Genomic DNA, 115343 nt, shown 5'->3' with positions numbered 1-115343 from the left:
GGAGACAGTTCATTCAAACGCATGTTACGCCTCCTCCACTTTTACGAGGTAGTTCACTTTGTTGATCATGCCGCGCACAGAGGGAGTGTCTTCCACTTCCACAGTGTGACCAATGCGGCGCAGACCCAGTCCAGCAACACATGCCTGATGGTTTTTCAGGCGACCGTTGATGCTTTTAACCTGGGTTACTTTGATGGTCTTTTTAGCCATGACTCATTCACTCAAAGCAAGTTCAGAGTGGGCCGCAGCGACAGAGCTGCTGCGACCCAAACCGAATCAGTTCAGGATTTCTTCCACAGACTTGCCACGCTTGGCGGCTACGTCTTCCGGGCTGCTCATTTTGCCCAGCGCACTGAAGGTAGCGCGAACGACGTTTACCGGATTGGTAGAGCCGTAGCACTTAGCCAGTACGTTGTGGACGCCAGCCATTTCCAGTACGGAGCGCATGGCACCGCCGGCAATTACACCGGTACCCTGGGAAGCGGGCTGCATGTATACCTTGGAACCGCCGTGGCGACCGTTGGTAGCGTACTGAATGGTGTCACCGTTCAGGTCTACCTGGATCATGTTGCGACGCGCAGCTTCCATTGCCTTCTGGATGGCAACCGGCACTTCACGCGCTTTACCACGACCGAAGCCAACGCGACCATTGCCGTCGCCAACTACGGTCAGAGCGGTGAACGCGAAAATACGACCACCTTTTACGGTTTTGGCAACGCGATTGACCTGTACCAGTTTTTCCTGGAGGCCTTCGTCGTTGCTCTTCTCGACTTTATCTCTAGCCATAACTCAACCCTTAGAATTTCAGACCGGCTTCACGGGCAGCGTCTGCCAGGGCCTTAACACGGCCGTGGTATTTGAAACCGCTGCGATCGAAGGCTACCGCTTCAACGCCGGCGGCCTTGGCACGCTCAGCGATCAGGGTGCCAACAGCTTTTGCAGCGTCGACGTTACCGGTTTTGCTTTCACGCAGGTCCTTGTCCAGAGTAGAGGCAGCGGCCAATACCTTGTCGCCATCGGCAGACAGGATCTGTGCGTAAATGTGGCGGGGAGTGCGGTTCACTGTCAGGCGAACGGCGCCCAGCTCACGGAACTTGGCGCGGGCACGACGTGCACGACGCAAGCGAGATTGCTTCTTAACGTTCATATCTATGCCTTACTTCTTCTTGGCCTCTTTGCGATACACGCGCTCTTCGGCGTAGCGGACACCCTTACCTTTGTAGGGCTCCGGCGGACGGAATGCGCGGATCTCAGCGGCCACTTGACCTAACAGCTGCTTATCGCTGCTCTTCAGTACGATTTCAGTCTGGCTCGGGGTTTCAGCAGTCACACCTTCCGGCAGTGCGTAATCTACCGGGTGAGAGAAACCGAGAGTCAGGTTAACGGTCTTACCAGATGCTTTCGCACGGTAACCTACACCGTTCAGCTGAAGTTTCTTTTCGAAACCCTGACTGACACCGACCACCATATTGTTAACCAGCGCACGGGTGGTGCCAGCGAGGGCACGCGCCTGCTTGGAACCATTGCGTGCAGCAAAGGTCAGCTGGTTTTCTTCCTGCTTAACTTCCACGTCGGAGTGGATGTTGAAGTTCAGGTTGCCATTACCACCTTTAACAGCGATGTCCTGACCTTTCAGGTCAACGGAAACGCCAGCGGGGATACTTACGGGACTATTTGCTACTCGAGACATATTAACCCCCGCTTAGAATACGGTGCAGAGCACTTCGCCGCCGACACCAGCCTGACGGGCCGCGCGATCAGTCATCACACCACGAGAGGTGGAGACGATAGCGATGCCCAGGCCGCCGCGAACGGATGGCAATGCTTTCTTACCTGCGTAGTTACGCAGGCCTGGACGGGAAACCCGATCCAGCTCAGCAATTACCGGCTTGCCCTGGAAGTATTTCAGTTCGATAGTCAGCTCAGGCTTGGCACCTTCGCTAACCGCTACACCAGTAACGTAACCTTCGTCTTTCAGTACGTTGGCTACGGCTACTTTCAGTTTGGAAGAAGGCATAGAAACACTGCCCTTACCGCGGCCCAGGGCGTTGCGGATGCGGGTCAGCATATCTGCCAACGGATCTTGCATACTCATTACTTAAGACTCCTCAAGTCTGCCGTATTACCAGCTGGACTTAACCAGGCCGGGGACATCACCACGCATGGCTGCTTCACGCAGTTTGTTACGGCACAGGCCGAATTTGCGGTAGACAGCGTGGGGGCGACCAGTGATACGACAGCGACGTTGCTGACGTACCGGGCTTGCATCGCGCGGCAGTTGTTGCAGCTTGAGTTGAGCCTCCCAACGCTCCTCTTCAGAAGCGTTGGCACTGGCGATGATCGCCTTCAGCTCTTGACGCTTTTCAGCGTACTTAGCTGCGGTTCGAGCGCGCTTGTTCTCACGCGCAATCATGGATTTCTTCGCCATGGAATCCTCTTAACCCTTGAAAGGGAAGTTGAATGCTTTCAGCAGTGCGCGACCTTGTTCGTCGTTAGCTGCTGTAGTAGTGATACAAATATCCAGACCGCGGATCTTGTCTACTTTGTCGTAGTCAATTTCCGGGAAGATAATTTGTTCTGTTACACCCATCGAGAAGTTACCACGACCGTCGAACTGCTTCGGGCTAATGCCACGGAAGTCGCGGATACGCGGGATCGCGATGCCTACCAGACGCTCCAGGAACTCATACATGCGCTCACCGCGCAGAGTTACCTTACAGCCGATCGGCCAGCCATCACGGATCTTGAAGCCCGCAATAGACTTGCGCGCTTTGGTCACGATGGGTTTTTGACCAGTGATCGCAGTCATGTCACTGACTGCGTGTTCCAGTACCTTCTTGTCACCAATGGCTTCACCAACACCCATGTTGATGGTGATCTTGGTGATGCGCGGCACGGACATTACGTTCTCAAGTCCCAGCTCTTCTTTCAGCTTGGACGCGAGTTCTTTGGTATAGAGCTCTTTAAGCCTTGCCATGTTTTCCACCTGACTTATGAGTCAACGGCTTCGCCGCTGGATTTGAAGACGCGGATCTTAGTGCCATCTTCCAATACTTTGAAGCCTACCCGGTCAGCTTTTTGAGTGCTCGGGTTGAAGATGGCCACGTTGGAAGACTGAATAGCAGCTTCTTTCTCAACAATGCCACCGGCAACACCCATCTGGGGGTTCGGCTTTTGGTGTTTCTTGATCATCTGAACACCGGATACGATCAGACGGCCATCGTTCAGCACCTTACGTACGGTGCCACGCTTGCCTTTGTCGCGACCGGCGATAACGATCACTTCGTCGTCACGCTTGATCTTGCGCATAACTCTTCTCCGCTCGTGGCTTAGATAACTTCGGGAGCCAGTGAGATGATCTTCATGAACTTCTCACCGCGCAGCTCGCGAGTTACCGGGCCAAAAATACGGGTGCCGACCGGAGCCAGGTTCTGGTTCAGCAACACCGCTGCGTTATCGTCAAACTTGATCAGGGAGCCGTCGGGGCGACGCACACCTTTCTTGGTGCGAACCACAACCGCGTTCATCACCTGACCCTTTTTCACTTTACCGCGAGGAATTGCTTCCTTAACGGTTACCTTGATGATGTCGCCAACGCCAGCGTAGCGACGGTGGGAGCCGCCCAGCACCTTGATGCACATGACACGGCGAGCCCCACTGTTATCGGCTACTTCTAAGTAGGATTCTGCTTGAATCATTGTTCCTCTCCGAAAACCTGTTTAGGTCTTCACAGTCAATGGGCCAGGATTAAACCTTCGCCGCACGCTCTACAATAGTCTGCAAGGACCAGGACTTACTCTTGGACAGCGGACGAGATTCCTCAATGGTTACGACATCACCGATGCCGCACTCATTGTTTTCGTCGTGTGCCTTGAGCTTGGTGGACTTGCTCACGATTTTGCCGTAGATCGGGTGCTTAACACGGCGCTCGATCAAAACGGTGATGGTTTTATCCATCTTGTCACTCACGACCTTACCGGTCAGAGTACGCTTCAGTTTTGCTTCAGCCATGATTAATTACCTGCCTTCTCGGTCAACACAGTCTTAATGCGAGCAATGTCGCGACGAGTCTGCTTCAGCAGATGAGTCTGAGTCAGCTGACCGGTGGATTTCTGCATGCGCAGCTTGAACTGTGCTTCAAGTTGGCTCAGCAGTTCCTGGTTCAGCTCCTCAACTGACTTTGAGCGTAGATCTGCAGTCTTCATTACATCACCGAACGCTTAACGAAAGTTGTCTTTACAGGCAGCTTGGCTGCGGCGAGCTCGAAAGCTTCGCGAGCCAGATCTTCGGATACGCCTTCCATTTCATAGAGGACTTTACCCGGCTGGATCTGAGCTACCCAGTATTCTACGTTACCCTTACCTTTACCCATTCGAACTTCGAGGGGCTTACTGGAAATGGGCTTGTCCGGAAACACACGAATCCAGATCTTACCGCCACGTTTAACGTGACGAGTCATTGCGCGACGAGCCGCTTCGATCTGACGCGCAGTAATGCGTCCACGACCGATGGCCTTGAGGCCGAACTCGCCAAAGCTCACTTTAGAGCCGCGCTGGGAAAGACCGCGGTTGCGACCCTTCTGTACCTTGCGGAATTTTGTACGCTTCGGTTGTAGCATCTGCGCACCCCTTATTTAGCAGCTTTCTTGCGAGTCTTCGCTGGCTTTTCTTCGGGGATTTCGTCACCGATGACTTCGCCTTTGAAGATCCAAACTTTCACACCGATGATGCCGTAGGTAGTACTGGCTTCATAAGTGCCGTAGTCGATGTTTGCACGCAGAGTGTGCAGCGGCACACGGCCTTCACGGTACCATTCGGTACGGGCAATCTCGGCACCGCCAAGACGACCACTAACCTGAATCTTGATACCTTCCGCGCCCTGGCGCATGGCGTTCTGTACGGCGCGCTTCATAGCACGACGGAACATAACGCGACGCTCCAGCTGCTGAGCAACGTTCTGGGCTACCAGAGTGGCATCCAGATCAGGCTTGCGTACTTCTTCGATGTCAATGTGCACGGGCACACCCATCTGGGAAGTCAGCTCGTTGCGCAGACGCTCTACGTCTTCACCTTTTTTACCGATCACGATGCCCGGACGCGCAGTGTGAATGGTCACACGAGCGGTGTTTGCCGGACGCTCAATCTCGATACGGCTCACAGAAGCGTGGGCCAGTTTCTTGCGAATGTATTCGCGAACTTTCAGATCCGTGTACAGCTTGTCTGCGTACTCGTCGCTGCCGGCATACCAAACAGAGGTATGCTTTTTAACGATACCCAGACGAATGCCGGTAGGATGTACTTTTTGTCCCATGGTTTTCTCGCCTGCTCTCTTATTTCTCGGCTACTTTCACAGTGATGTGACAAGTACGCTTAAGAATACGATCAGCACGACCCTTGGCGCGCGGCTTAATGCGCTTCATGGTCATACCCTCATCCACGAAGATGGTGGAAACCTTCAGCTCGTCCACGTCAGCACCTTCGTTGTGCTCGGCGTTGGCGATGGCAGATTCCAGAATCTTCTTAACGATCGCAGCACCCTTCTTGTGGCTGAAAGCCAGGATATCCAGGGCTTCCTCGACACCTTTGCCGCGAATCTGATCAGCTACCAGACGCGCCTTTTGTGCCGACAGACGAGCACCGCGTAATTTTGCTTGTACTTCCATCTTAATTACCTCGGCTTAGCGCTTCTTCGCTTTCTTATCCGCGGCGTGGCCACGGTAAGTGCGGGTAGCAGCGAATTCGCCCAGCTTGTGACCAACCATTTCTTCGTTGACCAATACGGGCACGTGTTGACGACCGTTGTGAACGGCAATCGTCAGGCCCACCATTTCCGGCATAACCATGGAACGGCGGGACCAGGTTTTAATCGGTCGACGATCATTTTTTTCAATCGCCGCCTCCACCTTCTTGATCAGATGAAGATCAATAAAGGGACCTTTCTTTAATGAGCGTGGCACTGTCGATTCCTCTCTAGCAGCTCAGACATCGCGCGGCTTATTTGCCGCGACGACGTACAATCATGTTGTCGGTGCGCTTGTTCTTACGCGTTTTCTTACCCTTGGTCGGAACACCCCAAGGCGTCACAGGGTGACGACCACCAGAGGTACGACCTTCACCACCACCGTGCGGGTGGTCTACCGGGTTCATCGCCACACCGCGAACGGTAGGACGAACACCGCGCCAGCGTTTGGCACCTGCTTTACCCAGCTTGCGCAGGCTGTGCTCGGAGTTGCTCACTTCACCCAGGGTGGCGCGGCACTCAGACAGAACTTTACGCATTTCGCCAGAACGCAGACGGATAGTCGCGTACTGACCTTCACGAGCAACCAGCTGTACAGAGGCACCGGCAGAGCGGGCCAGCTGAGCGCCTTTACCAGGCTTCAACTCGATACCATGAATCACGGAACCAACCGGGATGTTGCGCAGCGGCAAAGTGTTACCCACTTTGATCGGCGCAGCGTCGCCAGACTGGATCTTGTCGCCAGCTTTCAGGTGCTTCGGCGCAATAATGTAGCGACGCTCACCATCGGCGTAACAAACCAGCGCGATGTGTGCACTGCGGTTCGGATCGTACTCCAGACGCTCAACGGTGGCAGGAATGCCATCCTTGTTGCGCTTGAAGTCCACCACGCGGTAGTGATGCTTGTGACCACCACCGATATGACGGGTGGTAATGCGACCGTTGTTGTTACGACCACCGGACTTGGATTTCTTCTCAACCAGCGGAGCGTAAGGCGCACCTTTGTGCAGGTCGGAATTAACAACCTTTACCAGGTGACGACGGCCGGCAGAGGTCGGTTTAGTTTTTACAATAGCCATTGCAACTTTCCCCTTACTTAGGCCGTAACGTCGGCAGTTTCGAAGTTAATGTCGCTGCCTTCGGCCAGACGAACGTAGGCTTTCTTCCAATCATTGCGCACGCCCATGCCGTAGCGGGTGCGCTTGGTTTTGCCTTTAACGTTCACGGTGCGAACCTGCTCAACAGAAACATTGAACAGCTTTTCTACCGCGGCCTTGATTTCGGCTTTGGAAGCGTCGGTGGTTACCTTGAACACTACCTGGTTGGCGGCATCCGCCAGCACAGCAGCTTTCTCGGAAATTACCGGGCCCAGCAGTACTTTGTAGATTCGCTCTTGGTTCATCCCAGCACCTCATCAATTTTCTTCAGTGCAGAAACGGTAACCACGACCTTGTCAAAACGAATCAGACTTACCGGGTCGATAGCCTGCACGTCGCGAACATCGATCTTGTGCAGGTTGCGCGCGGCCAGGTAGAGGTTTTCATTTACCTCTTCGGTCACGATCAACGCTTCGGACAGATCGTACTGTGCCAGCTTGGTTACCAGCTGCTTGGTCTTCGGCGCATCAACGTCGAAGGACTCAACCACAACCAGACGCTCCTGGCGAGCAAGCTCGGAGAGAATGCAGCGCAGTGCAGCGCGGTACATTTTCTTGTTCAGCTTGACGCTGTGATCACGCGGCTCAGCGGCGAAGGTTACGCCACCGGAACGCCACAGCGGGCTACGGATGGTACCAGCGCGTGCGCGACCGGTGCCCTTCTGGCGCCACGGCTTTTTGCCGCCGCCGGAAACCGCGGAGCGGTTTTTCTGAGCCTTGGTACCCTGACGAGCGCCAGCCATATAGGCGACGACTGCCTGGTGCACCAGGTCCTGATTGAATTCACGACCGAAAGTCACTTCAGAAACTGCAACAGTGCCTTTAGCGCCTTCGGGAGTAGCGATATTCAGTTCCATATCTATTTCCCCTCAGACTTAGGCTTTAACTGCCGGACGAACGATAACGTTACCGCCGGGCGCGCCAGGTACGGCACCCTTAACCAGCAGCAGGTTACGTTCAGCGTCCACTCGAACAACTTCCAGGTTCTGCGTGGTAACACGCTCAGCACCCATGTGACCGGCCATTTTCTTGCCTTTCCACACGCGGCCAGGAGTCTGGCACTGACCGATAGAACCGGGGGCGCGGTGAGACAAGGAGTTACCGTGGGTAGCGTCTTGCATACGGAAGTTCCAGCGCTTAATACCGCCCTGAAATCCTTTACCTTTGGAAGTGCCGGTTACGTCGATCTTCTGGCCAGCTTCAAAGCTTGCAACAGTGATCTCAGAACCGATTTCGAAGGACTCTTCAGAACCGTCAGTACGCAGTTCGAAAAGAGCAGTGCCAGCCTCTGTATTGGCTTTGGCGAAGTGGCCCGCTTGGGGCTTGGAGACACGGGAAGCCTTACGAGCACCCACAGTAACCTGTACTGCGGAGTAGCCGTCAGTTTCCTGAGTTTTCACCTGAGTGACGCGATTCGGAGCTACCTCGATAACAGTTACCGGGATAGACGCGCCATCTTCAGTGAAGATGCGAGTCATGCCGCTTTTGCGGCCGACAATACCTATAGTCATCTTTTCAACCTCTCAGTGCACGGGGCTTTAACCCACTGCGGCCGCCCAATTTCAGAGCGTTACACTACCCGAACCTTTTTCGCTCGGGATTCGGTAGTTAATTAAAAGTGTTAGCCGAGACTAATCTGAACCTCAACACCGGCCGCCAGATCGAGCTTCATCAGCGCGTCAACGGTCTTCTCGGTAGGCTCAACAATGTCCAGCAAACGCTTGTGAGTACGAATTTCGTACTGGTCGCGCGCGTCTTTGTTGACGTGCGGAGAAATCAGCACGGTGTACTTCTCTTTACGAGTCGGCAGCGGGATAGGACCGCGTACTTGCGCGCCAGTGCGCTTGGCCGTCTCAACAATCTCCTGGGTAGACGTGTCGATCAGCTTGTGATCGAACGCCTTCAGGCGAATTCGAATGCGTTGACCCTGCATGGAATCAAACTCCAATTAAATCTAAAGAACGTCCTCTTACGCAGCCCCGAGGGCGGGCGAAAAGGAGCGCGAAGTCTACGGGTGATTTTTTGGCCTGTCAACTCCCGGACCAGAACAATCTTGGTGAGACTGTGCGAACGCTGGCGGCGGGAAACTAAACTTAAAGTAAGGCAGAAATGCGCCACACAGGAGGGACAGCTCATGACCATGGCACCCACTGTCAGTCGATACCTCAATGACCATTCGGTTCACTACCGAGTAATTCCCCATGAGCACAGCGCAACCAGCCGGGAAAGCGCTCACAAGGCCGATGTTCGCGAAGATCGCGTTGCCAAGGCAGTCCTGCTTAAGGATGAGCGGGGCATGGTAATGGTGATCATTCCTTCGAGCAGCAACTTGGACATGCGCGCAGTTCGCGACGAAACCGGACGCAATCACCTTGAAATGGTGAGCGAGTCAGAGTTCGGCAATATCTTCAGCGACTGCGAGCTCGGCGCCCTTCCTCCGCTCGGACAGGCTTACGGCATGACGACGCTGGTGGATACCGGACTGGATAGTCGCGACACTATCTATCTCGAATCGGGCGACCATGAATCCCTGATCGCGCTGGACGGAAAGGATTTCGACCGCCTCATGGCATCCAGTCGCCACTGCAATCTGAGCAAGGACTGGTGGTAAAGCTCATGTACGAACACCCACAAATAAAAAAGGCCGCAGTGTAAACACTGCAGCCTTTTCGTGCTTAAAACCAGGACTAAAGATTAGTCGAGGATTTTAGCTACAACACCAGCACCAACGGTACGGCCACCTTCGCGGATTGCGAAACGCAGACCTTCTTCCATGGCGATCGGCGCAATCAGCTCAACTTTCATCTGAATGTTGTCGCCCGGCATTACCATTTCGGTGCCTTCCGGCAGCTCAACCGCACCAGTTACGTCGGTGGTACGGAAGTAGAACTGCGGACGGTAGCCTTTGAAGAACGGAGTGTGACGGCCACCTTCGTCCTTGGACAGGATGTACACCTCACCTTCGAACTTGGTGTGCGGGGTGATGGAGCCCGGCTTGGCCAGTACCTGACCACGCTCAACTTCGTCACGCTTGGTGCCACGCAGCAGCGCGCCAATGTTCTCACCAGCACGGCCTTCGTCCAGCAGCTTGCGGAACATTTCAACACCGGTACAGGTGGTCTTGGTGGTCTCTTTGATACCAACGATTTCGATCTCGTCGCCAGTATTGATGATGCCACGCTCAACACGACCGGTAACAACGGTACCACGGCCAGAGATGGAGAATACGTCTTCGATCGGCATCAGGAACGGCTGGTCAATAGCGCGCTCCGGCTCCGGGATGTACGCGTCCAGGGTTTCTACCAGCTTCTTAACAGCGGTAGTACCCAGCTCGTCGCCATCTTCACCGTTCAGTGCCATCAGGGCAGAACCGGCAATGATCGGAGTGTCGTCACCCGGGAATTCGTACTGGTCCAGCAGCTCGCGCAGCTCCATTTCAACCAGTTCCATCATCTCGGCGTATTCTTCAGAACCAACACCACCACAGTCTTCTGCCAGCAGGTCAGCCTTGTTCAGGAATACAACGATGTACGGTACACCAACCTGACGGGACAGCAGGATGTGCTCGCGAGTCTGCGGCATCGGGCCGTCAGTTGCGCCACATACCAGGATAGCGCCGTCCATCTGAGCAGCACCGGTGATCATGTTTTTCACGTAGTCGGCGTGTCCCGGGCAGTCAACGTGCGCGTAGTGACGGGTCGGGGACTCGTATTCAACGTGAGAGGTGGCGATGGTGATACCACGCTCACGCTCTTCCGGTGCATTGTCGATACCGTCGAAGGCAACGGCAGCGCCGCCCCAAACTTCGGAACATACGCGGGTCAGCGCAGCAGTCAGGGTGGTTTTACCGTGGTCAACGTGACCGATGGTGCCCACGTTTACGTGGGGCTTGGAACGTTCAAACTTTTCTTTTCCCATTTTCAATGTCCTCTAGCAAAAAGAAGTTAGGAAATTAACCTTTGTTTTTCGCGATGATTTCGTCAGCGACGTTTTTCGGCGCTTCAGCGTACTTCAGGAATTCCATGGTGTAGGTTGCACGGCCCTGGGTAGCGGAGCGCAGGTCGGTGGCGTAACCGAACATTTCGGCCAGCGGCACTTCTGCGTTCACAACTTTACCGGAGGCGCTGTCTTCCATACCCTGGATCAGACCGCGACGACGGTTCAGGTCACCAACAACGTCACCCATGTTCTCTTCCGGGGTAACCACTTCAACCTTCATCATCGGCTCAAGCAGTACCGCACCACCAACCTGGGCCAGCTTCTTGGTCGCCATGGAGCCGGCGATCTTGAACGCCATCTCGTTGGAGTCCACATCGTGGAAAGAGCCGTCGTACAGGGTAGCTTTCAGGCCCAGCAGCGGGTAGCCAGCCAGAACACCGTTCTGCATCTGTTCTTCGATACCTTTCTGTACCGCCGGGATGTATTCCTTCGGAACCACACCACCCACGATCGCGTTTTCGAATTCCAGACCTTCCTGGGACTCGTCTTCCGCCGGCTCGAATTTCACCCAAACGTGACCGTACTGACCGCGACCACCGGACTGACGAACGAACTTGCCTTCGATCTCAGAGGTGTTGCGGATAGTTTCACGATAGGCCACCTGCGGCTTACCGATGTTGGCTTCCACGTTGAATTCGCGACGCATACGGTCAACGATGATGTCCAGGTGCAGCTCACCCATACCGGAGATGATGGTCTGGCCAGTCTCTTCGTCGGTCTTAACGCGGAAAGACGGGTCTTCCTGAGCCAGCTTGCCCAGAGCGATACCCATTTTTTCCTGGTCCGGCTTGGACTTAGGCTCTACCGCAACGGAGATTACCGGCTCCGGGAACTCCATACGCTCGAGGACGATCTTGGCGTCTTCAGCACACAGGGTGTCACCAGTGGTCACATCTTTCAGGCCGATGGCCGCTGCGATGTCACCTGCCAGTACTTCTTTGATCTCTTTACGGTCGTTGGAGTGCATCTGCACCATACGACCGACACGCTCTTTCTTCTCCTTAACGGAGTTGTATACCGCGGTGCCGCTTTCCAGCTTACCGGAGTAAACACGGAAGAAGGTCAGAGTACCAACGAAGGGGTCGGTCGCGATTTTGAAAGCCAGTGCGGCGAACGGCGCGTCGTCGTTCGCTTCACGGGTTTCAACGGTCTCGGCCTTGTCCAGCAGAGTACCTTCAATCGCTTTAACCTGGTTCGGCGCCGGCAGGTATTCGATTACCGCGTCCAGCATGGCCTGTACGCCCTTGTTCTTGAACGCAGAGCCGCCCAGAACCGGAACGATTTCGTTGGCCAGGGTGCGCTGACGGATAGCTGACTTGATTTCTTCTTCGGTCAGTTCACCTTCTTCCAGGTATTTTTCCATCAGCTCTTCGGTCGCTTCCGCAGCCGCTTCCACCAGGAATTCGCGCATTTCTTCGCACTCGTCCTGCATGTCGGCCGGGATGTCGGCGTAGTCGAAAGTCATACCCATGTCTTCTTCGTTCCACAGGATGGCTTTCATTTTCACCAGGTCGACAACGCCCTTGAACTCGTCTTCCGCGCCAATGGTCATCTGCAGCGGTACTGCAGTGGCGTTCAGACGGGTTTTCAGCTGGCCTACTACCTTGCGGAAGTCTGCACCGGCGCGGTCCATCTTGTTCACGAAGACCATACGCGGTACTTCGTACTTGTTGGCCTGACGCCAAACGGTTTCGGTCTGCGGCTGCACACCGGAAGAGCCACACAGCACAACAACGGCGCCGTCCAGTACACGCAGGGAACGCTCCACCTCAATGGTGAAGTCAACGTGTCCAGGGGTGTCGATGATGTTTACGCGGTGCTGCGGAAACTGCTGCTGCATACCAGCCCAGAAACAGGTAGTCGCTGCAGAGGTGATGGTGATACCACGCTCCTGCTCCTGCTCCATCCAGTCCATGGTGGCTGCGCCTTCGTGCACCTCACCAATTTTGTGGGACAGACCGGTGTAGAACAGTACGCGCTCGGTAGTCGTGGTTTTACCGGCGTCTACGTGGGCGCAGATACCGATATTGCGATAGCGTTCGATAGGCGTTTTACGTGCCACAGTTGTATCCTCGATATAACGGCAAAAGGCAGCGCGGAGTTTTACCTTCCTTGCTGCCTTTCGATTTTATTTTCCGATGGAAATAATCATCAGACTTAGAAGCGTCACTATCTTAGAAACGATAGTGGGAGAACGCTTTGTTGGCTTCCGCCATACGATGCACGTCTTCACGCTTCTTGACCGCGCCGCCCTTGTTCTGGGAAGCATCGATCATTTCATTGGCCAGGCGCTGGGCCATGGACTTCTCACCGCGCTTACGGGAGAAATCTACCAGCCAGCGCATTGCCAGCGCGGTACGACGTGCGGGACGCACTTCTACCGGCACCTGGTAGGTAGCACCACCAACACGACGGGACTTTACTTCCACCATCGGGGCGATGTTTTCCAGGGACTCTTCGAAAATTTCAATCGGATCTTTGTTCAGCTTTTCTGAAACCAGATCCAGCGCACCGTAAACGATGCTCTCTGCCACGGACTTCTTACCAGAGATCATGACATGGTTCATGAACTTGGCCAGAGTCACGTTCCCGAACTTGGGATCGGGCAGCACTTCGCGCTTGGCGACTACTCGTCTTCTTGGCATGGGATTGCCTCTCTTCAGGGTTACTCTGAGACGCCGCCGTACTAACTACAACTAGCAACTACAAATCGGCGAGCTCAGCCTTACTCCGGTTATTCGTTAAACCGAAACGCAATGTTGTCTTAAGGGGATTAGGCCTTAGGACGCTTGGCGCCGTACTTGGAACGGCCCTGCTTGCGATCGTTTACGCCGGCACAGTCAAGTGCACCGCGTACAGTGTGGTAGCGCACACCCGGCAGGTCTTTTACACGACCGCCGCGAATCAGCACCACGCTGTGCTCCTGCAGGTTGTGGCCTTCACCACCGATGTACGAAGTTACTTCGTAACCGTTGGTCAGGCGCACACGACAAACTTTACGCAGTGCGGAGTTCGGCTTCTTCGGTGTAGTGGTATACACACGAGTACAAACTCCACGGCGCTGCGGGCTAGCTTGCAGTGCAGGCACGTCGCTTTTTTCAACTTTGCGTTTTCTCGGCTTACGAACCAACTGGTTGATCGTTGCCATTAAAAATCACTCCAAAAATAAAACGCCCCCACCATGAACAGCAGTGAGGGCCTATCGTCAGTGCGCGATAGTCCGCTGAACCCAAGGGTCACCCCAAGGTTCGCCGAACAATCGCACCCCATTAGCGGGGGCCGCATTCTATAAGCGCGGCCACCGCGAGTCAATCATCAGGCGAAGTAAACACTCACATCCCCTGACAACTGCAATCCGGAACTGACCGACAAGCTTCCTCTACAAGGGAACCCGGCGGTCAGACTACTCCGTTCCGTCGACCTTATTCCCCGGAAGATTTCAGGGCTTCGGTCAGCGCTGCTTCCACCTCTTCCGCAGATGGGCCCTCGGCGTAGCCGTGGGATACCTGCTGGGTGCGCTTGCGCTTGCGCTCGGCGTGGTAGGCAAGACCGGTACCGGCCGGGATCAGACGACCTACTACCACGTTTTCTTTTAGGCCGCGCAGGCTGTCTTCCTTGCCGGTTACCGCCGCTTCGGTCAGTACGCGGGTAGTCTCCTGGAAGGAGGCCGCGGACAGGAAGGATTCGGTAGCCAGGGACGCTTTGGTAATACCCAGCAGCAGACGCTCGAACTGAGCCGGCTGCTTGCCTTCGGCGCGCAGACGTTCGTTCTCTTCCACCACGCGCTGGTATTCCACCTGGTCGCCCTTGATGAACTCGGAGTCGCCCATCTCAAGGATTTCAACTTTACGCAGCATCTGACGAACGATGGTCTCGATGTGCTTGTCGTTGATGCCTACACCCTGGAGGCGGTAAACCTCCTGGATCTCGTTGGTGATGTAGCGCGCCAGCTCTTCCACACCCTTAAGGCGCAGAATGTCGTGCGGGTTGGACGGGCCATCGGAGATAACCTCGCCCTTCTCTACCGTTTCACCTTCGAACACGGTCAGCTGGCGGTGCTTCGGAATCAGTACTTCGTAGTGATCCTTGCCATTGGCCAGCGGCTTGCCATCACGCGGAGTGATCTGCAGGCGAACCTTGCCCTTGGTTTCTTTACCGAAAGACACGGTACCGGAGATCTCCGCCAGGATGGACGGCTCTTTCGGCTTACGCGCTTCGAACAGGTCGGCAACCCGCGGCAGACCACCGGTAATATCCTTGGTCTTGCCGGATTCCTGCGGAATACGGGCGATTACGTCACCGACATTCACCTTGTCGCTGTCTTTCAGGCTGAGGATGGCCCGCGGCGGCAGCGCGTAATGCGCGGGCGCATTGCTGCTCGCCAGAGTCAGTTCTTCACCATTCTCGTCAACCAGGGTCACCGCCGGACGCAGGTCTTTACCCGCTGCCGGGCGCTCTGCCGGATCGATAACCTCGATCGAGGAAAGACCGGTAATTTCATCAGTCTGCTTGCGAATAGACAGACCATCTTCCATACCGGACAGTTTCACCCAGCCGGCCACCTCGGTGATGATCGGGTGGGTGTGCGGGTCCCACTTGGCCACGATCTGGCCGCCGTCGATGCTCGCACCTTCGTCGACGCTGATCACAGCACCGTAAGGCAGCTTGTAGCGCTCACGCTCACGACCGGCGCTATCGGCAACGGCCAGCTCACCGGAACGGGAAACCGCTACCAGGTTGCCGCCTTCGGTCTTCACGGTCTTCACATTGTGCAGACGCACGGTACCGGACTGCTTCACCTGGATGCTGTCCGCCGCGGATGCACGGCTCGCCGCACCACCGATGTGGAAGGTACGCATGGTCAGCTGGGTGCCCGGCTCACCGATGGACTGGGCCGCCACAACACCCACGGACTCACCCGGGTTGGCGCGGTGGCCACGGGCCAGGTCACGGCCGTAACACTGGGCACAGATACCGTGCGCAGTCTCACAGGTAATCGCGGAGCGAACGATCACTTCGTCGATACCCATGCCTTCGATACGCTCAACCCATGCTTCATCGATCATGGTGCCAGCCGGTACCGCGATTTCTTCGCTGCCAGGCTTGGTCACGTCGCGTGCGACTACACGACCGAGGATACGGTCACCCAGGGACTCGATCACGTCACCGCCTTCAATCACCGGCGCCATGGTCAGGCCGTCGTCGGTGCCACAGTCGATCTCGGTGATTACCACGTCCTGTGCAACGTCTACCAGACGGCGGGTCAGGTAACCGGAGTTCGCGGTTTTCAGTGCGGTATCCGCCAGACCTTTACGAGCACCGTGGGTCGAGATGAAGTACTGCAGTACGCTCAGACCTTCGCGGAAGTTCGCGGTAATGGCGTTCTCGATAATGGAACCATCCGGACGCGCCATCAGGCCACGCATACCAGCCAGCTGACGAATCTGCGCCTCGGAACCACGAGCGCCGGAGTCCGCGTACATGTATACGGAGTTGAAGGAGTCCTGCTCGGTCTCTTTACCTTCGCGATCGATTACCGGCTCTTTCTTGATACCGGCCATCATCGCCTGGGTTACCTTGTCGTTGGTACGGGACCAAACGTCGATAACCTTGTTGTATTTCTCACCCGCAGTCACAAGACCGGATGCGAACTGGGTTTCGATTTCCTTCACTTCCTCTTCCGCGGAAGCGATCAGCTCGGCCTTGGCCGCCGGGATCTCGAAGTCGTTCACACCGATGGAGGAACCGGACTTGGTGGAGAAGTCGAAACCGGTGTACATCAGCTGGTCAGCGAAGATAACGGTCGCCTTCAGACCCACCTTGCGGTAACACTCGTTCAGAACGCGGGAAATCGCCTTCTTCTTCATCGGCTGGTTCACGTACTCGAAGGGCAGGCCTTCCGGCACGATGTTCCACAGCAGCGCACGACCAACGGTAGTGTCGTAGATGGTGCGGGTAACCTGCTTCTCACCGTCTTCGCCGATGGAAGTTTCGTCGATACGTACCTTGATCTTCGCCTGCAGGCCGACCTGCTTGGCGTAGAAAGCACGGCTCACTTCCTTGATATCGGCGAAGAACATGCCTTCACCTTTATCGTTGACGCGCTCGCGGGTCATCCAGTACAGCCCCAGAACCACGTCCTGGGAAGGTACGATGATCGGCTCACCGTTAGCGGGCGACAGGATGTTGTTGGTAGACATCATCAGCGCGCGGGATTCCAGCTGCGCTTCGATGGTCAGCGGTACGTGTACCGCCATCTGGTCACCGTCGAAGTCGGCGTTGTACGCCGCACACACCAGCGGGTGCAGCTGGATCGCTTTACCTTCAATCAGTACCGGCTCGAACGCCTGGATACCCAGACGGTGCAGGGTCGGTGCACGGTTCAGCAGTACCGGGTGCTCGCGAATCACTTCGTCGAGGATGTCCCATACCACCGCTTCTTCGCGCTCGACCATTTTCTTGGCCGCCTTGATGGTGGTGGCCAGGCCGCGGGCTTCCAGCTTGCCGAAAATGAACGGCTTGAACAGCTCGAGTGCCATTTTCTTCGGCAGACCACACTGGTGCAGACGCAGGGTCGGACCAACCACGATCACGGAACGACCGGAGTAGTCCACACGCTTACCCAGCAGGTTCTGACGGAAACGACCCTGCTTACCCTTGATCATGTCAGCCAGGGATTTCAGCGGGCGCTTGTTGGAACCAGTGATGGCGCGACCGCGACGGCCGTTATCCAGCAGCGCGTCCACAGACTCCTGCAGCATGCGCTTTTCGTTGCGCACGATGATGTCCGGCGCGTTCAGCTCGAGCAGGCGCTTCAGACGGTTGTTACGGTTGATCACCCGACGGTACAGGTCGTTCAGGTCGGAAGTCGCAAAGCGGCCACCGTCCAGGGGTACCAGCGGGCGCAGATCCGGCGGCAGTACCGGCAGAGCCTGCATGATCATCCACTCCGGCTTGTTGCCGGACTTGTAGAAGGCTTCCAGCAGCTTCAGGCGCTTGGACAGCTTCTTGATCTTGGTCTCGGAGTTGGTCGCCGGGATCTCTTCGCGCAGACGCTGGATCTCGGACGGCAGCTCGATGTCGTTCATCAGCTCCTGGATGGCTTCTGCACCCATTTTCGCTTCGAACTCATCGGCGAACTCTTCCATTGCTTCGAAGTACTGCTCGTCGTTCAGCAGCTGGCCGCGCTCCAGGGTAGTCATACCCGGGTCGGTCACAACGTAAGATTCGAAGTAAAGCACGCGCTCGATATCACGCAGGGTCATATCCAGCAGCAGGCCGATACGGGACGGCAGGGACTTCAGGAACCAGATGTGGGCAACCGGGCTGGCCAGTTCGATGTGGCCCATACGCTCACGGCGTACCTTCGCCTTGGTTACTTCAACGCCGCACTTCTCACAGATGATGCCGCGATGCTTCATGCGCTTGTACTTGCCGCACAGGCACTCGTAGTCCTTTACCGGGCCAAAAATCTTGGCACAGAACAGGCCTTCGCGCTCCGGCTTGAAGGTACGGTAGTTGATGGTCTCCGGCTTTTTCACTTCGCCGTAGGACCAGGAACGGATCATGTCCGGCGAAGCCAGACCGATACGGATAGCGTCAAATTCTTCGAGCTGATCCTGGGCTTTCACCAGGTTTAACAAATCTTTCAAGGCCTTTCCTCCACTAGGGGGTAGTCATTCCGGCCAACTGCCTCTGGGGCCGGAAGTGCCGGTGGTAGTGATTCGCAATCGCCGCCACCGGCCTCTGTCTACTAAATCCGATTGATACCAGTGTTACTCGTTTTCCAGCTCGAAGTTCATACCCAGCGAGCGGATTTCCTTGACCAGTACGTTGAAGGATTCGGGCATGCCCGGCTCCATGCGGTGGTCGCCATCCACGATGTTCTTGTACATCTTGGTACGACCTTCCACGTCATCAGATTTGACCGTGAGCATTTCCTGCAGGGTGTAAGCGGCACCGTAAGCTTCCAGTGCCCACACCTCCATCTCACCGAAGCGCTGACCACCGAACTGCGCCTTACCACCCAGCGGCTGCTGGGTAACCAGGCTATAGGAGCCGGTAGAACGCGCGTGCATCTTGTCGTCTACCAGGTGGTTCAGCTTCAGCATGTACATGTAACCCACGGTTACCGGACGCTCGAAAGAGTCACCGGTACGGCCATCGTACAGAGTGATCTGACCGGAATCCGGGATGTCCGCCAGACGCAGCAGCTGCTTGATCTCGGGCTCTGCAGCACCGTCGAAGACCGGAGTCGCCATGGGTACACCGCGACGCAGGTTTTCGGACATGGCCAGAACTTCTTCGTCAGACAGCTCGTTCAGGTCTTCAACGCGACCGCCGGTGGAGTTGTAGACCTCTTCCAGGAATCCGCGAATCTTCGCTGCTTCCTGCTTCTCCTTGACCATGCGATCGATCTTCACACCGAGACCTTTCGCCGCCATACCCAGGTGCATTTCCAGTACCTGACCGACGTTCATACGAGACGGTACACCCAGCGGGTTCAGTACCACGTCGACCGGCTCACCGTTTTCGTCGTACGGCATGTCTTCCACAGGCTTGATCACGGAGATCACACCCTTGTTACCGTGACGGCCGGCCATCTTGTCACCGGGCTGGATGCGACGCTTGATCGCCAGGTAAACCTTGACGATTTTCAGCACGCCCGGCGCCAGGTCGTCGCCGGATTCCAGTTTTTTCTTCTTGTCTTCAAACTGCTCGTCAAGCAGCTTGCGACGTTCATTCAGCTGTGCTTCGGCTTTTTCCAGCTGCTCGTTCAGGCTGTCTTCCGCCATGCGCAGCTTGAACCAGTCTTCGCGCGGCAGGCCGGCGAGTACTTCAGCATTCAGCACGTCGCCTTTTTTGACGCCTTTACCACCGGCAACCTTCTGGCCGTCCAGTGCAGCCGCCAGACGCTCGAAAGTCGCGCCTTCAACGATACGGTATTCCTCGTTGAGGTCTTTACGCACTTCGTCCAGCTGGGCTTTTTCGATGGCCAGGGAACGCTGGTCTTTCTGCAGACCGTCGCGGGTGAAGACCTGTACGTCGATCACGGTACCGCGAGTGCCGGAAGGCGCACGCAGGGAAGTGTCTTTTACGTCGGACGCCTTCTCACCGAAGATGGCACGCAGCAGTTTTTCTTCCGGAGTCAGCTGGGCTTCGCCTTTCGGGGTTACCTTACCGACCAGGATGTCACCAGCGCCCACTTCCGCACCGATGTACACGATGCCGGACTCATCCAGTTTGTTCAGCGCAGACTCGCCCACGTTGGGGATATCCGCGGTGATTTCCTCACTGCCCAGCTTGGTATCACGGGCAATACAGGTCAGCTCCTGAATGTGAATGGTGGTGAAGCGATCTTCCTGCACCACGCGCTCGGATACGAGGATGGAGTCCTCGAAGTTGTAGCCGTTCCAAGGCATGAACGCGATGCGCATGTTCTGGCCCAGGGCCAGCTCACCCAGGTCGACGGACGGGCCGTCGGCCAGGATGTCGCCGCGCGCAACCACGTCACCGGTCTTCACGATCGGGCGCTGGTTAATGCAGGTGTTCTGGTTGGAGCGGGTGTACTTGGTGAGACCGTACAGATCCACACCCGCATCACCGGCTTCCACTTCATCGTCGTGTACACGCACAACCACACGGCTGGCATCAACACGCTCGATTACACCGCCGCGCTTGGCAACGATACATACGCCGGAGTCGCGCGCCACGGTGCGCTCCATGCCGGTACCTACCAGCGGCTTCTCAGCGCGCAGGGTCGGAACCGCCTGACGCTGCATGTTCGATCCCATCAATGCGCGGTTAGCGTCATCGTGTTCCAGGAACGGAATCATTGCCGCAGCAACGGACACTACCTGACGGGCGGACACGTCCATGTACTGGATTTCGTCCGGGGTCTTCAGGGTGAATTCGTACTGGTGACGCACACTGACCAGGTCATCGGTAAAGCGACCGTTTTCGTCCACCGCAGCGGAAGCCTGTGCAACCACGTAGTTGGCTTCGTTGATCGCAGACAGGTACTCAATCTCGTCGGTAACCTGGCCATCGACAACCTTGCGATACGGGCTTTCCAGGAAGCCGTAGTGGTTGGCGCGGGCGTAGGTCGCCAGGGAGTTGATCAGACCAATGTTCGGACCTTCCGGCGTTTCAATCGGACATACGCGACCGTAGTGGGTCGGGTGCACGTCTCGCACCTCGAAGCCCGCGCGCTCGCGGGTCAGACCACCCGGACCAAGCGCGGATACACGGCGCTTGTGGGTAACTTCCGACAGCGGGTTGTTCTGGTCCATAAACTGGGACAGCTGGGAGGAACCAAAGAATTCCTTCACCGCAGCCGCAACCGGCTTGGCATTGATCAGGTCCTGCGGCATCAGGCCTTCGGACTCCGCCATGGACAGACGTTCTTTCACCGCGCGCTCTACACGCACCAGGCCCACGCGGAACTGGTTTTCGGCCATTTCGCCAACAGAACGCACACGACGGTTACCCAGGTGGTCGATATCGTCCACCATGCCGCGACCGTTGCGGATCTCGATCAGGGTTTTCAGAACATCGACGATGTCTTCTTTGCTCAGGGTGCCCTGGCCAGTCTCGTCCTCGCGATTCAGGCGGCGGTTGAACTTCATACGACCTACCGCAGACAGGTCATAGCGCTCATCGGAGAAGAACAGGTTTTCGAACAGGGACTCGGCAGATTCCTTGGTGGGCGGTTCGCCCGGGCGCATCATGCGGTAGATCTCTACCAACGCTTCCAGCTGGGTGCGGGAAGGGTCAGCACGCAGGGTGTCGGAAATGAACGGGCCGCAATCCAGGTCGTTGGTGTAGAGCGTTTCAATGCTCTTCACATTCAGGACACGCAGCTTGGCAACCACTTCATCAGTGATTTCGGTATTACATTCAACCGCTACTTCGCCGGTGGACTCATCGATGATGTCGTGAGCCAGAACGCGACCATTCAGGTAGGTCAGCGGCGCTTCCAGGTTTTCCACACCGGCTTTTTCCAGCTGGCGGATGTGGCGCGGGGTAATACGGCGGCCTTCTTCAACGATGATCTTGCCTTTGCCATCCTTGATGTCGAAGGAGGCAACGTCACCGCGCAGGCGGGACGGGATCAGCTCGAGGCTAACGGTGTCGTCTTCCAGGGTGAATTTGCTGGTTTCGAAGAACATTTCCAGCATTTCCTGGGAGGCATAACCCAGGGCGCGCAGCAGGATAGTGGCCGGCAGCTTACGACGACGGTCGATACGTACGTATACGAGGTCTTTCGGGTCGAACTCGAAGTCGAGCCAGGAGCCACGGTAAGGAATCACCCGCGCGGCATACAGCAGCTTACCGGAAGAGTGTGTCTTGCCCTTGTCGTGATCGAAGAATACACCCGGGGAGCGGTGCAGCTGGGACACGATTACGCGCTCGGTACCGTTAATTACAAAGGTACCATTTTCGGTCATGAGCGGAATTTCGCCCATGTACACTTCCTGCTCTTTAATGTCCTTGATGGACTTGTTAGCAGATTCTTTATCGTAAATGATCAGGCGAACGCGAACCCGCAGCGGGCAGGCGTAAGTCACGCCGCGCAGGGTACATTCCTTGACATCGAAGGCAGGTTTGCCGAGGGTGTAGCTCACGTACTCCAGAGCGGCGTTGCCAGAATAACTGACAATCGGAAATACAGACTTGAACGCCGCCTGCAGGCCGATGTCCAGGCGCTCATCCGGGCGCGTGTCGGCCTGAGTAAATTTGCGATACGAGTCCAGCTGTATCGCAAGCAGGAAAGGTACGTCCATGACCTTAGGCAGTTTGCCAAAATCCTTGCGGATACGTTTTTTCTCAGTGTATGAGTAAGCCATTCATATTCCCCAGCTTGATCGGTGACAAGACTTCATCAGAACTGCGGTCAGTAAATCTGACGGTACGCAGTCCATCCGGGCGAGAAGTCTCTGCACATTGCGCTACGCTTAAAACAGGTGGTTAAAAACTGCACCGCCCTGTGCGCAAACTTCTCGAATTCTCTCGATAGTTTGTCGTTTGCTCGGCCCGGGCCCGCCGGAAATGGCGCAAAAAAGCCCTATGCCGCAAACGGCAAAAAGGCCGGCGGACACATGTCCACCAGCCTTTCCGCCAACCCCTGATAATTCAGCGGTTGGCGGTGATCTGTAAAACCGAATTACTTCAGTTCTACAGTAGCGCCAGCTTCTTCCAGCTCTTTCTTCGCTGCTTCGGCTTCGTCCTTGGACACGCCTTCTTTCAGCGGGCTCGGAGCGCCGTCTACCAGTGCCTTGGCTTCTTTCAGACCCAGGCCAGTGATGCCGCGAACAGCCTTGATCACGTTCACTTTCTTGTCGCCAGCAGAGGCCAGGATTACGTCGAACTCGTCCTTTTCTTCTGCAGCAGCTTCGCCGCCAGCCGGGCCAGCCATAACTGCAGCAGCTGCGGTTACGCCGAACTTCTCTTCCATAGCTTCGATCAGCTCAACAACGTCCTTAACGGACATTTCGGCGATCGCATTGATGATATCTTCTTTAGTCAGAGACATGAGTTAGTACCTGATTTCGTGTGAGCAGGAAACTGCTCGTAATTTCTTTAAAAGTTGAAAACTGCCATTTCGCTCGAGCGAAATAATTACGCAGCTTCCTGCTCTTTTTGGTCGCGAACGGCCGCAATAGTGCGAACCAGTTTGCCAGCAGAGGCTTCTTTCATGCAGCTCATCAGCTTAGCGATTGCTTCATCGTAAGTCGGCAGGCTTGCCAACAGAGCGATGTCAGTCGCTACGCCTTCGAAGGCGGCACCTTTCAGCTCCAGCTTGTCATTGCCTTTTGCGAACTCTTTCAGGATGCGCGCGCCGGCACCCGGGTGTTCGTTGGAAAAAGCAATAATGCTGGGGCCGACGAATTTCTCAACGAGACATTCGAATTCGGTACCTGCCAGAGCGCGACGCGCCAGAGTATTGCGGACGACTTTCAACCAAACGCCGTTCTCGCGAGCCTCTTTGCGCAGGGCAGTCATGTCATTCACGGTTACGCCACGGGAATCCGCAACAACCGCAGACAGAGCACCCTCAGCAGCCTGCTGGACTTCCGCGACAATCGCTTTCTTGTCTACGAGTCCAATAGCCATAGTGTCACTCCTGGATTTGAATGAAGGCCGGGTATTACATGTAAACCCGACCCGTTCCGGTGCTTAAAGCTCAAATCCAGTAAAAATACTGGTTTGGGCACACCGTCTGCGTAGGCTCGATCTCCTCGGTTTAGAACCTATTGGCCAACCTGGCCGGAGAGCGGATTAAGCAGGGGGCATTTAAACCTCAAATACCCTCCGCACCTACGGTCTTTGACGGCCCGCCGCCCTGCCCAGAAACAAAGCCCAGGAAGAGCGGCGAACCCCAAAGTTCTTTTTACTGAACGCAGTGAATCCCTGGGGGATTACTTAACGTCCAGAGAAGCCTGATCCAGAGTCAGACCCGGGCCCATGGTGGTGCTCAGGGTGATCTTTTTCAGGTATACGCCTTTGGCAGAAGCCGGCTTGGCCTTTTTCAGGTCAGCAACCAGTGCTTCCAGGTTCTCTTTGAGAGCCTTGACGTCAAAACTAACTTTACCGATACCGCCGTGGATGATGCCGCCCTTGTCAGCGCGGAAACGCACCTGACCAGCCTTGGCATTCTTAACCGCAGTCGCAACGTCCGGGGTTACGGTGCCGGTTTTCGGGTTCGGCATCAGGCCGCGCGGACCGAGGATCTGGCCCAGCTGACCCACAACGCGCATGGCGTCCGGGGAAGCCACAACCACGTCGAAGTCCATCTTGCCGGCTTTTACTTCAGCAGCCAGCTCGTCCATGCCTACTACGTCGGCGCCCGCTTCTTTAGCGGCGTCAGCGTTGGCACCCTGGGTGAATACGGCAACGCGTACTTCTTTACCGGTACCGTGCGGCAGAGTGGTAGCACCACGTACAGCCTGGTCGGATTTACGCGGGTCGATACCCAGGTTGATAGCGGCATCAACGGTTTCTGCGAATTTTACGTTGGAGAACTCTTTCAGCAGGGCTACAGCTTCTTCGATGCCGTATGCCTTGCCAGCTTCCACTTTCTCAGCCATTGCGCGCTGACGCTTGGTCAATTTAGCCACTTACAGACCCTCCACTTCGATACCGGCGCTGCGAGCAGAACCAGCGATGGTGCGCACCGCTGCATCCATGTCGGAGGCAGTCAGGTCTGCTTTTTTCATTTCCACGATCTCTTCGATCTGGGCACGAGTCACTTTACCGACTTTCTCGGTGTTCGGACGGCCAGAACCGCTCTTGATCTTGGCAGCCTTGCGCAGCAGAACCGCGGCGGGCGGAGACTTCATGATGAAGGTGAAGGAGCGATCGCTGTATACAGAGATCACTACCGGTACCGGCAGGCCCGGCTCCAGGTTCTGGGTCTGCGCGTTGAACGCTTTACAGAACTCCATGATGTTCACGCCGTGCTGACCCAGCGCAGGACCAACGGGCGGACTTGGGTTGGCCTGACCGGCCTTCACTTGCAGCTTGATGTAAGCTTCAATCTTCTTAGCCATTACAGCTTCCTCTTTAACTGGGTGTTAGCGCCTGCGCTGTACACTCATACAAACGTGCAACGCTCAGCTCCCCTGTTTGCCCCAAAAACCGGCAACCGCAAGGCATACCGGGTTTTCAGGGACGCGAAAGCCCTCTTCCGCGCAAAGCGAAAGAGGGCCGAATCCTTCCAGCTCGAAATCAGCTCTTTTCTACCTGACCGAATTCCAGCTCTACCGGAGTGGAGCGACCGAAAATCAACACCGCCACCCGCAGGCGACTTTTCTCGTAGTTGACCTCTTCGACCACACCGTTGAAATCATTAAACGGACCGTCGATAACACGCACCATCTCGCCCGGCTCGAACAGCGTCTTGGGCTTGGGCTTATCGACAGAGTCATCGATGCGATTCAGGATAGCCTGAGCTTCGCGATCGGTAATCGGCGCCGGCTTATCTGCCTTACCACCGATAAAGCCCAGCACTCGCGGCGTTTCTTTCACCAGGTGCCAGGTATCGTCATTCAGCTCCATTTCCACCAGCACATAACCGGGGAAGAACTTGCGCTCACTTTTACGCTTCTGGCCGGCACGCATCTCCACCACTTCCTCGGTGGGCACAAGGACCTCACCAAACAGGTGGTCCATTTCGTGCAGCTCAATGCGCTCCTTGAGAGAAGTCTTTACACGCTTCTCATAACCGGAGTAAGCCTGAACCACATACCAATGCTTTGCCATGGATTAACCTTTAACCAATAATCTTGGAAGCAGCCCAACCGAGCCCGCTATCCAGCGCCCACAGAATGACTGCCATCAGCAGTACAAACACCACCACAATCAGGGTGGTCTGGGTCGCTTCCTGACGGGTCGGCCACACTACCCGGCGCACTTCATTTTGCGCTTCCCGCAGCAGATTCCAGAAGGCGTTACCCTTCTCGGTCTGCACTGCCACAAACACCGCTACCAGGCAAAGCGCAACGATTGCCAACACACGATACAGCAGGGGGATTTCGGCGTAGTAGGAATTGCCCGCCACAGCAGCACCAACGAGCAGCGCCACCAACAGCCACTTGAGGCCGTCAAGACGAAAGGTTTTCGCCTCTACTTTAGCATTCATACAAAGAAGCCTTTAGCGCGCCTCAATACTGCAAGGCGCTTTTATTGCCAACGACCGCAAAGAGCGACAGCAGTACAGGATAGCCCAACTGCAGGCCCCTCGCGGGCATCTGAAAGTTGGCAGGCCAGGAGGGACTCGAACCCCCAACAGCCGGTTTTGGAGACCGGTGCTCTACCAATTGAACTACTGGCCTGGAACACCCGGATACATGGCTGCAGACGCCAGCACCGGAAAAAACGAGGGGCGGATCATACCACCCACCCCAGCGTTTGCAAGTGCGACCACCAATTCATATTGGCGACCGCACTCAACGCATCGATTACTCGATGATTTTGGCTACAACGCCAGCACCAACGGTACGGCCACCTTCGCGGATCGCGAAGCGCAGGCCATCTTCCATGGCGATCGGAGCGATCAGGGTAACAACCATCTGGACGTTATCGCCCGGCATTACCATCTCGGTACCTTCCGGCAGCTCACACGCACCAGTCACATCGGTGGTACGGAAGTAGAACTGCGGACGATAGCCTTTGAAGAACGGGGTGTGACGACCACCTTCATCCTTGGACAGCACGTACACTTCCGCTTCGAACTTGGTGTGCGGAGTGATGGAGCCCGGCTTAGCCAGTACCTGACCACGCTCTACTTCGTCACGCTTGGTGCCGCGCAGCAGGGCGCCAATGTTCTCACCAGCACGACCTTCGTCGAGCAGCTTGCGGAACATTTCAACACCGGTACAGGTGGTAGAAGTGGTCTCTTTGATACCAACGATCTGGATTTCGTCACCAGTGCGGATGATGCCACGCTCTACACGGCCGGTTACCACGGTACCGCGACCAGAGATGGAGAATACGTCTTCGATCGGCATCAGGAACGGCTGGTCTACTGCACGCTCCGGCTCCGGGATGTACTCGTCCAGGGTTTCAACCAGCTTCTTAACAGCGGTGGTACCCATTTCGTTGTCGTCTTCGCCGTTCAGCGCCATCAGAGCGGAACCGGTGATGATCGGAGTGTCGTCACCCGGGAACTCGTACTGGTCCAGAAGCTCACGAACTTCCATCTCTACCAGTTCCAGCAGCTCTTCGTCGTCAACCATGTCGGCTTTGTTCAGGAATACCACAATGTAAGGTACACCTACCTGACGGGACAGCAGGATGTGCTCGCGAGTCTGCGGCATGGGGCCGTCAGCAGCGGAACATACCAGGATAGCGCCGTCCATCTGGGCAGCACCGGTAATCATGTTCTTAACGTAGTCGGCGTGTCCCGGGCAATCTACGTGCGCGTAGTGGCGGGTCGGGGACTCGTATTCAACGTGAGAGGTAGCGATGGTGATACCGCGCTCACGCTCTTCCGGTGCGTTATCGATACCGTCAAAAGCAACGGCGGAGCCGCCCCATACTTCCGCACATACGCGAGTCAGCGCAGCGGTCAGGGTGGTTTTACCGTGGTCAACGTGACCGATGGTACCCACGTTTACGTGGGGCTTGGAACGTTCAAACTTTTCTTTTGCCATTGCGGGCCTCCCAATATAAGCGTGAGCCGAACTAGCGACCTTACCAAGAACGGCTCCCGCCCACTCACAGAAAAGAGTCCGCTCGGGAGCCTGCGCATCCGACCTGCCTCACGACAAAAAACCCGGATACAAATAACCGCGGAGACACAGGTCACCGCGGCTACGAATAATGGAGCTCATGGGCGGATTTGAACCGCCGACCTCACCCTTACCAAGGGTGTGCTCTACCCCTGAGCTACATGAGCTTACTCCAGATGCCGACGACTACGCCGGCGCAGGCGGGGCCGCCTGCTACACCCCATAGGGGCAACTTCCAAACCAGGCTCCGCACTAGAACATGGAGCGGGCAGCGGGAATCGAACCCGCATCATCAGCTTGGAAGGCTGAGGTTCTACCATTGAACTATGCCCGCGCTATCGCGTGCGAAAACCTCCAAGTAGAAGACCAAACAACCTCTTCTACTTTCGATGCCAGCACACAGGCATCTAAAATAATGGTGCAGGGGGGTGGATTCGAACCACCGAAGCTTGCGCGTCAGATTTACAGTCTGATCCCTTTGGCCACTCGGGAACCCCTGCTCGAAAGCGGTGCGTATTTTCTACAGCGACCCATTCGATGTCAACAAGTTTTTCCTTAAAATTCACACACTTAACTGAACTTCTTCAGCAGCCTGTGAAACAGGATAGAGATGGAGCTGACGAGAGGAGTCGAACCCCCGACCGGCTGATTACAAGTCAGCTGCTCTACCAACTGAGCTACGTCAGCATCTCCAAAACGAAGCCTTGCGACTTCACCGCGAAACCCGAAGGCCTCGCTCACCTCAAGGGTTGTTGATCCCCCCTGAAGTGGAGGCGGGATTCTAGGGGAAGTGTCCGTGACAAGCAACAGGGGAATGTCGCTTTTCTTCACCCCGAACCTCCTCACCCCCAGTTCGCCGCCAGATTACTCTTCCGCGCCGCTACGAATCTCGCTACACAGGTTCTGACGGCGACCGATATCCGGGTAATCCAGCTGTAATTGCTCCCAGAAATCATCCGCGACAGACTCCGGGGATACCCCGCCATCATCTTCGGCTCCACCCAGCGCACCGAGCACCACCCAGCGCTCAAGGTACGTCTGGGGCTCCTCGCGAAATTCGGCGGCGAAACCGCGATCCTGCAACTCTTTGGTCAGCACCTGCGCGCGTTCGATCTCAGAGAAAATCCCGAAAGAAATACCGTTTTCCAGCGACCCCTTGGGAATAACGTAGCTATCGACACCCGCGGCCTGCAGCTCACGGAGCTTGCGGAACGCTTCCTGTGAAGAGTTTAGCGGCGCCAGGTAGACCCAGTAGCGCATCTGCCCCTGCATTTCGATTTCCCGCAGGGACGCCTCCATTTGCAGCGCTCGCAGGCGTTGGGCGACATCCTCCCCTTGATATTCCTCTTCAAACGGCCCCACCAGGGTGCACAGCGCATCTGAGGCAGCAGGCTGAGCACCCGCAGGCGACCGCTCCGCGCCCGATTTTTGATTTGCAGGCACCTGAGGCTGAGCCTGTGCAGGCACCAACTCTTCAGGATCCACCTCACTCACTAGCGAGATACTGGCAGCAGCCTCCCCCTCGACAACAGGAGCAACCCGCGCCACGGAGGGTTTGCCGCTCGACAGGAACCAGGCAAGCAGGCCGACATTGGCCAGCACCAACAACATGAATATCCAGCGCATAATTTCAGGCAATCAAAACCCGTCAGTTAATACCGGGCAGTTAATATCAGGGAACCGCGGCAGGGGGCAGAAAGCGCCTAACCGCAGAGCAAGGCGCATTGTAGCCAACCCTGCCACACTTCTGGCAGCTACTGGCGCACAACCGCGAGTGAAAAACCCGTTCAACAGGTGCAATAGAGGGAGTATTTATGGATTGGAAAGAGCCAACCCCTCCATGACCAGATCCTCAGCAACCTCACACGGGCGATCACACCAGTCCGCGAGAAAACGACCATCGCCACCGCAAAACAGCAGTCGCGGACCGGGTAGCCCCTCCACTGCGCACTGATGCGCGAGCGTATCGTAAGTGCGCTCCACTGCGCCGAGGACCATCAACGGCAATCCGTGATTGACCGCATCGGCGGTATCCCGCCCCGGGGACAGCGAGTCCAGTGAGGCAACGGGCTGCGGCACTTTCACGGCGTCGGTCTCACTGAACAGGGCGCGGCGCATCAATCCGAGCCCCGGGACTATGTACCCCCCGAGGTGCTCACCGTTCGCGCCGAGCAGATCCAGGGTGACCGCACTGCCGCAGTCCACCACCAGCGCGGGCGTCGGTGTGCGCCGAAATGCGGCAAGCACCGCAAGCCAGCGATCAACCCCCAGGCGCGAAACATCCTGATAGGCACAGCGCACGCCGCCGCACTCAGCGGCTACCCGCGCAAACTCGACATCCACGCCGAACTCCCCCGCCAGCCGGGCCGCAATAGACTCGGCCACACCAGGGCCCGCCACATTCGCAGCCCGGACTCGGGCCGGCGCATGCTCTGCCCAAACAGCGGGCAACGACTTCGATCGCCACCAGTCCCCGGGATCGAACACACCTCGCGCGACAACGTTCACGTCATCTTCGCCAGCACACCTGATCACTCGCCACTTGGCCCGGGTATTGCCCTGGTCCAACTCCAGAATATTCAATTTTCCACTCATTCAGCTGCGATCCGCAGGGCGCAGGGAAACCTCGCCACCGTGAAACACTTTTCGCTCGCCATCGATGTCCAGTAACAGCGCACCACTGGCGTCGACGCCACACTCAATACCACACCAGCGCTGCTGCGCGGACTGCAGGCACACCTCGGCACCGGCAAACTGATCCAGCGCCAGCCACTCTTCCCGCAAGCGCGCAAAACCGGATTCCGGGTACTGCTCCAGCATCGGTAAAAGCTCATCGAGCATCGCCGCTACCAGCGCATTGCGCGAAATACCCGGTCGCACCTCGGCGAGATCGATCCAGGGCTGCCCTATGGATTCAGCCGCCGCCGCGGGCATGCGCATGTTGAGGCCAATACCCACCACGACCGCGCAACGATCCGTCAGGTCACCACTCAGCTCCAGTAACACGCCGGCCAGCTTGCGGCCGCGACACCACACATCATTGGGCCATTTCAGGCGCACATCCGGCACATCGAACTTAGACAGCGCCCGCGCCAGTGCCACTCCCACAGCAAGGCTCAGCCCCTCCAGCAGCTGCACCCCGCCACTGAACTGCCAGCCGATGGAAATACTGACACCGGAGGCAAAAGGGCTGGCCCAGGCGCGACCGCGCCGGCCGCGACCGGCGGTCTGCTGCTCCGCCAGTACCACCTGCCGGTGCCCGGATCCGGACTCAAGGCTGGCAAGCACCCGCGCATTGGTGGAATCCACCTGGTCATACACCTGCAAGTCACTTAACAGCGACGCCGCACTGGCGCCGAGCTGCCGCTCGATATCTAGCGCATCCAGCAGATCGAGCCCGCCGGCCAGGCAATAACCGCGACCTTTTACCGACTCCACCTGAAGCCCGAGCGGCTCCAGCTTCTGCAGCTGCTTCCACACCGCCGCACGGCTCACCCCCAGCACTTCCCCAAGGGACTCGCCTGAGTGCACTTCTCCATCGGCCAGCAACTGAAGCAGTGGGCGCAGGGTGGCCAGTGAACTGGGGGACGATTCGGGTGTAGTACGGGAGACCAAGATGCACTCTCCAGAGTTGACTGCCCTAGAGCAGAAATTCTGATGGTTACTTTTTGTTAAACAATTTCGTTGAATAATTTCGCCGGTTACTTTTGGCGGTTTAAGCCAGAAAGGCGGCTTAACGATATTGACGGCAGTAGCGGTGACCAAGGGAAGTCAGGATTTCGTATCCAATGGTTCCCGCTGCCTCCCCCATGTCATCGACGGTAATGGCCTGCCCCAGCACTTCGATCAGCACCAGCTTTGCGCGCTGCTCATCGCTCAAGCCAGATACATCGAATACCGTGGTATCCATGGAGACCCGCCCCAGCATAGGGACGCGAATTCGCTCATTCCCGGCAATGGCCATGCCCCAACCGCGACCGCTCTGGGCGCGCAGCAGACCGTCCGCATAGCCGCCCCTGACTACCGCCAACCAACTGCCCGCCACCGCGGTCTGCGTCGCGCCGTAACCCACGGCACTATCGCGACTGAGCTGGCGCAATTGCAGTACCGGCAGGTGCAGACTGGCCACTGGCCGCATGGGGTTGGGCTGCACAGGTGTGGGATTAACCCCGTAGAGCGCCGAGCCAGGGCGCACCAGGTCAAAGTGGAATTCATCCCCGAGACAGATGCCCGCCGAGTTCGCCAAACTGGCGCGCACATTGGGACATACCTGGCGCAATTGCCCAACCATACCGGTAAAGGCGCTTAGCTGTTCAAGGTTCTGTGCGTGCCCAGCTTCGTCTGCACAGGCAAGGTGACTGAGGATTAATTGCAGATTTGCGCTCCGCAGCAGACTCTCCTGCGCCAGCAATTCGGTAAATTCTTCAGCGCCCATCCCCAGGCGCGTCATACCTGAATCAACCTTGAGCGCCGCCGGTGCCGCGAGAGATGCATCCCCGCCCAGCCCCAGCGTCAACTCACACCAGCGCTGCAGCTGCTCGGTAGTAACCAGTACCGGGATCAGACAGGCTTGCGCGCAATCGCGCTCGCAACCCGGCCGAACACCTGTCAGCAAATAAATAGTGGCCTCCGCAGGAAGAACCGAGCGCAACGCCTCCCCTTCCCGCTGGGTAGCAACAAAAAAGCTACGGCAGCCTGCAGCAAACAGCGCCGGCGCCACTTGAGCCACACCCAGACCGTAGGCATCCGCCTTCACCACGGCACTGCACTCAGTGGCCCCTTTCAACTGCGCCCGCAGCCACTGGTAGTTCTCAACCACTGCCCCCAGGTCAATGGTGAGCAGCCCCTCGCGTTCAGATTCGCAAATTGTCACTGACACAGTCTTCCAAGTACTCCAAAAATCATCTGACAGAAAACCCGGGCAGCCTTCAACTGGCCGACAGCAGGTTTTCCCGGCGCAGGGCCCGGGCACCCATCATTATCGCTACCGCCACCAGCAGGAGAGTGACCAGAGAGCCGGACAGCATCCAAACGGGTGATACCCCGTCGCCGATCAGCAACCCCTTGAGCCACTGCTGATGCCCCACCAATGGCAGTAACTGCCAGCTTTCCGCCAGTTTTACCTGGGCGATATCCAGCATCATCAACATGACCAGCGGCGCAATCTGGAAAATGCTCAACTGGGTCTGGGCATCCTTGAACGAATGGGAGCGCAACGCCAGCAGTATCTGCAATACGGCGACCAGTAGCGCCAGCGGCAGCATGATCACCCCCATGGCGATCACGCTCCCCACCGTCGTCGCTCGCTGAATACCGAGCTCGGTAAGCGGCATAACCGGCATCAGCGCTACCAGTGCCGCAATTGCCAGCAGCGACCCCAGCCAGCCAAGGCTCGCCACCGCGATGGTCTTTGCGGTAATGATCTGCCACCCCGCCAGCGGCTGCAGCAATAATGGCTCCAGACTCAGTCGCTCGCGCTCGCCGGCAGAGCTGTCTACCGCGGTAGAGAGGCAGGCAATAAATAGCGTCATGATCAACAGCCCCGGCACCGTGGCCAGAATCAATGCGCCGCGACTGGAAGGCGTACTCACATCCCGGGTCTCCACCCGCCACGGCGACAGCGTACGCGGCGCCACACCCCGCGCTGTCAGACGCTGGGTTACCACCAGTTGTTGCAGCGCACCCAGGCGCTCCTGCACATCGCGCCGGGCTCGCCCACTGGTGGATTCGGAACTGTTCACGTACAGATAAACCTGGGGAGCGCGAAAGTCCTGGTAGCGCCGGGAAAAATCCTCGCTAAAGGCCAGCACTATATCGTATTCCCCGGCAAGCAGTTCACGCGGCTCTCCCCGCTCCAGTCTGGTCACCGCCAGGTTTGGCGACGCCAATCGCTCACTGATCAGCGGTGCGCGCTCGGCACCGAGCAATGCAACCCGGGTGACCTCCTCGCTCTGCTTTTTCACCATAAAGGTGGTGCCGCCGGCCAGCATGACCGGAAACATCAGTGAAAAACACACCGCCATGACCAGGGCGCGACGGTCGCGCCAGGCTTCGAGCAACTCTTTGCGCAGCAGCGGGGCCATTTGCTTCCACCCGTGAATAAATGCTCCCGGATTCACGCCGGCTCTCCTTCTACTCGCGCCATGGTCGGACGCGGTCCATAGGCCAGCGCCACAAAACTGTCTTCGAGGCAGCTGCAACCGGTCTCCGCAGCCAGCTGCTCGGGCGTCCCCGCCCCCACGATTTGCCCCGAAGCCATCACCAGTACCCGGTCAGACAGCTCCGCCACCTCCGGCATTACGTGACTGGAAAACAGGATGGTGGTGCCCGCGGCGCGCAACCGCAGCAGGGTTTTACGCAGCAGGCGCACCGCCAGAACATCCAGGCCGCGGGTGGGCTCATCGAGAATCAGGTGCCGGGGACGGTGTACCAAAGCGCGCGCCAGGGACACTTTCATGCGCTCCCCCTGGGAAAAGCCCTTGGTGCGACGGTTCCACAACCCATCCAGCTCCAGCTCGTTGCGTACCGCATCGAGGGCCTCCTGCAGCACCGCCCCGGAAAGCCCCTGCATTTGCGCAAACACTGACAGGTACTCGCGCACAGTGAGGCGTTCGTACAAGCCCTCGCGGTCTCCGACCACCCCCAGCTGGCGGCGCACCGCCATGGGATTGCTTGCGGGGTCCGCATCGCCCACCAGTACTTGGCCGGAGTCCGCCTGCAGCAAGCCGCATACAATGCGCAGGCAGCTCGTCTTGCCGGCGCCATTGGCACCGAGTAGCGCGGTGATACGGCCGTCCGGCACCTCGAAGCTGAGGTTGCGCAGCACCGTCTGGCCGCCAAAGGATTTACAAATCTTGTCAACGCGAATCATGGCTGGTCACCTCCCGCAACTTCTTCACTGGAGGGTGTCTCTCCGGCGCTCTTGTCCCCAGCGAGCATGGAGTCCGCTTCGGGAAGCGCGAGCTCCGGTATCAGTGCCGGGCCGAAGGCGCCCGCCGCAAACGGGGGACGACGGATATCTGCCAGACAGCGGTCATTCAACGGGACCCCGGGTTGGTCAAGAAACTGCAGGATCAGGTCCGGCACACAGCCGCGCGCGGAGTTGATATGCCCACCCCCCTGGACAACAAGATGTTGCTGGTTGGGCAGGTAGCCGAGCTGTTCGTCGGCATATTTCGGAGGAGTAATCGGATCTGCGGTACCGGAAATCAACAGCACCGGATGTTCGCGGGGCTCCGGCGCGTCGTAGGGCTGAGGCGGCACCGGCCAGACTTTGCAGCCCTCGACAAAGACGCGGATAAACATATCGCCAATAAACGTTCCCTCGGCGTCCCGTGCGATATCCGCGGCATCGATGCGGTTCATCTCTTCGGCACAGGCCACCGACAGCGTCAGCCCCATCGACATGCCGCCTTCCATATCTGCAAACAGGCCGAGAATGCCGGACAGCGGCGCATAGTTTCCGCGACTCGCCTCGCTCACCGCAAACGGTAGTTGCGCCGCAGCGGCCGGGTCATACAGCGCGGTGCGCACTGCGCCGGCAAGCATCCAGGTTTCCACAGGCTCGTCCACGGCGCGGCCGGTAAACGGATCGGGGAAGCTACTCGCCTGTGCGTCACTCCAGTTGCGCAGCAAGGTATCCAGCTGACTGCGCCATTCGCCAAACCCGGCACAGACCGGATCCTCACTACAGGCCTCCTCCAGCTCCTGCAGGGAAGACTCTGCCGCGGAAGCAGCGAGAAAAACCTTGGTATCGATTGGCGCAACACCGTCGAGCACCAGGCTCTGCAAAGAGTCCGGATACCACTGCTGGTACAGCAGCGCGGTTCGCGTACCCCAGGAACCGCCCCAAAGGGAGATACGCTCATGTCCCAAAGACCGACGCACGGTTTCCAGGTCGTCCACGGTCTGGCGACTGTTGATGGTCAGCGGGCGCTGACCGGCTCCGATATAACAGGCCGCCATCTTCGCAGTGAAAAGCTCAATACTGCTCGGGGTATCGACACCCAGGCCACAGTCGAAGGCATCGGAACGACCACCACCGCGGCGATCCACCATCACGATATCCCGCCCCCGATTCAACTTGCGCAGAGGATTCAGCAGGCGCGCCAGATCACTGGCGGCCTGACCGGGACCACCGGCGAGCAGATACAGCGGCTCGCTCTGGCCACTATCTACGGCCGGCGCAACCAGCACCGACAGCGCGACATCCCCTTCCTCACTGACAGGCACGCGATAACAACGCAAAGCTTCCGGCCAACCGTCCGCGTAGCAGGGCTCACTTTCAAGCTTCGCCGTTACAGGGGCGATCGGTTGCGGTGTCTCCGCTTCAGCAATGACACTCATAGAGAGCGCACTGCCAATCACAGACAAGCCCAGCCAGACACGCAATCGGCTGGGGATGAGAGGCGTCCTTGAGTCCAATACTCACTCCTGCTTTTGTACAGCCAGTTGAAAATGGGGCGGCAATGGCCCGTCAGGCCAGCCAGTAAACCCGACCAGTCTACCGGACTTTTTCCGCCCCCGCCCACGGCCTACCAACGCTCACAGCGATAGTCGTAGCACCCCGGCACGGGCGGTGGTATGGTTTGCGGTCATTTTCCTATCGAATAATTACTACGCGCCGACACCCCGCCGAGAAAAATGAGCTTTTCAGACAGAGAAAAACAACTGGTACGGGCAGCTTTTGCCTGGGGGCAGATCACACAGAAGGAAGGCTATACGCTCTCCGACCTGGAAATCGAGAAGTCGGTTTTGTTCCGCCGCCTGCTGGCAGGCCGCCCTCCCCTCGCATTCCCCCCGCCCCTGCGCCACGGTTTCCCATGGTACGAGGTGATTGAAGGCCGCAGTGAGCATGTGGTCAACGCTTCCGAGGCCTCCCCGGAGCACAGCATCATCGCGCCGGGTAGCAAGCCGGGCGATACCTGCATCCTCGTCGATGGCGCTTTCTGGCGTGTGGCGGAGACCATCCGCGAGCGCGAGGAATATCTGGTGGAGTGGGGCGAGTACCCGATGCAGTGGCGCTTGTGCAAGCACTGGGAAGTGAACTACGAGATGACCCAGCAGCTGCACAATTTCCGCAAGGACAATCCAGGCGCGAATGTGAATCTCGCCAGCCGCAGCGGCCAGAAGGAATACAGTGAGTTCCGTGTGGACGACGACCAGACGGTGTGGCTGTCCGAGTGGCACCTGACCCGTATCGGCCTGCCTGGATGGGTATGGGTTGGCACCGAGGTAGACGCGGAACCATCGGTGCACGAACTGACACCTCTGTGCCAGGACCAGCAGGGTGCACTGGTACTGGGTGTTGCCGGCGCCGACCGCGGCCCGGGCTGGCTGCGCATCGAGACCGCCAACGGCGACGCTCGCTACATCAAACTGGGCGACGAGCTGGAATACAAATCGGTTATTGCCTCTGCGGTTACCGAGTTCGACCGATTGCTCCACGGCATTGCCGGAGACGACCTGGAAGTCATGGACCGTCGCAACAACGACCTGTTGCGCTGCTATCGCGTGCCCATGCAGCTGGCTCCGCTGGAGCACTTCGATCTGGGTGATGTGAATTACGACTTGGTGCCTGAGAACGCGTACGTCGGGTAGCTCTCAACTTCGAGGTAATGGGAGCTTCGAAATTATTCCTGTGGCGCTGAAGCACTGGGCAGGTGTTTTTGAAACCGAGCTAGGCGCCCCCCTGTGAATACATCCCTGTCGCCGACGCTTTCAAAAACACCTGCCCAGCACTTCAGCTTTAACCCCAACTCCGCAACTTCGTAGGCAGCCTACAACCCACTAAATTCAAATCGTGGTATTTGGCTCATGCGAAGGTGCCGACGCCGGGGATCTGTTCGCGAGACCTTCCGCGAGAGGGACCTCGCGGAAGAGCCCCCATGGATGGGTTCACGGCGTGTCTCGCGAACAGATACCCGGCGGCGGCACCGCCACCGCGCTAGCTATCGAGCGAAAACCACCGAAGCGAAATCAATCCACATCCCGCCCACGCCCGGCACGTAGTAGTTCAAACCACTCTTCCCGATCCAGCTCCATTTCCAAGGCTGCCAACGCAGACTCCAGCCGTTGAGGGTTGCCACTGCCCAAAACCGGGATCATCTGCGCAGGATGTTTGAGCAGCCACGCCAACGCCAGCTGCATCGGGCCGCTTTCCGCATCCAGGCCGCGTGCCTGGGTCAGTCGCTGAAGCTCCCTCTGCACCCGCACGGCATCTTCATCACTACCACTGAACAAGCGCCCACCGGCAAACGGTGACCAGGCCATAGGGATGACCTTGTGTTGCTGGCAGTGATTCAGCTGGCCGTCAAACATTGGCAGGGAGTGCAGCAGGGAGGCTTCGATCTGATTGGCCGCCAGAGGCAGAGACAGGCGCGATTGCAGCAGGTCAAACTGATGAGGCAGGAAGTTGGAAACCCCGAGGTGTTTCACCTTGCCTTCCGCCACCAGCGCCTCAAGCACTTCCGCCAGCGCATCGGCATCCATCAGCGGATCGGGGCGGTGCAGCAATAACAGGTCCATCTGCTCGATACCCATATCGCGCAGGCTGGTTTCCACCGCATTACGCACATGCGCTGCTCCGGTGTCGTAGTGATTGATACGCGCACCGGAGGCTTCGCCGGCGAGGCGGATGCTGCATTTACTGACGATTTCCATGCGCTCGCGCAATTGCGGTTTCAGCTTCAGCGCTTTGCCAAAAGTCTGCTCACAGCGGTAGTCACCGTAAATGTCCGCCAGGTCGAAAGTGGTTACCCCAAGGTCCAGCATCTGCTCGAACAGCGACAGACGCTCAGCGGGGGAGTAGTTCCAGTCGGTGAGTCGCCAGAGACCGAAGGCGATGCGGGACAGCGAAAACTCGGGAACGAGAGGAGAAGAGACTCTCTGCATAAAAAATCCACCGGGTTGGGAAATCAATCCGGTGGATTTTCGCATAGTCACGGAGGGGCGTAATCCTCCCCCGGCGAGGGTTACGGTAGCCCCAGGGTCTCGGCTATATCTGCCCAGGAAACCAGCTTGAAGTTCTGCGTCTGGCTCGGCATGCGATTACGGCCATCCTGCACCACCAAAAGCCCCTGCGGATACTGGCTGCCGAGAGCGGCACTGGACACTTCGAGGCCGTCGGTTTCCGAACTGCCGTCGAGGTTTTTATCCAGGTTGATATCCACCTTGAAGTGGCCAACAAACTGACTGCCGTCGCGGCTGAACAGCGCATAGCTGTTGTTGCCCTGACTGGAGACCACCAGGTAACTGTTGTCGCCGGAATGGTACAGCCCCATACCCTCTACATCCGCAGCCAGGCGCTCGCCATCCACGGCGGCGATCAGTTGGGGCCTGGCTTCGCCACTGAGAAAGGCGGCGATATCAAGGCGCCATACACCGCCATCTTCCTCACCGAAGAACAGCATCTGCATTTCGTCATCGACCACACAGCCCTCCACCTGGCTATCCACAGCCAGAGAGGCCACCTGTTTCAGGCTCCAGTCGACATTGCCGCTGCCGGGCACAATTTGCAGCAGTTGCATCCCGCCCTCTTTGTCCGATACCCAGGCCATCAGGTCTGCGCCCTTGCGGTAAACACACAGGCCGTAGGGGTCTTCCATCTCCAGGTTGCGCACCCCCAGATAATCGACCTCACCCGCCGCGCTGATACCGAACAGGCTCACGCCGGGGTCGGTGCGATTGGTGGCCGCAGCGATAGCGGCAAATTTACCGTGCTGGATGGGGCGCAGGTCCACATTGTTCACCCGGCCGACCGCAAAGTGTTCCACCAGCTTGCCGTTCAGGTCATAGACACTGAGACCACTTTTTTTGTCGGTCCCGAGGATCAGGCTCGCTGACGGCTTGGCGAGGTTCACCCAGATTGCCGGGTCATCTGCGGCGTCGCCACCGGAGGTCACCGGGGCCGTCTGGGCGCTGGCCCGCACCCGCGGAATTTCTACCGGGCCGCGGAACGCCTGCATTTCCGCTGCCGGTTCCGGCAGCGTCACCGCAAAGCGGTGCACCTGGTCACTTTCCTCTTCCAGCGCCAGCAGCGCGCCCTGCAAAACGGCGGTGGAAACCGGCTCAACATCCGCGAGCATTTCAGAGAACAGGGGTTTCTGGCGCGGCGTGTTGATGTTGAATGCGAGCACCCGGGCACCGGCAGTCAGCCAAAGGTTGCCACTGACTCCGTCCAGCCACAGGCCACCAAACGCCTCTTCCGCCAGCTCTGCCGGGGTGGCGAATACTTCGCGCCCTTCATCCATCTCGGCATCCGCATTCAGGCTCCAGATACCCAGGGGCGGTTGCGCCACCAGCAACTTGCCACTGCGGTCGTCCACCACACAGGAGGAAACCTGTTCGCCAAAATACAGCGGGCGCACGCCGGTAAATTGCCAGGCCTGTTCCCGGGGGTGCACGACATATTCGTGGCCGAGGCCGTTTTCATCGATGGCGAACAGATGTGTGCGGCCGGCCTGACGCGAGAAGCACATGGCCACCTGAGGCGCACTGGTTGCCATGGCACCGAGGTAACGGATTCGCGGGCTACCCTTTTCCAAATCCAGCAGTCGCAGCTGCAGCTCGCTGCTGTCTTCGTCGTAGACCGCGATCAACCAGTTGTCCGCTTCCAGCTGCTGCAGGGCAAACCGCTCCACGGTGCCACCGTCAAGCCCGAGCTGCTCGGCACCGGCACCGTCAACCAGTACCAGCCCCCGCTTTTCGCTCGCCAGCAACAGGTAGTCGCTGCCGCCCAGTTGCAGTGGCGCCAGTTGGCTGGAAACCACATCCTGAAGCGCCAGGGCATTCTCGGCGGTGATGGGTTTGGGCGCCGTGGAATGTTCAATCTGCGGCCCGCAGGCACTGAGCAGGCCGACCACTGCCAGCGCACCAGTAATTCTCAAGAAAAGGTTATACGCCATATCACTACCGTTCATTGACACTTCTGTTGTTGCTTCGACCACTCAACAGGCAACAATACGCCCGCTTTGGGTCAGAAACATGGCAAACAGATGACCGGTGACTCCAATATAAAAAAATAGCAGAAAGCCCCGGCAGCGATATCGTTTGTATCGGTGCCGGGGCCCCTGCCCTTTTATCCGGAACTGCTGCGCGACTTAAAAGGTCGAGTAAGTCACACCCAGCACGTAGGACGGACCGTACTCTTCGTACTGGCCGTTATAACCGCGACGGTTGGCGTAGAAGGGCTCATCGGTGAGGTTCACCGCATTGAAGAACACCTGCATGCCATTTTCGAAACGGTATTTGGCGGAGAGGTCCAGCTGCATGTGGGTATCTTCGTAGAGATCAAACGCTTCGTCTTCCAGATCCACTTCCAGCAGGCGCTCACCTTTGTACGCGGTGGACAGGCGAAGACTCAGGGCATCACGCTCGTAGCCAACGATAAAGTTGGCAACCAGGTCTGCCTGGGAAGGCAGGGAGATCTTGTCGCTGCGCTCTGCATTGGCTCCCAGGCCCAGGTTCGCATCGGAATCAGTCATGGTGGCGTTGGCGCGCAGCAGGAAGCCGTTGTCGAAGCCGCGGGTCCAGGACAGTTCCGCACCGGTCAGGGTCGCCTTGTCACCATTGATCGGCTGGAAAATCTCGGCCTCTTCCACTTCTAGACCACCAACGTACATGCTGTAGTCAGCGGTACTGGCCACATCGGCAGTAACGATAAAGTTATCGATCTGCTTGTAGAAGGCACCGACAGAGAACATGCCCAGTGCGTCGGCGTAGTACTCGAAAGACGCGTCAAAGTTGCGTGCTTCGTAGGGATCCAGCAGCGGGTTACCGGTTTCCACCTCCAGCTCGCCCTCGTCGTACTCGATGGCCGCGGGAGACGGATTCAGGGCACCGAAAGACGGACGGGACAGTGACTCGGTGTAGGCCGCGCGCAGCACGATGTTTTCGCTGTAATCGAACTTGAAGTTCACGCTCGGGAACAGATTGCTGTAGTCGTTCTCGTACTCCACTGAAGAGACGTAAACATCCTCCGCGACTTCTTCTGCACCCGGGATGGCTTCGCCGGACTCTGCTACACGGTAACCCTGGGCAGAGAAGTCGGTGGCTTCATAGCGCACCCCGTAAACCAGGTTGGCGCGGCCGAAGTCGATATCGTTCATCACGTAGATCGCGGAGATATCTTCGTTCATCACGTAGTCGCGCGCGCTGTCCAGGGCGGTGTCGGTTTCGTCAATTTCGAAGCTGGCCAGATTGGCATCGATAAATGCGTTCAATGCACCCTTGTTCACTCCCGGGCCGAAAGTACCCAGACCATACTCGATGCCACTGTTGGCGAAATCGGCGAGAGTGAAGTCGCCACCGAAGCCGTCGTACACGGTCGCATTCAGATCACCGGTCTTTTCGCGGCGGCGCTCATGCAAACCGAATTTCAGCTCGGACGGGCTGCCCGCCACTTCAATGTCGCGACGGATGTCGATACGGAAGCTGACTTCTTCGTCGTCGGTGAAATTGTCCTCGATGACAAGCTCATCCAGCTCGTAGTTAGCGGCATCCATGGCGCTGCCATCGGCGTACATTTTTGGGGTTTTACCGGCGCTGGTATACCCCAACTCCAGCCCTTCCTGAACGAAGGTGGTATCGCGACGGTGCGGTTCGGACTCTTCTGCGTGGGAGTAGCCCAATGCGTACTCCACACCCCAGGCATTCAGATCGTGGGCACCACCGGCCACCACAGACAAAATCTCCTGCTCCTCGAAACGGTCTTTCAGTTCTTTCTCCAGCGCGGCGTCTGACCAGGTCACAGCACTGCTGGAAACGGTATCCGGGTCGTCATTTTCTTCGTCCAGCTTGTAGGAATTGCGCTGACGCTGCTCGTCGTCGGAAAAATCAGAGTAGAGGCTATGCAGGTAAAGCTGGTGGCCTTCGGTAACCTCCAGGTCGAAGTTAGCGGCGAGGCCGGTGCGTTCACGGGTCACGGTGTAGTCGCGCTCTTCGATTTCCGCAGCGGTGATGCCAACGCTTCCGTCCAGCGCGGTAAATTCTTCCCATACGCCGTCGGTTTCAATGTTCTCCGAGCCGAAATTGCGCTGCTGATGAGAAGCGGCGATGGCAACACCAAGAGTGCGGCCGTTCAGGTCAATTTTGTTGGTATAGGTACCGGCAATTTTCGGGCTGTTTTCACCCTGCAGTTCGCCGTAGCCGTTTTCTACCGACACTTTGTAGGTCTGACCATCGTAATCCAGAGCGTTGATACTTTTGATCTCGATGGCGCCACCAATGGAATCGGCACTCATATCCGGTGTCAGGGTTTTGAACACTTCCAGGCTGGCCAGCAGGTCGGATGGGATAACGTCCAGGGCTACCGCGCGGCTGTCGGTTTCCGGCGCCGGCAGGCTCATGCCATTGATGGTGGAAGCGTTCAGGTTGGGGTCGATCCCCCGTACGCCCACGAAACGGCCTTCACCCTGGTCGCGGGCAATGAAGACACCAGCCATACGCTGCAGGGCTTCGGTTACGTTGGCGTCAGGCAGTTCGCCGATGGCTTCGGAGGTCTGTACTGCGACCACCTTGTTGGATTCACGCTGGCGCTCGATGTCACTGCGGGCGTTAGCGGCCTGTGCGGTGACCACGATGGTCTCCATCAGCTCGCCTTGTTTCTCCGACGCCTTTTGTACAACAGATTGTTCAACAGATTGCTGTGCACCGGCGTTCACACTGATGACCGCCGCCGCAATCGGCGCCAGCATTTTCAGATTAAATACAGCCTTAGTCGCATTTTTAATCATATTCCCCGTCCCTATCTGGAAGTGGTTTATTAAGAGCAGAAGCAGTTGGGCGACCGGTACACTGGCGGAAAAATCCATGTCCGGCCTGTTGATTTGTGCGCGCAGGCTAGACTTGGCGTGTGAAGTTTGCGTTACGCTTTTTTTAAATTTGTCATAGAGCAGCGGTAACCTTGCTCTCGAAGCCGCGAGCGAAATATCGAAATTGCTTGCGCAGCGCCGGCCTCAGGTCGATTGCGGCGACCTGTCGGGATAAAGAACACTGATGGTGAATAATTTATGACAAGCCACAAAGATGAAAACGCAGCCAGCGAACAGCCGACCAGCCTGACACGCAGGAGTCTGTTCAAAGTCATTGGTGCCGCCACCGCCGCAGCAACCGGCACGTCTCTGCTAACGAGTTGTAGCGAGCAAAAAAATTCGACAGCAACGAATCTCGGATTCAAGGAAATCCCCCACAAACTGGATTTCCAGCACCACCTGCCGAATGGCTACAGCGCCGACCTACTGCTGCGCTGGGGTGATCCGCTGGATGCCTTTACCGGCGCTTTTGTACCGGAAAGACTCGACGCGAAAGAACAATCCCGCCGCTTTGGCTACAACAATGATTTCATCGCGTATATGCCGCTGGATCCGGATGCCGCTCCCGGCGAAGGCGACAAGCACAGCCTGAGCCGCAACAGCGAGCGCGGCCTACTCTGTGTCAATCATGAATACACCCAACCCCACCTGATGTTTACCGGCTATACCGAAGCCAGCGCCAATCGCGGCACCAGTGACGAACATATTGCGGTGGAGCAGCAGGCCTGTGGCCACAGCGTGGTAGAGATAGAGCAGACTGCCGATGGCTGGCAGCCAGTACTGGGCAGCCCCTACAACCGGCGTATAACGCTCACCACCGCCATGGCTATCGTCGGCGCCGCTGCCGGCGACAAACGCCTGCAAACCGGTGAGGATCCCAGCGGTACCCAGGTACTGGGCACCGTTGGAAACTGTGCCGGCGGCAAAACCCCATGGGGTACGGTGCTAATCGCAGAAGAAGGATTTGGCGGAGCATTCCAGGGCGACCCGGACAATGTGGCGGACGAGGTAGAGGCCCGCAATCACCACGCCTTCGGCGTCGACAAAGGCAACCGTAACTGGGGCGATTACGATCGCCGTTTCGACATTACCGCGGAGCCCAACGAACCAAACCGTTTTGGCTGGATGGTCGAATACGATCCTTACGATCCGAATTCCAAGCCGCGCAAGCTCACCGGTCTCGGCCGTTTCGAGCACGAAGGTTTTACGGTGGTGAGCAAGCCCGGGGAACCCATCGTGGCCTACGGCGGCGATGACGACGAACACCAGTTTGTGTATCGCTTTGTCTCGAGCGGAACCTTTCAACCTGGCAACAATACCTACAACCGGGAGTTGCTGACCGAGGGCACCCTGTACGCAGGCCAGTTTAACGAGGGCGGCTCCGGCATCTGGCTGCCGCTGGTTTTCGGGCAGGGACTACTGACGCCGGAGAACGGGTTCCGCAATCAGGCCGATGTACTGATCGACTGCCGTCGCGCGGCCAGGCTGATCGGCGCCACCCCAATGGATCGCCCGGAAGATGTGGAAACCAACCCGGTGAACGACTGCACCTACGTGATGCTCACCAAAAATAAAAAACGCGCGACGGGGGAGGAGAATGCCGCCAACCCGCGCGCACGCAACGCCGCCGGCCATGTTCTGGAAATTGTGCCGCCGGGGCGCAGCGGGCTGCGCGACCATGCCAGCAATACTTTCCGCTGGAACACCTTCCTGCTAGGCGGCAATCCCAATGCGGAAGACCCTGCAGAACGGGGCGCCTACGGCCAGCAAAATCCGGCTAATATCTCCGCCCACGGCTGGTTTGCCAACCCGGACAATGTGGCTTTCGATAGTCGAGGAAATATGTGGATTGCCACCGATGGCTGTGAGAGCTTCGGCTTTCATGATGGCCTGTGGGCGATGGCTACCGAAGGTGAGCTGCGCGCTGCGCCAAAGCACTTCTTCGGCTGCCCGGAGGGCGCTGAAATTTGCGGCCCGGAATTTACGCCCGACGGCAAGACATTGTTTATCTCGGTGCAGCACCCGGCGGATGCTGGCGATTCAACATACGACAACCCACTACATCGCTGGCCGGACAATGATCCCAAGATGCCGCCGCGTCCCTCGGTGCTGGCCATTCGCCGGCAAGATGGTGGCAGTATCGGCAGCTGAAATTCAGGCCTTCAAAAGCCCTCAGCGAAAACTCTTCAACCATCGCAGCACAGCCTGGCGTCGCCACCACAGCAGCAGCAACGCCAGCGCCGTGTATATCGCGGGCTCAATCCAGCCACTCTTTACGGACCACCAAAAGTGCCAACAGGCGAGCAGCACGACCAGGTACAACAGGCCGTGCAGCTTTTTCCACTGTTTTCCCATTTTACGCATCAATGCGGGGAGAGAGGTGACCGCCAGAGCGAAAAGAATCAGCCAGGCGCTAAATCCGAGCAGGATATAGGTACGCTGGACCAGCTCGCTACCGATCAGTGACCAGTCCAGAGCCAGATCGAGCCCCAGCCAGGCACTGAAATGCAACGAGGCCCAAACGAAGCACCACAAACCGAGCGGGCGACGCAAACGGTTCAACTGGCCAAAATGCAGCACACGTGCCAGAGGCGATATCAGCAGCGTAAGAAGCAGAAGGCGAATGGTGCCCATGCCGAGATAGTGGATCAGCTCCTTGACCGGGTCCCCGCCAAGATCGCCGCGATTGATGGCGACAAACAACCACAACACCGGCAGCAACGCGCCGACATGCACGCCGACCTGCAAAACGATTGCCAGAAGCTTGCGCCAGGAGGCGCCATGGGTTGCGCCGCTCATCAGTAAAACTTTTTCAAATCCATACCCGAGTAGAGGCTGGCCACTTCCTCCCCGTATCCATTAAACGGCAGGGTGTCCTGGCGCTTTACCGCAAAGAGGCCACCAGGGCCGATAAAGCGCTCACTGGCCTGGGACCAGCGCGGGTGGTCCACGGCAGGGTTCACGTTGGCGTAGAAGCCGTATTCCTGCGGCAACATCTTGTTCCAGCTCGTGGGCGGCATCTTCTCCACCAACCTGATCTTAACGATGGACTTGATCCCCTTGAAGCCGTATTTCCAGGGCACGACCAGGCGTATCGGCGCACCGTTCTGCGGCGGTAGGGTTTTGCCGTAGAGGCCGACAGAAAGGATGGTGAGCGGGTGCATCGCCTCATCCATGCGCAGCCCCTCCACATAGGGGTAATCCACCCCACCACCCACATAGCGATTGCGCTGACCGGGCATCTGTTCCGGATCGTAGAGGGTCTGGAAGGCGACGTATTTGGCACGGCTTGTCGGCGCAAAGCGTGTGAGGAATTTGCCCAGTTCAAATCCGACCCAGGGAATCACCATGGACCAGGCCTCAACGCAGCGCATGCGATAGATACGCTCCTCCAGCCCGATCTCGCTCATCAGCTTCCACACATCCACCGTCGCCGGTTTTTCCACTTCGCCCTCTACCGTCAGCGTCCAGGGCTCGGTTTTCAGTCCCTGACTGTTTTCCGCGGGGTCCGTTTTGCCGGTGCCAAATTCGTAGAAGTTATTGTGGTTCATGACCTTGGCTTCCGGCGTCAGTGTCAACGCGGGAGCAGGCTTTTGGGGGGCGAAGTCCAGCGGCTTGCGCGGGGCCGCTTTCGGCGTGTCACTGCCAAAAAGGTCCAGGCCGTAGGAATTGCGTGCGAGCAGCAGACCGCCGATACCAGCTCCCAGCCCGGCGATCACCTGGCGACGGGAGACATACGCGGACTCAGGAGTCGTTTGCGCTTCCGTCAATGTATGGCGCGATGGTGATTTGATCAGCAAGGTCACTCTCCTTTGTTCTCACAGGCCATGGCGGATGTGGCAGTTTACTGTTTGGTCGCGGAAGCGGCCTGTGTCTTACACGGACTTGTTACGTAAGAACCGGTCTCAATAGATTGGTTCAGGGTTATCAACAATTGATCTTAATGCCGAGTGCTGCGGGAAACATTTTTCTTTGTGGGCTCAGATACCACAAGCTATTGTTTTATTACTACCGCACCTTCTCCGTGAAGCTGTGGCCGTTGGCCCGACTTAGCCAACCCCCAACAACGCCCGCAAAGGGCCTAATGAGGTTGCGAACATGCTTGAGACAATTATTGTCATACTTGTCGTGCTCTGGCTGCTGGGGCTCGTGAGCTCTTACACCATGGGTGGCTTCCTGCACGTATTGCTGGTGATAGCGGTAATACTGCTGATTCTGCGTTTGGTGCGGGGCCGCGGACCATAGCGTGAATCCGCTTCCCAAAATCGGGAACAGCTAAAAAACGCCGGCTTGCCGGCGTTTTTTTATGGAGGTGCACTTCGGATGGTCAGGTCATAAAGAACTGCTGTAACCCCAGCAACACATTGGTGGTGGCCACCGAAGCGAGTATCAGTCCCATCACCCGGCTGACGATACTGGCGCCGGCATTGCCAATCCAGCGGTAAATCCAGTTAGCGGTTAATAATAGCAGCAGCACAATCCCAAGGACCGCCAACATGGCGCTGGCAGTATTCACTTGATGAATAGGGTCAAATCGGTGGTTATCGGTGAGTACCACCGCCGCCAGCATGGCACCGGGAGAGGCAATGGACGGCACCGCCAGAGGGAATATCGCGGTTTCATGGCCTTCGCGAATGATTTCAACTTCGTTTTCCGGCTTGCCTGCACCAAAAATCATGGTCAGCGCAAATAGAAACAGAACGATGCCACCGGCCACCTGGAATGCGGACAGGGGTACGCCGATGGCCTCGAGTAAATACTGCCCCAGCAACAGGAAAAACATAAGAATGCCCGTGGCGACGGCAACCGCCAGAATAGCAATCTTGCGCCGCTGCCACTCGCTGTGCTGGGTGGTCACCGCAATAAACACCGGCAGTGTACCTACCGGGTCGATAACGGCAAAGAAAAAGACAAAGCTGCTGATCCAATCGTTCAAGTGAGAGCCTGTTTGTCCGTGCTAGTATCGGCAAATGGAAGAAGATGGTTCCACAAGAGTCTAGTGCATGACAAACCATTCCCCGACTGCCCGCCGTATCGCCAAAACAATCCTCAATGGCTTTGATGCCTATTTTGCCGATTTCCAGAATATTACCCTGGGCGCCAAGGCGCGGTTTGAGACCGCGGCCTGGGCAGCAGTGCGGGAGACCAATAAGGAACGGATCGACCTCTACAAGATCAAGGTCAACCAGGTGTTGAAACTGGTGCATTCGGTCACCAGCAAGGACACCACCCAACTGGAGCTGTGGGGGCAGGCCAAGGCGACCTACAGCCAGTTGATCGCCAATCACAACAACTATGAAATCGCCGAGACCTTTTTTAACTCGGTTTTCTGCAGCCAGTTCCAGCACGCCCATATTCACGACAGCCACATTTTCGTAAAACCCTCCCGTGCGCTGGATGACAAACCCCTGCGGGATTACTCCATCTATATCAGCTACAGCGGTCGCGATGGAATGGAGGCGATGATTGAAGACATCCTCGCCGACTACAGCTTCTCCATCCCCTGGGAAGATATGCCGCGGGATGTGGAGAATATCTGCAGTACCCTGCGCGAAGGCCCGCTGGCAGGCATGCTGGAAGGGGAAGATGACGAACACCGGTTGCGGGTAGACATGTTGGAATCCGTGTTCTATCGCAACAAGGCCGCCTACCTGGTCGGGCGGCTGATGTTCGCCGGCGAAGTGATCCCGCTGATACTGCCCTGTCTCAACAATGGTCGCGGCAATGTATTCGTGGACACCCTGATCCACGACAACGACTCCGTCAGTATCATTTTCAGTTTTACCCGCTCCTACTTCATGGTGGACGCGCCCATTCCATCGCGGTTCGTGCGCTTCCTTTCCACCATCATGCCGCTCAAGGAAAAGTCGGAACTGTACAACTCCATCGGCTTCCACAAGCACGGTAAAACCGAGTTCTACCGCCATATCCTGGCGCATATGAAGGTGAGCAACGATAAGTTCATCATCGCCCCCGGCATCAAGGGCATGGTGATGAGTGTATTTACCCTTCCCTCCTACCCGGTGGTATTCAAGGTCATCAAGGACAAGTTCGATAATCCGAAAACCGTGACCGAGGAAATCGTCAAGGATAAGTACAAGTTTGTATCCCGCGCTGACCGCGTCGGCCGCATGGCGGATACCCAGGAATACACCAACTTTATTTTTTACCGCAACCGCTTCAGTGATGAGCTACTGCACGAGCTGCAAACCCTCGCCCCATCCAAACTGCTTGTAGATGAGAAATGGGTCATCATCAAACATCTGTATGTAGAGCGGCGTATGGAGCCGCTCAACCTTTACCTGGACCAGGCGGATGAACAACAGACGATTGAAGCCATGGAAGAGTACGGCAATGCCATCAAGCAACTGGCGGCGGCAAATATCTTCCCGGGCGACATGTTGCTGAAGAACTTCGGGGTAACACGTCACGGCCGTGTGGTTTTTTACGATTACGATGAACTCTGCCCACTAACCGAGTGCAACTTCCGAAAAATTCCCGAGCCGCAAACGGCGGAGCAGGAGCTGGCCGACCGCCCGTGGTACACCGTCGCCGAGGCGGATGTTTTCCCGGAAGAATTTCGCCTGTTTTTCTCCGGTAATCCGGTGGCCCGCAAGGCGTTCGAGGACCAACACAGCGACCTTTACGATTACCGATACTGGCAGCGCCTGCAGGAACGCATTCGCGCCGGCCGCGTGGAGAGCACCTTCCCCTATCGTCGCAAAGTGCGTTTTCATCGGCTGCCGATCAAGCGCACTGCGCCCTGATACTGCACGGATTACGCGCCTGGCTGTGGCATCAAAACTATCAGCCAAAAAGCACAGGGCAAAGGACAATGGGCCCCACGCAACGACTGACGGCAGAGTCTCACCGGGTATAGGGAGTCCCATCGGTGGCTGGAAGTTTCAGCGGCTATAGTTAAAAAAGCGGAACGGTACCGATGGAGGTAAGAAGTGCGGTATATCGGCTGTAATGCCCTGAGCGTTGGAACGATGCTGTGGAGCCTGTCACTCAGTGGCTGCGGTTACCTGCCCAGCGAAATGGATGGCGACATCAAGACCGACAAGTCAAAGCCTCCTGGAACCGCCGCCATTGTCGCCATGCACACTGCCAGCTGTGAGACCCCTGCCAAGGGCTACAAGCTGGTCTCATTCGACACCCTCTACGAATTCACCGACGATCCGCGCCAACCTTTTCAGCCCTCCGCCAACCTGCCTGCTAAATACGATGTGCGTGCCTATTTATGGGGCTACGACAACTGTATGGCCAAGGGTACCTGCAAACACGGCGATCACTACTGGTTGATCAAGCGTGGTCCAGAGGACGACTTCTCTACCTGGGTAGTGACGCCGCAGTATCCCCGCATCACCATCGCCTCCCGCTGTAAGGATCACCTGAAAGTCGGCAAGCGCTATCGGCTGTCGTTCGAGAATGGCAAGCTGGTGGGGCTCAGCAGAAACTGAGCCGGCCGTCATACCTCCAGCTTTTTCAGGTACCGGTAAATCGCATCCTGAGAACGCACATTGCGCTTGCTGTCGCGATTGGCGATGCGCCCATTGCTCTGATCCGCATCGAGAATCCGCGCTTTCTGGTTGTCCTGCCACTGCAATTCGAGAATATCCAGCACCGTCTTGCGATGGACCGCCGACAGTAGCGGGAAGGTGACTTCCACCCGGTGATCCAGGTTGCGAGTCATCAGGTCGGCAGAAGAAAGGTAAACCTGCTCCTCGCCACCCTTGTCTCCACCCGGCTCGCCACCATTGAGGAAGGCGTACACCCGCGCATGCTCAAGATATTTGTCCACCAGACTGATCACCTGAATGTTATCCGACAGGCCCTTGGTCTCACACAGCAGTGCACACATACTACGCACGATAATCCGCACCCGTACCCCGGCGGCACCCGCACGATACAGGCGCTCGATCACTTCGGAGTCCACCAGGTTATTACACTTGATGAAAATCTCTGCAGGATCGCCGGCAGTCGCTGCGGCAATCTCACGATCGATACAAGCGAGGATGTTCGGGCGATTGCTATGGGGTGACATCCAGATGTGGTTGTAGTCCACCTGTAGGTGGGGCTGCTTGATAAAGTCGAATACCCGGTAGGCATCCTCTCCCAGTTTGTCATCACTGGTCAGCAGGCTGAAATCGCAGTAAAAGCGTGCCGTGCTCTCGTTGAAGTTGCCAGTACCGAAGTGGGTGTAATAGCGATTGCGACCACCCTCTTCACGCAGGATGGAAATCAGCTTGCAGTGCACCTTCAAACCAGGCACGCCGTAAATGACCTCAACACCTGCATCACTCAACTCATTGGACCAGTGGATATTGGCCTGCTCGTCGAAACGGGCTTGCAGCTCAACTACCGCGGTCACCTGTTTCTGGTTTCGCACCGCGTTGACCAGCGCCGCCACTACCCGCGAGTTCTGCGCTACGCGGTACAGGTTGATGCGTATCTCACGCACCTTGGGGTCAATCGCTGCGGAGGCCAGCAACTTGGTGATTACACGAAAATCGTGATACGGGTAATAGCACAGCCGGTCCCTCTCCCGCAGCCAATCGAAAATGTTGGCGCTGTCCGGCAAGGTGGGGAGTGGTGCGATTTTACGGTAAGTGTGCTGCTTGCTATCCGCCGGGAAACTCATGAAATCTTTTGAGTTGTGGTAGCGGCCGCCGGGCGTATAGCTGTCGTAGCGCCCCATCTTCAGCTTTTTCTTGATCATCTGCAGCAGTACTTCTGGCATGGTGGAGTCATACACCAGGCGCACCGGTTCTGCCTGCTTGCGCTTTTTCAGTGACTTCGCGACCCGGTCGACAATGTTCTGGGTAACGTGCTCCCCCAGTTCGAGCTCGGCGTCGCGGCTAATCTTGAAGGTATAGGCGGCCGCTTTTTCAATGGGCAAAACAAAGCGGAACACGTCCACGAGACAGGCGCGAATCACATTGTCGAGAACAATGTAGACCTTCTCATGGCGTTTCTCGCGGTGGGGTATGGCGACAAACCTCGGCAGGATATCCGTAGGAAGCTCCAGCCCGGCAAAGCGCAGACTGCCGTCTTCGAGCTCGAGATAGATACCGAAATAAATGCTCGCTTCGTTCAGCAGCGGCATGGTATCCCGGTCGTCAATAAAAAATGGCTCCAGTTCCGGCAACACTTCGCGGTGGAAGTACTCCTCCACATAGGCGCGCTGGTTATCCGTCAGCTGGCGCTCGTTGATGACGTGGATATTGTTCCGCCCGAGATCTTTTAACGCCTTGGTATAGGCATTGCCGAAACGGGCCTGCAGACGCAACACCTTCTCATTGATATTGCCCAATAGCTCCGAAAAGCTCTCTTTTTTCTTGCTGCCCTTGGTAAATGTGGCCAGGCGGCGCACATCCGCTACGCGAACCCGGTAGAATTCGTCGAGATTGTTGGAAAAAATGCCAAGGAAGCGCACCCGCTCGATAACCGGAACGCTCTCGTCCTCCACCTCCTGCAATACACGGGCGTTGAAGGAAAGCCAACTGATCTCTTTGGGGAAGAGGGGGATGTCTTTTGCCATACTCTCTACTGCATTCTCCGTGGGACAGGTCCCCTCATCGCCATCGGGGCGCGATAGACCTGTGGGCAGAGCAAAGTTGTTCGGTCTCAATCGGGTAAACGCTCTTAAAGCCATAGGTTATAGCAACGCAGTTTGCTACATTTTTGTTACACGCATTTGACAACGATAACCATGACAGCCGCTGACGCTACCACTATCCACTCCGCCAGTACCAGTGCAGACAACAGTCACGAGCGCTACGCTGCGCTCGACCTGGGCTCCAACAGTTTTCATCTGCTACTGGCCGAGTTTCGCGATCTGCGCATGGTGCGACTGCATACCGACCGCGCCATGGTGCGACTGGCGGAAGGTCTGGACAATGAGCGCAACTTGGCGCCAGAAGTTGCTGAGCGCGCCCTCGAAGCCCTGCGCCGCTTCGCACCGGTGATACAGGACCTGCCCCTGGACAATGTGCGTGTAGTCGGCACCAACACACTGCGCGCCGCCAGTACCCGAGCGGATGGTTTTCTGGAGGCAGCGGAAGGCATTCTTGGCGCACCCATCGAAATCATTTCCGGCATTGAAGAAGCGCGCCTGATCTATTCCGGCGTCATGGCTGCAGCAGAGGGGCCACCGCAGCTGCGCTGTGTGGTGGATATCGGTGGCGGTTCCACCGAGCTGGTCCGCGGTGTGGAAACGCCAAAACAATTGCAAAGCGTCAGCATGGGCTGCGTCGCCTTTAACCGGCGCTTTTTTGACAGCGGCAAGATTGACGCCGGCAAACGCAATAATTTCATCCGCGCCCGCCGTGCCGCACAGGCAGAACTTCAGGAACTGCAGCACATTGCCGATGATGCGCTGGTGATGGGTGCATCCGGTACAGTCAAATCCGTGGCGCGCGTGCTTAACGATGGCGAGCTGCTGCCTATCCTGCGCGAGGACCTGGATAAACTCGCTGACAAGGTGGCGAAGTGTAAAACCGTCGACAGTATCGATTTACCGCATCTTGACCCTCAAAGGCGCCCGGTGTTTGCCGCAGGCCTTGCGATTCTGCATGGGATTTTTCGCGAATTGAATATCGAACAGATGCACATTTCCCCTTACGCCATTCGCGAGGGCATCGTCCATGACCTGGCCGGCCGCGCGGCCGGCGGCGACCGCCGCGCGGATACCGTGGCCAACCTGATGGAGCGGGGGGAAATTGATCCCGCGCAGGCCAACCGTGTCGCCAATACCGCGCTGCAGTTTTTTGGCCAGTTAAAGCCCCACTCGCAGGTCGCCCAGCGGCGCCTGTTGCGCTGGGCAGCGGACCTGCACCAGATCGGGCTATCCCTGTCCCACAGCAGTTTCCGCAAGCTGGGTGCCTATATGATCGAGCACGCGGACATGGCCGGGTTCAGCAAAAACGAACAGGAAAATCTCGCCTATCTGGTGCGCAACCAGCGCGGCGATATCAAGGCGGTACAGGAGCACTACGGTTTTCACCCCGACAGCGACCTGCTACTGTGCCTGCGTCTCGCCTGTATCGTACACCGGGATCATGTGGACCGGGATATCGATGGCCTCAACCTGTCCGCGCACGGCCCCGGTTACCTGCTACAGGTCCCAGAAGCCTGGCTCTACCAGTTCCCGGCGATCGAAGACCTGCTGGAGCTCGAGGTACAGTGCTGGGAAGACAAAGGCATCAAACTGAAATTGAAACAAATATAGCGATCTATTCAGGAACCCTGTGACCAAATCCGGCGCTCAAACGAGCTCTCTCGACCAGCTGCACCTGCAACATCACTACGCCGACCTGGGGCCGGCCTTCGGCACTCCCACGCCCCCAGCCCCACTGCAGAATCCGCATCAAATTCACGTTAACCAGCAGGTGATGGCCCTCATTGGTCTCGACACAAAAGACGTTGAGCATCCTGACTGGCCCCTGTACACCACCGGGGCAAAGTTATTTGCTGGCAGCGAACCCACTGCCATGAAATATACCGGTCACCAGTTTGGCGGATACAACCCGGAATTGGGAGACGGCCGCGCCCTACTGCTTGGCGAAGCGGAGCACGCGGGCAAGCGCTGGGACCTGCACCTCAAGGGCGCAGGTAAAACCCCCTACTCTCGTTTTGGTGACGGACGCGCAGTATTGCGCTCCACCATTCGCGAATACCTGGCAGGCGAAGCATTGACAGCCCTGAGGATTCGCAGCACCCGCGCACTCAGTATTGCCGGCAGTAATGAGCCGGTGGCGCGGGAAAAAATGGAAACCGGTGCGGCGCTGATTCGTGTGGCGCGCACGCACATCCGCTTCGGGCATTTCGAATACCTGTTCTACACCCGCCAGCTGGATGCGCAAAAACGGCTAGTGGAATTTGTCTGTGAACAGTTTATTCCTGACGTTAAGGACCAACCCATTCAACAGCAAGCTGAGGCGCTGTTGCGGTTTACGGTACAGCGCAGTGCGGAACTGGCGGCCGGCTGGCAATCGGTGGGTTTCGCCCACGGTGTATTAAACACGGACAATATGTCGATCATTGGCGACACCTTCGACTTTGGTCCCTACGGATTTCTCGACGATTACGAACCGGGTTTTATCTGCAATCACTCCGACCACACCGGCCGCTATGCATTTGATGCACAACCGGGTGTGGTGCTGTGGAACCTTAACGCGCTGGCTCACGCTTTTTCCTCACTGCTTGATACGGAAGTTCTGAAGGATTGTCTCGGGGAGTTTCAGCCGCTGCTGATCGACTACTACGCGGGGCTGATGCGAGCCAAACTGGGACTGGAAATGGAAGATGACGGCGACCAGCAATTGTGTGCAGACTTGCTGGAATTGCTCGAGCACGGCCGCGTGGATTACTCGCTATTTTTCCGCGCCCTGAGCCACTACGCTGGCGAACGACCGGCGGGCACGCTGGAAGCCCTGGTCTCACCTTCGCAACATGAAGCCCTGGGAAATTGGTTACAGCGCTACGATCAGCGCCTGCAAAAGGAGACGCGCTCTGTGCAGGAACGCAGCCGCGCAATGCTGGCAACAAACCCCAAATTTGTGCTGCGCAATTACCTGGCACAGAAAGTGATCGAAGCCGCAGAGGCCGGTGACTACCAGCCCCTGAGTGTTTTCTTTGATCTGTTGCAGGCGCCGTTTGACGAGCACCCGGGATTCGAAGAGTGGGCGGCGGCGCCAACGGACGCGGGCAAACATCTGCCCATCAGCTGCTCTTCCTGACGGTGAACACACACCCGGTAGTTCACAGATTCCAGTTAATGACAGCGCCAGCCGTATTTTGTCGCGGCACCCTTTCTGCGAACATCTACACTAAATTGGAAGCCAAATGGCAGAAACCGACCAAATAAGGTGATATGGTCACACCTTATTTTAGCGATGGATCCCTTTATGAAAAACCGACTCTCTCCGCTGAAGGCTCTAATCCTTGCACTCACCACACTGCTGTTCACCACTCAGCTCGCCTTTGCCGACGTGGTTGGCCGCTGGACGACCATCGATGACGAAACCGGGCAGAAAAAATCGGTTGTCGAGATTTACGAACAGGGCGGCAAATATTACGGCAAGGTGGTCGACCTGCTGATGAAGCCGGACGATACCGTATGCGACGCCTGCCCGGGCGCCAACAAGGGCAAAAAAATCGTCGGCATGAATGTCATCACCGATATGGTGAAAAAAGGTGACGTCTACGAGGGCGGTCAGATTCTCGACCCCGCCAAAGGCAAGGTCTACGACTGCAAGATGTGGGTGGAGGGCGGCAACCTCAAAGTCCGCGGCTACCTCGGGTTCTTCTACCGGACCCAGACCTGGTATCCCGCCAAGTAATTCTTTTCGATGCTCTTCCAGGGCAAATAAAAAAAGAGGGCATTGCGCCCTCTTTTTTATTTGCCCTGGTCAGTCTCTTATTTTCTCTCGACTTCCACCTTGTCCACCTTCTGGAAACCACGCGGCAGTTTGTTACCCCTTCGGCCGCGCTCGCCCTCGTAGTGCTCCAGCTCGGCAATCTTGATCTTGGTGTGGCGCTTGCCCGCATGGATGATCAGTTGATCCTTGCCTTCCAGCACGGCAATACCCACCACAATTTCCTCGCGGCTGGCGGCACGTGCGGCAGGGATGTTAATGATTTTGTTGCCCTTGCCTTTGGAGAGCTCCGGGAGTTCCGATACCGGGAATACCAGCATGCGGCCCTCGCTGGTTACCGCCGCAAGCAATGCAGACTCCGGGTTTTCGATTTCCTGGGGAGGCAGCACCTGCGCGCCTTTGGGCAAACTCAGCATGGCCTTGCCCGCCTTGTTGCGGGACTGCAAGTCGGCGTACTTCGCGATAAAGCCATAACCAGCGTCGGATGCCAGCAATACCTTCTGATCGTCCCCGCCCATCAGCAGGCCCTCGAAGGTGGCCCCGGACGGCGGATTGATCCGCCCCGACAACGGCTCACCCTGCCCCCGTGCGGAAGGCAGCGAGTGGGCGGCAATGGCGTAGCTACGTCCGGTGCTGTCCAGTAACAGCGCCGGCTGGTTGCTCTTGCCACGGGCGGCGTATTTGAAGCCGTCACCGGCCTTGTAACTGAGGGACTCCGGGTCGATCTCGTGGCCCTTGGCCTGGCGAATCCAGCCCTTGGCGGAGAGCACAACGGTAATCGGGTCGGAGGACAACAGTTCGGTTTCACTGAATGCCTTGGCTTCTTCCCGCTGCACGATGGGCGAGCGGCGCTCATCCCCGAATTCATCGGCGGCGGCCAGTAGTTCTTTCTTGATCAGGGTCTTCAGGCGGCGCTCGCTGCCGAGGGTTTTGGTAAGGCTCTCGCGCTCTTTTTCCAGCTCCGCCTGTTCACCGCGGATCTTCATCTCCTCGAGGCGCGCCAACTGGCGCAACTTGGTATCGAGGACATATTCCGCCTGAACTTCCGACAGCTCAAAGCGCCGCATCAGTTCCTGTTTCGGCTCATCGTGGGTGCGGATGATCTCGATCACTTCATCGATATTGAGGAATGCGATCAACAAGCCATCCAACAGGTGCAGGCGCCGCTCGACCTTGTCGAGGCGGAACTGCAGGCGGCGTCTCGTGGTAACGGTACGGAAGCTCAGCCACTCGGTGAGGATCTTGTCCAGTGACTTCACCTGCGGGCGACCGTCGACACCGATCATGTTCAGGTTGACGCGGTAGCTCTTCTCCAGGTCGGTGGTCGCGAACAGGTGGTTCATTACCTGCTCCAGGTCCACGCGATTGGACTTGGGCACAATCACCAGGCGGGTTGGGTTCTCGTGGTCCGATTCATCGCGCAGGTCGGACACCATCGGTAGCTTCTTGGCCTGCATCTGTGCGGCGATCTGCTCCAGCACTTTCGAGCCACTGGCCTGGTAAGGCAGCGCGGTGATGATGATGTCACCGTCTTCCTTGGTCCAAACCGCACGCATTTTCACCGAGCCCTTACCGGTCTCGTACATTTTCTGCAGGTCAGCCCGCGGCGAGATAATCTCGGCCTCGGTGGGCATATCCGGGCCCTGGATGTACGCACACAACTCACTGACCGTGGCTTTGGGGTTCTCCAGCATATGCACCGTGGCATCCACCACCTCGCGCAGGTTGTGCGGCGGGATATCCGTGGCCATGCCCACGGCGATGCCGGTGGTGCCGTTCAGCAGGATATTGGGTACTCGCGCCGGCAGAACCGCAGGCTCGTGCATGGTGCCGTCGAAGTTGGGCTGCCAGTCCACGGTGCCCTGTCCCAGCTCGGACAGCAGTACCTCGGAGTACTTGCCCATACGGGATTCGGTGTAACGCATGGCGGCGAAGGATTTGGGGTCATCCGGCGAGCCCCAGTTGCCCTGGCCGTCCACCAGCGGGTAGCGGTAGCTGAACGGCTGCGCCATCAGCACCATCGCCTCGTACACCGCACTGTCACCGTGCGGGTGGTACTTACCGATCACGTCGCCCACGGTACGCGCGGACTTTTTGTACTTGGCGCTGGCCTTCAGCCCCAATTCGCTCATGGCGTAGACAATACGGCGCTGCACCGGCTTGAGACCGTCGCCGATATTGGGCAGGGCGCGATCGAGAATCACGTACATGGAGTAGTCCAGGTACGCCTTCTCGGTGTAATCCGCCAGGTGCTGGCGTTCGGATGCTTCAAAGACTGAGGGCTCGGTCATACTGCGAGAGTCTCGTTATTTTGTTGGGTGTCGTGCATACAGAGGGGGGATTATGGCGGACAGTGGCGAGGGGTTCAAAGCCTGCGCGTCTGAGGTAACAGGATTGCGGTGCAGTATCCGTTCCTGATAAAAACAGTGTTTTCGCTGTTCCTGTTCTCCCGCCAGCAAGGTAGCCAGCTAATGTCCGCCCCAAATTTCCCGTCCAGCCCCCTCTCCAGCCATCTGCCTTGCTAGCCAGAAAATGAGCAACCTGAAACTGTGCGACGTCGCTGTGGGGGATCTGGAATCCATTCAACTGGATATCACAGCGGGAGAAATCCTTTGTCTTTCCGGTCCCTCTGGCTCAGGCAAAAGCCGCTTGCTGCGTGCCATTGCCGACCTGGAATTACACGATGGGCAGGTACAGCTGGGAAACACCGAACAAAGCGCACTTCCCGGCCACCGCTGGCGAAGTGCGGTAATGCTGGTACCCGCGGAAAGCGCCTGGTGGCACGAGACCGTCGGCGAGCATTTTAAAGGCCGCCCTGAACAGCTACTGGAACAGGTTGGGCTGCCCCCAGAGGCGTTTGAATGGCAGGTGTCCCGCCTATCCTCCGGAGAGAAGCAGCGCCTTGCGCTCGCCCGCGCCCTGTCCCGCAAACCCTCGGCGTTGCTGCTGGACGAGCCCACCGCAAACCTGGATAAAGACAATACCCAGCTCGTGGAACACTGGCTGTGTGACACCATCCGCGAACAAAAGATCCCCACCCTGTGGGTAGCCCATCATGAAGACCAGATTCAACGGGTCGCCGACCGGCACTTTCACATTGAAAATTCCGGCGTAAAAGAACAGGCGGTGACATCATGAAGGACGCATCGTGAATACCATCGACCTGAGCTGGTGGCAGCTGGGAATTGCCGCGGGGCTGGTGCTGGCGCTAGCGGCCTGCACCTGGCTGGCGCAACTGAGGGTTGGCCGCCCGCTGCTGATAGCCGCCGCGCGCACCGCCATTCAGCTCGCTTTAATCGGCTTTGTGCTGGAGGCGCTGTTCGCGGTCGGCAGCCTGCTGTGGGTGGCACTGATGGGATTTGCCATGCTGTTGCTGGCGGGGCGCGAGGTGGTGGCCCGCCAGCAATACCGGCTGCGGGGCGGCTGGAGTTTCGGCATCGGCACCCTGTCGATGTTTGTCTCCGGGTTCACTATTACCGTGCTGACACTGGTGGTGATTATCAGCCCCCAGCCCTGGTACCTGCCGCAATATGCCATTCCCCTGCTGGGTATGCTGCTGGGCAATACCATGACCGGTGTGGCCCTCGGGCTGGAAAGGCTGACAGAAGGGGCGCGCAAAGGACGCGGTGAAATCGAAAACCGCCTGATGCTGGGAGAAACCTGGCAGCAGGCCAGTGCCCAGCTGCGCCGGGATGCCATGCGCGCGGGCCTGATGCCCACCATCAATGCCATGGCCGCCGCGGGTATCGTATCCCTGCCAGGCATGATGACCGGGCAGATTCTCGCCGGCAGTTCGCCAGCATTGGCAGTGAAGTATCAGATACTGATCATGTTCACCATCGCCGCCGGCACCGGCTTCGGCACCTTTGTCGCGGTGGCGCTGTGTGCGCGGCGGCTGTTTGATGCACGCGAACGACTGCGCCTGGATCGACTTTCACCGTAGGCGAACAGCTGTTAGTAAGGGAACAGCCGTTAACCGATAATGTGAAATCAACCCCCGGCTTCCTTGCGCACTTCATTGATCAGCCCGCCGGCAATCACGGTCGCCACCTCTTCATCGCTCATATTGTGGATAACTTCCAGGGTTTTCCCGTTCGCCAGTTTCACCTGGACGGTGTTGCCGTTCTGTAATTGCGACGGAAGATCTTCGAATTCCAGTTGGTCGTCCTGATTCAGGCGTGCCAGATCCGCCGCCTGCTTGAATAGCAGCGGCACTATGCCGAAATTGATCAGGTTGCGGCGATGGATACGAGCCATGGACACCGCGATAACGGCGCGCACGCCGAGATAGCGCGGCGCTATAGCCGCATGCTCACGGCTGGAACCCTGTCCGTAGTTATCCCCCCCGATGACGAAGCAATCTCCCCCATGCTTTTTGGCCCGTTGGTAAAAATCTTCATCGATACGGGAAAAGGTGAAGTGGCTGATGGCCGGGATATTCGAGCGCAATGGAAGAATGTCGGTACCCGCAGGCAGTATCTCGTCGGTGGAGACATTGTCACCGGCCTTGAGCAGGATGGGGCCACTCAACTGTTCGGATAGGGGCTCAAAATCTGGCAACGGCTGGATATTGGGGCCTTTCTCCAGCTCCACGGGAATCTCGTTGCTGGTGTCCTGGGGGCCCAGCATCAGCGGGCGCATGTCATCGAGCTTTTCCGGCTCGGTGAACGCCGGGTAATCCATGTCCATATCCCGTGGGTCTGTGATCTTACCAGCGAGGGCACTGGCGGTAGCGGTTTCCGGGCTGCACAGATAGACCTGATCCTCTTTGGTGCCGGAGCGGCCGGGGAAGTTGCGCGGTACCGTGCGCAGGCTGATGCGACCACTGGCCGGCGCCTGCCCCATACCGATACAGCCGTTGCACCCGGTCTGGTGCAGACGCGCACCGGCCTGTAACAGGCTGTTAAGGTCGCCGGTGCGGCTGATTTCTTCCAGTAATTGACGGCTGGTGGGATTGATATCCAGTGATATATCTTCCGGGATTTTCTTTCCTTCCACCATTTTTGCGGGGATCACAAAATCCCGAAGGCCGGGGTTGGCCGAAGAACCAATATAGCTTTGATAGATGGGCTTTCCCGCCACTTCGCGCACAGTAACGACCTTGCCCGGGCTGGAGGGGCAGGCAATCATCGGTTCGAGCTTCGAAAGGTCGATCTGTTCACGCTGATCGTATTGCGCCCCCTCTTCCGCTTTCAGCTCGACAAAGTCCTCCTCGCGCCCCTGCTGCCGCAGAAAAGCCCGCACTTTTTCATCCGCGGGGAACACGCTGGCGGTCGCGCCCATTTCCTGCCCCATATTGGCAATAACATGGCGATCCATGGCAGTCAGGTTATCGAGACCCGGACCGTAATATTCAAACACTTTGTTTACGCCGCCTTTTACATCGTAACGCCGCAACATTTCCAGGATCACATCCTTGGCGCTGACCCAGGGTGGCAACTTGCCGGTGACCTCGACACCGACGACTTCCGGCATCACCAGCGAGAAGGGCAACCCGGCCATCGCCAGCGCTACCTGCAATCCCCCGGCCCCCATGGCGAGCATCCCCATGGCGCCACCGGCACAGGTATGGCTGTCGGAGCCCAGCAGGGTTTTTCCGGGCACGCCAAAGCAGGCCATGTGCACCGCGTGACTAATGCCATTGCCGGGGCGGGAAAACCAGATGCCCCATTTGCGGCTGGCGCTGCGTAAAAACAGGTGGTCGTCGGCGTTTTTGAAGTCCGCCTGGATCAGGTTGTGGTCCACGTACTGGGCGGAGAGTTCCGTTTTGACCCGGGGAAAACCCAGGGCCTCGAACTCCAGCATCACCATGGTGCCGGTGGCATCCTGGCACAGCGTCTGGTCGATTTTTAGTTTCACGGCTTCGCCCGGATGCATCTTGCCGCTGACCAGGTGCTGTTCGATCAACTGTTGGGTGAGATTTTTTGCCATGATGTCTCTCCTGTTGTCCGACCTTGATGATGGATTCTTGACGGCTGACGACTTGTCGCACGTCAGTTGGAAAATTCCACTCTGGGCGCATCAGAGTCGGTACCAATATAGTCCGGTGCGCACTGGATAAAGTCCTCCTGATCGAGCCCGGCCTCAATCAGGAATTTCTGTACTTCGCGACTGCGGCGGTGAGACAAGCGCAACAGCTCCTCGCGAATGCCGCGCGGGGGCTCCTTATAGAAGCTGTCGCGGGCTTCTCCCGCTGCGAACACCGCACCGGTCTCATGAGGGAACATGATTTCCAGGTCTCGCGCCGTAGCCACACCGCAGATACCCGGGCGGGCCTTGGGATTGTCACGCATTTTCGCCACCATACCATTGAGCTGCGCCTTCGCGGCTTCACTCAGGGTATCGCTGCCGGGGGAAAATTCGAGGTCCGAGAAACTGACCGCGCGGAATCGCGCCCACGCCAGCTTCGCCAGACTGTAAAAGCCTACCGGGGTAAAGTAGGCAAACAGTGCTTCAAGGATTGCACGCTGCAAGAGGTCGCTGAAAATAAAGCTCAGGGAAAATTCCGGGTCGTACAAGTCGCCAGTCACCGGCATTTCAAAACGCACATCGCCATTACCGTCTTTCAGCAAGGCCAGTGCAAGGCTGAGCGGTATAAAGCTGGATTTGACTTCGAGGTTATCGCTATCGCGCACACGGCGAACCTTGATTTTCTGCAACTCCATTTTGGCCAGCGCGTCGACCATATTGTCGTCCACTTTGACATTCATTACTGCATCCAGCTGCCCCTGCAGAATCTTGTAGCCTAACAGGTTGGCGATATAGGGCGTGGCCGGAATCAGGTTGGCGCCCTCGACATAACCGAGCAGTTGCGCATTCCAGTGATTGTTTTCCAGAAGATCTATCTGCCCCGCCAATTGCATGTCGCTGTATCCGCCGGGACTGCCGTTGAAAACCATTACCCCGGGCGCGTCCTCGGGGTAATTACTGAGTCCTCGCAAAAGCAGGTTGATATGCCGGACAGGCAGCCTCGCCTGATAGTCGTGGCGATTGTCCAGCCACAGGAAGTGGCCTCGATCCACGTAGACTTCGCTGATCCGATAGCGAAAACGGTTAGCCCCGGCGGCCACATCCTGGCGCCGGAAGCGATAGCGTTCCAGCGGCGGAGACTGGCTGCGAAACCGCTCCCAGGCGCCGAGGTCACCCTGCGGCCCTCGCGCCAGAATGCTGCGCGGTTTCACTAACTCGATGGTATTGATATCCAGTATTTTCTTTCCGGGAACGTATTCGAACTGATTGAGCGACAAACGTTCAAATTCCGTATTCCAGGGGTGGTTCACAAACTCCTGCGCGCCTTCATCCCGTCGAAACAACTTGCTATTAGCTAACCCCAGATACATCAGACGGACTAAATCTTTCGCCACGGTGAGCGCGGTAACCTCGGCATACTCCGTTTCCAGCAACAGGTCTCCGCCAGCACTCTGTACTTTCAATGTATCCGCAGTAACCGTATCCAGCTGCAATCGACGCTGGGCAAGATCGAAGTGACCATTGGCCTGGATGGTTTGCAGGTAGATGCAGTGGTGTATGCCTTTGATATAAGCCTGGGGAATACAACCGCGGACATTGTTCAACTGCAGGTTTTTACCGAGGATTCGCTGGCGGCCAATTCCCAGCTCGTCCACTTGCAGGGAATCAATATACAACAGCTGAGCAGGCAAATCCGCCGGGTAGTCATGCTGGGTTATTCTGAAACCTTCAACACGAATATTGTGAAAGCTTCGCTCGGATAAGCCGCTGCGCAAATTGCTTAGCCTGAAATTGTGTTCACGTTCAATCTGTATGCTGGCAACTTCATAGCAGGGAGTATGCGGCTTTTCTGCAAGCTTGATGGAACCAAGACAGCCACTGAGGCCACTTATTTGTCCCCGCTGTACTTGCAGAGCGTCCGTTGAAAACACCAGGCCGCTGACCAGCATATGCTCAAGCTCTATCCGCTTTCGCCCGCCCTGGCGGAGGACAAAGTCCTCCAATGCAATCTGGCCATTGGCACGTAGCGCCTCTCCGGCGCCCAGTCGTTGGCTGCCGGCTATTTGCAACTGCCCAAAGACAATACAAAGCGGGTCTTTAAGCGGTTCACTTCCAGGCGTACCTGGCAGGCAGCCGAAAAAATCCACCGCATTCAAGTCTTCGACCTGAACACGGGCGCCACCGGGCCAGCCCAGTGACTGCCACCTTAATTGCGCCAGCTGCAGTATCGGTGCCTCGCCCTGCACGGGCGTCAACTTCAGTTCCGCAGCCCGCAGGGGACCGAGTAAAACCCGGTTCTTCGGGTTATTTTCCGTCGCCGAAACGGGGCTTCCCAGGGAAATCAGGTTGTCGCCACTTAGGTGCAATTCGCCAGTCGACAGACACCCGCGCCAGCGTGCGCTGCTATCGCCACGCAACTGCGCCGCGGCAAGCCAGTCGTTGAGACCACAACCGCTGGCACTTTGAACACGCAGGTTATGCAAATTTAACTGCACTGGATCGCGCGGCTGCTCGGCCTGTACCAGTCCAAGCTTTTCAACCTGAAGATTTCCCAACTTTAATTGCGCGGGGCTGTCCAGATTGTGATGGAGTGCCAGATTCACCACCGTCAGACCACCGCCGTCTGAATTCAGGTCTTTCCCGCGCACACAGCGGGGCAGCATACGGTCGGGCTTGTTCCCCGCAGGCAAGCAGAGATCTACGGCTCTGGCCTGTAATTGCCCAATCGTCCAATCCGCACGGGCGCCCGCTGTGCGCGGCAGATTTGCCTGTAAATCGAGTCCATGCAGGCCGTCGATTTCCAGGGTTGTGTCCCGCTCGCTGCCGCTGAGAGAGAACTGCTCGAGTTCCAGATTTTTCAGATCGACACTAAACCTGTCGCGACCGTAGTCGATCGAGAAGCGATCGCCGGTGCGGAGGGTTGTCACATCTACACAGCGGGCTTTGCCAAAACAAAAATCTGCAGAGTCCAGTGCGGCCCCGGGTAACGCCAATCGCAGTCGCGCCGGCCTGGATTGCAGCCGGAAATCTGCGTTGGGCAATCGCAGCTGCGACAGTGAAAACAGTGATTGGTTAGCGGCACTTTTCACATTGGCGGATTCAACCGTGAGTTCCGCGGCAGAAAAAACAACGCGCCGCCTAGAGCCCTGGTTGTCGCTGTTGTTGTCGCTAGCGTTGCGCTGCGTGGCGACAGCCAGATTGAGCGGCTGCTGCTGTCGCAGGTTGTGTATCGAAAAACACTCCGGGCGCCGCTCGGCATTACCGCCTCCGGCAAGTGCCTGCCACGACAGCGGCAAGCAGCCGTCAAGTTTACTCAGTGACAGCGAAGCGAGTTCCAGCTCTATTTGACGAGCCGCTATTTTGCTGCCGATTTCTTGCCCAAGTTTTTCTGCTTCGGACTCGTCGGTGTTGTCGTTTTCACTGGCGAGGCGCTCGACCGACAGGCGGCCTTTTTCCACCCCGTCCTTTCCATCAGGCAATTCCTCTTGCTCGCCAAACCAGCCATCTGCATCCTCGCTGGCGAAGTACTCCCCCGGTACCAGTTTCTGGCTGCGCACACGAAAGAATCCAGTGCCAGTATGTAGCTGTTGCAATTCCAGTCCGGTCTGCCGGGTCGGGTCCTTGCTCAAGTGATCGGACAACAACAGCGACGCCAGCGTCAGCTCACCGAGCACCAGGTAGGGCGAGGGCTCGAGTGCCAGTACGAAATCACCCTTGCCCTGTAGCTGTTGCAGGCGACCGCAGAGTGGCGACAATCTCTGGGGCAATAAACCCTCGGGCATACAGCCTGCAAACTTGTCGAGCGTGACATCTTCCAGCAGGTAACGTTTTTTTCCGGGGGCGAGTTCTACCCGGCTCCAATCGAGCCCGGTGAGGGACAACTGATCTTCCGGCTCGCCCTGAGCTGCGCCCAAACGAAATTTTTCCAGTACAAGTGGCCCGCTCTCCAGAGCCCAGGTTTGCGCTGGATTTTTTCCCTTGGCGACCTCGCGCGGAAACTGCAACGCAAAATCTTCTGGCACCCCCAGTTGATGCAACAACACGCAGTGGTCCCTCTGCCCCCAGAGCTGCCCCGGAATGCACCCGGTGGCGCCGTCCAGCGATAGCTTCTGCAACTGCAGACGGCGCCGGTCGTTGCGATACTGCAACGCCCCGAGACGAAGATGGTTTACGTTTAGGGGATTCTGCAGTGCTTTGTCGGCATCCCGGTCAATCACTGTGCCCTGAACAAGGCTCGCCTCGGCGAGATCGACACGAAAGCCGTCCAGCCAATCAAGGGTAGTGGGTTGCGGCAGCCTCACGCTGCCGGCGCGAATACAGTAATGATGGTTGCCAGGGCGGGTGGGGCCGGAGCGCAGGCGACTGGGGCACCACGAGAATCCGCTGGCGCCGGCACTTTGCCATTGCAGGGATTTATCCTGGCGCAGGAAGTCAAAATCATTGATGGCGATGGTTTCCGCGTGCCAATTGGGGTGGCGCCGGTTGCTATAGCGCAAGCGCAGTTCCTGCCCGTTTATCCGGTGCCAGGCTATTTCCGACTGCCGGCCAAAAGAGAAACTCGCCGGTCCGCGTACCTGCAGGCGCCGCGCCGTACCGCAATGGCCGGTGACTCGTCGCAAGCCGGGTATCGCCTCGGCCCAACGGGCCGGCGGGCAACTGCCGATTTTGCGTGTTGTGGTCTCAGCGACCGTGAGCAGATTGCCGGGACGCTCAAAACGAATCTTGCGGGTCTTCAGCCGCACGATGGCAAGGTTGGGGTTTTCCCCGGGGGATCTGCGCATGTCGCCCTCGGCGGGCTCCTGGGTCCTGCTGCCAAGCCCCCCAGCCGCATCTTTTCGAGGGTGGTCGTCCCAGCCGAGCAGATTATCCAGCGCCAGATCATCGGCGCCGATGGAAAACTGTAGTGGTTCGCCGGCATTTTCCCTGAGCCCGGCAACAAAAAAATCATCCAACGCCAGAAAGCCCATGCGAACACAACTGGGAGAGTTCCACTGGGGCTTGTGCTGGTAGCAAACGGTGGTGTCGCGCAGGGTGGCGGCGGTCAAGTCCACGCGCCAGTTTCGCGGCGGCTTCACCCCACCCTCTTTCAGGCGCCAGCCACCAATCTCCCACACCCTGCCTTGCTTGCCGGGCTCCGATTCGAGGTCCATATAGGCCCCAACCAAATCCACTCGCTTTACGTGGATCTTTCCCTGCAGCAACTGCCACCAGCTGAGCCCAAGGGTCGCTTCCTCAGCGCTAAAACCGCGCTCGAATTCGTTGCGAGCCTCCACCCCGCGCAGGTGTGCGCTCAGGCTCGGCAGGGATATATCCATATGCTCGATACGGGCTTCCAGACCTCGCTCGTGTAACCAGCGCTGGACCGCACCGGGAAGCACAATGGAGAGGAAGATATTCAGGGCGCCAATAAGCAGCAGAAAGAAAACCAGCAGCCAGAGCAGGCGGTGGATTCCTCGATATTCTGCGGTCTTATTCGCGGGAGAAGTGGACATCTAAACTCAGCGCACAAGAAATTTCGCGCAGCCGGTATTTTCAGATTAGGTCAGATCGGTTGCTGCACGCTCCCTACATTAAAGACCAGCACCGCTCAGCGAGTTGTCGCGAGATCCTGCAACCCAGAATTTTTATTGCCGAAACCATCGCCGACGACACTCGACTCAGATATTCCGGCGCCACATGCCTCAAAACAGCACGACCAGAGCGTGCTAAAGCCCGCACCCCCGTTACACTGTTTATATTTCAACCAAACTGGTACGCATGAGCTGGCCAGGGCAGGTACCGGTGAACGATCCAGATAAACCACAGATGCGAGAAGATACTCACTTTCAGGCGCCCCACGCCCAAGCACCTCAGTATCAAGACATAGTGCTGATCGGCGGTGGCCACAGTCACGCCGCTTTTTTGCAGCGCTGGGCAAAGAAGCCGCTTGCCGGCGTCCGTCTCACCCTGGTATCTCCGCAGGTACAAAGTGCCTACTCCGGCATGCTGCCCGGAATGATCGCCGGCCATTACAGTTTCAGTGACATCCATATCGACTTGCCCCGCCTCTGCGGTGCAGCTGGCGCACGCTTTGTTCAGGCCTGTGCCCACCATATCGACCCGGTGGAAAAGAAAGTTTCCCTGCTCGGACGCCCGGACCTGGAATACGACCTGGTTTCCCTCGACGTTGGCGCCACGCCCTGTCGCAAGATTCCCGGATCGGACCTCGCCATCCCCGTCAAACCGGTAGGCCACTTCCATCGCTACTGGCAACAACTGAAACAGCAGGTGCAGGGTGAACATAAACCGCTGCGCCTGGGTATTGTGGGTGGCGGCCTGGGCGGCTGCGAGCTGGCCATGGCCATGTCCTGGGCGCTGGAAGAGCCGGTATACAGCGGGCGCGTGGAAATTCACCTGATGCACGCGGGCAACCGACTTCCTGAGGAGTACGCCCTACTGGCGCGCAGAATGGTGGCGCGGGAGCTCGGTCGCCTTAATGTACACACCCATCGCAACTGGCGCGTTGCAGAGATCACTTCGCGGGGGGTTCACAGTGATGAGGGTGACTTCCTCGCCCTGGACAAGGTGCTGCTGTGCACCGAGGCGGGTGCCCCTCCGTGGCTGGCCCAGTCGGGCCTTGCACTCGATGAGCAGGGCTTTGTGCAAGTCGACGAATATCTGCGGGCAGTGGAGTTTCCCTCTGTGTTTGCCACCGGCGATGTAGCCAGCCCGCCAGATACCCGCACTCCGCGGTCTGCGAGAAATGCGCTGGATCAAGGGCCTGCGCTCTATCACAATCTCCGCGCCACTTTGCTGGAACAACCACTCAAGCCCTATCGGGCAAGCAAACATTTTTTCAGCCTGCTTTCATGCGGCAGCCAGCGCGCCATCGTCGCTCGCGGCGGTTTTTCCGCAGCGGGAAGTCTGTTCTGGCACTGGAAGGATCACCGCGATCGCCAGCAGATGGGGCGCTTGATGCGCCCGCTAAAGCAAGGTTATACGGGCCGGTCGTCAGCCGGCACAAAATCAAAGCCCACCATCTTTTCATCGCTCGCTGCCAGCTGGAAGAACCTGTCGCGCCCAGCGCCACGTGGCCTTGAACGACGCGACGAGATGTCTGTGGCCGGGCTGCGCAATCGCGCGAATATCACCTCAGCGGCGGGCCTACTGAACCGCACCTTGTCGTCACTGCCGCAATCACAGCCGATTGCAACGGCGCTCGCCCGTGGCGAAGACACCAGCTCAATCAGGCTCCACAGCGGAAATTTGCTGGTACAGCGCTCTTCTCAACTGCCGGCTCTGGTACCCGACCCCTGGCTGTTCGGCCGCTTGAGTGCCCTGCATGCACTCTCGTATCTGGTCGCATCCCAGGTTCAGCCGCTCTCTGCGCTGGCGCAAGTGACTCTGCCCCAGGGTGCATCAGAACTCGCCACTCGCGATCTGCAACAATTACTGGACGGCGCGGCGCGGGAACTCAATCAGCACAATTGCGCATTAACCGGAGGCAGCACTGGCGAGGGCCCGGAGCTGCAATTGGCGTTAACCATTACCGGCGAGACAACCACGGAGCCGCTGCAGAGCAAACCCCAACTGCGTGCCGGTGACTGCCTGATATTGACCAAACCCCTCGGCAACGGCACCCTGCTTGCCGCCGAACAGCAAGGCAAAGCCCGCGGGCGCTGGATGCAGCAGGCGCTGGAGCTGATGCTACAAAGCAACGCGACCGCAGCGGATATTTTTCTATCCAGCCACGCTCACGAACTCGACGTGGTACACGACACGGGCCTGCTGGGTCGGGTGCTGGAAATGCTCAACTGGCAGATAGGCCACAGCGCTCAGTCTGCATACACAGAAGGCGCCAACCGGCAGGATGCCCTCCAGCTAGGAGCCAGACTGTTTGCCGATGCCCTACCCCTGCTGCCCGGCGCCACAAGTTGCGCCGGACACGGGCTGCTGTCGCGCCGGCACCAATACAACGCCCGCGCTTTCACCGCACTGCAAAACCCGACCGCCTGGCGCGCGGCCCCGCTGCTGCCATTGCTGGTTGACCCGCAGATCTGCGGCGGGCTTCTGGGTGCCGTTCCCGCAGACTGTGCCGAGGATTGCCTGACAACGCTACAGGCCTCCGGCTGTCGCCACGCCGCTATCATCGGTGTTGTCGAAGAGCTTCCAGCATCCGGTGATCAACAGCACTATGCAGCGCAACCGGTACAGCTGGCACAAAGCGGCGACTGGAAAAAACTGACCCGACACCAGAGTGAACTGATTTCCTGAACAGCCTGCATTCCCCGGCTGCGCCCCGACCCGATATCGACCAAAACACTTTCCGTTGAAACCAACTTGCCGTTGTTTATCCGGCTGAGTGCGCTAGTATTGCGCCCCAGAGAATCAATCGTATTTAAAAAAATATTCACGGAAAGCCAACACAGCCTTCCTCACGGGTCTTCACAGAGGCCGCCGCCCGATTGCGAACTTGTGCACCTGAAAACAGGTTCACCCCCGATCGACCGACCTTCGAAGTCTGGGCTCGCTGGGGCACACCAAGGCGCGCGAAGAGCACGAATTTTTAGCTCTACAGGAAATCTCTGTCATGAAGAAAATCGTTATTGTCGGCGGCGGCGCCGGCGGGCTTCAGCTGGCCACCAGTCTCGGCCGTCACTTTTCCTTCAATCGTTTTCATCGCCGCAATAAGTCCCCTGCCGCGGAAATTACGCTGGTCGACAAAAACCGCACACACATCTGGAAACCGCTCTTACACCAGGTGGCCACCGGTGCGCTGGACTCCAGTCTCGATGCACTCAATTACCAGGTCCACGCCCGCGCCAATGGGTTTCAATTCGCCCTCGGCAGCCTGCGCGGTCTCAACCGGGAAGAAAAAACCATCGAACTGGATGAGGTGTACGGCAACGACGGGCAACCGCTGGTACCAGCACGCAAACTTGAGTACGACTTCCTGGTGTTCGCCCTCGGCAGCCAGAGTAATGACTTCAACACCCCCGGTGTGCGCGAGCACTGCCAGTTTCTCGACAGCGCCGAACAGGCGCAGAAATTCCATACCCGACTGCTCGACCAGTTTCTGCAACTGGAAAACCGTGTAACGGAAGAGGTGCAAATCGCAATCGTCGGTGGCGGTGCAACCGGTGTGGAACTGGCCGCGGAGCTGGTGGACGCGGTGCACGAGATGGGACATTACGGGCACATCAAGAATGGCGATCTCAAGGTCACCCTGATTGAGGCCGGCCCACACCTGTTGCCGGCGCTACCGCCACGGCTCGGCAACAGTTCGGAAAAAGAACTGACCAACCTCGGTGTGCGCGTACTCACAGGTACTCAGGTCGCCGAGGCGACACCCACCGGATTTGTCACCAAGGACGGCGAGGAGATTCCCGCGGCCATTCGCGTCTGGGCCGCCGGCGTCAAGGCGCCCGACTTCCTGCAAACGCTCGATGGTCTCACCCTGAATCGCCAGAACCAGATTGAAGTGGCATCCTCGTTGCGCAGTAAAGATGACCCGGCGATTTTCGCGCTCGGCGACTGTGCAGGCTGTATCGATGCCGCCGAGCACAAGGTACCGCCCCGTGCGCAGTCCGCGCAGCAGATGGCCAAGACCGCCCGCGACAACCTGATCGCATTGGTGGAAAACCCGCAGGCAGAATTACAGGCATTTACCTACAAGGACCGTGGCTCACTGGTTTCCCTGTCCAAATTCGACGCGGTGGGTAGCCTGATGGGAGGACTGGTCAAGGGCAGTTTCACCATCGAAGGGCGCCTCGCTGGCCTCGCCTACCGCTCACTCTATCGCATGCACCTGGCCGCCCTGCACGGCTGGCCAAAGGCAATGCTGCTGTATCTGATCGGACAGGCGAACCGCTTTGTGAAACCCCGCCTGAAAATGCACTGACCGAAATCGCCCTCCGGCGATTTCATCCACGCTTTTTTTGCAGCATTCGTGCCGGTACCATGTCCGGGTACCGGCTTCCTTTTCCGCGGCCCCATCACTCACCGATATCCGATTTTCACTGAATGACACGACTACTCGCCCTAGCCCTCAGCGCACTCGCCATAACGGAACAAGGCCAGGCCGTGGAGCAGGCCGTGGAGCAGGCCGTAGAGAGTAATCACGACCTCGAACAGGTTACGGTAACCGCGACACGCAGCGCGCGCACCCTGCAGGCACAGGCAGAGTCGATCTCGGTTGTGAATAATGCGGCACTGCGGCAAATCAGCGCGGTCCACCCAAGTCAGGCACTCGCATCGGTACCGGGTACCTGGGTCAATCGTGGCAATGGCCAGGAAAGTCTGGTCGCGATTCGTTCGCCGGTGCTGACCGGTGCCGGTGGTTGCGGCGCTTTCGCGATCACCCAGGACGGCGTACCCGTGCGCGGCACCGGTTTCTGTAACATCAACCAGCTGTTTGACAGCAACTTTGAGCAGGCCGGGCGTATCGAGGTGTTGCGCGGGCCGGGGACGGTGCTGTACGGCTCGGACGCCCAGCACGGGGTGATCAATGTATTGAGTGCGGCACCTGCAAACGGGCGGGAAACCAACGCGGTGATTGAGGGCGGAGCCAATCAGTATCAAAGGGTGAAACTGGGCTACAGCCGCGGCGATGATGACGGCGGGTTCCGCATCGGCTTCAGTGGCGCACGCGACGGTGGCTTCAAGGACGATTCCGGTTTTGACCAGCAAAAACTTCAGCTGCGCGGCGACGGCCATCTGGCGGACTGGTCCTATCAGTCTCTGGTGAACATCAGCAACCTCAATCAGGAAACCGCCGGCTATGTAACCGGCAAGAACGCGTACAAGAACGACACGCGCAAACGGGAGAACCCCAACCCCGAGGCCTTCCGCGACAGCCAGTCCGCCCGCGCGCAAATGCGCCTCGAACGGACGCTGGACAACGGCAACGCTCTGCAAATCACGCCTTATTTACGCCACACGGACATGGCATTCCTGATGCATTTTTTGCCGGGTACGCCGCTGGAGCAGAATGGCCAGCGCAGTGTTGGTGTGCAGACAGCGCTGCGCCATGGCAAAAATACGCCGGTGCAGTTCATCAGTGGTGTGGATCTGGAATATACCGCGGCTTGGCTCAAGCAAAGCCAGGAAGACGGCTTCTCCGTATTCCCCGCAGGTAAACAATACGATTACTCGGTCAACGCAACGCTTGCTGCTGCCTTCAGTCAGGTGGAACTGGCGTTGTGGCAATCAACCAGTGCGACCATTGGCGCCCGCGGAGAGTATCTGCGCTACGACTACGACAACCAAATGATCAGCGGCGACACCACGGATAGCGGTGAAACCTGTATCAATGGATTTACCGGCGCCATCGGTTGCCGCTATAGCCGCCCACAGGACCGCAACGACGCCTTTGCCAATCTGTCAATCAACGCCAGCCTGGTACATACCTTTGCCAACGAAGCTAGCGGCATACTGCGCCTGGCCCATGGCTTCCGCGCCCCCCAGGCGACGGAGCTTTATCGGTTGCAGAACGGACAGTCTCAGGCAGACCTGGATTCAGAATCCATCGACAGCCTGGAACTTGGGTTACGCCAGTCAACAGAAACCATCCGTTACGGCGTGACCGCGTTTTACATGCAAAAGGCCGACGTGGTATTTCAGTCTTCCGAACGGCTGAACCTGAGCAATGGCGAGACCCGCCATTACGGAGTGGAATACGAACTGGAATGGCTGTTAACGGACCGCTGGCGCATTGGTGCCACCGGCACTTTCGCACGGCACCAGTACACCAACAATGTCAGTGCGCCGGGATCCGGGCCGATCATGAGTGACGGCAAGGATATTGATACCGCACCGCGGCAGCTGCACACCCTCAACGCCTCCTGGCAGCCGCTCGCATCCACGCGGGTCGCGCTGCAATGGCACGACACCGGCAGTTATTACACGGATATCGAAAACGCCCACCGGTACGATGGACACAAGCTATTGCATCTTCGTGTACTACACGAGCTGAGTGACAGCACCGCGCTCGGTGTGCGAATAGAAAACCTGGCGAATGTGGATTACGCGGAGCGCGCGGATTATTCCAGCCTGGGTGGCGGGGACCGTTATTTTATCGGCGAACCGCGCAGTGTCTTTGCAGACCTGCGTTTCACCTTTTAACTACGCCGTAGAAATATAATCAGGTCAGGGCCTGACCACCACCGGCCCGCCCAGGTTTACGCCAGGCGCCTTCCAAACTTCGCCCCACAACAGTCTCCAGCGCATGGGCCAACTCAGCGCACAGACGGTACCCGCTTCTGCAAATCGATAATTTTCGCAGGGCTGGGTCAAGTCGGTGATTCCGATTTCCGTGTAAGCGGGGTGGCGATAGCGGTAGTGATCAATCAGGTAACGCAGACCGTCATCAAATGGCAGGTATTGCCAGCGGATCCGAACCGGCGTGTTGGTGGTGCCGGTGCGTCCCTCGCCCTCGCGGAACCAGCTCGTCAGCTGCCCGTCGACACCATAGGTGCGCTCGAAGAAGAGCCGGCTTTGCAGGTCGTCACTGCCGTTGTAGGTGGCAATCTCCACTTCGCGCAACTGCCCGCGGCTGTTATAGCGATACTCGATCTGTTCACGGGCTTCCGGGGTGCCGTCGGCGTCGTTATCCAGTGTCATTTCTTCACTGAAAAGATTGTTGTCATTGGTATAGCGGTAAGTGAACGTCCGGCGGGATTCCACGGTGCCATCTGCATCGACATCGAATTCCCAGGTCTGCTCACGAAGCTTGCCATTCGTCAGGTAAACATACTCATAAGTATTTTCGCGATCGACCACCCCGTCGCCATTGTCATCGATACGCTGGATTTCCCGAAATAAACGCTCTCCGCTACCGTAGCGAAATTCGACCTCGGATCGCACATCCACCACACCATCAGCAGATGCAAGGTCGCCATCATCCAGTGTATCCACCAGTTCCAGTAACAGGCCGTTGCGATTGTAGAGAAATTCAAAACGCTGCCGGCGCTCGACGATGCCATCAGCATTCAGATCCAGTTCTTCCAGCCGCCACTCCAGCAAGCCATCCTCATCGTAGAGGCTCTCTACCCGGAATAGCGAGTCCAGAATTTCATCGACGTTGTCATCCAGTTCATAGACGGAAAGCACATTGTTACCGCCATCGTCGTATTCAAAACGGTACACTCTGCGCTCCCCGACCAGCAGCTCGCCATCCTCCTCGACCACCCTGACCAGGAAACCGTTGTCACTGTAAAAGCGCTCGTTGCGATAAAAGAAATCCACAGTGCCGTTTTCGTCGGTGTCGGTTTCCCGCAGCATAAAGATCCGGCGCCCCAAACTGTCATAATCGTATGACAGTCGTTCGCGCCAAGTTTCGGCGGTATCCGGTAGCACGGTGAAGTCCACGATCCGCGGCAATCCAAGGCTGTTGTATTCCCAGCGAACTTCCTGTTCTATCTGCTCATCGTCCTGGATATTACGGGTTTCCCGCACAGGCAGATGCACCGGCACCACAATACCCAGCACATCGTAGAGGTACACCAGCGGGGCATCTAACGGCAGCTGATATTTGATGGAAAAGGCCGTTTTGATTGCCGGCAGTGAATCCAGTCCGCGTCGGTAGGGGAAAGCGTAGAGATCATAGAAAAAATCGACCCGGTAATCTGCCAGGTCAGCATTCCAACCGGAGAGGTCGATACCATTGTCCGGATTCTGATCCCGATCCAGGGTCAGCAGTAGCAGCATTATATTGGACACTATGTCCAGCGCGTCCGGCCACTGGTGATTTTCCAGAGCCGCTCGCAGATCGGCCTCTTCCGTGTAAGGCGCACTGCCTGCCAGATCAAAGGGCGTCAGCTCGTCCGCGCCTGCTGCCTCACCCAGGATGATACCGCCGAGGAAGAACTCCACCTGTTCACCATCGCGGTAGCGAAAGGTACCGTCGCTGTCGGTAACGCCGGAAAAGCTCGGAGTTCGATAACCAATCCCCTCGAGTTCCAGGAAAGTCCCGCTCATCTCCGCACCACTACCTGCACCGGCGCCACTACTGGAGCTGGCACTTCTGGCGCCCCCAGAACTACTGGAACTGGCACTGCTGCCCAGCGCACGCGAGCTGGAGTTACTGTCACTACTGAAGTTGCAGGCGCCCAGACACAGGCAAAAGAGGAGACACAGAAGCAGGGCAAAAAACCGCGACATACCCGTGTCCCGGAACGGTAACAGGTACTTGGAAACGGTAACGACACCCGGTAAAGCGAGCCTTCCTGGCACTGGGTACTCCTTGTCGAACTGCAACTGCTGGTACAGCAACAGTGACTACATCGAACTTCGGCTTCAAAAAAGTATTGCTGAATTCTGCAGAGAACGTCTGTGGGATTGCGCAGGATTGTACCGATTGACGTGAAATGGATGGGGTTTTATAGACTTGCGCGCACTACTGCGCCAACCGCCAGTTTGCTAAGGCGAAGGATTAACAGGATTACCAAAAGCAAAGCCCCGGTAGCTGGGACTACACGGGGCTTTGCCAGGATCAGGGCCGTATCGACCCAAAAGATAAGTCAGGCGAGAAAATCAGATTTTCCAGCTCTGGACCTTCTCCAGACCGTGTTCGGCCACCCACTGGTTCAGCTGCTTTGGATTGCGCTTTTTCTTTTCAATGGTGGCGTTGGTGTACGGGTTGCGATAGTGGCCGGTCTCCAACTTGGGCTCCGCCGGCTTGTTGGTAGCGGTACGACGCGTGGTTTTGCGCGGCGTTTCGCCTTCGCGCTTCAGTGCGCGCGCTACGCGGGCCTTCAGACTACGCACGTAATCAGGCGCGTCTTCATCGCTCAGCTGACCTACCAGCCAATCGACAATCTGCTCGCCGCGAGCGCTGTACAGCTCTTCTTCTTCCATTTCATATTCAGCTGCCAGATTGATCAGCGCCTTGTCGAATGCGATAACACCCTGCTTTTTACGTTCAGCCTTGGCCATCTGCTCTTGCAGCTCTTCAATTTTGGCCTGGTGTTCAGCGATCTGCTGTTCAATCTGGTCGTATTCCTGAAACATATAATTTGAGCCTCAAAATATAAGGTTTTTGTTTTGGATAGTGTGACGCTGGTAAACAATCACCAGTGTTGTAGATACTTATTGGAAGCGTGTCTCTATAACGTAGAGTTCAATACGCTACTGGGTAACCATTGCTGCTATTCCCGGCAATCCAGATAGACGGCCCGGTTATCTGGTGTATATAAGATAGTCCGGAATCACCGAGGGATATCCGCTAATTAACGGATTTATATAACCACCTGTCGAAACATTGAAATACCGCACATAATTCGGGAACTCCCCTTTCAGGGAGAGAAACCTGAATTCCATTAGAAATGGCAATCAACTAACCGCTGTAATTGATAAAAAATTGAGCGCGCTCAACGTCTTACGCCCAAATGGCAAAGACAGATTAAATCGTTTTGATATCGCCAAAAGCAATCGATGAGATTGATTTCTTTTATAAGCAGCGGAAGTTTCTAAAATGATGGCATTTTCCGATATTTCAACCGCGATGCTCTGTAACCGCGTATCGATCGAGTACTTCTGGATTATTGACGAATACCCGCAGGTCGCTACCCGCAATGGGCTCCCGCGAACGCGCGCATAATACTGCGTTGATTTAGTTTAGCCAACTGTCTAAATATCTTTTCATCTTTTCCCGCTGCTTTTCACCATTGTTCTATTCTTGCTGGTGAATCCGGGTCCAACATTCCGGTTCGAACGCACAATCAGGGGAGATCGAGACCATGGCCAAGATACGCGATATCCATCATATGCCCACTCTGGCGGCGCTGATGACACCCTTTCCCTACCATATCGATATCGATGCCCCCATCGAAGCGGCCACGGCTCTAATGGAGGAACACAAGGTCCATCACCTCCCCGTTACCCGCGATGGTGACCTTGAGACCATCATCTCCCAGGGGGATATTGAGCGCGCACAGTCACCGGGGCACCGCCTGGAGGAACAGCAGCTGTACGTGCGCGACTTTTGCGCCCGGCGCCCTTATATCGCCGACATCCACGACCCCCTGGACAAAATTCTGCTGGCGATGGCGGATACCGGTATCGGCTCGGTGCTGGTCATGAAGGAAGGAGAGCTGGCGGGGATAGTGACGGTGACCGATGCCCTGCGGTTTTGCGGCGAGTATCTCGCGGACCTTGTGCAATCACCGGAGGACGGCGTCGCCTGAACTTATAGCGGCCACACCCAAAGCAACATAGGTACAGCCACCGACAGTACGATAATCTCCATCGGCAACCCCATGGGCCAGTAATCCCCGAAGCGGAATCCACCGGGGCCGAGGATCAAGGTATTGTTCTGGTGCCCTACCGGGGTGAGGAATGCACAGGAGGCGCCGATAGCCACCGCCATCAGGAAACTGTCCGGATTGACGTTGAGCTGGTCGGCGGCACTCAACGCGATCGCGCACATCACGGCGGCCGTCGCCGCATTGTTCATAAAGTCTGACAGGGTCATGGTGACCACCAGAATCAGCACCAGTGCAAACACCGGGTTTCCCTGCGCCAGATTATCCAGCATCGATTTGGCCACCACATCCGCCGCGCCTGTACTCCCCATCACTTCGGCCACCGCAATCAAGGCCCCCAGCAGAACAATCACCGAACCATCGATGGCCTCGTACATGCTGCGCAGGGGTACCACCTTTAGCGCCATAAACGCCAACACACAGGTGGCAAAGGAAATGGCCGCGGGCAACAGACCAAAGGCCGCTCCCGCCACCGCAAGCCCCATGGACACCAGCGCCACATAGGCTTTTTCCTTGTTGGGGATAGTGATGTCACGCTGGGCCAGAGGTACACAGCGCTGCTCATTGGCGAAGTTACGCAGGTTTTCCTCGGTACCCATCATCAACAATGCATCGCCACTTTTTAGCGCTGTGGAGCGCAGACGTTTCACCGATCGGCGCCCCTGGCGCGATAGCGCCAGCAGATTGATCTCGTAGCGGCCCGCCAGGCGCAGATTTTCTGCGGAGCGCCCAATGAGATAGGAATCGGGGAGTACTACCAGTTCCCGCAACACTACATCTGCGCGGTCCCGCGCGCGTTTTTCTTCTTTGTCCCTGCTTTCTTCTTCGCCGCCACTCTCTTTCTGTTCTTCAACCTCACTTTCCGACGGAGAGGAATCATTGTCGCTGCGAGTGAGTTCTGGCGGTATTTCCACTGCATCGACATCGACAATTTCGCGGCTCGGGTCCGCGAGCTTTGATACCGCGACCGGCGCTTTATCTACGGCTTTGGCTCCGCTGTCGGGCTCCCCCTCATCTTCTTTATTCGCTTCATTTACCTCCGGACCCTTGTCCTTCTGGTCTTTGTCCTTCTGGTCTTTGTCGCCCGACTTTTTGTCCGCCGTGTCCTCATCTCCATTGGTCGGGTCTGCGGCCAATGTCAGCCCGAGGCTCGACAACACGGCGGCGAGGGACTCCGGCTCGGATTCGATTACCAGCAGGTCGCCGGCGCGCACTCTCAGTCCGGGCATCGCAGTTGAGACACGGGCGTTGTTGTGTACCAGCCCAATTACCTGCGCGTCTTCATCGCCGATCATCCTGACCAGCTCTGCCAGAGATTTATCAATGGCAGCACTCTTTTCTTTCACCAGTGCTTCGGTGATGTAGCGGCCAGTGTCAAAGCTGCCGGCGCCTGCCTGAGTGCGTGCGGGCACCAGCCGCCAGCCAATCAGTGCAACAAACAGCACCCCCACTAGCGCCACCACCAGGCCGACCGGAGTAAAGTCGAACATGCCATAACTGCCAGCACCGGCGCTCGCGCGAAAACCGGATACGATTAGGTTGGGCGGCGTGCCGATCAAGGTGGTCATTCCGCCGAGAATAGTGCCGAACGACAGCGGCATCAGTACCTTACCCGGGGGAAGCTGGTAGCGATCCGCAAGGTCCGTCGCCACGGGCATAAGCAAAGCCATGGCGCCGACGTTGTTCATAAACCCGGACATACCGGCACCGAGTGCGGTAAGTGCGGCGATGGCGAGGGTAATGCCGCCTTTCTTGGGCACGACTTTCTGCGCCAGTGCGTCCATGGCGCCAGTGTTCTGCAGTCCTCGGCTCAAGATCAATACACAGGCGACAGTGACGACTGCCGGGTGACCAAACCCGGTAAACGCATCTTCTGGTTCAATCAGGCCGACAAAGACACAGGCAAGCAGCGACGCCAGCGCCACCATATCGTGACGCCAGGGGCCCCAGATAAACAGGACGATGGTGACGGCGAGAATCAGCAGGATAATGATCTGATCAACGGTCATGGGCAGGTGGAAATCCAATATGCACTCGCCCGCGAAAATTCATCGGGCTAGAAACAAACATAGTGGATTTATCGCTGGGCAGCGTCGGATTGAATCGTGACGGCGCTACTACCTGCAGCCCCTTCGCATTCACCGATGTGCGCTCGAGTAAGCAACTACTGGTTAGACAACTGCAGCCGCTTCAGCCCAAACCTTTTTGCCAACAGCCGATCGCGCATCCAGCGCGGCAGCCAGCGCGCCATCCATGGCAACAGGCGACTTTTGTTGCCAATCCTGAGCAGGGTGGCCGGGCGCTTGCGCAGCAGCTCCGCTGCCAGGCGCTTGGCCAGATCGCGGGCCAGGGTGGCGTTCTGCTGGGACTCGAGGGCGCGCGCACGTACGTGATCTTCGCTGCGCTTGTACCAAGAGTCTGGAGCCAGCAGACCGCGCAGGGAGGTCTCTGCGTGGCGACCGAACTCGGAGGCGATGGCCCCGGGCTGCACGGTAACCACGCGAATGCCAAAGGGCTTCAGCTCCAGACGCAGTACGTCGGACAATGTGTGAAGGGCGGACTTGGAGGCACAGTAGGCGCCGGAAAAAGGGGTAGGCATAACACCGGAGACGGAGCCGATATTACAGATCACACCGTGGCGGCGGGATTTCAGCAGTGGCGCGCAAGCCCGGGCCAGGGCCATGGGGGCAAATACATTGGTGCGGAACTGGGCCTCCAAAGCGCGGGTATCCAGTTCCAGCAGTGGGCCCATCTGACCATAGCCTGCGTTGTTAACCAGAATATCCAGACGCCCGTAGGCCGTCTTGATGGCGTGCACCACGCGGTTGATATCCGCTTGGGAATTGACGTCCAATGCTTCGGTGGCGATCCCCAGGTCTGCCAGTTCCAGCAGGCTTTCGGCGCGGCGCGCGGTGGCAATAACAATGGTGCCACGGCTGTGCAGGGCGAGAGCCAGTTCGCGGCCAATACCGCTGGAGCATCCTGTAATCAGGGCCACCCGGTCCGGCACCACATAACCGCGGCCAATCTGCGCCAGGCTCTCGGCGGCAAAGTTCTGATCGGAGGGGCGAAACCGATTGGCGGGGGGCTTGCTCACGTTACTGCTCCAATAACTGCATCCAAACAGCGTCCAATACTGCGCTGGTGTTAATCAGACGGATCCGGGGTCGGGCCGGGTGTCAGTTTGAAGTGGGGGTTCTGGATCAACCCGAATACGTTGCCGAAGGGGTCGAGGAAGCTGGCCATCAGGATACCCTCCCCCACATCGACAATTTCCCCGTGCTGGCGCGCGCCAAGGCTGTTCATACGCTCCACCTGAGCGGCTATGTCTTGCACGCCCCAGTAGGCGACGACGCCATCGGCGCGGCTGGTAACATTGCGCGCATCCGGGTCCAGCCCAAGCTCGAAGCCACCCACGCTGTAACCGACATAACACTCGGCCTCGAAGTAGGGTTCAATTTCAAGCAGCGTGGTATACCACGCTTTGGCTTCTTCCAGATTACTGACGCCATAAATGACGCTCTGTACTCCTGAAAACTGACTCACCTCAGACCTCCTGTTGGAGATTTGTTTCCGGCTTTACTACCTGATTCAGTACAGATGTCGCCGGGTTATTTTTGTTTGATTTTTGCTCGACTGCATTGACGTTACTGCAGTTCTTGCTCGAGTTGTTCGAGCAGGTCCAGGGGTTCAATCTCTTCCCCTTCCATGTCGGCATTCCAGTTGATGCCGACCAGCAATACATCTTCGTGCATGCCTTCGAGCCAGTCGTCCATAAACTCTTCGAGGTCGACGGGAACAACCTGGTAGTCACTCCAGTCATCGGCAATATGCGCTTCGGCAAATTCCCGCTGCGACCAGAAGGGCATGACGTCGGTATCAGCATGCCGTTCAGATTCGCAAAGGGCAAACCCTTCTTCCCCTTCCAGCGCCCACACACACCCCTGCTCTACTGCTTCTGGCAGAAAGCGGGCGCAGTTTTCCTCAAAGTCGTCTCCGAGAGGTTCCAATTCCATACCGGCTTGCCTTAAAAATGATTTGGGGAGTTTACGCCAGAATGGGCAGGATAAGTAGAAACTTGCGCTGGGTTGTGGGAGGTATGGGTTTTGTGGATTTTCTAATCCCACGGTGGCGCCCACTAGAGCTGTAAAGTATGCCCATTCTCCTTGAGCCAACGGCGCAACCGCTTGTAGTCGGGGCACAGACTTGCGACCAGAGCCCAAAACTCGCGACTGTGGTTGTGGTGTCGCAGGTGGCAGACCTCGTGGATCACTAGATAATCCACCACCGGCTCCGGTGCCAGGCAAACCAGCCAGTTGTACTGTAGTTCACCGCGAATGGTGCAGTGCCCCCACTTGCTACGGGTGCGGCGGACTTTTACCGAGGAAAATTCGAGCCCCAGAAAATTGGCGAAGTAGCGAGACTTTTCCGTAAGAAGCTGCAAAGCTTCCTGTTGATAGAGCTTCTGCAATGCAGCCTGGATCTGATTCTCGTCCGGTTCGCGCAACCGGCTGTAAAGCTGGATATAGCCGTCGCGAATACCGGCATCCGCCGCGCGCGCCGCGCGATCAAGTTCCAGGGTTTTGCCCAGCCATGGAAAGTGTGCGCCAAACGCGAAATGGTGATCGGGCATCTGCGCCTTGCGCCGGGCGACACCGCGCAATTGCTCGCGCACCCACTGGATATTTTCACGCAGAAACTGGTGACCGTGCCGTTCGGCACAGCGCTGTGGAATCCGCACTTCTGCCCCCTTCTCCGTTACCACCAACCCCAGGCGCTTGCGGCGCGGTGAGCGGGACAGGCGGTAGGAGACTTCTTCGAAGGTAAACAGATTCCCGGTCACAGCATCAACATAAAACGATAAAAATTATTGAGAAGGTACCGGCACCACCGCCATGGTGATGCGGGAAATACAATTGAGTTTGCCCCTGGGATCCTTGATTCGAATCTCCCAGACCTGGCTGGTGCGACCGATATGCACTGCGGTGGCTTTGGCGGTAACCTCACCATCCGCTACCGGGCGCAAGTGGTTGGCGTTGATCTCCTGACCCACGCAGTAAAACTTGCTGGTATCCACCACCATATTCGCAGCCATGGAACCGAGCGTCTCTGCCAGCGCCACGCTGGCACCGCCGTGTAAGATGCCAAATGGCTGGCGGGTGCGATCTTCTACCGGCATGGTGCCGACGAGATAGTCGTCACCAATTTCGGTAATTTTCATTCCCAGGTAGCCGGGCATGCAGTTGCCCATGCTCTGGTTCACTTCATCCAGGGTCGAAGTGGTGTGCCAGACAGCCATAAATCACCTTGTTGTATTCGCAGCGTTAACGAAACTCTGATTGAGCCCGACGCCGAATATCAATAGAAAAGCAACGGATTGAAAGCACCAAAGCCACCAAAGCGCATCATCTCAGCTTCCAGATGGCGCATTTCCCGCAGCAGGCTGCGGCGTTGGCTGCGCAGGGCTCTGCGCTCCTCTTTTGATTCGGCTTCTTCTATGGCCTCCTCTACGCGGTAGACTTCCCGCTCTGCCGTCTCGTATTGGCTGACCAAGGCGTTGTACTCCTGTTCGGCCTGATAGACCGCCAGCCCTCGCTCGTAATTGGCCAAAAACAGGTCGGCAGTGGGGCCGGTGCACACACCTTCATAATCGCGTCCGCGGCGGCCCACCACGAAACCGTTTTCTGGCGTGCAGTACTGTTCCACCCCCTCTTCGTGACCGCGCATCCAGGCAGCGGTGTCTGTCCGCACGCCGTACTCGTGGCACTTCTGCGCAATCTTGTAGACGGTGGCCTGACTGCGACCGCGGGCACCGTCCTCGATACCCCGTTCGTACCAGAGGCCAGCCTGGCATTCATCTTCTGAAATAACCGCGCAGCCGCCGGTGAACGTGATGGCTGTCGGAATTGAGAGGAAAGCGAGTAACTTCCAGGTTTTCATTTTGTCGTCCACGAGTTGTTCGGCTTAATTACATGGCACTGCCGGTGAACCTGCGCTGAATCAGCCAAAGCGTTTGTCGGCGACAAACGGGTTGGTTTGGCGCTCCTGGCCGAAGGTGGACATGGGGCCGTGGCCGGGGATGAACTTTACCTGGTCACCCAGCGGCCAGAGTTTTTTGGTGATGGAGTCGAGCAGGTCCTGGTGGTTGCTCATAGGGAAGTCGGTGCGGCCGATGGAGCCTGCGAACAGGACGTCGCCCACCAGTGCGAGATTGCTCGGACGATGGAAGAAGATGACGTGGCCGGGGGTATGGCCAGGGCAGTGCACGACTTCGAGGGTTTCGTCGCCGACGGTGACGGTATCGCCGTCGTTCAACCAGCGGTCCGGGGTAAAGGTCTCAACCGGGGGGAAGCCGTACATCTGGGCCTGGACTTCGATTTTTTCGATCCAGAACTGGTCGGCTTGCTGCGGGCCTTCTACGGGTATATTGAGGTCGCGGGACAGGGGTTTGGTACCGCCGACGTGGTCGAGGTGGCCGTGGGTGAGGAGAATTTTCTCGAGTTTGAGGCCGCGCTCTTCGACAGCAGCGAGGATACGATCGACATCGCCACCCGGGTCTACTACCGCGGCGCGCTTGCTGTCATCGCACCACAGGAGGGTGCAGTTTTGCTGGAAGGGCGTGACGGGAACCGAGTGAAATTGCAGAGCCATGGGAGTACCTGTTTTATCTTCGGTGCCGAGTATAACGCCCAGAGGTACTTCGGCTAAATGGTGGTACCCGCGATTCCCGTTCAGTGGCGGTCCCGCTATCGGCGCCTTCGATTTGTATTTTTGCGCGTTAGATCGCCGCCGCAGTCGCCCGCTGCATGGGGCTGGGCCTGCGTGCAGTGGACTTTTTCAGCACCTCTTTCACATCCTCGACCAGCATCTTCTGCACCATCTCGCTCTGCCAGTAGCCATCGTGGGAAACCAGCTGTGGTCCCCAGCTGGCGGCACTCCAGTCCGCCAGGGGCCTGGTCTCGAAGTCGCGGTAGACGGCCTGATTGTAGGAGGGGCTGAGGGGTTTGAGGGGCCAGCCGAACAGGTCGTCGGGATGGTAGAAGTTTTTCCAGCGGAAGTTATAACCACGTGTGTCGGAGGTGACGGCCTGGATCTGGTCGCGGGCCATGGCGGCGGTCCACAGGGGGTTGCTGGCACCGAGGGTATACCAGTGCGCAAGGGTCTTGCCGCGCAGGAAGAGGTCTTTGGCAGAGCCTTTGTGTACGCCTTTGGGGCCGCCGTCGCGCCAGATGCCGTGGCTGATGGTTGGGCGCTGGGCGTCCCACAGATAATTCGACAGGATACTGCAGCCGATGGAGTGGCTGAGTAGTATGACCGGGGCGTTGTCGCTGGTGGCTTTAGCGGCCTGCTCGAAGGTCTGGTAGATGGCCTGCTGGGTCTTGTCGTAGTTTCCGCCGCGCTGGTCAATATCGGAGAGCTGGGAGGAAGCTTCGGCCAGGCCGTAAAGCATGAATTTGCGTGCGCGCAGGTAGTCCATGTCGCGCTTCTGCATGGCTTCGAACACTCGCTCGAGGTTGGGCTGCAGGTGCCCCTGGCAGAGAATGGTGTCGGTGTGGATGCGGGACCAGTCGTCGCCCAATCCGCTCTTGAGTGCCTGAAACAGCGGCTCGGCAAAGTCTTCGTCTACGGCACCCATGCCCGGCGCCGCCAGGATGACCAGATCAGCCATTGTCGCTCCCCGTGATGTTCTTGTAAGCGTTGTTGTGTGTCTATTGTTATTGGATGCGTATACCTCGCCGGGGTTTTCCCGCGCATCGATTTTTTCTTAGCTAATTGTAATTTTGTGCTGTCGCTCCCAAGGTGGACTGTGAACGCGGTCACCACACCAGAGAGACAGCAAACCGAAAAAGCTACCACCCTCCGGGGCCAATGGGAAGAACAGGGCGACAAATGAGGCTTTTTGCGCCGATTTTGTCCACCTGGCAGTGGATTGCGCAAAAAAATACGTTTTTTTTGCTCCAGCCAGGAACTTCAACGCCAGCGCTCACTCAAAGATACCAGTTCCCCCAGATCGCATCGTTTGAACGCGTGGTGATCGAACTCTCTCATCGTATCTCTGCTTCAAGCCGGCCTTGCGCCGGCTTTTTTCTGTCTGCGGATGACCGGGCAACTCCTCCCCCGAGGGGGAGGACGCGCACTGATAGGGGGGCTGGCACACTAAAGTTGTACAATTGCGCCTACCGGGGTTTGCTGTTGTTCTGGTGAATGGAAGCCCCGGCCCAAGCCCTGTTGATCGGTCAATGCCATGCTTCTAGCTTCCAAGTACAGCCTCCCCGACTGCCCGGAACACACGCTACAGCGCCCGCGCCTGCAGTCTCTGTTGGAGCAGAGCCAGAGTGACCAGCTATTACTGGTTACCGCCCCCGCCGGTTACGGCAAGACCACACTGGTCACCTCCTGGGCCACGGAGCAGGACAACCCGGTCGCCTGGTACTCACTGGACAGTGGCGACAATGAGCCCAGCCAGTTCTGCCGCTACCTGGTAGAGAGCGTGCACCGCGCCACCGGCAACGGCGTGCCGGAAACCAGCAAGATCATCTCCGCACAGCACAACCTCGACCCTTCTCTGGTCATCAGTCAGATGCTTGCGGAGCTGCGCCAGCTCCCCAGCGAGCTCCGCATCGTCCTCGATGACTACCACCAGATCGACAATCCCGCGGTACACGACGCGACTCGCTTTCTACTGCGTCACGCTCCCGCGGGTATCGGCGTGGTTATTACCAGCCGCAGCCAGCCCCCACTGGGCCTCGGCGCCCTGCGCTTGCAGGGGCGACTACTGGAACTTTCCGCCGACGACCTGGCGCTCACCATCGAAGAGACCACGCAATTACTGGCTCGACGCCTCCCCTTTGCGCTTGGCAGTGACCGTGTCGCACAACTGCATCAACTGTCCGAAGGCTGGCCGCCAGCCATCCAGATGTTCGCGCTGTCTGTGCGCAGCCAAGAGGAAGTGGATCGCTACCTCGGGGAACTGGAACAGGGTCATGCGCATATTCTCGACTACTTGGCCGAGGAAGTGCTGGAGCGACTGGAACCTGAGCTGCGCCAGCTACTGGCCCGCACCTCCATACTTACCCGGGTGAACGGCCTGCTGGCAGAGCGCCTGAGCGGACAGACTGGCGGCCAGCAGCAACTGGAGACTGCCGCTAGCCGCGGCCTGTTCCTGCAGGCACAGGATTCCAGCCGGCAGTGGTTCCGCTTTCACCCGGTATTCGCCCGCTTTCTGCAGCGGCAACTGTCCGACAGCAATGAACTCACCCAGCTCCACCAGACCGCCAGTGACACCTGGCAGGAACTCAACCAACCTCTGGAAGCCCTGCGCCATGCGCTGAAAGCGCAAGACCGAGAGCGCGTGCACCGCCTGATCGCCGAACAAGGCGAGCAGTTCCTGCGCGAAGGCCAGTTCCGCGTACTGAACGACAGTCTCAACTGGCTGGGCGAAGAACAGATCAAGTGCCATGCGCCCTTCACCCTGCTAGCAGCGCGCCTGGCCCGTGACAGCTTCGATTACGAGCGCTGCAACAAACTGCTGGCGGCATCCGAAAGCTGGCTGCAGCGGGAAGACCCGCAACAGTGGCAGGCCTTCGAAGGGGCCTTCGCCGCAATGCGCGCACAAGTTTCCGTCTCACGCGGGCAGATCCTCAAAGCCAAGGAGTACGCACAGGAAGCGTTGGAGCTGTTACCCAAGGAACAAATCAATGAGCGCATCGCCGCCCAACTGGTGATCGGCGAAACCAGCTTCTGCCTCGGCGAACTGGATCAGGCCATGCACCACATGGAAGCGGTGGAAAAAGCCACCATCGCCCGCCAGGACATCCCCAATGCAGCCTGGGCCCTATGCCAGCAAACCGAAATTGCCTTCGCCAACGGCCTGCTGAAAAAAGCCGCCGCACTGCAGGCGCGCGCACAACTGCTGGTGGAAGAACACCACCTGGTTGGCCTGCCTATTTCCGAATTTATCTACCGCCTCAAAGGCCAGTTGCAGTGGGAAGGCGGCGACCTGGACGGCGCGGCAGAATCCGCTCGCCGCGGAATGCAGATCAACCGCAAGGTGGGCGAGCGCTGGCTGCTGCCGGAATACACGCTGCTGCTGAAAGTCGCCCTGGCACGTGGCGACAAGGATGAGTGCCTGGAATGGATGGAGCGGGTGGAACACCTGCTGACGGGAGAGCAGTACCACCGGGACTGGGTAGCGAACGCCGACGCCGCCAGAATGCGCGTTTGGCAGGCCCTGGAAAACACCGATGCCATTGCCAGCTGGCAGGAGCAGGCAGAGCCTGTTGCCGACCGGCCCAGCAACCACTTTGAACAGTGTCACGGCCGCAACCATGTGCGCGCACTGATTTCCTTGCACCGCTGGTCCGACGCCAACCGCCTGCTGGGGCGCCTGCAACAGGTGGCCGAAGAATGCGGCCTGATCACCGACCAGCTACGCAACCGCGTCCTCGCCGCACACCTCGCGTGGTTGCGGGACCGCAAGGAACCTGCACTCAGCCACATCCGCGCAGCTCTTACCATCATGCAGGACAGCGATCTCACCGCCAGCTTCCTGCAGATCGGTAAGCCGATGATCGTGCTATTAAAAGCCGCACTGGAAGAGACCGGTGAAAACGCCCTCGACGAGCGCCAGGCAGAAAAAGCACAACAACTGATGAAGCTCGCCCAGCAACAGCCCGAACTGGGCGGCGGTATCCGTATCGAACTGGACGAAACCATCGTGCGCGAAATTCTCGCCAGCGACGCCGTCCCAGACTTCCTGCGCCACTCCCCGCTCACCCCGCGGGAGTGGCAAGTCCTAAACGCCATTCACTCCGGCCTATCCAACGAGCGCATCGCCCGACACTTCAAGGTCGCACCGAGTACGATCAAGACGCATATCCGCAGCCTGTATCAGAAACTGGATGTGAAAGATCGCCAGCAGGCGATTGCACTGGCGGAGCAGCTGTTGCGCTCGGTGCAGGATAAGCCCTGATAAAAAAAGCCGGTTTTAACAACCGGCTTTCAGGGACTTTTGCATTTCTGGAGCTTCGGATGGCCCAGGGGGATAGATGTTAATGGGCCATTTCAGCGGTGCAAACTCTTTGCTCAGCTGCATATTGCCGACTTCTTTTTTTATCGCGTCAACGCGCGCCTTAGTTTCCGGCCCCACTTCCAGAGTGATACTGTTAAAAATATTGTCTTGCAGTTCTTGTAACGGATTGGTATCAAAGGCGACATTACCCTTGTCATCACGGCTGTAGAGGTCCTGAATAAAGCAGACTTCAACAAAGTACTTGTCGGTAATCGGGAACACAAACAATTGATCTGGAAGCACCAGATCACTGACATCCTCACCTCGGTTATAAATTTTGAAACTTGCACTTGGCACAGGCAAGTGTTTGTGAGGCTTCCAGTCAACAGGGCCGTGATAGCGGGGTACATGAGCCATATCCCCCTCCCAATTTTCATGCCCATAACGATCGTGCAGATACTGCACAACCACCGTTTCGAATGCGTTTGGGTTTAAGAAGGAAACACCCGGCAGTTGATGCTCATCCGATCTTCCAATGATCGCAATTGAAGCATGCAGTTCGCCCTTACAACCAGTCATCCAGGGGCCGTAAAATGCCCACCGACGTGCCCACAAGCATGCGACCCCCCAGCGCCTTCCAGGCATTGAGAAATCCGTGTGCAATCCCGCAGGAGAGTCGTTCAATACATCATACCCGGGGTACGTTCTCGTTTGTTTAACTATGGAATAGCGAGGACTGTGGCGAGGGGCAGTAACGCACACCCTATTACCTGCCATATACAGAGGCGTCACGGGAGACCCAGCAAAAAACGGCCCTGCCGGGGTACAATACTCATGCCTCTTGCGCCATTCGAAGGGAGGATACTTAATTAAATTCCGCATCTTGAATACTCACAGTTTAAATCTTCGGCGCAGGTCCTGCGCTACACTTTGACCGATCGCATAGACGGCACCTGCCCCACCAATAGCTGTGGCTATACTTCCGAGGATTACCATTGAAGGACCGCCAATTAGTGCAGCTCCAATCCCTATTGGAGTCGAAACTGATACAGCCCCCTTAAACCACGCCATAGCATGTTGATCGCGCCCGTAAGGATCACTTTCATTTTTCATCCGCGCACCGGCAACAGAAAACTGGCTTACCCCACCCCGAAGGCTTAGCCCAGTATCAGCAAACTTCTCGTTCACACCGAGCTTAAGCTGATGGGCAAGCTTTAATGCTTTTCCCGGAGAAGTTCGGGGACGATAGAAATAAACAGTGTGCCGCTCCAAGGTAACACCCTTGTCGACCAATATTTGCATCGCCTGAGTTAGCACCGCAGAGCCCCCAAAGTCCGCCACCCAAGCGACAGAGTCAATTTTTCGAGCTCGCTCCATGGTTGCAGCCAAGTGAACAGCTGATGAACGACTAGAATTTATGGAAAGAGGGTTATAGCTAACAAGATTTCCTAGGCGTCTTTTACCAGGCGTGAAGTGGAGGTCGCATCCTTCATTTCTTACTGGTGCCGTATTCTTCCCCAAGAACGTCATCGCCCCACTAATACTGTAGTTCGCAGCATCATCTGCAGTTTCGTAATGTGAATCAGCGATGGTTACTAGACGCCCTGAAACAGGCTTTATTTGCCCACTTCCAGTGTACTCTGTTCGCCAAACACCTTTGTTTGCTGCAAGTGTTGCCCGATATGTCCCTAAGCGAACTCTCTCCTTTGCTTGCTCGTCCACTCGATAATAATTATCGTCCATCACCAGCTCAGTAATACAAAACTGGTCATTGATCCAGCGCACCACCGTAGCTTTCAGCCCAGGTAAAAACACATAGTACTTTTCACTGCCACAACCACGCTGGCGCTCACCCGGTCGCACATACACATTGTTTTTACCCAACATGCCGGTGGAGAGCGCGTTCAGCTCTTTTATCGCGATGCGCGCCCAATGGTGATTGCGCTGGGCGGCCTGTTGCAGGCGGTCGTAGATTGGCTTCAGTTCGGGGACGCAACTGATGGGCTTGCCAGCGTGCTGGCCAGCAATCAACGGATAGTTCTGGGGAGAGACTTGGGGAGGGCTATGTGGGGTACTCATGCGATTCCTTGCACTATTTCAAATCCATCTGAAAGTGCCCCGAATCTTAAAGAGCGCTAATATCCGCTTCAAGGATTATTGCGTGCACGTCAGTACCACCTTGGCAGGGAGACTAGGGCCCGCCCCTGCTCAGCGTCCGACTCGCGCGCAAACCGGTAATGCCGGTTTTAACAACCGGCTTTCAGGGACTTTTGCATTTCTGGAGCTTCGGATGGCCCAGGGGGATAGATGTTAATGGGCCATTTCAGCGGTGCGAATTCTTTACTCAGTTGCATATTGCCGACTTCTTTTTTTATCGCGTCGACGCGCGCCTGAGCTTTAGAGCCAAGCTCTAAGGTGATGCTATTAAAGATGTTGTCTTGCAGCTCCTGCATCGGGCTAATGTCGAAGGCGACATTGCCCGTTTCGTCACAACTGTAGTACTCCTGGACGAAACAGACTTCCACGAAGTGTTTATCGGTAACCGGAAAAACAAACAACTGATCAGGAAGCGCAAGATCACCCAAACCCTCACCTCGCCTATAAACTTTGAAACTTGCACTGGGAACAGGGAGATGGGAGTGACCATGCCAGTCCGCGGGGCCGTGATAACGGGGGACATGAGCCATATCATCTTCCCAATTCTTATGACCATAGCGGTCATTCAGGTAACGTACTAATACAGTTTCAAATGCCTTGGGGTTAAAAAAAGATATATTTTCAAAAGAAAACTCATCAAAACGCCCCACTACCGACACACTAAGGCTTAGCTCACCTTTGCAGCCTGTCATCCAAGGCCCATAAAAAGCCCACATTCTGCCAAGTAACCCAATGCTTCCCCAGCAATCATTAGCCATTACGCGAAGTGGATAATGCGCTAATTCATTATCAGTCAGAACGTCGTGCCCAAAAGGTACATTTTCCCCCCTAACCGATGAGCGACGAGGACTATGACGAGGCACTTTCAGCTGAATATGGCTACCATCTAACTTAATATGCTCATGAGGGGCTAACGTAAAGCTAGGCCCCTCAGGAAGGCAATATTCATTACTAGACCGCAACTCAATAGGTGGATACTTCAAGTAATTTCGCATACCCGCCCCTTTAAAATTTAAAGCGGCGACGTAAATCCTGCGCCACACTCTGGCCTACTGAGTAGACCACACCAGAACTACCAATTACGGTCGCGTTCCCTCCCATACGCCAACTGCTTCCCCAGCCAATGCAGCAGCCACGCCGATTGGTGTGCATACAGCAACAGCGCCCCGTGAACCTGCTGCTAGCCCTCCGCTCCATCACCGATATGCGCGCAATCCAGCTGAGAATGGCTTTAACAAGCGGCATTCAGGGACTTTTGCAGTTTTGGAACTTCGAATGGCTCAGGAGGGTAGATGTTGGTGGGCCATTTCAGCGGTGCAAACTCTTTGCTCAGCTGCATATTGCCGACTTCTTTTTTTATCGCGTCGACGCGTGCTTGGGTTTCGGGGCCCAGTTCCAGGGTGATGCTTTTGAAAATCTTCTCACGCAAATCCTGAAGCGGGGAAGTGTCAAAAGTTGGGCGATGTTCAGTATCGAAACTATAAACTTCCAACTCAAAACAAACTTCAACAAAGTATTCATCAGCGACCGGGAACACAAAAAGATATTCAGGATGAACTAACTTCTCAGGGTTTGCTCCACGACTGATTTTAAAGCTAGCGCTAGGCACTGGGAGATGAGTATGGGCCTGCCAATCTACCGGACCGCGAAATCGTGGAATATGGGCAAGTTCATTTTCCAAGTTGTGATGTCCATACCGATCATTCAGATAGCGCATCAGAACCACTTCAAAGGCCTTGGGATTAAGAAAAGACAGACTATCGAAGCTGCTCTCCTCAAATCTGCCAACCACACCGACACTGAAATTCAGCTCCCCCTTACACCCGCTCATCCACGGACCGAAGAAGGCCCATAAACGATGCACAAGGCAGCTCCCCCCCCAATGAGAGTCCGACATAACCCCCTGCCCATATCGGCTCAAGTGCGGTTCAGCCAAGACATCGTTACCCGGTGCCGTTCGGACCTGCTCCACAGATCGGCGCAGAGGTTTATGTTTCGGTGCCTGAAAATGCAAGCGATTTCCCGCAAGAGTTAAAATGGTTTTTGGTGAACCAGAAAAAGATGGCCCATTGGGAATACAAGGCTCATCTCGGCGCAGCCATTCTAGCGGAGGATATTTGAATATATTACGCATAGCACACCTCAACGTTTGAATTTATAACCAAAGCTTTCTGCGGCGCTTTTACCCAGTGCGTGCACCACACCAGCGCCACCAATCGCAGTGGCTATGCCTCCCACAACCAGCCCTGCTTGTCCACCAATTACGGCAGCCAAAAAACCTGCTGGGGCAGCGACCTTGAGCCCCCCGTTCAGCCATGCTTCCGCATGATAGTCTTTGCTATAAGGATCGCTTTTATTGTTCAGTCGAATACCCGCGACACTGAACTGGCTGAACGCTCCACGGGCACTGAGGCCGGTATCCGCAATGCGCTCATTTAATTTCATCCGCAGCTGGTGAGCCAACCGCAATGCTTTAGCCGGTGAAGTGCGCGGCTTGTGAAAATAAACTGTATGGCCTTTTAGGCTAATGCCCTTATCTGCCAATATTTGCATTGCCTGAGTCAGCACAGCAGACCCGCCGAAATCTGCCGCCCAAACTACCCCTTTGACGTCTCGTGAAGATTCCATTGAGGCTGCCAATAAAAGCGCTGAAGCGCGACTATTTTCTACCTTCAGAGGGTTGTAGCACAGAAGTCCACCGCCCAGCGGTTCCCTCCCGGGGGTGAAATGCAAATCCGCTCCACTATCAGAGACGTGAGCGGCCCCTACACCTAAATGCTTCACTGTTCTGGGCATTGTTTCTCTCAATGCATCAGATATCTGATTGAACTTACCATCAGCGACTGCGACCAAGCGACCCTGCTGCGCAGCAACTTTTCCATCCGCAACATATACCGCTTTCCATTCGCTTCTCACGGGATCGATAGAAGCCCGATATAGGCCCATCCGGGTAGTGTCTTGACCCGGCGCCGTCAAATCGTAGTAATGATCATCCAATTCCAGCTCAGTAATACAAAACTGGTGATTTGATCCAGCGCACCACCGTAGCTTTCAGCCCAGGTAAAAACACATAGTACTTTTCACTGCCACAACCACGCTGGCGCTCACCCGGTCGCACATACACATTGTTTTTACCCAACATGCCGGTGGAGAGCGCGTTCAGCTCTTTTATCGCGATGCGCGCCCAGTGGTGATTGCGCTGCGCGGCCTGTTGCAGGCGGTCGTAGACTGGCTTCAGTTCGGGGACGCAACTGATGGGCTTGCCAGCGTGCTGGCCAGCAATCAACGGATAGTTTTGGGGAGAGACTTGGGGAGGGCTGTGTGGGGTACTCATGCGATTCCTTGCACTATTTCAAATCCATCTGAAAGTGCCCCGAATCTTAAAGAGCGCTAATATCCGCTTCAAGGATTATTGCGTGCACGTCAGTACCACCTTTGCGGGCTGACCGGGAACCTCGTTATCCCCCCTGCCCCCCACCCGTGAGCGGATGAGCAGAACCATGAATGATCGGTCACACCTTGGTTTTAAGCCGCGCTCCATGCCCCCTCCCCCCCATTCAGGGAGGAGGAAAGTCAGCTTCTGCACCGCCATACTGACCCTAACCTAATAAAGTATTCCTAAATGGACCCAAGGCATGAGCGGTAATCCCAACAGCAATCACAACGGGGAATGGTGGCGCAACAGCGTTATCTACCAGATTTATCCCCGCAGCTTTTGTGACGCCAATGGCGACGGAATCGGCGATCTGCAGGGCATCTGCCAGAAGCTCGATTACGTGAAATCCATTGGTGTGGACGCTATCTGGATCTCTCCCTTCTTCAAGTCCCCGATGGTTGATTTCGGCTACGACGTGTCCGATTACCGGGACGTTGACCCAATTTTCGGCAACCTTGAGGACTTTGATCGCGTGATCGAGGGTGCCCACGAGCGTGGCATCAAGGTGATCATCGACCAGATCCTGAGCCATACCTCCGACCTGCACCCCTGGTTCGAGGAGAGCCGCCAGAGCCGCGACAATGCCAAGGCCGACTGGTACGTATGGGCCGATGCCAAAGAAGACGGCTCCGCCCCCAACAACTGGATGTCCAACTTCGGTGGCAGCGCCTGGCGTTGGTGCACCCGTCGCCGCCAGTACTACCTGACCAACTTCCTGAAGGAGCAGCCGGACCTGAACCTGCACAATCCGGAAGTTCAGGAGCAGCTGCTCGCCGACCTGCGCTTCTGGCTGGAACGTGGTGTTGATGGATTCCGCCTGGATGCCATTAACCACGCGTTCCACAACCGCTCCCTGCAGGACAATCCACCGCGCCCGGTGAAGCTGGACAAGAACGGCCTGCCGCCGGTAAACAGCTACGAGTACCAGTGGCACATTCACGACAAGTCGCAGCCGGAAAACCTGGTGTTCCTGCAGCGCGTACGTGAACTGATGGACGAATACCCCGGTTCTACCACCGTGGGTGAAGTGGGCGATGACAACACCCACAAGATCATGGCCGATTACACCACCGAGCATCGCCTGCATATGGCGTACTCCTTCGACCTGCTGTCGGAAGACTGCAGCGCGCAGTTCCTGCGCGACACCCTGGAGAAAAACCGCCGGGTGACCGAAGAAGGCTGGCCTTGCTGGTCCATCTCCAACCACGATGTGCCGCGCTCATTCACCCGCTGGAACAAGGGTTTCGATGCGGAAGCATCCATGGCCCGCGCTCCGCTGTTCCTGCTGATGCAGCTGATGCTGCGCGGCAGTGTGTGCCTGTATCAGGGTGAGGAACTTGGGCTGCCGGAAGCGGACGTGGCGTTTGAGGACCTGCAGGACCCCTACGGCATCAACCTGTGGCCGGAGTTCAAGGGTCGCGATGGCTGTCGCACCCCTATGCCCTGGTTCAACGGCGGCGAGATCAATGCGGGTTTCTCCAAGGTGAAACCCTGGCTGCCAGTAGCAGAGGAACACTACCACCTGGCCGTGTCCCTGCAGGAAGACGACCAGCACTCCATGCTGAACCGCTTCCGTGCCCTGCTGAAATGGCATGCAGAGCTGGCGCCAGTACTGGCGACCGCCGAACAAGAGATTATCGATACCGGCAACGACCTGCTGGTATTCGAGCGCACCAGCGCGGATGAAAGCTATTTTGTGGTACTGAACCTGGGCAACGAAGCGGCAAGCCACGTTTTGCCTGAAGCCTTTGTCGGCGCCGAAGATATTACTCCGGCGGAGTTTACCGGTAGCGTCTCCGGCGCCACCGTGGATCTGCCGGTTGCCGGCGCGCGCGTCCTTCTGCGGAAGTAACGACTGCCGCCATTGGATGAAAAGATTCGACGACTTTTGAGAGCGTCCGGGTAAACCCGGCCCGCCCACAGCCGCAGCGGGCAAAAATTGGCGCACGCTTACCCGGCTGCACAGAACCCCGGGCCCACAACACGCTCAAAGGGTTACCTCTCAAATAAGATCGTCAACATTTGTTGCTCTCTCGTCAAAGCACGATTTCCAGTTCTTCTGGAATCTTTCAAGCCGGCTTCTTAGCCGGCTTTTTTTTGCCTGTTCGCCCCCACGCCGCCTGAAGGCCCGCCTCCAAAATGGAAATATGCGCCAACGGCGTCATTCCAATTAAATGTAATAGGTGCCAATCGCGGACCATACCATGCCTCTCACTTACCCCGATGCCGCCCGCGGCAAAGGGGCAAGTCTCATCCCGCGGCCAAATCGGGAAACACCGGCGCGCCGCTTTGGGGAAATTCACAGGTCAGGTCTGTGCACCATGGTGCAGGGGTTCGTTCGCCCTCTATTTCAGTGGCAACACCTCACCAGCACGCCGCCCTGCAGTTCGCTCGCGAGAGCAGATGAGGTACGCATGCAAGGCTCTTCCACGTTCATCAAAAGCGCTTTCAAGAAAATCGCCCTGGGTGCCAGCGTAATACTGGCCTCCTCCGCAGTATTTGCCCCATTGGCCCAGGCCGGTGACTACCCCTACCCCTATCAACAGCACAGATCCATGACCGATGGCAGTGCCTGGTGGCGCCGGGATGTAATCGGGGGTACGCCACATATCATCATCGACATCAGTGAGCAGCGTGCCTACTTCTACAAAGGTAGACAGCTGGCCGGCGTCTCCCCGGTTGCGACGGGTATTGCCGGTTACCGCACGCCAACCGGCAGCTTCCGGATATCGGAAAAGAATATTGATCACCGCTCCAACCTGTTCGGACACTACGTGGATCGCGCGGGTTACGTGCGTAAATCAAGCGTGGATGTGCGCAAAGACAGACGTCCGCCGGGCACCATTTTCCGTGGAGCCTCCATGGACTTCTTTATGCGAGTGAACGGTGCTGTGGGTATGCACGCGGGCAAGGTGACAGGCCGCCCGGAATCCCACGGCTGTATCCGGTTACCCTGGCACATGGCGAAGATTTTTTACGAGAACGCGCCGATGGGCACCAAGGTGACTGTGCGCCATTAAACCGGCAACGGATACGAAAAAGGGCAGCGAATGCTGCCCTTTTTTTGTGTTTGCGACTTTGAATCAGCCGAGACTTCCCAACACGCTGCGCATGCTCCAGAAGTCCCACCCCTCCGGCAGCAGCGCGCGCTCTTCTTCACTGGCAACGATACCCCGGCGATGCTCGGGCCATGCCAGTACCGCAACCCCCTCGTAACCGGTGAAGCGATGAAACAATACCGGTGCAGAAAGCTTGCGTTCGAGCTGTTCACACAGAGGGTGCCAGGACAACGGCAACTGCCGGCGCACCGAGATCCAGTCGCGCTCACCTTCCGCTCCTTCTTCTTCAGGCTCCTCCCGAGGAAACCTTGCCAATTGAAGCTGAGCGGCGTGCCGTGCCCGGCTGGCTGCCAGTGCGCTATCGTCCGGCAGGGTAAGAACGCCCATGGCCTGCTGCTGCGCACAGAGGACACAGGCATCAATGGAAAGCCCCAGTGCGGTGCCTCGCTCGACCGGCACAAACCAGTGATGGTCGGCGGGAACCTGCCATTCGCAAAACCCACAGGTTCCGACGTCGGCCGCTTCCGGCTCAATACTCTCCAAGGCTTGTGCCACCTTCCCCGGAGCCCAGAAGTGCGCTTCGTCACCGGGGAAAAATTCCTGCGCATACTGGCTTACGTGCCATTGGAAATTAAAGGCCTGGGCAACACGATTGCGATCCCGCGGCCCCAGACTGCGGAATCCACGGTGATTGACCTTGGCGAGACAGTATTCACAGGCGTGCGGCGTCGCTTCCAGGCCGGGCGCTGCCAGCGCCTCCCGTGAAGTACCGATCCATACCGCCTGTGCAGCGTCTTCCAGTGCGCCACAGCAGCTTGCCAGGTGTACGCGGTGATAAAACTCCCTGCGCACCTGTTGATCTTCGACAACAGAAACATCTACCGCATACACCATTACCGGGTGGCCGCGGTACATCCATCCGTGTTCGGTCTGATCCAAATCCCCAAGCGCCACTTCCATGCCTTTGACCAAGGCCTGCTGAATGGAACCGTCCTGAACCTCGGGCGACTCCTGGCCTGCAGCCTCTCCCGGCGAATCTAATGGCTCTGGGGTTTGATCCAGCACGACATCAGATTCGGCATCAACGCCCGATGTCGCACCAGCAGAGCTCCCCATACCGGAAATAGCCTGGGTGAGTGCTTCCAGATGGCGGCTCCAGCGGCTCATCAGAAAGACTCCTCGAGGATACTGTGGATCTTGGTTTCAGAGTTGGTGATCACGCGGAAGGCCACTCGCTTGGATTGTTCGATGTTCTCACTGCCATCGTCATTGTAAATCGGTCGCGAGGAAGAATACCCGACTGCCGCCACATTCTGCATCATCCAGCCGTGGTGAGTGGTTACTTCATCCAGGGTGTACACATAGCGCAGTACCGAACGCGCGCGGTCCTGGGACAGGCGCAAGTTGTTGAAGTACATGGCATTGCGGTCGCTGCTCTGGCCCCAGCCGGTGCTGGTATGTCCCTCGATGCGCACAGCCTCTACAGACCCCTTGAATGGCGCCAGCACGTTCATATAGCGCGGAAAGAACTCTTCAAACACGACCTGGTAACCACCGCTGAGCGCGGCCTCACCGGTATCGAACATGGCGTCGGAGTTGTTGAAGGCCACCGTCAGGGTATCGCGGTCGATGGTCGCGCCCCAACGTGCCAGATCCGGTGCAAATTCTTTTTGCAGGGACTCGTAAATCGCCAGCTGGTTTTCCTTGTAGGACATGGCGATGGTACGAATCTTCTCCCGCTCGATCATCACCGAGCGCATCATTGCCACGGCAATGCACAGGAACACCATCATCAGTCCCGCCATCAGGTCGGACACACTGATCCAGGAGGACTCGCCCTCGCCGCGGCTGCGACTGGAACCATAACTGCCGGAACGGGAAAACCCGGACCCCGAGTTCATCAGGCGATTTCCTCACGCGCACGTTCTGCGGATTGCGACAGCTGCGCATTCTGGGCGGATACAGTCAGTCGCTGCATTTGCGCCACCAACTGACGGTAGTCGCGGGTGAACTGACCGCTGATGGTTGCCAGTGCCTGGCCCATGGCCGCGATAACCCCTTCCACTTCCTCTTCCATCTTGCGCTCTACCAGCTGGTACTGCTTGCCGATGGAGTTTTCCGCATCGCCCATGCTCTTGCGGATGACATGACTGAGAGCGTCCACCATTTCCTTGTGCGTACGCGCCTGCTGCAAGGCGAGTTCCTGCATGCCGTTGCGGTGGGTAGTGACAGAATCCTGTACCAGGCTCTGGATAAAGTTCGCGTCCAGGCTGGACATCTTTTCAAAGGCGCCGGAAACGGCTTCGATTTGTGCGCCCAGCAGCTCACTCTGTTTGGCAATGCTTACCAGGGACTGCTTCATATCACTGGTCATGACCTGCTGCACCACATCGATCCCCTGCACAAACTGGTCGATACGCTCACCCAGGTGCGGCAGTACGTCCTGCATCTGTGCGCTCACACCGCGGTAGCGTTCCAGCTGCTCATTCAACGCCTGCATTTGCGCACGCGCCTGATCATTGACACTCTGCATGCCCTCAAAGAACTGAGGTACTTCCGCCAGCTGCTGATGGATCTGCTGCAGATCCCGCGCCACCTGTACCAGCCCCATTACCGCGGTGTCACAGTGCTCGGACCAGTACTCCACCCGCTCCTCGTGCGCCTTGTACTCGCGGGTGAGGGTCTCCACCATTCCGTCGAACTGGGCAAAGTTATCCCCAAAGCGGGTCATGTTTTCGCCAAACTGGTTTTCCACTCGCTCGTTGAAACGCGTTACCACCTGCTCCATTTCCCCAACCAGCGCGCGGGACATCTGCTCAGAAAAGTCCGCCAGCTGGGCCTCACTTTGCTTGAGCTGGCGCTCCTGGCCTTCCGCCAAGGTGTTTTGCAATTGCTGCAATGCGCTGTGGATATCTGACAATTCGGTTACCGGGGCGTTTTCTCCCGGCATGGGGATAAAGCGAGTCAATGCGCGCAGCAAGATAGACAAGCCGATACCACACACGCTGGTGATAAACGCGGTTTTCAAACCGTCCAGCAGGTTGGCAATACTCTGGTCGATATCCGCCAGGCTGAATTCAAACAGCCCGATAATTACCCCGGTGAACGTACCGAGAATACCGAGGGACGTGAGCAGCCCCGGGGCCTGTTCGACAAACTCACCCGCGCGACGTAAAAACCGGCATAGCAGTGCAAGCACAAACAGCACCAGCATCACGGACAGGAAGCCCTCGGTTACCGCATCCGGGCTCAGGGCGACAAAGACAGAGCGCAAGAATTCAGACATGGAAGCAATCTCGTTTGAACAATTCTCGAGTTAGTTTCTCGAATTAATTTTTATGATCTTTAGGATGGCTAAGCTTTCAACTGCAGTACAAATTCCTGCACGGCATCCCCCGATGGCAGCCGCCCCAGGTGATGGCTAAACAACCGGTAACGCGGCAGCAGTCGCATCAAATCCGCGGTACTGCCTAAACTGCGCGCACCGCGACCTTCCGAAATACCGGTAACCGCTACCCGCTCGTCCTCCAGCAGCTCGAACATGGCCGGGCGCTCCGGCTGCTGGCTCGATTTGTAGACGAGGAAGTGCAACTGCCCACCGGGCGTCATGCGCCCCGCCAGTAACTCACCCAGCGCCTCCACCTGCTCCGGGCTGCAAAAGTTCAGCAGGTCCCACAGAAACACGCCATCGAGCTTGGTGCCGGGGGCAAAGCTGAACATCGACTCGCTAAAGCCGCTGCCCTCACCGTGCATTTTCTTTCGCCAGGCCAAGGATGCGTGCAGGTCCTCAACGTACAGTGAACCCACTTTCTTCTTCAGTGCATCGATGTTGCGGCCATTCTTCCGGCCACAGTCCAGTACCGTGGCGTCACCAGGTAGTGCACCCAGCGCTTTGTGAATTCCGGCGAACTCCATCTGCTCATCATCACGCACCTGGCGGAAGTAGGCACTTACATCGGAAGCGCCGCCGCTGCGCACCTGGTTACGGGAAGTAGTGCTGTCGTACTCGAGAAAATGTTCGGTGACATTCTGGTCCATACCCTCCCGCTTCATCAGCGAGTTGAATAGGCTGAACCTGTCCATGCATTTCAGCAAAGTTACCGTGGAGTGTCCTTTGGAGGCCACTTCTGGATAACTTGGGTCGTCTACATATTCAAAACAGAAGTTTTCCTGCAGACGGAAGCGCCGCGGCTTGTGCGGTTGATTCCGTCCGGTGTAGCGCATGGTGTGGAGAATGGTTCCCTGCTTCAGGTGTGGCTGCAGCAGGCGAATCAGGTGCTGGATAACGTCCAGCTCAAGGAAGTTCAGCAGGTCCCAGCACAGAATCACATCGAACTTGAGATTTGCCGGCTTGGGAAGCAGGTGATCTTCCAGAGCCTGTAGCGGGTCATCACTATGCTGATTGTCAGCCAGGTATTCCACCAGGTCTTCGATATGACACTGGCAATTGAGGCCGAGAAAAGCCTGGGTGGTGCCGGACGAGAGAGGTCCGAGGTCGAGTATTCGGTCCCCGCTTTTGACCATCTCGGTCGTTAACGCAGCGAGGCCAAAAGAGCGGTGTTGCATTGTTTATCGCAAGAATTCGGGGCGTGAGCCAGGGGAAAGAAGGCAACGCCGCACGAGGGGATGCGGCGTTGCAGCGGAGGTTTAGCTGTCAGCCAGCTCCGCGTCCTTGGCCGAATCCTTGGCTACATCCTTAGTCGGTGCGAAAGCTTTTTTTGCGGCGGGCTTGCTCGGCGCTTCATCTTTCGGCGGCAGGTTCGGATGAACCAGCTTTTCCTTAAACTCGGAGTGGCGAGAGCGCATCTCGTCATCGGTGTCCACCATATCCATGGAGCCGCGGAACTTACCGCCGTCGTCCAGCTGGATACGCGGGGCAATCAGGTTGCCTTTTACTACCGCAGTGTTACGAATCTCGATCAGCTCGTCCGCCAGTGCGTCGCCGGTCAGAGTACCGTTGATCACAATGTTCTGTGCGTGAATATTCGCGTTGATTTCACCTTCGCGACCAATGGACAGGTCGTGGCCTTCCATAATCACGGTGCCTTCGATGGTGCCTTCAATATGCAGGTCTTCGGTACCGATCAGTTCACCGCGGAACTTGATGTTTTTACCGATGACAGAGCGATCCTTCGCCATGGATGCGTCGAGCTTGTCCGCAAACGGGCGCTCGGTTGCACCACTATCGTTCATTCCGGAAAGAAAAGAGCTGGAATCCAGACTCGCGTCTGGTTTTGGGTCGAGGGGATTCGCCATTGTTCAACCTAAGTTAACCGTAGAGAGCTATTGTTTTTTGTGAAGCAACGTTTTTAGCCGTTTTCTCTGACAGTTCCCATAGAGAGTGAGACAAAAATCTATTCTTCCACTCACTTTGTGAGGACTTTCACAATAATTTTTTAGGCGCCAAGCAGCAGGCGTTCACTTTCGCATAAAAAGCGCACAACAGTACGAAACGGATTTCCCCGAGTTATTCACCTAGCCAAGTGAAGCGACCTTTCACATTGCATAAATACTGTTTAAATCAGCGAAAAAACACCCAGTTTTATTTCGCTACTCGCACGAATCCTGTCACCCCTCTTGCCGCACCAGCCACCCGCTACTCTGCAAAATCGCGCGGCGCGCCCAATAATGGTGTTTTCACCGGCTTCGCCGCACCGGGAACAATCACAAACGAGTTGCCCCCCGGGTTGATGTCATAGAGGTATGGGCCAGCCTTTTTCCAGTTGTTGACCAGCCAGAGATTACCGGACGGATCCACGCCGCCCCCGGTAACCCGATCCAGCGCGTCACTGGTGTAACCACTCATGGGGGAAATGGGGTCACCCAGCTGTTTGCCTGCGGGGCAGTCACCACTGCCACAGATATGCGCTACACCAGTATCCGGCCAGGTGGTGGACTCATCTACATCCTTGGTGGGCGTGTTCCCAAAGTTGAATACCCATAGGCTATCGTCACCATCGACCGCATTACCCCAGGGAATCGTCAGGCCACCAAGGGTGACAGTTTTCGCCATACCACCACCAGCGGGGACGAACACGACGGAAGGGCTACCACCATCCTGCGGATCCAACGGGTCAATGCAGGGTATATTCACTGAGTCAGAATTGGATATCCACAGGTTGCCCTTGCTATCGCTGGAAATTCCCATTGGCCAACGCAGTTCGGCACCGTTGATAGCGACTTCACTCGCATTTCCAAGTAAGTCCAGCCGATAAAGCTTTTGGGCCTTGTTACCGGTTACCCAGGCACGACCGCGGTTGTCGATGGCAATGGCGAATGGTTTCAGCAACGGCGATTCACCGTCGCGGTAAATGGCTTTGGATCCGGGCAGGCGCACATTTTGTGCGAGTAGAGGGTTGCCGCCGCGAATTACAGTGACCGAATCATTACCGCAGTTGGCGACCCAGATATTGCCTCGACGATCGGACACCGTCGCCTGGGGCCATGAGATACGCCCACGGGTAAAGCCGTTTTTCCCCGACACGGGCACCCCGCTCGGAAGAAACAGTGAAACGCTGTTGTGGGTGGCCGGTATTTTGTTCGCCGGGTCCGGCGGCACAGTGCCATCGGCGCAAGACGGCGCCTCGAAGCCAAAATTACCAACCCATACATTGCCCCGGGGGTCCAGGGTGATACCGAACCCGGCGCCGCTCAGACCACCGTAAAAAAAAGGAGACTCCGCAAACTGCTCGCCCCAGGGATGGAATTTCATCAGGCGCTGGCCGGCACAGGCGAATTCATCGGGAGCCCTGGGCACATAGTTATCGTTGATCCAGGCATTGCCCTTTGCATCGAACGCCAGATTACCGGGACCATTCATCAGATTGAATCGATCCTGTCGGGAATAGCGACCTCCGGTAAATTTTATAAACAGCAACCAGTTACTGGGCTGCTCCGTGAGTGCCGGCTGGAACAGCGGGACAACCAAAGCGAGCTCGAACAGCGGGTCCACCTCGGTCATTTCATAATTGGTAAAGGTCGGGTTTTTGGCGATGTTCGCCAGCGCCTCAAGCACATTGGTGACGGGCGGCGCTCCCTGTGGTGTGGTTATCTCAAATAGCGTTTTGCAATTCGCATCCTGGGCCACACAGGCTGCAACCACATTTGAAAGTGCATTGAAGGTAGGGAGTGTCGAGGTATCCGGCCCATTTGGTATATGCAGTAAAACGTCGCCTACATTGCCATTTTTCAGGTCCGCCATATTTGCGGCCATTTTTACCGCATTGCGCATTCCAACAGGGTTGCCGGTAATTTCTTTGCGGCGGATAAACTGTGCGAAGGCGTTGCCTAAAGCCACCGTAGTACGCTCGTTCAAAACCAGATATTCAGGAATCTCTGCACCTTCGACAGCGGCCGCCAGCATCACCGAACCCTTTTCCGCAATCACAAACAATACCGGCGCTAGCTTCCTGGGCAGTGCATGGGGAAAGTGGTAGGGAAGTTTGAAATCACCAGAAGCGTTACTCACAGTACTGGCAAGTTTGCGGTAGCCCCCATTGCCGGGGAAACTCGCGTAGAGCGACACACGGAAGCCAGCAAGTGCAGCACCGTTGCCAATCACTACACCCTTGATGGCGGCATATCTGGGGTGCCAAGTAAACTGTGAATCGACCTGGAAACTCGGAGTAGAAAGGGAACTTGTAGAAGGCGTGGCAGGGTCAGCATCGGCGCTCGTAGCGCTTTCGGAAAGCATCGCCAGGGCCCCGAACAGGCACACCAGCGCCCCCCAGAACACCAGGCTGGCCCGGCCTCGCCCATCGCCGCCTTCGCCGCCTTCGCCACCTTCTCCACTTCCGCGACTAAGCGCTTTTCCCAGGCCGCGGACAAAACTTCTGCCAAACCCCATAGCCCCAACTTCCCTGTCAACTTCACAGATAAAAAAGGCGTACCTGGCGCAGCGACGTCCTGTCGCCCCCACACGGTTTTAAGGCTACCTAAACGGGCAGCCCTAAAAAGTATGGCACAGGGAAATGGCTGTTTAGCGGGAAGCCGGCGAAGTGAAGTAATCGTGCGCCGCGCGGTTTACACGCCCGGACAGGCGCAGCGTCGAGAGCATGGTGGGAATCGCCATCACCGCGTACATACCGATGATCAGGTTGTTGACGATATTCAGCGAGGCCACCGCGCCAAACACGATCAATGACAGATAGATGACGGTGTACACCGTCTGGTATCGATTACCAAACAGGAATACAAAACACTTCATGCCGTAGTACCAGAAGGTGACGATGGTGCTGAACGCCAGCGGCACCACCATGATCAGCAACAACACCGGACCCCAGCCACCGAACACGCTGCTGAACGCATCCGCCGTGAGTGAGACACCTTCGATCCCCTCGCCCTGCTGCCAGACCCCGGTGAGCAAAATCACCAGTGCGGTACAGGTACAAATGATCAGGGTATCCACGATCGGCCCTACCATGGCCACAACCCCCTCGCGTACCGGCTCGGTGGTTTTTGCGGCGCCGTGGGCGAGCGATTCGGTACCGATACCGGCCTCGTTGGAAAATGCTCCGCGGCTGATGCCCGTGGCAATCACCGTACCCAGTGCGCCGCCGGCCACCGCCTTGCCGGTGAAAGCATCTGAAAAAATCAGCCCGAACGCCGCCGGAATCTCCTGCCAGAAATAACCGATCACTCCCAGAGTCAGCAGCAGGTAGAACATCACCATCGCCGGCACAATGCGCACGGCAAACCGGCCGATGCGCTGAATCCGCCCGGCAATGACCGCCAGCGCCGCCAGTGCCAGCGCGACGCCGAGGCCAAACTCAAACTGCAGGGCATTCTCCGCGGACACCCACCCCAATGGCTCTGCGAAAGAAACCCGTAACAGCTGCACCGTCTGGTTGGACTGAAACGAAGGCAGCAAGCCACAAAGCCCGGCAATGGCGAACAGATAGGCCAGCGGCTGCCAGCGTTTGCCGAGCCCCTCGCGAATCACATACATGGGGCCACCCTGGATTTCACCGCGGCTGTCGCGGCCGCGATACATGACCGCCAGTGTTGCGGTATAGAACTTGGTGGCGACCCCGACGAGCGCCGTCACCCACATCCAGAAAATGGCCCCGGGCCCACCGGTGCTGATGGCAATCGCCACCCCGGCGATATTGCCAAGGCCAAGGGTGCCGGAAAGCGCGGTAGACAGCGCCTGCCGGTGCGGCACCTGCCCGGGATCGTGTGGGTCGTCGTACTTGCCACGCAGTAGATCGATGCTGTGGCCCAGATGCCGGTAAGGGCGGCCGCGGGAGCTGAACAGCAGAAACAGGCCGCCCCCCACCAGCAGCACCAGCAGCGGTGTGCCCCAGGCGTAGGTTACGAAGGTGGTGAGCGCTGAATCGATAGAATCAAGAAAAGACATGCAACAAGAGACCGGCCAAAACCCCCAATGCTCGCGCAATATTGACCGGATCTCAAATGCGAGTTTCGTCAGCCCTGCATCGCCTGCGGCTCAACACCTGAATCATGGGCCTGAATTACGCGCACAAAAAAGCCCCGACGAGCGGGGCGTTAAATGATCAATTCCAGCAATCAGATCAGGCCGCGGCGGCCTCGCTGTTGGGTGCCGGGGTGACTTCGTGCTCGCGCACAAAGAACACAGAGATAGCACCACAAACCATGAACACACCGGCCAGCATAATGATGTAGATGGCCTGGTTGTCGAACACGGCTGCCAGGATCGGGCCCGCAACCAGTGCGGACAGGATCTGCGGCGCGGCAATGGTGAAGTTGAAGATGCCCATGTACACGCCGGTTTTACTCGCTGGCAGAGAGTCGGACAGGATCGAGTAAGGCATCGCCAGGATTGCCGCCCAGGCAATACCCACGCCGATCATCGGCAGCAGCAGGCCAATAGCGCCGCTGGGTACAGTAACTTCAGTAATCAGCAGGTTAACCTGGGTAGCCTCGCCACCCTGGAACAGCACGAAGCTCATGTAACCCAGGCCACCCAGCAGCAGAGACAACGCGTAGGTAAGCTTGCGGCCCAGGGTATGGGCAACCCGCGCCAGCACAATGGAGAAGATTGCGGCAAACAGTGAGTAGGCGGCAAAGATGATACCGACCCAGTCACCAGCGGCACCTTTGGCAGCGGCAATATGCGCGGGGATTTCGCCCACGGAGGCCAGGTATTCAGAGTCGAACCACTTGGCCTCGACGCCCCACACATGCTGGGTGATCGCCGGGGTGGTGTAGACCCACATAATGAACAGGGAGAACCAGGAGAAGAACTGCACCACCGCCAGCTGACGCATGGTTTTGGGCATATTTTCCAGCAGTTTGAAGAAGTCACCCAGGCGCTGGGACATTGACTTGCGCTCCGCCAGCTCACGCGCCAGCTCCGCTTCATCAATCCCCTTGTACGCATTGTATTCCTTGGGCGCGTACTCCTTGGTGCGGAACACGGTCCACAGTACCGAGCCCAGCAATACAGAGGCACCGATATAGAAGGCCCAGATCACTGAAGGTGCCACCTCGCCCGCGCGGGACGTGTTATCCAGGCCGATGACGTTGGTCAGGATGAACGGCAGCATGGAGCCCATCACCGCACCGATATTGATCAGCAGGGATTGCACCGAGTAGCCCACAGTACGCTGCTCGGAAGGGACCATATCCGACACCAACGCGCGGAACGGCTGCATGGTGACATTGAAGGCCGCATCCATCAGCGCCAGCATCACACCGCCAAACAGGATCGGGGCAACGAACGCCACCACAATGCCCGCATTGGGCATAAACGCCATACCCAGAGCCGCAGCAATGGCACCGAACAGAATGTAGGGGTTGCGACGACCAAAGCGGTTCCAGGTGCGGTCCGAAGCGGAGCCGACGATCGGCTGCACGATCAGCCCCATCAAGGGCGCCACGATCCAGAACAGGGAAAGTGAGTGCAGGTCTGCACCCAGATCCGACAGGATCCGGCTGGCATTGGCATTCTGCAGGGCAAAGCCGAACTGCACCCCGAGAAAGCCGAGACTGACATTCCACACCTGCCAGAAAGGAAGTTTGGGCTGTTGTTTCATCGCTGTGACCACCTGGTTATTGTTGGCACTGGGCACTGTATTCGCAGACGTCCATTCGTCCTACCGAATTGCAGCGCTCTGGTTATGGGTGAATTCTGTCAGCCACGGCAAGTCTGGCCATCCTCCCCGGCGGGGGCTGAGAAATAGGCAGCGTCTGGCAGACGCGGGCGCCAGGCCACAAGGGAATCCAGATAGGTGATTAGACAGGAAGGTAGAAATAACCGCCAGCGGCTGGAGTAATGCCTCTTTCAGGTTTTGACCAAAAGGTCTAACAAGTAATCTAGCCACGCCACAGAGTTAAAAATTTAGGACTTTAAAGTGTTAAATCGCCTTAAAGTACCAAATACTGCACATTAAAAACCAGCTTAACAAAGTCCCACAATTGGGACATAATCCTTGAGAAGTGCCTGAAAATCCCATTTAAAGGACTTTATGGACTACAAAGCACAATCCCCTCTCGCCATTGCCGAAGAGCTGGGCCAGCGGCTCAAGCAGGCGCGCCTGAACCGGGACCTCACACAGCTGGAGGTGGCGGAGCGCGCAGGCGTCAGCCGCAAGACGGTGCTGAATGCGGAAAAGGGCAAGACCCAGCTGGAAGCCCTGGTCGCCATACTCCAGGCGCTGGACCTCACCGCGCAACTCGACCACTTCCTGCCACCGCAGCCCCCCTCCCCGCTACAACTAGCCAAGCTACAGGGCAAACAGCGCCAGAGGGCATCGGGCCAGCGCTCCAGCGAGGGCAGCCAGGCTAAAGACGACCAGGAGGAGACCCCGGAATGGTGATGCAGGCCATCGAAGTCCACTACAAGGGCAAAACTGCCGGCGCCGTCAGCTTCGACACCAACACCGGTATCGGTGCCTTTGAGTACGAGCCCGACTTTATCCACAGCGGCATCGAACTCTCCCCCCTGAAAATGCCCCTGGCAAAGCGCATCTACTCCTTTCCCGGGCTGAGCCATGGAACCTTCCACGGACTCCCCGGCCTGATCGCCGACTCCCTGCCGGACGACTTCGGCAACGCCGTACTCAATGCCTGGATGGCCAGCCAGGGCAGAAACCCGGCGGACATCACGCCCCTGCAGCGGCTCCAGTACACCGGCAAGCGCGGCATGGGCGCCCTCGAATACAGCCCCGCGACCCGCATCAAAAAACTCAATGCCACTCAGGACATCGCCATCGACGAACTGGTGGCCATCGCCCAGGAGGTTCTCGATAGCCGCGCCGGGTTCCGCGTGCATCTAGATAAGACCGGCGAAGACAACCGCGAAGCCATGATGGCCCTGATGTCTGTCGGCATGAGCGCCGGCGGCGCGCGCCCCAAGGCCGTACTCGCCTTTAATAGCGACTTCACCCATGTGCGCTCCGGGCAGACCGACGTGCCCGAAGGATTCACCCACTACCTGATGAAGTTCGACGGTGTGAGTGAGCACAGCAAAGGACAGGAAACCTTCGGTGACCCCATGGGCTTCGGTGCCATGGAATACGTCTACAACGAGATGGCCACCAACTGCGGCATCGACATGATGCCCTGCCACCTGCTGCGCGAGGGCAACCGCCGGCACTTTGTCACCGAGCGCTTCGACCGCCGCGGCAACGACAAAATCCACATCCAGACCTTAAACGGCATCGCACATGTGGATTACAAATCCCCCGGCTCCTTCTCCTACAGCGAACTCTTCGCCGTCGCCCGCCAACTGAAACTCAGCGCCCTGGAGGCAGAGCAACTGTTCCGCCGCATGGTATTCAATATCGTCGCACGCAATCACGACGACCACGCCAAAAACTTCGCCTTCCAGCTGACCGATAAAACCTGGCAACTGGCCCCGGCCTACGACCTCGCCTACAGCTACAAACCCGGAAGCCGCTGGGTAAACAGCCACTGGATGAGCCTGAACGGCAAGCGCGAAGACTTTACCCGCGAGGACCTCTACAGCCTGGAGAAAATCAGCCCGCTGTTTTCCAGAAAAAAGATCGATGGAATTGTGAATGGGGTGATTGAAGAGGTTTCGAGGTGGACGAGCTTGGCTAATGAGTTTGAGGTGCCTGGATCGCTGATTGAGGAAATCGAAGGGAACCTTCGCTTGAATATTTAGGTGTCACTTAGATGGCGCCAGCACAAGTCGAAGGCGGCCAATACTTGCTCCTTGGGTTAAAAATATTGTTAAGGGAGATGCCCATATATAGCCATATCTCCCATACCTATATCTAGGCATAATGTCCAGATATGGCGATAACTGTCTAGATGTAGACATAATGTCTATATCTGGGGCTTTTGAATAAACTGTTATTCGTCAACATAAGGAAATGTAATGCGATCGATATTGCCAATCTTTATTTTTCTTTTGGGAAATGTTGTTTTTGCGGATAGTTCGGACATAGAGATTTTACAAAAACTTAGCCTGAATGAAGAAATGGGTAGGCTAAAGGATATTTGTCCCTCGGAATTGTATAGTAAATCGGATTTTGTTTTTAAAGATCGAATTTCGTATTGCCGAGAAAGAAAAGGTGATTGCTTATCTAAATGTGAAGGTGGTGATCCTAATTTCTGCTTCGGTTTGGGGAGTGTGCTGCAAGAGAGAGGGATCTTGGAGCTTTATCCTGAGCTTCTCTATGCTAAAGCATGTAAGCAGGGTCTCACAATTGCATGTACTAATCGAGCGGCAGGATTGATGCGATTCGAAGCTGAATCAAAGCAAAAATGCTACTCTTCCACATTCAAACTAACCTGCTCGAAAGATGATGTTTGGGGTTGCGTAATGTACGGACTGCTTCTACACGAAGGTAAAGGTTTTAATAAGAACGATACTCTTGCGTTAGAAGTTTTGGATTCAGTGTGCAAGCTTGATGCGGAAAATCAAGCTTGCCAGTATGCTCAGCAGCTCAAGAGTAAAATAGCTGAGTCACGGAATGCGGTAGTGGAAAAGTGAAAGCGCATAACAATTCAAAGCAAGCCGACGTGCTATCGCACGCGGCTGTTTGAGGCGTTATATTTACTGAGAGTTTAAATGCAATTTTCATTGTCGCAATTAGCTGGAGCCATTATTACATCGGCTACTCTTGCTTCTGGGGTTGTCGTATACATTAAAAGCGAGCAAGTGAATCTCTTAAAGGATCAGATTTCAGCCTTTAAATCCCTTAATGATGTTGGCTTAGAAAGCCTCGCTAAAGATGCAGCAATAGCAACATCTGAACTTAAGGAAACCCTTTCTAAATTACAGGAAAGAAAATCTTTAATTGAGAGAATTTCCAAACAGGAAGAAACCATACAAAACCTAGAGTCCAACAGTGAGTCGCAAGAAAATAGAATTAAAATGTTGGAATCTCAAACAAATTCTATGTTTTCTTCGAATAGCAGCTTTTCATTAAAAGATAAAGAGCACGTTAAGCTGTTCGACGCAAAATATGTCTTAGCAGTTAGAAAGGTGCAGGGTGAGGATGTATATTTATCTTTAAATAATGAAATGAAATTTTTGAGACCCGGCGATTACTTAGAGTTAACCAATAATGAGATTCCGTGTAAGTTATTTCTCGAGAGCCTGAAAAAGTGGGACGTTGCTGAATTTAGCCTCCTGTGTAAAAAAATATAACAAACGCAGGCAGTATGCTACAACCCTTCGGGCTTCTCCGGGATGTCTTACCTTGTGCGGGCGTTAAGCAAATATGAATCCAGCTATTTCCTTGTTAGATGACTGTGAAATGTTAAGGGATGGTGGTTCGCTATGCCTTTCTTTTCAAGATCAGGGTGGAACTCAATGGTGGTTGCTAACGCGCCGTAGTGAGAGCGGAGATGGACATTCCAGTCCTTTCCTCCAACGCTATGACCTTGATGTAAAAATTGAAATTGAGTGGAGTGATTTGGTTTCGTATTGTCAGCCCGCTCGAGATTCAATTAATAGGGATTGGAAGGGCGGTACAAAATATCTCGATCACAATATAGTATCTGCCAATTCTTGGCTTGACGCTATGGAGCTCGTAGGCAAGCATCGTGGCAAAATCCAATTTGAGGATGTCCACGGTATTGGGTTTGCATACCTAAAAAAATCGTCGGACACTTAATCATGCCCGCGAATATGCTTAACAAGCAGCGGCAGAGTGACAGCCAACGCTACGCACCTTTTGTGTTCCCCGCTGGCGCTAAAACATTAACACAAATGGTGCTCCGCGCTGGCTCCGCCTGCGCTGAGCCTTAGAATTATAGACATCATAACCATGAACGAAATATAAACTCATTTCGCGAGGCCTTGGGGTATAAGAACTCCGAATCTCACGCGTTATATGGAAAAACAATACGTAGATGAATTCTTTGAACATGGAAAATTAAGGATTCCCTCGTTCAGGCGATTTAGAAACAATCCCGATGAAGAGTTTGGAGATCCCTTTGAGGGTAGAGTGTCTGCGCAAATAACTACACCAACGGGATCACATGCCATTTCTGCTATAAATGGCCAAGAAGCCTATGTGCTCTGCGCCACAACTGTAGAAAGTCGATCACTCGAAGCAAAATTCAGAACAGAGTATGGCTTCCGTATTACAAACTCACTAGGATTTGCTAATTGCATCTCGTCTCATATCGCTGGCTTTGTCGGTGGATTCGAAGGCCTGTGCTCTTATCGAGACGATATTTCCGTCAAGAAATTTATTGATCAGTCAGTTGCGCCCCCTGACACTTTTTCTAATCCTGAAGAGTGGAGTAAGGAGTACGAAAAATTTGTGGGTGTGCAATCGCGCGACGCATTTCTTATTAAGCGATCAAGGTACTCCCACCAGGCGGAGTATCGGTTTATCTGGTTTTCACAAGGAATCGAGAAGGATTACATAGACATTACGTGTCCCGAAGCGAGGCAGTATTGCCAACCAATTAATTCTAGCAAATCAATGCAGCTGACCGCTAACGCGCCGGCTGATTGAGGCGTTATAGCAGCGAATGGCAATAGTGAATCACTCACGTTTTAGAGAAGTTACATTTGACTCTGCGGATGAGCTTTGGGACGCACTGAGTCCAACTAAAGAATTCTTCATGCCGCCCAATAAAGTAATTTATAGGGGACAAGCCGACGCTTAATGGGAATTGCTTCCCTCGATACTCAGAGGAGGTGAATTGTCACCGGCATCTACAATGTGGGGACGTA

Annotated in this window: 100 protein-coding genes and 5 tRNA genes (2 of these 105 cut by a window edge); 24 read left to right on the top strand and 81 right to left on the bottom strand. The window is 57.0% G+C overall.

The features are described 5' to 3' along the window. The 21 genes from rplO to rpsJ form a co-directional block, all read right to left on the bottom strand. A protein-coding gene (gene rplO, locus LC059_RS00910; RefSeq protein ID WP_226701959.1) for a 50S ribosomal protein L15 crosses the window boundary here: on the bottom strand, positions 1-23 show its 5' portion. 412 nt of this gene lie to the left of the window's left edge; only the first 23 of its 435 coding nucleotides appear in the window; it begins with the start codon at positions 21-23; its stop codon lies off the left edge, out of view. Position 24: 1 nt separating this feature from the next. Further along, positions 25-210, bottom strand: coding sequence for a 50S ribosomal protein L30 (gene rpmD, locus LC059_RS00905; RefSeq protein WP_010133829.1), 186 nt, complete (start codon positions 208-210; stop codon positions 25-27). A 66-nt stretch (positions 211-276) separates the two neighbouring features. Continuing rightward, positions 277-786, bottom strand: coding sequence for a 30S ribosomal protein S5 (rpsE, locus tag LC059_RS00900; RefSeq protein ID WP_078084432.1), 510 nt, complete (start codon positions 784-786; stop codon positions 277-279). 10 nt (positions 787-796) lie between these two features. Continuing rightward, positions 797-1147 carry a 50S ribosomal protein L18 gene (rplR, locus tag LC059_RS00895; protein WP_161859410.1) on the bottom strand — a complete coding sequence of 117 codons (351 nt, stop codon included), beginning with the start codon at positions 1145-1147 and terminating at the stop codon, positions 797-799. Between the two features lie 9 nt (positions 1148-1156). Then, positions 1157-1690: a 50S ribosomal protein L6 gene (gene rplF / locus LC059_RS00890; protein WP_226701958.1), complete on the bottom strand. Its 534-nt coding sequence runs from the start codon at positions 1688-1690 to the stop codon at positions 1157-1159. A gap of 12 nt (positions 1691-1702) precedes the next feature. Beyond that, positions 1703-2095 carry a 30S ribosomal protein S8 gene (gene rpsH, locus LC059_RS00885; RefSeq protein ID WP_207000506.1) on the bottom strand — a complete coding sequence of 131 codons (393 nt, stop codon included), beginning with the start codon at positions 2093-2095 and terminating at the stop codon, positions 1703-1705. A 27-nt stretch (positions 2096-2122) separates the two neighbouring features. Beyond that, the gene (gene rpsN, locus LC059_RS00880; RefSeq protein ID WP_207000505.1) at positions 2123-2428 is read right to left on the bottom strand and encodes a 30S ribosomal protein S14; all 306 of its coding nucleotides are present in this window, start codon (positions 2426-2428) and stop codon (positions 2123-2125) included. Between the two features lie 9 nt (positions 2429-2437). Then, positions 2438-2977, bottom strand: coding sequence for a 50S ribosomal protein L5 (gene rplE, locus LC059_RS00875; protein WP_226701957.1), 540 nt, complete (start codon positions 2975-2977; stop codon positions 2438-2440). A gap of 14 nt (positions 2978-2991) precedes the next feature. Then, a complete protein-coding gene (gene rplX / locus LC059_RS00870) occupies positions 2992-3309 on the bottom strand; it encodes a 50S ribosomal protein L24 (RefSeq protein ID WP_226701956.1) in 318 nt (105 codons plus the stop codon). A gap of 20 nt (positions 3310-3329) precedes the next feature. Then, positions 3330-3698 (bottom strand): 50S ribosomal protein L14, encoded by a 369-nt coding sequence (rplN, locus tag LC059_RS00865; protein ID WP_226701955.1) that lies wholly within the window; start codon positions 3696-3698, stop codon positions 3330-3332. Positions 3699-3747: 49 nt separating this feature from the next. After that, positions 3748-4011 (bottom strand): 30S ribosomal protein S17, encoded by a 264-nt coding sequence (gene rpsQ / locus LC059_RS00860; protein WP_010133838.1) that lies wholly within the window; start codon positions 4009-4011, stop codon positions 3748-3750. Positions 4012-4013: 2 nt separating this feature from the next. Continuing rightward, a complete protein-coding gene (gene rpmC / locus LC059_RS00855; RefSeq protein WP_043320803.1) occupies positions 4014-4205 on the bottom strand; it encodes a 50S ribosomal protein L29 in 192 nt (63 codons plus the stop codon). Continuing rightward, positions 4205-4618: a 50S ribosomal protein L16 gene (gene rplP / locus LC059_RS00850; protein WP_067087034.1), complete on the bottom strand. Its 414-nt coding sequence runs from the start codon at positions 4616-4618 to the stop codon at positions 4205-4207. Before rplP ends, rpmC begins: the two co-directional genes overlap by 1 nt. A gap of 11 nt (positions 4619-4629) precedes the next feature. After that, the gene (rpsC, locus tag LC059_RS00845; RefSeq protein ID WP_066967195.1) at positions 4630-5310 is read right to left on the bottom strand and encodes a 30S ribosomal protein S3; all 681 of its coding nucleotides are present in this window, start codon (positions 5308-5310) and stop codon (positions 4630-4632) included. A gap of 19 nt (positions 5311-5329) precedes the next feature. Continuing rightward, entirely contained in the window at positions 5330-5662 is a 333-nt protein-coding gene (gene rplV, locus LC059_RS00840) for a 50S ribosomal protein L22 (RefSeq protein WP_010133843.1), read from the bottom strand. A gap of 15 nt (positions 5663-5677) precedes the next feature. Beyond that, positions 5678-5956 carry a 30S ribosomal protein S19 gene (gene rpsS / locus LC059_RS00835; RefSeq protein WP_010133844.1) on the bottom strand — a complete coding sequence of 93 codons (279 nt, stop codon included), beginning with the start codon at positions 5954-5956 and terminating at the stop codon, positions 5678-5680. 37 nt (positions 5957-5993) lie between these two features. Continuing rightward, positions 5994-6818 carry a 50S ribosomal protein L2 gene (gene rplB / locus LC059_RS00830; RefSeq protein ID WP_226701954.1) on the bottom strand — a complete coding sequence of 275 codons (825 nt, stop codon included), beginning with the start codon at positions 6816-6818 and terminating at the stop codon, positions 5994-5996. 17 nt (positions 6819-6835) lie between these two features. Continuing rightward, positions 6836-7141: a 50S ribosomal protein L23 gene (rplW, locus tag LC059_RS00825; RefSeq protein WP_066967201.1), complete on the bottom strand. Its 306-nt coding sequence runs from the start codon at positions 7139-7141 to the stop codon at positions 6836-6838. Then, positions 7138-7752: a 50S ribosomal protein L4 gene (rplD, locus tag LC059_RS00820; RefSeq protein WP_226701953.1), complete on the bottom strand. Its 615-nt coding sequence runs from the start codon at positions 7750-7752 to the stop codon at positions 7138-7140. Before rplD ends, rplW begins: the two co-directional genes overlap by 4 nt. 18 nt (positions 7753-7770) lie before the next feature. Beyond that, positions 7771-8406: a 50S ribosomal protein L3 gene (gene rplC, locus LC059_RS00815; protein ID WP_226701952.1), complete on the bottom strand. Its 636-nt coding sequence runs from the start codon at positions 8404-8406 to the stop codon at positions 7771-7773. 110 nt (positions 8407-8516) lie between these two features. Next, positions 8517-8828 (bottom strand): 30S ribosomal protein S10, encoded by a 312-nt coding sequence (rpsJ, locus tag LC059_RS00810; RefSeq protein ID WP_066967210.1) that lies wholly within the window; start codon positions 8826-8828, stop codon positions 8517-8519. 201 nt (positions 8829-9029) lie between these two features. Here rpsJ and LC059_RS00805 point away from each other — a divergent pair, with 201 nt between their 5' ends. Continuing rightward, positions 9030-9506 (top strand): aminoacyl-tRNA deacylase, encoded by a 477-nt coding sequence (locus tag LC059_RS00805; protein ID WP_226701951.1) that lies wholly within the window; start codon positions 9030-9032, stop codon positions 9504-9506. Between the two features lie 83 nt (positions 9507-9589). On the opposite strand, the gene tuf (LC059_RS00800) is transcribed toward LC059_RS00805, so the two are convergent. The 25 genes from tuf (LC059_RS00800) to LC059_RS00680 form a co-directional block, all read right to left on the bottom strand. Continuing rightward, a complete protein-coding gene (gene tuf, locus LC059_RS00800) occupies positions 9590-10813 on the bottom strand; it encodes an elongation factor Tu (RefSeq protein ID WP_226701950.1) in 1224 nt (407 codons plus the stop codon). Positions 10814-10847: 34 nt separating this feature from the next. After that, positions 10848-12956, bottom strand: a complete 2109-nt coding sequence (gene fusA, locus LC059_RS00795) for an elongation factor G (RefSeq protein WP_226701949.1) — start codon at positions 12954-12956, stop codon at positions 10848-10850. 112 nt (positions 12957-13068) lie between these two features. Next, entirely contained in the window at positions 13069-13539 is a 471-nt protein-coding gene (gene rpsG / locus LC059_RS00790) for a 30S ribosomal protein S7 (protein WP_010130334.1), read from the bottom strand. Positions 13540-13667: 128 nt separating this feature from the next. Beyond that, entirely contained in the window at positions 13668-14042 is a 375-nt protein-coding gene (rpsL, locus tag LC059_RS00785; RefSeq protein WP_066967222.1) for a 30S ribosomal protein S12, read from the bottom strand. A 274-nt stretch (positions 14043-14316) separates the two neighbouring features. Beyond that, complete coding sequence (gene rpoC, locus LC059_RS00780; protein WP_226701948.1) at positions 14317-18546, bottom strand: DNA-directed RNA polymerase subunit beta'; 4230 nt, start codon at positions 18544-18546, stop codon at positions 14317-14319. 123 nt (positions 18547-18669) lie between these two features. Further along, complete coding sequence (gene rpoB / locus LC059_RS00775) at positions 18670-22743, bottom strand: DNA-directed RNA polymerase subunit beta (protein ID WP_226701947.1); 4074 nt, start codon at positions 22741-22743, stop codon at positions 18670-18672. A gap of 317 nt (positions 22744-23060) precedes the next feature. Continuing rightward, entirely contained in the window at positions 23061-23429 is a 369-nt protein-coding gene (gene rplL / locus LC059_RS00770) for a 50S ribosomal protein L7/L12 (RefSeq protein ID WP_078083379.1), read from the bottom strand. Between the two features lie 86 nt (positions 23430-23515). Next, entirely contained in the window at positions 23516-24010 is a 495-nt protein-coding gene (gene rplJ / locus LC059_RS00765) for a 50S ribosomal protein L10 (RefSeq protein WP_226701946.1), read from the bottom strand. Positions 24011-24315: 305 nt separating this feature from the next. Then, entirely contained in the window at positions 24316-25014 is a 699-nt protein-coding gene (gene rplA / locus LC059_RS00760; protein ID WP_226701945.1) for a 50S ribosomal protein L1, read from the bottom strand. Continuing rightward, complete coding sequence (gene rplK / locus LC059_RS00755) at positions 25015-25446, bottom strand: 50S ribosomal protein L11 (RefSeq protein WP_226701944.1); 432 nt, start codon at positions 25444-25446, stop codon at positions 25015-25017. It abuts the gene before it with no gap. Between the two features lie 178 nt (positions 25447-25624). Then, positions 25625-26158: a transcription termination/antitermination protein NusG gene (nusG, locus tag LC059_RS00750; protein ID WP_224871603.1), complete on the bottom strand. Its 534-nt coding sequence runs from the start codon at positions 26156-26158 to the stop codon at positions 25625-25627. Between the two features lie 10 nt (positions 26159-26168). Further along, positions 26169-26537 (bottom strand): preprotein translocase subunit SecE, encoded by a 369-nt coding sequence (gene secE / locus LC059_RS00745; RefSeq protein ID WP_226701943.1) that lies wholly within the window; start codon positions 26535-26537, stop codon positions 26169-26171. A 117-nt stretch (positions 26538-26654) separates the two neighbouring features. After that, positions 26655-26730: transfer RNA gene (locus LC059_RS00740), tRNA-Trp, on the bottom strand. A 126-nt stretch (positions 26731-26856) separates the two neighbouring features. Continuing rightward, the gene (tuf, locus tag LC059_RS00735) at positions 26857-28050 is read right to left on the bottom strand and encodes an elongation factor Tu (protein ID WP_226701942.1); all 1194 of its coding nucleotides are present in this window, start codon (positions 28048-28050) and stop codon (positions 26857-26859) included. A gap of 170 nt (positions 28051-28220) precedes the next feature. Further along, positions 28221-28295: transfer RNA gene (locus LC059_RS00730), tRNA-Thr, on the bottom strand. A 93-nt stretch (positions 28296-28388) separates the two neighbouring features. Continuing rightward, a tRNA-Gly gene (locus LC059_RS00725) sits at positions 28389-28462 on the bottom strand. A gap of 82 nt (positions 28463-28544) precedes the next feature. Continuing rightward, positions 28545-28628: transfer RNA gene (locus tag LC059_RS00720), tRNA-Tyr, on the bottom strand. Positions 28629-28739: 111 nt separating this feature from the next. Further along, positions 28740-28815: transfer RNA gene (locus tag LC059_RS00715), tRNA-Thr, on the bottom strand. Between the two features lie 177 nt (positions 28816-28992). Next, the gene (locus LC059_RS00710; RefSeq protein WP_226701941.1) at positions 28993-29739 is read right to left on the bottom strand and encodes an SPOR domain-containing protein; all 747 of its coding nucleotides are present in this window, start codon (positions 29737-29739) and stop codon (positions 28993-28995) included. 201 nt (positions 29740-29940) lie between these two features. Further along, a complete protein-coding gene (locus tag LC059_RS00705) occupies positions 29941-30723 on the bottom strand; it encodes a type III pantothenate kinase (RefSeq protein WP_226701940.1) in 783 nt (260 codons plus the stop codon). Continuing rightward, positions 30724-31743, bottom strand: a complete 1020-nt coding sequence (birA, locus tag LC059_RS00700) for a bifunctional biotin--[acetyl-CoA-carboxylase] ligase/biotin operon repressor BirA (protein WP_226701939.1) — start codon at positions 31741-31743, stop codon at positions 30724-30726. A 118-nt stretch (positions 31744-31861) separates the two neighbouring features. After that, the gene (alr, locus tag LC059_RS00695; protein ID WP_226701938.1) at positions 31862-33007 is read right to left on the bottom strand and encodes an alanine racemase; all 1146 of its coding nucleotides are present in this window, start codon (positions 33005-33007) and stop codon (positions 31862-31864) included. A gap of 49 nt (positions 33008-33056) precedes the next feature. Continuing rightward, positions 33057-34211: an ABC transporter permease gene (locus tag LC059_RS00690; protein ID WP_226701937.1), complete on the bottom strand. Its 1155-nt coding sequence runs from the start codon at positions 34209-34211 to the stop codon at positions 33057-33059. A gap of 32 nt (positions 34212-34243) precedes the next feature. Then, the gene (locus tag LC059_RS00685) at positions 34244-34999 is read right to left on the bottom strand and encodes an ATP-binding cassette domain-containing protein (protein WP_226701936.1); all 756 of its coding nucleotides are present in this window, start codon (positions 34997-34999) and stop codon (positions 34244-34246) included. Continuing rightward, a complete protein-coding gene (locus tag LC059_RS00680; protein WP_226701935.1) occupies positions 34996-36552 on the bottom strand; it encodes an alpha/beta hydrolase in 1557 nt (518 codons plus the stop codon). Before LC059_RS00680 ends, LC059_RS00685 begins: the two co-directional genes overlap by 4 nt. Before the next feature lie 219 nt (positions 36553-36771). On the opposite strand from LC059_RS00680, the gene LC059_RS00675 reads away from it, so the two are divergent. Next, entirely contained in the window at positions 36772-37728 is a 957-nt protein-coding gene (locus tag LC059_RS00675; RefSeq protein WP_226701934.1) for a hypothetical protein, read from the top strand. Positions 37729-38106: 378 nt separating this feature from the next. Here the strand turns inward: LC059_RS00675 and LC059_RS00670 are convergent, their stop codons facing one another. The 3 genes from LC059_RS00670 to LC059_RS00660 all read right to left on the bottom strand — a co-directional run bounded on the left by LC059_RS00670 (position 38107) and on the right by LC059_RS00660 (position 43862). Further along, complete coding sequence (locus tag LC059_RS00670; protein ID WP_226701933.1) at positions 38107-39021, bottom strand: aldo/keto reductase; 915 nt, start codon at positions 39019-39021, stop codon at positions 38107-38109. Positions 39022-39101: 80 nt separating this feature from the next. Further along, the gene (locus LC059_RS00665; protein WP_226701932.1) at positions 39102-41048 is read right to left on the bottom strand and encodes a phytase; all 1947 of its coding nucleotides are present in this window, start codon (positions 41046-41048) and stop codon (positions 39102-39104) included. Positions 41049-41228: 180 nt separating this feature from the next. After that, complete coding sequence (locus LC059_RS00660; RefSeq protein WP_226701931.1) at positions 41229-43862, bottom strand: TonB-dependent receptor; 2634 nt, start codon at positions 43860-43862, stop codon at positions 41229-41231. Positions 43863-44138: 276 nt separating this feature from the next. Between LC059_RS00660 and LC059_RS00655 the strand changes: the two genes are divergently transcribed. Further along, the gene (locus LC059_RS00655) at positions 44139-46091 is read left to right on the top strand and encodes a PhoX family protein (RefSeq protein WP_226701930.1); all 1953 of its coding nucleotides are present in this window, start codon (positions 44139-44141) and stop codon (positions 46089-46091) included. A gap of 21 nt (positions 46092-46112) precedes the next feature. Here the strand turns inward: LC059_RS00655 and LC059_RS00650 are convergent, their stop codons facing one another. Both LC059_RS00650 and msrP read right to left on the bottom strand, forming a co-directional pair. Next, complete coding sequence (locus tag LC059_RS00650; protein ID WP_226701929.1) at positions 46113-46739, bottom strand: protein-methionine-sulfoxide reductase heme-binding subunit MsrQ; 627 nt, start codon at positions 46737-46739, stop codon at positions 46113-46115. Then, complete coding sequence (msrP, locus tag LC059_RS00645) at positions 46739-47740, bottom strand: protein-methionine-sulfoxide reductase catalytic subunit MsrP (RefSeq protein ID WP_226701928.1); 1002 nt, start codon at positions 47738-47740, stop codon at positions 46739-46741. Before msrP ends, LC059_RS00650 begins: the two co-directional genes overlap by 1 nt. A 298-nt stretch (positions 47741-48038) precedes the next feature. On the opposite strand from msrP, the gene LC059_RS00640 reads away from it, so the two are divergent. Then, positions 48039-48185 carry a lmo0937 family membrane protein gene (locus LC059_RS00640; protein ID WP_161859444.1) on the top strand — a complete coding sequence of 49 codons (147 nt, stop codon included), beginning with the start codon at positions 48039-48041 and terminating at the stop codon, positions 48183-48185. A gap of 82 nt (positions 48186-48267) precedes the next feature. On the opposite strand, the gene LC059_RS00635 is transcribed toward LC059_RS00640, so the two are convergent. Then, positions 48268-48876 carry a MarC family protein gene (locus LC059_RS00635; protein WP_226701927.1) on the bottom strand — a complete coding sequence of 203 codons (609 nt, stop codon included), beginning with the start codon at positions 48874-48876 and terminating at the stop codon, positions 48268-48270. Between the two features lie 67 nt (positions 48877-48943). Between LC059_RS00635 and aceK the strand changes: the two genes are divergently transcribed. Together aceK and LC059_RS00625 are read left to right on the top strand one after the other, a co-directional pair. Then, positions 48944-50707, top strand: a complete 1764-nt coding sequence (gene aceK / locus LC059_RS00630) for a bifunctional isocitrate dehydrogenase kinase/phosphatase (protein WP_226701926.1) — start codon at positions 48944-48946, stop codon at positions 50705-50707. Between the two features lie 186 nt (positions 50708-50893). Further along, positions 50894-51403: a hypothetical protein gene (locus tag LC059_RS00625; protein ID WP_226701925.1), complete on the top strand. Its 510-nt coding sequence runs from the start codon at positions 50894-50896 to the stop codon at positions 51401-51403. A gap of 8 nt (positions 51404-51411) precedes the next feature. On the opposite strand, the gene ppk1 is transcribed toward LC059_RS00625, so the two are convergent. Beyond that, on the bottom strand, positions 51412-53484 hold the full coding sequence (gene ppk1, locus LC059_RS00620; protein ID WP_226701924.1) for a polyphosphate kinase 1: 2073 nt from the start codon (positions 53482-53484) through the stop codon (positions 51412-51414). Between the two features lie 171 nt (positions 53485-53655). On the opposite strand from ppk1, the gene LC059_RS00615 reads away from it, so the two are divergent. From LC059_RS00615 to LC059_RS00605, 3 genes are all read left to right on the top strand, one after another. Beyond that, on the top strand, positions 53656-55173 hold the full coding sequence (locus LC059_RS00615; RefSeq protein ID WP_226701923.1) for a Ppx/GppA phosphatase family protein: 1518 nt from the start codon (positions 53656-53658) through the stop codon (positions 55171-55173). A gap of 19 nt (positions 55174-55192) precedes the next feature. Next, positions 55193-56683, top strand: coding sequence for a protein adenylyltransferase SelO (locus tag LC059_RS00610; RefSeq protein ID WP_226701922.1), 1491 nt, complete (start codon positions 55193-55195; stop codon positions 56681-56683). Positions 56684-56851: 168 nt separating this feature from the next. After that, entirely contained in the window at positions 56852-57286 is a 435-nt protein-coding gene (locus LC059_RS00605) for a DUF2147 domain-containing protein (RefSeq protein WP_226701921.1), read from the top strand. A 77-nt stretch (positions 57287-57363) separates the two neighbouring features. Here LC059_RS00605 and parC read toward each other — a convergent pair whose 3' ends face one another. Further along, on the bottom strand, positions 57364-59613 hold the full coding sequence (parC, locus tag LC059_RS00600) for a DNA topoisomerase IV subunit A (protein ID WP_226701920.1): 2250 nt from the start codon (positions 59611-59613) through the stop codon (positions 57364-57366). Positions 59614-59854: 241 nt separating this feature from the next. On the opposite strand from parC, the gene LC059_RS00595 reads away from it, so the two are divergent. Both LC059_RS00595 and LC059_RS00590 read left to right on the top strand, forming a co-directional pair. Beyond that, a complete protein-coding gene (locus LC059_RS00595; RefSeq protein ID WP_226701919.1) occupies positions 59855-60460 on the top strand; it encodes an ATP-binding cassette domain-containing protein in 606 nt (201 codons plus the stop codon). Positions 60461-60470: 10 nt separating this feature from the next. Next, entirely contained in the window at positions 60471-61265 is a 795-nt protein-coding gene (locus LC059_RS00590) for an ABC transporter permease (RefSeq protein WP_226701918.1), read from the top strand. 47 nt (positions 61266-61312) lie between these two features. Here the strand turns inward: LC059_RS00590 and LC059_RS00585 are convergent, their stop codons facing one another. Both LC059_RS00585 and LC059_RS00580 read right to left on the bottom strand, forming a co-directional pair. Further along, positions 61313-63253, bottom strand: a complete 1941-nt coding sequence (locus tag LC059_RS00585; RefSeq protein ID WP_226701917.1) for an aconitate hydratase — start codon at positions 63251-63253, stop codon at positions 61313-61315. 62 nt (positions 63254-63315) lie between these two features. Further along, positions 63316-68784, bottom strand: coding sequence for a DUF748 domain-containing protein (locus LC059_RS00580; RefSeq protein ID WP_226701916.1), 5469 nt, complete (start codon positions 68782-68784; stop codon positions 63316-63318). A 265-nt stretch (positions 68785-69049) separates the two neighbouring features. Here LC059_RS00580 and LC059_RS00575 point away from each other — a divergent pair, with 265 nt between their 5' ends. From LC059_RS00575 to LC059_RS00565, 3 genes are all read left to right on the top strand, one after another. After that, positions 69050-71545 (top strand): FAD-dependent oxidoreductase, encoded by a 2496-nt coding sequence (locus tag LC059_RS00575; RefSeq protein ID WP_226701915.1) that lies wholly within the window; start codon positions 69050-69052, stop codon positions 71543-71545. A gap of 316 nt (positions 71546-71861) precedes the next feature. Further along, on the top strand, positions 71862-73172 hold the full coding sequence (locus tag LC059_RS00570) for an NAD(P)/FAD-dependent oxidoreductase (RefSeq protein ID WP_226701914.1): 1311 nt from the start codon (positions 71862-71864) through the stop codon (positions 73170-73172). 122 nt (positions 73173-73294) lie between these two features. Further along, on the top strand, positions 73295-75394 hold the full coding sequence (locus LC059_RS00565; protein ID WP_226701913.1) for a TonB-dependent receptor: 2100 nt from the start codon (positions 73295-73297) through the stop codon (positions 75392-75394). A gap of 24 nt (positions 75395-75418) precedes the next feature. Here the strand turns inward: LC059_RS00565 and LC059_RS00560 are convergent, their stop codons facing one another. Continuing rightward, a complete protein-coding gene (locus tag LC059_RS00560) occupies positions 75419-77503 on the bottom strand; it encodes a hypothetical protein (protein WP_226701912.1) in 2085 nt (694 codons plus the stop codon). Between the two features lie 300 nt (positions 77504-77803). Beyond that, positions 77804-78280: a hypothetical protein gene (locus LC059_RS00555; RefSeq protein ID WP_226701911.1), complete on the bottom strand. Its 477-nt coding sequence runs from the start codon at positions 78278-78280 to the stop codon at positions 77804-77806. A gap of 728 nt (positions 78281-79008) precedes the next feature. On the opposite strand from LC059_RS00555, the gene LC059_RS00550 reads away from it, so the two are divergent. After that, a complete protein-coding gene (locus tag LC059_RS00550) occupies positions 79009-79455 on the top strand; it encodes a CBS domain-containing protein (RefSeq protein ID WP_226701910.1) in 447 nt (148 codons plus the stop codon). A gap of 2 nt (positions 79456-79457) precedes the next feature. Here LC059_RS00550 and LC059_RS00545 read toward each other — a convergent pair whose 3' ends face one another. The 9 genes from LC059_RS00545 to LC059_RS00505 all read right to left on the bottom strand — a co-directional run bounded on the left by LC059_RS00545 (position 79458) and on the right by LC059_RS00505 (position 87202). Continuing rightward, positions 79458-81542: an SLC13 family permease gene (locus LC059_RS00545; RefSeq protein ID WP_226701909.1), complete on the bottom strand. Its 2085-nt coding sequence runs from the start codon at positions 81540-81542 to the stop codon at positions 79458-79460. Positions 81543-81697: 155 nt separating this feature from the next. Then, on the bottom strand, positions 81698-82630 hold the full coding sequence (locus LC059_RS00540; RefSeq protein ID WP_226701908.1) for an SDR family oxidoreductase: 933 nt from the start codon (positions 82628-82630) through the stop codon (positions 81698-81700). 50 nt (positions 82631-82680) lie between these two features. Next, the gene (locus LC059_RS00535) at positions 82681-83079 is read right to left on the bottom strand and encodes a VOC family protein (protein WP_226701907.1); all 399 of its coding nucleotides are present in this window, start codon (positions 83077-83079) and stop codon (positions 82681-82683) included. Positions 83080-83180: 101 nt separating this feature from the next. Further along, complete coding sequence (locus tag LC059_RS00530) at positions 83181-83549, bottom strand: DUF2750 domain-containing protein (RefSeq protein WP_226701906.1); 369 nt, start codon at positions 83547-83549, stop codon at positions 83181-83183. A 122-nt stretch (positions 83550-83671) separates the two neighbouring features. Continuing rightward, on the bottom strand, positions 83672-84376 hold the full coding sequence (locus tag LC059_RS00525; RefSeq protein ID WP_226701905.1) for a M48 family metallopeptidase: 705 nt from the start codon (positions 84374-84376) through the stop codon (positions 83672-83674). A gap of 24 nt (positions 84377-84400) precedes the next feature. After that, positions 84401-84832, bottom strand: coding sequence for a hotdog fold thioesterase (locus LC059_RS00520; RefSeq protein WP_226701904.1), 432 nt, complete (start codon positions 84830-84832; stop codon positions 84401-84403). A gap of 59 nt (positions 84833-84891) precedes the next feature. After that, a complete protein-coding gene (locus LC059_RS00515) occupies positions 84892-85473 on the bottom strand; it encodes a DUF2799 domain-containing protein (protein WP_226701903.1) in 582 nt (193 codons plus the stop codon). A gap of 60 nt (positions 85474-85533) precedes the next feature. Then, entirely contained in the window at positions 85534-86184 is a 651-nt protein-coding gene (locus tag LC059_RS00510; protein WP_319005059.1) for an MBL fold metallo-hydrolase, read from the bottom strand. A gap of 127 nt (positions 86185-86311) precedes the next feature. Further along, on the bottom strand, positions 86312-87202 hold the full coding sequence (locus LC059_RS00505) for a hypothetical protein (RefSeq protein WP_226701902.1): 891 nt from the start codon (positions 87200-87202) through the stop codon (positions 86312-86314). 576 nt (positions 87203-87778) lie between these two features. On the opposite strand from LC059_RS00505, the gene malT reads away from it, so the two are divergent. Beyond that, positions 87779-90505 (top strand): HTH-type transcriptional regulator MalT, encoded by a 2727-nt coding sequence (gene malT, locus LC059_RS00500; protein ID WP_226701901.1) that lies wholly within the window; start codon positions 87779-87781, stop codon positions 90503-90505. A gap of 15 nt (positions 90506-90520) precedes the next feature. Here the strand turns inward: malT and LC059_RS00495 are convergent, their stop codons facing one another. The 6 genes from LC059_RS00495 to LC059_RS00470 form a co-directional block, all read right to left on the bottom strand. Further along, entirely contained in the window at positions 90521-91228 is a 708-nt protein-coding gene (locus LC059_RS00495) for a hypothetical protein (RefSeq protein WP_226701900.1), read from the bottom strand. 207 nt (positions 91229-91435) lie between these two features. Next, on the bottom strand, positions 91436-92623 hold the full coding sequence (locus tag LC059_RS00490; RefSeq protein ID WP_226701899.1) for a hypothetical protein: 1188 nt from the start codon (positions 92621-92623) through the stop codon (positions 91436-91438). 167 nt (positions 92624-92790) lie between these two features. Beyond that, positions 92791-93696, bottom strand: coding sequence for a hypothetical protein (locus LC059_RS00485; RefSeq protein WP_226701898.1), 906 nt, complete (start codon positions 93694-93696; stop codon positions 92791-92793). Positions 93697-93932: 236 nt separating this feature from the next. After that, positions 93933-94835: a hypothetical protein gene (locus tag LC059_RS00480; RefSeq protein ID WP_226701897.1), complete on the bottom strand. Its 903-nt coding sequence runs from the start codon at positions 94833-94835 to the stop codon at positions 93933-93935. A gap of 8 nt (positions 94836-94843) precedes the next feature. Beyond that, positions 94844-95698, bottom strand: coding sequence for a hypothetical protein (locus tag LC059_RS00475; RefSeq protein ID WP_226701896.1), 855 nt, complete (start codon positions 95696-95698; stop codon positions 94844-94846). Positions 95699-95705: 7 nt separating this feature from the next. Next, on the bottom strand, positions 95706-96035 hold the full coding sequence (locus LC059_RS00470) for a hypothetical protein (RefSeq protein WP_226701895.1): 330 nt from the start codon (positions 96033-96035) through the stop codon (positions 95706-95708). 301 nt (positions 96036-96336) lie between these two features. Between LC059_RS00470 and LC059_RS00465 the strand changes: the two genes are divergently transcribed. Then, the gene (locus LC059_RS00465; RefSeq protein WP_226701894.1) at positions 96337-97989 is read left to right on the top strand and encodes an alpha-amylase family glycosyl hydrolase; all 1653 of its coding nucleotides are present in this window, start codon (positions 96337-96339) and stop codon (positions 97987-97989) included. A gap of 562 nt (positions 97990-98551) precedes the next feature. Beyond that, positions 98552-99157: a L,D-transpeptidase family protein gene (locus tag LC059_RS00460; RefSeq protein ID WP_226701893.1), complete on the top strand. Its 606-nt coding sequence runs from the start codon at positions 98552-98554 to the stop codon at positions 99155-99157. Between the two features lie 63 nt (positions 99158-99220). On the opposite strand, the gene LC059_RS00455 is transcribed toward LC059_RS00460, so the two are convergent. The 8 genes from LC059_RS00455 to LC059_RS00420 all read right to left on the bottom strand — a co-directional run bounded on the left by LC059_RS00455 (position 99221) and on the right by LC059_RS00420 (position 110214). Next, positions 99221-100363 carry a hypothetical protein gene (locus LC059_RS00455; RefSeq protein ID WP_226701892.1) on the bottom strand — a complete coding sequence of 381 codons (1143 nt, stop codon included), beginning with the start codon at positions 100361-100363 and terminating at the stop codon, positions 99221-99223. Continuing rightward, positions 100363-101097 carry a flagellar motor protein MotB gene (locus LC059_RS00450; RefSeq protein WP_226701891.1) on the bottom strand — a complete coding sequence of 245 codons (735 nt, stop codon included), beginning with the start codon at positions 101095-101097 and terminating at the stop codon, positions 100363-100365. The genes LC059_RS00455 and LC059_RS00450 overlap by 1 nt, the downstream gene beginning before the upstream one ends. Beyond that, positions 101097-102482, bottom strand: a complete 1386-nt coding sequence (locus LC059_RS00445) for a hypothetical protein (RefSeq protein WP_226701890.1) — start codon at positions 102480-102482, stop codon at positions 101097-101099. Before LC059_RS00445 ends, LC059_RS00450 begins: the two co-directional genes overlap by 1 nt. A 68-nt stretch (positions 102483-102550) precedes the next feature. Beyond that, positions 102551-103762: a hypothetical protein gene (locus LC059_RS00440; protein WP_226701889.1), complete on the bottom strand. Its 1212-nt coding sequence runs from the start codon at positions 103760-103762 to the stop codon at positions 102551-102553. Between the two features lie 81 nt (positions 103763-103843). Then, positions 103844-104452, bottom strand: coding sequence for a bactofilin family protein (locus tag LC059_RS00435; protein ID WP_226701888.1), 609 nt, complete (start codon positions 104450-104452; stop codon positions 103844-103846). A gap of 340 nt (positions 104453-104792) precedes the next feature. After that, positions 104793-107042 (bottom strand): hypothetical protein, encoded by a 2250-nt coding sequence (locus LC059_RS00430; RefSeq protein WP_226701887.1) that lies wholly within the window; start codon positions 107040-107042, stop codon positions 104793-104795. A gap of 132 nt (positions 107043-107174) precedes the next feature. Continuing rightward, positions 107175-108554 carry an alanine/glycine:cation symporter family protein gene (locus LC059_RS00425; protein WP_226701886.1) on the bottom strand — a complete coding sequence of 460 codons (1380 nt, stop codon included), beginning with the start codon at positions 108552-108554 and terminating at the stop codon, positions 107175-107177. A gap of 175 nt (positions 108555-108729) precedes the next feature. After that, positions 108730-110214, bottom strand: coding sequence for an MFS transporter (locus tag LC059_RS00420; RefSeq protein WP_226701885.1), 1485 nt, complete (start codon positions 110212-110214; stop codon positions 108730-108732). 432 nt (positions 110215-110646) lie between these two features. On the opposite strand from LC059_RS00420, the gene LC059_RS00415 reads away from it, so the two are divergent. From LC059_RS00415 to LC059_RS00390, 6 genes are all read left to right on the top strand, one after another. Continuing rightward, complete coding sequence (locus tag LC059_RS00415; RefSeq protein WP_226701884.1) at positions 110647-110997, top strand: helix-turn-helix transcriptional regulator; 351 nt, start codon at positions 110647-110649, stop codon at positions 110995-110997. Then, the gene (locus tag LC059_RS00410) at positions 110991-112307 is read left to right on the top strand and encodes a type II toxin-antitoxin system HipA family toxin (RefSeq protein ID WP_226701883.1); all 1317 of its coding nucleotides are present in this window, start codon (positions 110991-110993) and stop codon (positions 112305-112307) included. The genes LC059_RS00415 and LC059_RS00410 overlap by 7 nt, the downstream gene beginning before the upstream one ends. Positions 112308-112523: 216 nt before the next feature. Further along, entirely contained in the window at positions 112524-113141 is a 618-nt protein-coding gene (locus tag LC059_RS00405) for a hypothetical protein (protein ID WP_226701882.1), read from the top strand. Positions 113142-113219: 78 nt separating this feature from the next. After that, positions 113220-113801, top strand: a complete 582-nt coding sequence (locus LC059_RS00400) for a hypothetical protein (RefSeq protein ID WP_226701881.1) — start codon at positions 113220-113222, stop codon at positions 113799-113801. Positions 113802-114489: 688 nt separating this feature from the next. Then, a complete protein-coding gene (locus LC059_RS00395) occupies positions 114490-115122 on the top strand; it encodes a hypothetical protein (RefSeq protein ID WP_226701880.1) in 633 nt (210 codons plus the stop codon). A gap of 190 nt (positions 115123-115312) precedes the next feature. Then, on the top strand, positions 115313-115343 hold the beginning of the coding sequence (locus tag LC059_RS00390; protein WP_226701879.1) for an FRG domain-containing protein. The gene runs 677 nt beyond the window's last position; only the first 31 of its 708 coding nucleotides appear in the window; its start codon is at positions 115313-115315; its stop codon lies beyond the right edge, outside the window.

This window comes from Microbulbifer elongatus (assembly GCF_020524885.1).
GTDB lineage: Bacteria > Pseudomonadota > Gammaproteobacteria > Pseudomonadales > Cellvibrionaceae > Microbulbifer > Microbulbifer elongatus_A.
The sequence above is the reverse complement of the archived record's forward strand: the minus strand, read 5'-3'. Positions and strand labels throughout refer to the sequence as shown.

Excerpts from the sequence above, each read along its gene's own strand:
- rpmD (WP_010133829.1), bottom strand. The coding sequence starts at position 210 with ATGGCTAAAAAGACCATCAAAGTAACCCAGGTTAAAAGCATCAACGGT.
- rpsE (WP_078084432.1), bottom strand. The coding sequence starts at position 786 with ATGGCTAGAGATAAAGTCGAGAAGAGCAACGACGAAGGCCTCCAGGAA.
- rplR (WP_161859410.1), bottom strand. The coding sequence starts at position 1,147 with ATGAACGTTAAGAAGCAATCTCGCTTGCGTCGTGCACGTCGTGCCCGC.
- rplF (WP_226701958.1), bottom strand. The coding sequence starts at position 1,690 with ATGTCTCGAGTAGCAAATAGTCCCGTAAGTATCCCCGCTGGCGTTTCC.
- rpsH (WP_207000506.1), bottom strand. The coding sequence starts at position 2,095 with ATGAGTATGCAAGATCCGTTGGCAGATATGCTGACCCGCATCCGCAAC.
- rpsN (WP_207000505.1), bottom strand. The coding sequence starts at position 2,428 with ATGGCGAAGAAATCCATGATTGCGCGTGAGAACAAGCGCGCTCGAACC.
- rplE (WP_226701957.1), bottom strand. The coding sequence starts at position 2,977 with ATGGCAAGGCTTAAAGAGCTCTATACCAAAGAACTCGCGTCCAAGCTG.
- rplX (WP_226701956.1), bottom strand. The coding sequence starts at position 3,309 with ATGCGCAAGATCAAGCGTGACGACGAAGTGATCGTTATCGCCGGTCGC.
- rplN (WP_226701955.1), bottom strand. The coding sequence starts at position 3,698 with ATGATTCAAGCAGAATCCTACTTAGAAGTAGCCGATAACAGTGGGGCT.
- rpsQ (WP_010133838.1), bottom strand. The coding sequence starts at position 4,011 with ATGGCTGAAGCAAAACTGAAGCGTACTCTGACCGGTAAGGTCGTGAGT.
- rpmC (WP_043320803.1), bottom strand. The coding sequence starts at position 4,205 with ATGAAGACTGCAGATCTACGCTCAAAGTCAGTTGAGGAGCTGAACCAG.
- rplP (WP_067087034.1), bottom strand. The coding sequence starts at position 4,618 with ATGCTACAACCGAAGCGTACAAAATTCCGCAAGGTACAGAAGGGTCGC.
- rpsC (WP_066967195.1), bottom strand. The coding sequence starts at position 5,310 with ATGGGACAAAAAGTACATCCTACCGGCATTCGTCTGGGTATCGTTAAA.
- rplV (WP_010133843.1), bottom strand. The coding sequence starts at position 5,662 with ATGGAAGTACAAGCAAAATTACGCGGTGCTCGTCTGTCGGCACAAAAG.
- rplB (WP_226701954.1), bottom strand. The coding sequence starts at position 6,818 with ATGGCTATTGTAAAAACTAAACCGACCTCTGCCGGCCGTCGTCACCTG.
- rplW (WP_066967201.1), bottom strand. The coding sequence starts at position 7,141 with ATGAACCAAGAGCGAATCTACAAAGTACTGCTGGGCCCGGTAATTTCC.
- rplD (WP_226701953.1), bottom strand. The coding sequence starts at position 7,752 with ATGGAACTGAATATCGCTACTCCCGAAGGCGCTAAAGGCACTGTTGCA.
- rplC (WP_226701952.1), bottom strand. The coding sequence starts at position 8,406 with ATGACTATAGGTATTGTCGGCCGCAAAAGCGGCATGACTCGCATCTTC.
- rpsJ (WP_066967210.1), bottom strand. The coding sequence starts at position 8,828 with ATGCAGGGTCAACGCATTCGAATTCGCCTGAAGGCGTTCGATCACAAG.
- LC059_RS00805 (WP_226701951.1), top strand. The coding sequence starts at position 9,030 with ATGACCATGGCACCCACTGTCAGTCGATACCTCAATGACCATTCGGTT.
- tuf (WP_226701950.1), bottom strand. The coding sequence starts at position 10,813 with ATGGGAAAAGAAAAGTTTGAACGTTCCAAGCCCCACGTAAACGTGGGC.
- rpsG (WP_010130334.1), bottom strand. The coding sequence starts at position 13,539 with ATGCCAAGAAGACGAGTAGTCGCCAAGCGCGAAGTGCTGCCCGATCCC.
- rpsL (WP_066967222.1), bottom strand. The coding sequence starts at position 14,042 with ATGGCAACGATCAACCAGTTGGTTCGTAAGCCGAGAAAACGCAAAGTT.
- rpoB (WP_226701947.1), bottom strand. The coding sequence starts at position 22,743 with ATGGCTTACTCATACACTGAGAAAAAACGTATCCGCAAGGATTTTGGC.
- rplL (WP_078083379.1), bottom strand. The coding sequence starts at position 23,429 with ATGTCTCTGACTAAAGAAGATATCATCAATGCGATCGCCGAAATGTCC.
- rplJ (WP_226701946.1), bottom strand. The coding sequence starts at position 24,010 with ATGGCTATTGGACTCGTAGACAAGAAAGCGATTGTCGCGGAAGTCCAG.
- rplK (WP_226701944.1), bottom strand. The coding sequence starts at position 25,446 with ATGGCTAAGAAGATTGAAGCTTACATCAAGCTGCAAGTGAAGGCCGGT.
- nusG (WP_224871603.1), bottom strand. The coding sequence starts at position 26,158 with ATGGCAAAGCATTGGTATGTGGTTCAGGCTTACTCCGGTTATGAGAAG.
- secE (WP_226701943.1), bottom strand. The coding sequence starts at position 26,537 with ATGAATGCTAAAGTAGAGGCGAAAACCTTTCGTCTTGACGGCCTCAAG.
- tuf (WP_226701942.1), bottom strand. The coding sequence starts at position 28,050 with ATGGCAAAAGAAAAGTTTGAACGTTCCAAGCCCCACGTAAACGTGGGT.
- LC059_RS00710 (WP_226701941.1), bottom strand. The coding sequence starts at position 29,739 with ATGTTGTTGGTGCTGGCCAATGTCGGCCTGCTTGCCTGGTTCCTGTCG.
- LC059_RS00705 (WP_226701940.1), bottom strand. The coding sequence starts at position 30,723 with ATGAGTGGAAAATTGAATATTCTGGAGTTGGACCAGGGCAATACCCGG.
- LC059_RS00690 (WP_226701937.1), bottom strand. The coding sequence starts at position 34,211 with ATGGCCCCGCTGCTGCGCAAAGAGTTGCTCGAAGCCTGGCGCGACCGT.
- LC059_RS00685 (WP_226701936.1), bottom strand. The coding sequence starts at position 34,999 with ATGATTCGCGTTGACAAGATTTGTAAATCCTTTGGCGGCCAGACGGTG.
- LC059_RS00675 (WP_226701934.1), top strand. The coding sequence starts at position 36,772 with ATGAGCTTTTCAGACAGAGAAAAACAACTGGTACGGGCAGCTTTTGCC.
- LC059_RS00670 (WP_226701933.1), bottom strand. The coding sequence starts at position 39,021 with ATGCAGAGAGTCTCTTCTCCTCTCGTTCCCGAGTTTTCGCTGTCCCGC.
- LC059_RS00665 (WP_226701932.1), bottom strand. The coding sequence starts at position 41,048 with ATGAACGGTAGTGATATGGCGTATAACCTTTTCTTGAGAATTACTGGT.
- LC059_RS00660 (WP_226701931.1), bottom strand. The coding sequence starts at position 43,862 with ATGATTAAAAATGCGACTAAGGCTGTATTTAATCTGAAAATGCTGGCG.
- LC059_RS00655 (WP_226701930.1), top strand. The coding sequence starts at position 44,139 with ATGACAAGCCACAAAGATGAAAACGCAGCCAGCGAACAGCCGACCAGC.
- LC059_RS00650 (WP_226701929.1), bottom strand. The coding sequence starts at position 46,739 with ATGAGCGGCGCAACCCATGGCGCCTCCTGGCGCAAGCTTCTGGCAATC.
- LC059_RS00640 (WP_161859444.1), top strand. The coding sequence starts at position 48,039 with ATGCTTGAGACAATTATTGTCATACTTGTCGTGCTCTGGCTGCTGGGG.
- aceK (WP_226701926.1), top strand. The coding sequence starts at position 48,944 with ATGACAAACCATTCCCCGACTGCCCGCCGTATCGCCAAAACAATCCTC.
- ppk1 (WP_226701924.1), bottom strand. The coding sequence starts at position 53,484 with ATGGCAAAAGACATCCCCCTCTTCCCCAAAGAGATCAGTTGGCTTTCC.
- LC059_RS00615 (WP_226701923.1), top strand. The coding sequence starts at position 53,656 with ATGACAGCCGCTGACGCTACCACTATCCACTCCGCCAGTACCAGTGCA.
- LC059_RS00605 (WP_226701921.1), top strand. The coding sequence starts at position 56,852 with ATGAAAAACCGACTCTCTCCGCTGAAGGCTCTAATCCTTGCACTCACC.
- parC (WP_226701920.1), bottom strand. The coding sequence starts at position 59,613 with ATGACCGAGCCCTCAGTCTTTGAAGCATCCGAACGCCAGCACCTGGCG.
- LC059_RS00595 (WP_226701919.1), top strand. The coding sequence starts at position 59,855 with ATGAGCAACCTGAAACTGTGCGACGTCGCTGTGGGGGATCTGGAATCC.
- LC059_RS00585 (WP_226701917.1), bottom strand. The coding sequence starts at position 63,253 with ATGGCAAAAAATCTCACCCAACAGTTGATCGAACAGCACCTGGTCAGC.
- LC059_RS00580 (WP_226701916.1), bottom strand. The coding sequence starts at position 68,784 with ATGTCCACTTCTCCCGCGAATAAGACCGCAGAATATCGAGGAATCCAC.
- LC059_RS00575 (WP_226701915.1), top strand. The coding sequence starts at position 69,050 with ATGAGCTGGCCAGGGCAGGTACCGGTGAACGATCCAGATAAACCACAG.
- LC059_RS00570 (WP_226701914.1), top strand. The coding sequence starts at position 71,862 with ATGAAGAAAATCGTTATTGTCGGCGGCGGCGCCGGCGGGCTTCAGCTG.
- LC059_RS00565 (WP_226701913.1), top strand. The coding sequence starts at position 73,295 with ATGACACGACTACTCGCCCTAGCCCTCAGCGCACTCGCCATAACGGAA.
- LC059_RS00555 (WP_226701911.1), bottom strand. The coding sequence starts at position 78,280 with ATGTTTCAGGAATACGACCAGATTGAACAGCAGATCGCTGAACACCAG.
- LC059_RS00550 (WP_226701910.1), top strand. The coding sequence starts at position 79,009 with ATGGCCAAGATACGCGATATCCATCATATGCCCACTCTGGCGGCGCTG.
- LC059_RS00545 (WP_226701909.1), bottom strand. The coding sequence starts at position 81,542 with ATGACCGTTGATCAGATCATTATCCTGCTGATTCTCGCCGTCACCATC.
- LC059_RS00530 (WP_226701906.1), bottom strand. The coding sequence starts at position 83,549 with ATGGAATTGGAACCTCTCGGAGACGACTTTGAGGAAAACTGCGCCCGC.
- LC059_RS00520 (WP_226701904.1), bottom strand. The coding sequence starts at position 84,832 with ATGGCTGTCTGGCACACCACTTCGACCCTGGATGAAGTGAACCAGAGC.
- LC059_RS00515 (WP_226701903.1), bottom strand. The coding sequence starts at position 85,473 with ATGAAAACCTGGAAGTTACTCGCTTTCCTCTCAATTCCGACAGCCATC.
- LC059_RS00510 (WP_319005059.1), bottom strand. The coding sequence starts at position 86,184 with ATGGCTCTGCAATTTCACTCGGTTCCCGTCACGCCCTTCCAGCAAAAC.
- LC059_RS00505 (WP_226701902.1), bottom strand. The coding sequence starts at position 87,202 with ATGGCTGATCTGGTCATCCTGGCGGCGCCGGGCATGGGTGCCGTAGAC.
- malT (WP_226701901.1), top strand. The coding sequence starts at position 87,779 with ATGCTTCTAGCTTCCAAGTACAGCCTCCCCGACTGCCCGGAACACACG.
- LC059_RS00490 (WP_226701899.1), bottom strand. The coding sequence starts at position 92,623 with ATGAGTACCCCACATAGCCCTCCCCAAGTCTCTCCCCAGAACTATCCG.
- LC059_RS00485 (WP_226701898.1), bottom strand. The coding sequence starts at position 93,696 with ATGCGAAATTACTTGAAGTATCCACCTATTGAGTTGCGGTCTAGTAAT.
- LC059_RS00480 (WP_226701897.1), bottom strand. The coding sequence starts at position 94,835 with ATGCGTAATATATTCAAATATCCTCCGCTAGAATGGCTGCGCCGAGAT.
- LC059_RS00470 (WP_226701895.1), bottom strand. The coding sequence starts at position 96,035 with ATGAGTACCCCACACAGCCCTCCCCAAGTCTCTCCCCAAAACTATCCG.
- LC059_RS00465 (WP_226701894.1), top strand. The coding sequence starts at position 96,337 with ATGAGCGGTAATCCCAACAGCAATCACAACGGGGAATGGTGGCGCAAC.
- LC059_RS00460 (WP_226701893.1), top strand. The coding sequence starts at position 98,552 with ATGCAAGGCTCTTCCACGTTCATCAAAAGCGCTTTCAAGAAAATCGCC.
- LC059_RS00455 (WP_226701892.1), bottom strand. The coding sequence starts at position 100,363 with ATGAGCCGCTGGAGCCGCCATCTGGAAGCACTCACCCAGGCTATTTCC.
- LC059_RS00450 (WP_226701891.1), bottom strand. The coding sequence starts at position 101,097 with ATGAACTCGGGGTCCGGGTTTTCCCGTTCCGGCAGTTATGGTTCCAGT.
- LC059_RS00445 (WP_226701890.1), bottom strand. The coding sequence starts at position 102,482 with ATGTCTGAATTCTTGCGCTCTGTCTTTGTCGCCCTGAGCCCGGATGCG.
- LC059_RS00440 (WP_226701889.1), bottom strand. The coding sequence starts at position 103,762 with ATGCAACACCGCTCTTTTGGCCTCGCTGCGTTAACGACCGAGATGGTC.
- LC059_RS00435 (WP_226701888.1), bottom strand. The coding sequence starts at position 104,452 with ATGGCGAATCCCCTCGACCCAAAACCAGACGCGAGTCTGGATTCCAGC.
- LC059_RS00430 (WP_226701887.1), bottom strand. The coding sequence starts at position 107,042 with ATGGGGTTTGGCAGAAGTTTTGTCCGCGGCCTGGGAAAAGCGCTTAGT.
- LC059_RS00425 (WP_226701886.1), bottom strand. The coding sequence starts at position 108,554 with ATGTCTTTTCTTGATTCTATCGATTCAGCGCTCACCACCTTCGTAACC.
- LC059_RS00420 (WP_226701885.1), bottom strand. The coding sequence starts at position 110,214 with ATGAAACAACAGCCCAAACTTCCTTTCTGGCAGGTGTGGAATGTCAGT.
- LC059_RS00415 (WP_226701884.1), top strand. The coding sequence starts at position 110,647 with ATGGACTACAAAGCACAATCCCCTCTCGCCATTGCCGAAGAGCTGGGC.
- LC059_RS00410 (WP_226701883.1), top strand. The coding sequence starts at position 110,991 with ATGGTGATGCAGGCCATCGAAGTCCACTACAAGGGCAAAACTGCCGGC.
- LC059_RS00405 (WP_226701882.1), top strand. The coding sequence starts at position 112,524 with ATGCGATCGATATTGCCAATCTTTATTTTTCTTTTGGGAAATGTTGTT.
- LC059_RS00400 (WP_226701881.1), top strand. The coding sequence starts at position 113,220 with ATGCAATTTTCATTGTCGCAATTAGCTGGAGCCATTATTACATCGGCT.
- LC059_RS00395 (WP_226701880.1), top strand. The coding sequence starts at position 114,490 with ATGGAAAAACAATACGTAGATGAATTCTTTGAACATGGAAAATTAAGG.